Raw genomic sequence first — 115343 nt, 5'->3', positions numbered from 1 at the left:
ACATGTTCTCTCAAATGGCAGCTATTACTCAAAATGCTACTACTGAATCACCTATTTCTCTCTTTCTTAAAGGGAATAATGTTGCTCAATCTTTTTCAAATTTATCAAAGCTTTTACCCAATCTTTCTGTTGATGAAAATAGTTCCATTAATAATTTAATAAATAAAATATTTAGTATTGAATGGCTGGGAGCTTCCCCTGCTGCGACCATCCCTGTCTTATACTTAATCAAAAATACGATTATGGAATACATGTATGATCAGCCACAAGCTGATATTAGAACCATAATCAATGATATAGAACAGACCCTCTCTTTGTCCTTTCAAAGACACCCAGCTAAAACACCTTTAATGAATGCCTTAAACTATATTATTCAGACAAAAGGCGTTCTGAATTTTATTGATACAACAACAATTCCTCACACATTTGACTTAGAAATCTTTCTTAATCAACTACCTCAATATCTTACTACCGCTACTGATGCTGCCCTAGGAACAGCTGATAATATTACCTCTACATTTGCAGATTGGAAAAAAGCTACTGGAGATGTTTTGCTAGCGACTTCTAAAAAAAATATTACTTCCTTAACAACTACCTCTACCTCTCTCGCCACTAAAGCTTCCAACCTAAATGATATAATTAATAGTATAGAAACAATATTTTTAAACAACTCTTCTATTGGAAATTCCTTTAATAGCATGATTCTCAATAATTATGTCCCAGCAGAAGCCGCTTTATTCCATCCTTTAACCCAATCATTAATTACAAATAATTTTGGCTCTAACTTCATCAATGGACTTCTTTCTAATATCTCTGGATTTGGTTCTTCTTCTGCTTATTATCAATTTCATTCAACCCTTATCCAAAGCTTAACCAGTAATGATTTTTCAGGATCTTCTAGCGAATCCTGTAACACCTTAACAACTGAAATCTCTCATGTGCACGCTAATCTTTTTCAAGTAAATCAAACACAAAAGTACCTCGAAAAACAAAAACTCGCTATTTCATCAAATTCTTTTCTAAGCAATACTGATAAAGCTACATTTTCAAGCCTTATCAACCTTCAGCAAAACCACTTAAGCGTTATACGCCAACAGTTATTAGATCTATCAAGTTTACTTATCTTGCTTAAACCTACCCCTATTGCATCATCTGATGGTTCTGTAAGTAATACCTTTACTGTAACAGGCCCCTCTAATTGGTCTAACTTATTAACTCAATTAGAAACACAAGTTATTAATGGTAATGCTTCTGTAACTATTTCTGGAGGCTTGGGAAGCTTTTCTACTGACGCGGTTAGCCAACAACAAACTTATTCTTCTCATCAACAAATACAGTTAGTAGCTCTTCAGAATAGAATGACTACAATGCAACAGCAATGGAGTATCGTCTCTTCATCCTTACAAACACTTGAGCAACTGTATGCAACCTTACTCATAGGCATTCTATAATTTAGATACTTTTTATCTTAATAAGCAGTTATTTATTATTTTTGATCATTCAGTATTAATGTAGAAATTACTGCTGATATATAACGAGTAAAAGCAGGTTGTATAAGAAATTGCTTTTCTTTGAATTCTGCTAAATGTTCTGTTGATTTTACAAAACTATCTCGTAATTGCTCTATAGTTGTTAAGACCTTGTGCTCTACTGATGGTGCAAAAGATAACTTCCCCTCTGCTGCTGTTTTATTAAGATTTTTTTGTAAATCATTAATAGAAGCTGATGGATTTCTCTGCAGATATGACTGAGTAATCTGTGAAGAAAGAATGAGCCCTGCTGCATCTCCTAGATTAACTATATTAAAGATACCTTCAATAGGAGCCTGATTTTCTCTTAACCTTGGTTGACTGTCTTCAAAAGCTCGTTTTTGTAAATTATTTGTGCCTCTTGATTCTTGAACTTTGCTTATAGATGATAAGCCTGCTGATTGCTTTTCATCAATAGCTCTGACTGATACGCTGCTTTTAGTCAGAAAAGTCTTTAAGTTATTTATAGGCTGTTCTAGTAATTCCTGCACAGCTTCTATAACAACACTTTGCTCTAATGGAGAAAGAATTGGTAACTGCTGACTAATAGTGAGCACTCCTAGTCCAAGATTATGTAATTCTTTTTCAGATAATGATATGCCTTTTTCAATTTTTTTAGATGCTTGTATTAATGGTTTTAATAATGTGTTGGTGACTTCGGCTTCTTTATTTTCTTTTACTATTATACTAGCCTCTGAAGAGGTAATCTCTTCTTTATTAGAATCTTCTTGAGAAAACTTCATTTTTTTTGAAGTATCTTTTGATTTAATCGTATTATCAGAAAAACCAGATAGATCATTTTCTATCTTCTCTTTAAGCATAAAATTTACAGGTAATAATCTGTTATCTTCATCTTTTCTTTTAATGATATCTTTCTTAGACGATAATAAATATGGATTATGTAAAATCGTTTCTTCTGCATTCGTTATAACAGCAGAAGTTTCTGGATGTAAAATAGGGTTATTCTCTCTAAGCTGAGCTAGCATACGTCGCGTACTCTTTATCAATGAACGAGTATCTTGAACATTAGACAATCCTATAGCTTTATAAAATCCTTGTACTTGTCCAGCAATTTGACGCTGGATAACCGCATTACTTTGGCCTCCTGAAGCTGTTCCTACAATAGTAAAATCTAATACCTGTCCTTCTAAAGCTAACAATATTGAAATTTTAGAATTAACGACTTGAACCGCTTGCACAATCAATGGTTGCGCTATGGCTGACATAATATCCTGTAAAGTTTTCTGTACTGTTTGAATATAGACAATAGCAGTCATAATCTCTTTTAATTGTAAACTTTTCTCTACAGCGTTACAAATAGCTGTGACTTTTCCTGATAAAGCTAATGCATTCTTAACTAATACTTCCAAACGAAGTGCTTGACTTTCTGCTAGATGTGCCTGCCGAACAGCCTCTACATCGTTAGGCTGATTTCCTCCTGCCATTGCTGCTGCTTGAGCTGCTGCTGCTGCTGCAACTATGGCCTGAATATATCCTTGAAAATCTTCTAAAGTAGATGCTGTTTCAGCGTTTGCTAAGGCTTCTTGTGCAATTTGGTTTTGATCTATAGCAGTATATCCACCTGATGCAGAAGACAATCCTATATACGAAGTATTTAAAGTCTGATCTACAGTAGGAAGTGAGATTTGTTGTAGTAAATCAACAACTTCATTAAGAGCACCTGTCTGCTGTTCTAAGTTACTTGCTTCTATAACGTTTTCAGATAAGAGACTTTCTATATTAATAATATTATTAATATTATTAATAATCGATGTTTTAGAAAGCTTTTGTAATTCAGACATAAATTCGACCTTATAAAAAATAAGTTTTCTTTATATCTATACTAAACAACTATTTTTTAAATAAGAATTAAATAAGAAAGGCATCCAACTATAGATATAGCTGAATGCCTTTTACTATTAATCTTTTAGTTCCAAAAGAACTTTGAAAGACTAATTAAAATGATGATGCTAGAAGCATTTGTACTCTTGAGAAAGTAAACGTTTGTCCAAGACCTTCATTTAAAGGTGTTGAATACTGATAAACACCTCTTAAAGCAAGAGTTTTACTGATAGCGCAACCAAGATTTAGACTAATCCCTTTATAGTTTGTTGCACCATTAGCAAGAGCTGGCTCATAACCTTGGGCAATTGCATTAGCAAAAAAGAATCTTTGCGCATTACCATGACCAATTCCAGAAACATCACTTTCAGGGATAGCCAAAGCACCCACTCTTTCATATTGAAGAGCTAAACTAAGATCTCCAGCTTTTTGCAATTTACCAAGACTTCCACTAATATAAAAACCTGTATTCAGTTTTTTATTCAATGTTGTCGCAGTTGCTTTTGCAGCAGGGTTAACTAATCCACCAACAACAATTCCATAAGGAATTTGATATTTTGAAATAGTATTTTCATAACCACCAATTATTTGAGATACTTGATAGTTATATTTAACAGTCACATTACTAGCATTTCTGGTTGTAAAAGTCTTCCAATCAATAAAGCTATACTTTGCTTTAAACCCTTTGACTCCACCAATACCAGCTTCAACAACCCAACCATACTGACTTTCTTGAGAATTGATAACAAATGGACCACCATGAATCATCATATAACCTGGTGTAGAAGCAGGCATAGCTCTTTGATACGCTACTCGCAATCCATCAAAATAACCATCAAATTGAACACCTGATTCAAAAACAGAGCCCAAAGATACTCGTCCTACTTCAAAATAAGCTTTTTCTTTTATTTCTGCTTTTTCAAATAAAGCATATCCAACAACTGCTTTATCTAACATACTTGTACGAGAATCTGTTCCAGCTACTGCTGCCCAACGAGTTCTTGTAGAAACCCAAGTTCTATCTAATTCATAATTGATATTGCAATTGAACTCTGTTCCAAAGCGATACATATCAAATGATGTATTAGTTGGAGGAGTTACAGAATTAGTTACAATTTTTTCATTAGAACCAATCCATCTTGTACGAACATCTCCTGAGATGGAGAAAACCCCAGTTTTTTTATTAGAAAAAGCAAAACCATTTGATCGTAAACAATCTGTCCATCTTTTTACATTTTCGGGAGTAGCATTACATTGCTTTTTATCAGAAGCAACTTCTTCTTTTTTTATAATGCTTTGATCAAGAACAATATCATTCTCTTGAGCAGAACAAGATATGTCTGTGAATAAACAACCAATGGCAAACGCACTAATTAATAACTTCTTCATTAAAGGCCTCTCTGAAATACAGGAAATAGGATTCTACTTATTGTCATTGTTTTTTGTAAAAGTTTTATCACTAATAGATAATTTTTTTTTATTTTACACGATGTTTTAGCCATTTCGCCCTGTAATCCTGCGCAACATACCTCTTGCAGCTGGTATACGACATAGCATAGTAACACCAATGAATATACTTATGATGGAAGCGCCTTTTAAACAAAAGAGGATTATTCGTTGTAAAAATGATGCATTAGCAGGAATACATGTATAACCCACACCTAACCTCATTAATAATAAGAGAATTATCGCTGTAATTATTCCTGTGCCTATAATGGAAATCAACGCCTTATAAATTTTAAAAGTAATAGCTACTTTTTTCCAAAACTTCATTAAATAAATCATTAAAAACACAAATTGTACAATAGCAGAAAAAGAGGTTGCCCAAGCAATACTGGAAATACCTTTTTTAAAAACTAAAATGAATACAGCATTGAATAAAATATTGATGCCTATTGATAACAGCGCAGCTATAGCTGGTATTTGATATTGCTTTTTAGCATAAAAAGGAATTACTGCTATAACATTCCAACTTCCAAACAAGATGCAAGGAATAAATCCTGTCAAAATATGATTTATTTGCAAGACAGCATCTTGCCTAAAACGTCCATGTCGGAACATTAAGTCTAAGCCTTCATACCCAATAAACAGAACTCCTAAACCTGCAAGACACATTAAAAGACCTATTTGCTCCAAAGCATTTTTTAAAAAAATTGCACCTTGAGAAAAATTATCGTCTTGAATCGCCCTTGAAAGTGGTGGTAATAATGCTGCAAAAAAACCCATACCTATTAAAGCAAAAGGTATTTGTTGTATGCGCACAGCATACCACAAATATAATGGTCCTGTGGGATCTACAAATTGAGCCCATAGCATATCTGCTGCTGCATTAACTTGAGTAGCAGCAAGTCCAATCACCCCTAAAGCTACTGGTCTTAAAAATTTTATCACTGGCTCAGTGTTTTTTTTAGAAATTTTAATATCATGAAATTTCATTAAAAACTTTTTCGTTTCTGGCACAGTGATCAACCATTGAAATAAAAAGCCCACTCCTAATCCAATAGATAAAATTAATGAAAATATTTCTGATGATAAAATCTGACAAGTAAAGATAATAAAAATCCAAATAATATTAACTATTGTTGGAGCCACTGCTGGCTTAAAAAATCCTTGTTGGCAATTTAATAACGCGCTATTCAAAGAAAAAAGCATAAGAAATAATAATGAAGGTATTAATATAGCTATCAATAATTCACAATGAGAAGGCCATACTTGTTTAATTCCTGCTATAAAAAATATTAGTATCTCTATTACTAAAATTCCTACTCCCACAATCAAAAGCATTTTTTTCTTTATATTTTTAAAGAAAATTACTGCTTGTTTTTCATCTTTTTTACGCAATTCTTCAAAATGAGGAATAAAAGCCATATTTAAAAAAGTTTCTCCTACAAATTTTCTAGCAATAAACGCTAAGCGGTAAGCAACCCAAAAAGTACCTATAACAGGATCTGCTCCCCAGATAGCCGCCATTGCTATCTCTCTAAACATCCCACTGATTTTACTAATAAAGGTGCCATAAAAAAATCGTGTAATGGAGGAAAAAATACTTTTTTCTGAATCTTTTAGTTTCATGAATCTGTTTTTCTATTATTATTATTTTTTTCCTGGAGATACTCTTATGCTTAATGACAACTCTCAAGAATTACTAATTGGCGCACATACCTCTACAGCTGGCGGATTAGTCAATGCTTTATGGGAAGGCGCTTGCATAGGAGCAACTACTGTACAGATTTTTACTTCAAACCAACGTCGCTGGCAACGTAAACTTTTATCACCTGAAATGATGGCAGATTTTAAAGCAGTCTTACAAGAGACAGGATTGCGAGATATTATGAGTCATGCTAGCTACTTAATTAACATGGCTTCTCCTAATGAAGAAACTACCATAAAAAGCCGCCAAGCTTTTTATGAAGAAGTCATTGCATCTCGTGATTTAGGTCTTAAGTATGTAAATTTTCATCCTGGAGCAGCATTAAATGATTCACGTGAAGCTGGTCTAAAACGTATTATTCAAGGAATTTTATTAACTGCCCCTTTATTAGAAAATGCTGATTGTTATCTTCTTTTAGAAACTACAGCTGGACAAGGCTCTTTGCTAGGAAAAACATTTGAAGAATTAGCTGTTATTTTAGAAGGAACAAAAAATTATTTACCAATGGGTGTATGTATAGATACCTGCCACATCTTTGCAGCAGGATACGATATCCGCACAAAAGAAGGATGGGACCAAGTTTTGCAAGATTTTGATCGAATTATTGGTTTAAAATATTTGAAAGCATTTCATCTCAATGATTCTATATATGATATAGGTAGTGCTAAAGACCGGCACGCAGCTCTTGGTAATGGGAAAATTGGATGGAATTGTTTTCGCTTCTTAATGACAGATCCTAGAACAGAATCAATACCAAAATATTTAGAAACTCCTGATGGATGCCCATTATGGCAAAAAGAAATTGCGTTACTCCGTGGAATGCATGCTAAAAAAAAGAAGCTCTTATAGAGAAACGCAATTAATAACTAACTTTGGTGAGCTAGAAATTCACAAACAATAGATAAATTGATTGGTATAGGTAACTGGCCTTCTATTTGTTCCCACTGAGGAATAGAGAGTAAAACACCTGTTAAAGCTGCTTTATCAAATTCCATATAAGAAGGTAGATCACCTGTTTTATTATCAATAGCTTCTTGTACTGCTTTCATTTTTCTGGATTTTTCTCTTACAGAAATTGACATTCCTGGTTTTACAGAAAATGACCGTCTATCAACTTTTTTACCATTAACAGTAATATGTCCATGAGCAACTAGTTGTTGAGCTGCAAAAATAGTTCTTGCCAACCCTAAACGATACACAACATTATCTAACCGGCATTCTAGTCTCTCAATAAACATTTGAGTAGTGTTGCCCTGTTTGCTAGAAGCTTCTTTAAATGCCCGTGTTACTTGCTTTTCCATAAGCATTCCATAACAAGCTTTCAATTTTTGTTTTTCTTCTAGCTGAAATCCATAATCAGACTTTTTCCTTCTCTGAACACCATGCTGTCCAGGAGGATTCGGTTTTTTAAGAAGCGGATTTCTACTACGCCCGAAAATATTGGCTCCAAAACGACGAGCGACATGATTTTTCGGCCCCAGGTATCTAGCCATATCTACAGCCTTTCCTTAAGAAGTGATATTAAAATACAGACAAAAAAGCGGATTTGAGCATGAGCGCTCTTCCTTCATCTGTGAGGGGAAATTCTATCTAGCCTGTTAATTTTCTACAATGGAATTATTTGTCCTCTTATGATAAACTTCCTATATGGAAAATCAAAAAATTTATTACACGTTAGCTTTTTATAGATTTGTAAAAATTAATGACCCTGTATCCATGGTTATTGCTCACAAGAAATTTTTTACAAGTAAAGATATTACTTGTCGTATTTACATATCTGAAGAAGGCATTAATGGCCAAATGAGTGGCGAATCTACTGCTCTGGAGGCTTATAAAAATTGGATGCAAACCTTTGCTTGTTTTAAAGATCTGTGCTTTAAAGCACAGAAAACATCAGGCAATGTTTTCCCGCGCATTTCTGTAAAATATAGAAAACAATTAGTTGCTTTAGACGAAACTGTCCCTATAGAAAAAACTGGGACTTATGTTTCTCCCTCAGAATGGAAACATCGCCTTCAAGAAGGAAAATCTCTTGTTATAGATGTTCGCAATAGTTATGAATCAAAAATTGGTCATTTTGAAAATGCCCTTCTTCCTGATTTAGAAAATTTCCGAGAATTTCCTTTATTTGCCAAAAAACTTTTAGAAAAAATTGATCCCAAGACCCCTATACTTATGTACTGTACTGGTGGCATTCGTTGTGAACTTTATTCTGCTCTTTTAAGAAGAGAAGGATTCTCTGATGTAGGACAATTAGATGGTGGCGTTATTGGCTATGCTTTAGAAGAAGGCTCTGCCTTATGGAAAGGAAAATTATTTGTATTTGATGATCGTATTTCAATTCCTTTAGATGAAAAAGTTTCCTCCCCTATTTCTTCCTGTTCATTCTGCGATACACCTTCTGATGTTTATTTCAATTGTTGTAACTCTGAATGTAACAAACTTTTTTTATCCTGTTCTGAATGCATTCAGACAAAAGAGGGCTCTTGTTCTGTGGCCTGTGCTGCTCACCCAGAGAAAAGAGCTTTTACCTCAGAAGGAAATAAACCATTTCGTCGTAAACATCTTCTTAATCAATAAAGTGTTAAAAAATTTGTTTCTTAAACTTCCTCTAGAGCAGGAAGATCTAAGAAAGGACCCATATCCACCATACCTAAGCTTTGCCCTAGCGAGGTACTTAGATTTGTTTCATTAATTACAAGCAAAGAATTTTGATCTACTCCTCCTGCAGGAGGCCTATCTCTACGAAAAAATGGTATACCTACTTGTTGCATAAGATCTTCCATAGACCTCCTTACCCACCATTGTCTTTTTCTATGAGATTGTTTACACACTGCACTTACAACTAATAAACCTGCATGAGCAAAGTACAATACTGAAGATGCTACAACCATTGGATCTAACACACTACATACTTGATTATATGGGCCTTCTATACCTGGATAACATGTTGGAAGCAATAAATGACTTGCAAGACTAGATCCACTAGCCCCTAATAATATTATATCTGCTCCTGTAACTAATGCAGCAACCTCTTCAACTTGTTGTATTTTCCTACATCTTTTTATCACTTTAACTAAGGTCCACACACATACTACTCCACTATACATGCACACAAAACCAGACAGCGGCAAACAATAATCTGTTTCTCCTCCTCCCTGATCTTTCCAAAAAGCTGTCTCCCCAGGAACAATTAACATCGATGACTCATCATGAGCATTCATTCCATCTGCTACATTTCCTGTAACCATAGAAGCTAATGTAGTAAGAAGAGTACTTGTAGTATTTCCTTCTATTAAATCTGTTCTATTCCCTGTAACCATAGAAGCTAATGTAGTAAGAAGAGTACTTGTAGTATTTCCTTCTATTAAATCTGTTGTATTCCCTGTAACCATAGAAGCTAATGTAGTAAGAAGAGTACTTGTAGTATTTCCTTCTGTTAGATCTGTTGTATTCCCTGTAACCACAGAAGCTAATGTAGCAAAAGAAGTACTATTTTCCATAAAATCTGTGGCATTACCTATTGCTCTACTTACAAAAGGAAACGTCAAACTTGTAGATACTGGCGTAAGAAGATCACTTGCTACTGGATGCTCTGTAAAACAACCCATCTTTTCTAAACTAAGCCCTAATACTCCTATCCCTACTGACATAATCAATTGAGAGATCCGAGTAGCTGTAGTTAATTTTTTTTTTATATTGGCGCAAGCTTCTGCTGGACTTTCTGGAAATCTAATACCTAGATGCCTTAAATAATGTCCATTAATATACATTATCATAAAATTTATTAATTTACGGTTAAAAATATAATTAGCTTTGTAATTATTTTTTTCACTAAAAGGTAAATAACCTTCTATTTAATATCTATAATATTTTCAATCATTTTCTTTTAAAGGAACTAATTTTTCTAAATTAAATCTTAATCGCTATATTATATTCATGAATTATGAATAAAAGATGTGTATATTTTATTTTTTAATAAAAAACAAAAAAACGATAAAACTATAGATTTTATCGTTTTACAAACTGGAATATCTGGATAATTAAAGCTTGGTGAACATCTAGAAAATAATGTATCTTAGGGACGCTTCAAGGACTATAAGTTCTCAATGTCTACTTGTCCCATATTTTAGCACTATCACCAAAAGAATCTTTTTATGTAATTATAGCCTAAACAGCGTCTTCACATACATCTGATGGAAAAGGGATTTCATCCAAAAAAACACCTTTGTCTTCTTCGCTTTCTGGTGTAGTTGTTTCTATACGTCTATCAGAACATATAGCACTTAAAACTAATACACCTGCATGAGTAAAATACAGAATTGAAGATACTAAAACCATTGGAGCTAGTCTTCCACATACTTGAGGATTAGGTGTTCCTGGATAACATGCTGGAAGTAGCACATTACCTATAACACCAAATCCACTAGCTCCCATCCATAGGATATCTTCTGCCACAGGTAATGGGTCAGATTGTCTACCATTTCTTCCTCCTCGACATCTCTTTACCATGTCAACAACTGCCCACACAAATATCACTCCCCCCATCATAACTGCTATTCCTGACATTGGTAAGCAATAATCTTTTTTCTGCGAGAGTGGTGCTGTATGAGGCTGTAAGACTCCATTTACTGCAGCAGTAATTAATGCCATTGTACTACTAGAATTCTCATTTATTTGATTCCCTGTAATCATTGAGATCATTGTAGACAAAAGAGGGCTAGTAGCGCTAGCCTCTGTTGCATTTGTTTCATTCCCATTAATCATTGAGAGTACTGTAGACAAAAGAGAACTAGTAGTACTAGCTCCTGTTGTGTGTGTTTCTGTTATTGTTGTTAGAGAAGTTACTGTGCTTAATACTGTATCTGTAGTAGTGCCTTCTGTAACATCTAAATTAGGAATAGTTAAAGTTGTAGTAACTGTTGAAGATGGGGTTCGTGATTGATGTTCTGTAAAACAATCCATCTTTTCTAAAACCATTCCTAATATACCCATTCCACTAGACATAACTGCTTGAGACAAACGATTAAGCTTGATAAGATTCCATTTTACATTCTCATAAGCTTCTAGCGGGGTTTCAGGACATCTAACTCCTAAATGAACTAGTACATTTTGATTAACAGTATTTATCATAAAATTTATAAAGTAGGGTTAAAATGACACTATTTATCAGGCAGAAGCAACTCCTGTAGCTACCACCTTTCTAAGGGATTATATCTAAATGAATTAAAGTATCTTATTATGTTTTTAAATTCAAATCATTTTTAATATAACACCTGCCTGTTATCATTTTCTAGAAAACATTGCCTGCAATAACTCTACAGCTATGAAACCTCTATCTAAAACAGGTATTTCAACTAAACACATACCATCTGTTTCCTCTTTACTAACCTTGTTACTTAAAACCAAAAAATCTCTATTTTAGCACTATCACCAAAAGACTTTTTGTATGTAATTCTATCCTAAACACTTTATACAACTCCCTCATTACTAGTAATTTGAGATAAGCAAATATCTTCTTCTAATCCTTCTCGTTCAAGTATTGTCACAGATCTATCAGCACATACGGCACTTAAAACTAATACACCTGCATGAGTAAGATACAAAATTGCAGATAGACCAAGCATTGAAGATAAGTCTGTAAATCCTTGAGAACTATCTGAACATGGATAACACATTGCACTTAATGAATCACCTACAAAACCCAATCCACTAGCTCCCAACAATAAGATATCTCCTACCGTAACTAATTGGGCAGTCTGTCCACCTTCTCCTGATCCTTGACATCTTCTCACAATTTTAACAGCTGTCCACACAAATAACGCTAATGATAACATGGCTGCTATCGCTGCCATTGGGTCGCAATAATATGGTTTTAAACCGCTGTCGTTTTTACCAGCCTGTAATAACCCATTTTCGCGAGGACTAATTAATGAAATTGTATTATTCATTTCATTCCCTGTAATCATGGAGAGCACTGTAGACAAAAGAGGACTAGTCATACTAGTACCTGTTGTATTTGTTTCATTTCCCATAATCATTGACAGCACTGTAGACAAAGAGGGACTAGTAGCACTAGTGCCTGTTGTGTAGCTTTCTGCGCTTGTTGTTAGAGAAGTTATTGTGCTTAATACTATATCAGCAGTAGCGTCTTCTGTACTATTTAAATTAGGAATAGTTAAAGATGGTGTTAATGCAGAATTTTCTATACAACTATCCATCTTTTCTATAATAAATTCTAGCATACCCATTCCACCAGATATACCTACTTGAAATATACGATTAAGCGTGGATAGCTTCCATTTTACATTTTCATAAGCTTCTCTAGGCGTTTCAGGAAATCTAACTCCTACACACCCTAGCACATTATTATTTATACAATTTATCATAAAATTCACACGCTATGGTTAAAATGAACCTAATTTATGAGATATCTGCAGCTCTCAAGGAATTAAAGTATCTTGTTTTTTTTTAATAAAAATCATTTTTAATATGACGTATGCCTGTTCTCATTAACTCTCCAAATATAGAACCCTTATCTAAAACAGGTATTCCAAATAAACACATGGCATCCATTTCTTCTTGACTAGCCTTGTTACTTATAACAAAGACATATCTATTTAAGCACTATCACCAAAAGGCTTTTTGTATGTAATTCTATCCTAAACACTTTCAGAAACTGCCTCATCACCAGGAATTTCAGATAAGCAAATATCTCCTTCTTCTAGCACTGCTGGTTCAATTATTTTTACAGATCTATCAGCACATAAAGCACTTAAAACTAATACACCTGCATGAGTAAAATACAGAATTGAAGACACCAAAACCATTGGAACTAATGCTGTACATACTTGCAAATTTGGTGTTCCTAAAGATGGATAACACGCTGGCCATAATACATCCTCTGAAAAACCAAGCCCACTAGCTCCCAACAATAGGATATCTCCAATAACAACTAATTGAGCAAAGCGTCCACCCTCTCCTGATCCTCGACATCTTCTAACCATTTTAACCAATGTCCAAACAAATAATACTCCTTCTAAAAGGCCTTTTATCGCTATCATTGGTAAGCAATAAATTGGTAAACAATGATCTATTCCTGAAAAACATTCTTTCGCCTGAGACGTAGAATTAATTAATGAGATTGTATCATTAAAAACCCCATTTGTTGCATTTACTGTAATAATTGAGAGCATTTTAGACAAATCCAAAATAGTAGTACTAGCACCTGTTGTGTATGTTACTGTGCTTGTTAGCAGAGAACTTGTTGTTCTCAATACTAGATCGTTCTTAATGCCTTCTGTGCTATCTTTAATGGGAATAATTAAAGTTGTTGATACTGCTGAAGATGATGTTAATGGTTGATGTTCAGCAAAACAACCCCTATTTTCTAAAAAAAGTCCCAACAAACCCATGCTACTAGATATAGCCACTTGAGACACACGATTAAGCATAGATAACTTCCATTTTACATTAGCATAAGCCTCTGTAGTCGTTGCAGGGAATCTAACCCCTAAACGACCTAGAAAAACAGTATTGAGAAGATTTATCATAAAATTCATGCACTATGGTTAAAATGAATCTATTTATTAGCTAGCTGCAACTCATGCATCTACCACACCACCAAAGGATTACATCTAAAGGAATTAAAGCATATTATTTTTTTAATAAAAATCATCTTCTAATATAATGCATGCGCCAAACAGAAATGCCTATTATCATTTTCTAAATAACCTTACTTTCAGCATCCCTACAGCCATTATAGCTTCTTTAACTAAAACATTCTAATTCAACCAAACACGTATCATCCAACCCCCTCCTTAATGGCTTTTTAACTTATCATAAAGATAAAGCCTATTGTAGACACTATTCAAGCGCTACAAGTTCTAAAAATCTGGTTGTCCTATAATTTATCAATCTTTTTATGTAATTGTACTCTAAACATCTTCTTCTCTATGCAAATCAGCAACTTGATACAAGAACCCTTCTTGCTCTTCTGTTGTATTTTTTTGTATAGATCTATTATTACACACAGCACTTAGAACTAGTACACCTGCATGAGTAAAATACAGAATTGAAGATACCAAAACCATGGAAGATAATTCTTCACATACTGGAATATTATCTATTTCTGGCCCTGGAATACACGCTAGACGCAATGCATTACCTACAAAACTAATACCACTAGCTCCCAACAATAAAATATCGCTTGCTACAACTAATCTTGGAGCGCATCTACCTTCTCCTGATCCTCGACATCTTCTCACAATTTTAACAACTTTCCACACAAATAATACTACCCCTATCATAGCTGATAGCGCTGACATTGGCTCGCAATAATCTGGTTCTGGAAAGCCATTGCTTGGATAAATCGCGGATAATCTTTGTGCTATAGAACTATTCGATGAGAGTGTACCATTAGAAGTCTCAGCTATTTCATTCCCTGTCATCATTGAAAGCGCTGTAGAAAAAAGAGGCCTAGTAGTATTAGTGCCTGTTGTATGCTCCTCAGCACTTGTTATTAGAGAAGTTATTGTGCTTAATACTATATCTACACTAATACCTTCTGTAGCAGGAATCGTTAAAGTTGTGGCTACTGTTGAAGATGGTATTAATTCAGGATGCTTTGTAAAACAATCCATCTTCTCTAAAACAAGTCCTAATATACCCATTCCAATTGACACGCCCACTTGAAGGATACGATCAATCCTGCAAAGCTTCCATTTCACATTCTCATAAGCTTCTAGCGGAGTTTCAGGAAATCTAACTCCTAAAGGATACAGCACTTTTTCATTAAAAATATTTATCATAAAATTCACACGCTCTAGTTAAAATGAACCTATTTATTAGATAGCTGCAATTCCTGCATCTACCACACCCCAAAAGAATTACACCTAAAATAATTAAAGTATCTTTTTTTAATAAAAATCATCTTTAATACGATGCATGCACTAAACACACGTGCCTTTTATCGCCTTCTAAAGAATCTTCTTTCAATAACTCTAAATCATGTTTGGGCCCATTATTTAATAAAGATCTTTCCAATAAACTGATCGCCTCCATCTCTTCTTTATCAACCTCTTGCTCAAAATCTTTCGAAACTAATTTCTTTTTAGCTTTGGCACAAACTATACTCACAATTAATAAACCTGAATTTATAAAATAAAACAAAAAAGATGCTTTTTCTATATAAAATATGCCCTTACACATATCTGGATAAGGCTTTGTAGAAAGCGAGCATTGATACATCAAGACATTAGCTGGCACACTTAAAATACTTGCTGTTACTACTAATCCCGTCGAAACTGCATTTAAAAGTAATTGTGGAGAACTTTTTCTTAGCTGATTTAATCTTATTAGTAATTGCATCACCATCACCACAGCATATGTACTAGAAAACATTATCATTGATGGTGCCCACGCTGCACAAGGATGTTTTGCTGCCGACAAAACTTGAGCAATTGTAGTCAAATCTTCTTCTTTTCTAGCGGCAGTCATTGTAAGCATCGAGGATGTTGTTTTACTTGTAACTAATGAAGCCACTGTACTCCATAAAACATCTTCAGAACCTTTTTTCACAGCAACAAGCAAAGTTTTATTTAATGCTAAAAAAGGCTCTGTATTTGTAAATGGTTCTGCATAACATCCTCTTTGATATAAAACAAAGCCCATAATGCCTATACCTAAAGATACACTTGCATTAACAATCTCTATTAGCTTTCTTATATTTCTACGCATATTGCGACAAGCTTCTTGCGGAGTTTCAGCAAATCGAAAACCTAAACAATTCAGACAATGAACATTAACTAAATTTATCATAAAATCAGCACACTTTTTGTGTAAAAATATTTGCCTTCACTATAAATTGCATCATTATAAATACATACATCTTTTTAAGAGTTTATCTTGCTCTGAGATCACTAAAAAGTGTTCTCCAATCCTTTTTATTTAGCATCAAGTATCTGCTAATGATGAATCTGGTCTAATTCTTTGATGTGAATCATCTCACACTATACTAACAGCTATAATCCTGCATGATAAAATAAAGGGCTGAAGATAAATAAACTTGGAGCTCTAGTCTATCATTCACTACTTTACAAGCCATCCTGGAACATAAAGGAACTAAAATACCTTTAACTGTATCCAAGTAAATATTTTGAATGAGAAAAATTACCTAAAGACTACTCCTCAGAAAAAAAATTAAAATCTGAATTATGAAAACTTCTTCCTAGATAACCTTCATCACTTCCTCTTAAATCATTTTTACAAGAATTACCACTTTGTGGTGCATGCACTAAACACATCCTGTTTGCTTCAAAAAGGCTAATCCTATCTTCACTCAGACTATTTTCTTGAAAAGAATCTACTTCTGATGCTCCTTTCTGAGTAATAATCATGCTTTCAGCATCACCAACATCATCTAATGACTCAATTGATCTAGATGTTTTGTCAAGATCTAAACAGAGTGTACTTAAAAATAGCATGCCTGCATGAGTAATGTAAAGAAAGCTTGACCAACAAGATAGTGCCCCCAATCTATCACATACCATTAGCGAAGATATCTTACTATCAGTATAACATGTTGGAATTAATGAACTGCTCACAAAACCTAGCGCACTAGCCGTTACTAATACCAAATTTGCAGAAGAAATAAGAGCAGCGGTAGCACCACTTTTTCTCCTATGCACTTTACATATTTGTACTATTTTAAATAATGCTAACATACATACTACTCCATTGCACATAGACATTATTATCCCCCAAGATCTACAAAAATCTTCAGATCCTGGCGTTATTAAAGGCCCCCAGAACATTACTGCAAAGTTATTCTTACCCTCTTGAAGCAAAGAATGTGTATTAGTTAGAATATTAGACTCTGTTACATTATTTATAACTAGAGAAGCCTCTGTAATTGCTGATATATCTAATCCAGGAATCAAAATGGTCGTAGATATTAAGAAAGAGGATAATTCGCCTTTCAAATGCTCTTTAAAACAACCTCTTTGATTTATTACTATTCCTATTAAAGCTAACCCTATAGATGCGATTGCTTTTGGAATATGAGAACAGACATAAAGATTGTGACATATATTATGACAGGCCTTCCTTGGAGTTTCAGGAAATCTAAGACCAATATGACGTAGCCCATATGCATTAATTAAATTTATCATAAAATTAGTAAACTACAGGTAAAGTGAAGTTACTTATTAACTGTAATCAATAGGATTTTATGACCACACATGCTTACTAGTAAAATAATCAAGATAGCCTAGTCTTTTCAGGTAAATTTTTTCCATTTTTTGTTTAAAAAAATTATTATCTATTTACTCTTTCATAAGAACAGGCTCTTTTTCTAAATTTAAGGCCTCTTGAGGTAAGATAGACATAAATGAAGCCTCAGAAGCTGAACCCATAGACTGTATCAGTGAAACATTATCCCTAAAAATAACCCTGTGCGCCACAGTTCTTTCTTTTTTTGAAGATAAAGTACATACTCCCACAAAGACTGATACACCTGCATAAGTAAAGTAAAGAAGTGAAGATAGCTCTTCCATTACAGGTAAACAATCATACATTTTATTGGGCAAAAGATTTCTCATATTATAAGAACATTCGCTAAGGATAGTATTAGTTAAAACACTCAGAGAACTAGCGCTCAATGCGATTCCATCAAGCATAATATTTCTTAATAACGCATTGCATGTTTGTTTTTGTTTTCTTAATTGTCTTATTATCTTAACAAGTTCATACGTACCTATGAGCCCACTACATATAGCCAATATTAAAGACCAAGACAGGCACATCTTTTTTGGATAATCATTATTTCCTCTTGTCTCCAATAGTCTATCGTCTACCAGCTCATTCACAACAAAAATTGAAAGACCCTTTGAAGATCGATCCATATTCAAATAAGGGTCTACATAACAACCATTATGACGTAGTGTAGAGCCAAGTAAACCTAACCCTGTAGAAGTAACTATTTTAGTAATTTTGATACAATGCATTAAATTTCTGCATACATTCTGACAAGCTTCTCTTGGCGTTTCAGGGAATCTAAGACCAACTACATTGAAAATTCTTGTATTAATACTATTCATAAAATTAGCAAATTTCTAATAAAGTAAAACTATTTATATAAAGACATTTCAATGTTTTCAAGAAATTATTTTTACATAAGATAATATTTTAATAGCTAATTTTTAGTAAGCATCATCCTTTTATTATTTTTTTTTAAATTACAATATTTTTATCTAACAAAAATGTATAATAAATCATCTTTAATATTAATTAGTTATTAATTTATGAATCCTATTGCCCAGCTTCTATCTTTTACAAGAAATAGAAGAGCTCCACGGAGCCTTCAACAAGCTTGCACAAATTTACAAAATAATGCTGCTGTTGTTCTTCAAGCCACAGCTACTGCTGCCATGGCTGTTATTGGCATAGTCGTTGGCACACAAATGCAGGAATATTCTACGCCTTGCCTGCCCAGTAGTTCTTCCCCTACACCTTCTCCTACAAGAATTTTACCTGCAGTTTATCAAAGCCTGTCTAAAAGCGTAAGTGCTGCAAGCGTAGTATTACTTGTTATTAGTTTAGGCAATACTTTAAAATTATGCTCCTCGCAATTGCCTGGAACACCCTCTAGAAAGAAAAAAATTAAAAAGTGCTTAGAAATACTTAGTGTCGTTTTTCAAGTCTCTGGAGCAACTACAGCTATAACCAGTACTGCTCTGGGGTGTTCTTGCTTTGATGGAAACCCCTCTCCTAATTATTATTTGGCTGGTCCATTCTCTATCACAGGTGGAGTTTTACATAGCCTTCAAGCTTTAACATTATTAGCTAGCTCTCTATTGGAAGAAGAAGAATCTTCTCCTTTGGATATCCCTTTAGATCCTGTAAAAACAAGTCCTATTAAACCAAAAAAATTAGTCATTATATCTTATGAAACTGTGGTATAATCTTAATTAACCTATCCTGTCTGAAGTAATCTTAATACACATATTTCTATCCTTCATTAGCATACCCTATAGACCTTCAACTCGTGGATATCAATGAACATTATTTTTAACAATTACTGCTCAAACAGCCGCTACTCTTATTGCAGCGCTCAGTAATATGCTTAGAATGCTTTGTTTGTCAGGCCCTGTCTCTCCTGAACTTTGTACAAGAGCTGCTTATTTTTTAGGGATCTCTGGGAGCAAAAAATGTGTTACAGCGATCATCCTTCTTTCTAGTTTTACACCTAATTTATTACTTTTAATACCTTCATAGGGTAAGGCCTGCGCAAGCAATTCTTAGATAAGAGCTTACAGTATTTTTAAATTCTGAAGACGAAGAAACTGTAGTTTAATGATTATCTATTCAACTGATTTAGCATTTCTTTTGAATAGCAACATCCACCAGATACTTACAATAACAGAAACTATGGCCATTGCCCCAAAACCTGTTGTTGCTCCTAATTGACACACTTTCCCTGCGAGAAAAATAAATACAGCAGCACAAGCTACTCCAAAAAAATCAAAAAAGTTACAGGCAGCTATGTTTCTAGCACGACTATCTTCTGGGCTAACAGCTTGAACAAAGGTATGTAATGGTATGGTATACATTCCTGCGCACATTCCTAAAATAAATAATGCTATTACCATCCAAGAAAAAATATGCCCTACTAAACACAGTAAGAGAAATCCCCCCGCCATGCCTAATGACATATAAGGAAGCAGTTTAATTCTTACCTTTTTACCTGACAAACGTCCTACTAACCAAGAACCTAAACCTAAACTAATAGCTGGGATTAAAAATAGATAACCTGCATAAACTTCTGGCCAACCAAATTGCTCTGAAACAAAAGGCAGTAAATTTAATTGTGTATATGTGACAACAAAGAAAAAGAAAGCACCTCCACACAAACATGGCACTAAAAAAGGTGTCTTACAAGCAATTTTTACTGATAAAAAAACCTCTTTAAAACAAAAAAACGACAATGCTCTCTTAGTGTTTCTTACATTACTAGGAGCAATTACAAAAGAAAGAATACCAGCTACTATAGCTATACCTAAACAAACAATACCTGAAACAACAAAAATGCCATTTCCTACTTGAGTCAAATATGATGCTAAAAATACGCCTAAAATACTTCCTATGTAAGTAGTCATTAACATAATGCCATTACAATAGGAAAGCTGTTCTTTAGAACAAATCTCTGGTAAAATTCCAAATTTAGCAGGAGAAAATATTGCACTAAGGCAAGCCACCAAAAATAAAACTATATAGCCCACACTCACTGATTGGTAGGTAAAAGCCCATAACCCTAATGCCATGACCACTACTTCAATAGACTTGGTCCAATAAATGATCGTTGTTTTTTTACAACGATCACCTAGTGTGCCAGCTAAATCAGCAAATAAAATGAATGGCACAACAAAAAGCAATCCTGTCAAAGTAAGCACTACATGACTTTTTTCTGGGCTTATGCTCAATAAAAAAAATACTAATAATGTTTTATACAAATTATCACTTAGGCAAGTAAGGAAATGAACAATGAATAATGCTCTAAATGAACGTTTATCAGAAAAAAAAGACATGTCAACTATTAAACACCCTAGAGTGTTTTTTAGCAATCGCCTTGAAACTTTATTTCAGCATTTAGTAACCCATTTATTTGCTATAGATTCATCTCCATTTACAGAAAGAATTATCATTGTCCCTAATAAAGAAATCAGTAAATGGTTAAAAAAAACTATAGCAGCTCATAATTCTTTAGGAATTTTAATGGGATGTAATATTTCTTTTTTAGGAGGTGTAATTAATCATTTGCTTCAAAAATTTTGTAGTAAGAATACATTGCCCTCTTCTTTTTCTCATGCTGATCTTGTTCATCTTATTTACAATTCTTTAGAACAATCTTCGATTCAACATTCTTCTCTTGGCCTACTTCCTGATCAAGAAATTCCTTACTCTTTAATAAAACACTTAGCTTTACTTTTTAAAAAATATGACTTATATGGAACAGAAGAATTTACTGAATTTTTTAATAATCTGAATCATTGGCAAAATGAGCTCTTTCAACTTCCTAAACAATGTTTTCCTTGTTTATCTCAAACTTTAGAAGAGTTATTAAAATCCATACCTTCTTCCAATAATCTTCAAATTTTTCTTTTTGGGTTTTCTTATCTTCCTTGTAAATATTTTAATTTTTTTGAAAAACTATCTACTAAAGCTTCCTTATTTTTTTATCAATTATCTCCTTGCAGGCAATTTTGGACAGATCAAACAACAGACAAAGCTGTCAATTTTTTAATAAAAAAATGGAAAATGCTTAATTATTCAACAAAATCACAAGAAGCGTGGCTTGACTTAACTCAAGACCATCATCATCCTTTTTTAGCAAATATGGGGTCTGTTGTAAAAAAAATGACCCTAATGATTGAAAATACTTCTTTTCTTTCAATAGAAGATTATCATGAATTTTCTTCTTCATCCCATCTTAAACAAATACAGAATGATTTGTTAGATTTAGAAATTTCATCCAATATACAAGAAGATGATAGCCTACAATTACACGTATCTGAAACTCCTTTAAGAGAAATAGAAATTTTATTTAACCATATTGGCTCTTTGTTTAAACAAGGCGCTCGTCCATCTGAAATCGTTGTAATTACTGAAAAAATCAATATCTATGCTCCTTTAATAAAAGCTGTCTTTGATATTCTTCCAATACGTATTAGTGGCCTTAAAGATCCTTTTCAAAACAATTTTTTACGAATTTTACATAAGATACATCTTTTAGAAAATCGAGCTTGGGATTATTTTTCACTTCATTCTCTTCTTTTTGACTCAGCTTTTTCTGAAAAAGCTGAGTGGAATGATTCGCATAAAAGACTGATTTCTTATTGGCTAGATATGTTTCCTTCTTCTTGGGGATTTAACCATGAACATCGCCAACAAGCATTTCATACATTAAATCTTGATTTAAACAATGCCTCTACTGCTACTTGGGAAGATCTTTTTGAAGAAATTTTTTCTAAATTCCCTTTGATTTCTCCTTTTAGTATTTCTACTGATCCTGAAGCTATTAGCTTACTGGGCAATTGGGTTGACACCCTTTCTCACTTATATAAATTTTTGGAACCATTAAGAAACAAAAGACGTGAAACACTTACTTTTTGGAGAAAATTTCTTTTAGATTTAGGTGAAAATTTCTTTTCTATTCCAACTCAAGATTTAGAAGCCTTAAAATTTTTTGCTATTAAAGAAAATAATAGCCTGTACTCTTTTAATTTTATCTTTGATTTACTACAAGATCTTGTCATTCAAGGAAGCTCTACTGTTAATATCAATAATGAAAATGCTATTACTTTTGGGACACTTCAAGATTTACATGGTGTTCCTTATAAACATGTTTGTTTAATAGGATTTGATGGAAAACTTGCTCAAGTAAAAGATGACTCCCTAACAGATTTTTTAAAAGAATTTTTTGGAAAAGATCCAGCTCCCACTCAATTTGAGCTAGCTTGTCAAATGTTTTTAGATGCTATTTTATCAGCTCGGGAAACCTTATTTATTAGCTATGTCTCCTCTAATGAGGATGCTTATGAATCTACTGATCATCGGCTTTTAGAATTAAAGAATTTTGCTTCTTTAAAAAAGATCGTCCTGCACCCTTTAAAAGGGTATTCTTCACTATATTTTACTCAATCAAATTTTCATCAATCTTTTATTCCTCATCATTTTAGAATGGCTCAAGGAGCTGTGCAAAAAAAAACACCTTTAGTAGATTTTTTTTCAGAAAATGCTGCCTTTCAAAACATTTCTCCTCAACAATTTCTTCCAAAAAAAAGCCTTTGTATTCATGTTAGAGAACTACAATCCCTTCTTCTTTCTCCCTTAAATCATTTCTTTCACCATAGTTGGGGATCACGCTCTCAATTAAAAAAGTTACAATTTCACCCTAGATTTGATCTTACTGAAGAAGAAGTTGCTGCTTTTGCTGTTAAACAGGCCGGCCAAAATATAGAAGCTGCATCTATTTTACCCACTTCGTTATCCTTTGCTTCTCCTCTTTTTAAAAATAAAGCTTCAAGCTCCATTCTCTCGTTATTAAATACTTTAAATGATCATACAAATCATGCTTCTCGTTATAATGTTCTTCTTTCTGAACATCACTCAACAACCCCAGAATTCATCCAAGAAAAAAATGAACGTATTTTAAAAATACGTCCCCCTGAAATTTATTTAAGCAATGGAAGTTGTATTAAAATTTTAGGAAAAATTGGACCTTTTATTAATAATATTCGTGTAATTCCTTCTGATAAACAATCTCTTTCATTGCTAAAATTTTGGCCTGAAATTCTTATCTTAGAACTCCTGAATGGTTCTTCTCTTATGGAAGATCCTTTTTCTTGCTTACTTGTTCCTAGTTATCTCTCTTTGTCTTTAGAACATCCTTATTCTGCAATGACTCTAGTGCAAGATTTACTTGAGTATTACTTTATTGCTGCTTCAATACCATCTCCTTTATTGTTTAGATGGTTATCAGAAATTTTAAAAAAAAATGAGGCCTCTCTTGACTCTCTTATTCATAGTACAGTAAATCGACTATCTCCTGATCAGGCTCTTTTTTGGTTTCTTAAATTCCGTAAACTTCCTTTAGCTAAAGATATTATTCAATTTTGGGAACCCATTGCTTCATCTTTTCTTTCTCCTTTATTTACTAAAAATTATGCAGCCTTAACTACTGAAAATACCTTTATAAAAAAACCTCATCCTATTCATAGCAGGAAATAATATGACTACTGAATTCAATGCTCTGACTACGCCCATAGCTTTGACCGGCAAATATTTCTTAGAAGCTTCTGCTGGTACTGGTAAGACATTCGCTATTGAACAACTCTTAATTCGTCTTCTTTGTGATCCATCAGAACCAAAAATTCAATCAATCTTAATTGTCACATTCACCAAAGCAGCTACTGCTGAATTAAAAAGACGAATAAAAAAATCTCTTCTAGAAATCATTAACCAGCTGTCAACAAATACACCCACTAATATAGAAAAAAAATTTCCTTACTTAAGTACACACTTAACTCAAACCGAAGATGTAAAACGGATTTACAGACAATTAAACAGTGCGCTTTTAGATTTTGATGCTGCACAAATATTTACAATCCATGGATTTTGCTCAGAAATGCTTCTTCTGCATCCTGAGCTAACAGGATTTTTTTCTTCTTTAAGAAAAAAACCTAATACTGTTGCTGAGACAATTCTCTTACACATTCGAAATTATTTTATTCAAAATCATTTCTTAAAAATACTCACTCTTCAAAGCATTCAAAAATTAGCTAAAAATTTTCCAAAAGACCTGCACGTTAACTTATTAGAGCACTTGCTAAGCAAAAGTTCTATATCAGACAATTCCAAATTTATTGATCCAGACTTAATAACAGCTATGAATGCTATTCTTAAAGGCATTAAAAAAAATTTAGGAATTACAGATACAAAAGAACTTTTTGAAGATTTAGCTCTTCAAGCCTCTTGTTTTAAAGGTTTAGCAGACCGTCAACATAATTTATATCCTGCAACTATCACCTCTCTGCAAACATTTGCTCAAGGCTTGATTCAGAATGACTCTTCACTATTAATAGATTCTATTCTTATCAAAATGATCATTGCTAACCGAAAAAAATCTTTTGATAAAATTTCTCCTTCTTTTGTCTTTCCTAGTCTTTTAGCAGATTGTGAGCAATCAGGACTTTTTGATCTTTTAAAACAATACTCAGATAAAAATCGTATCTTACATATTTTAGGAGAAGATCTCCGAGACTACATTCGATCTCATAATCCTCCAGGAGAAATTTCTTTTCCTGATGACTTGCTTTTATTGTTTCAACAAAATCTTAAAAATTCTGTGTTTTTACACACCATTCAAAACAAATATAGCGCTGTTTTTATTGATGAATTTCAAGATACAGATCAGGTTCAATGGGATATTTTTTCTACTCTTTTCTTAGATAAAGATTATAAAGGAGCATTTTTTCTTGTTGGAGATCCCAAACAATCCATCTATCGCTTCCGAAATGCTGATATCTATGTATATCAAAAAGCTAAAAAATGTTTTCCCTCTCAAGATGTCTATTCTCTCCAAGTTAACTTCCGCTCTGATCCACGATTACTTTCAGGATTAAATATCCTCTTTAGCAAAAATAAATGTTTTTTTAACCTACCTAAAACTGGCGAACACTTCATTTATAATCCTTTAAAAAGTGGTCTTCCTACTCCTAAAAATGGCCATGATGCAGAGAAAAAAAATATTCATTTTTTCTTTCATCATGATCAACAAGAAATGTTTAAATTTATTGAGCAAGAAATTCTAGAATTAAACACCCTTTTCCACATTCCACTGCAAGAATGTGCCATTTTAGTAAAAGATCGCTACCAAGCAGCTCAATTCGCAGAATTCACTTCTTTGCCACTCAATATTAAAACACCTCGATCTTTAGTTAAATCAGCAGCTTTTTCCTTACTAAAAGATCTTCTTTTTTCCTTACGCACACCTTTTAATCATAGTGCTTGTTTAAAAATTTTACTTAGCCCGTTGTTTGCTTGTACTTTTCAAGACGTACTTTTAAATCGCATAGAACTTTCTCAACTTTTTTTATCTTACTCTAAAATTTTTCAACAAAAAGGGCTCCTTTGTCTGTTTCAACATATACTATTAAGAAATGGAAACAATCTTATATCTATTCCAGAAGGCAATTTATTATATGCAGATATGGAACAAATTATTGAAATCTTAGAAGATCTTTCTAATAACCCTAATGAATACGCCCTATTACTAGAGCGTATGGAACTTGGTGGCATAAGTGAAGAAACCTTTCGTGCTAGATCATCTCAAGAAAAAGATGCTGTTACAGTCATCACAGTGCATTCTGCAAAGGGATTAGAATATAGTGCTGTTTTCCCCATTGGATTAGTTCCTCAAAAAACCACTTCTATGGACCAAGAAGAAATTATAGCAGAAAAATTAAGACAAACCTATGTAGCACTTACTCGCGCAAAAGATCGTTTATACCTTCCAGTTCCGACAGATTACTCTGCATATCCAGAATCTCCCATAACTTTGTTATTAAATAAGATATTAGAAGGATCTTCCATAGAAGATTTCTTAAAAGAACATCCCCATGTTTTTTCTTATTCAAAAACATCACCCTGTAGCTTTAAGAAAAGAGACTTCATCGATTTACAAAATCTAGAACTTTTACCTTTGGAATCTTTTCCTAATTTTTCAGATACTTTTTCTAAAACATCATCATTTTCTTCACTATATCGCCATGAAGACCCCCTTAATTCTATTACTTCTGCAAATCTAATAACTCCTCAAAATTTTCCAATGGGACCAGAAATTGGACTTATTATTCATAGTATATTTGAAAAAATGAATTTTAGAGCAATAGTTGAAGCAGGTTCTCCACATATGCTAGAGCCTTTAATTAAGCCCTTCTTAAACCATACCTCTCTTGAAGGATGGTCTTTGCAAATTGCTGAAATGTTATTAAAAGTCTTTTTTACTCCTTTAAAAGGAAGCGCTGACTCATTTTTCCTTGCGGATATCAACCCTTCATATATTTTTAGAGAATGTGAGTTTCTTTTTGAAGAGTCTGAGTCTACAGGATTTTTTAAAGGATTTATTGACCTATTTTTTCAACACAATGGTCTATTTTATATTGTTGACTGGAAAACAAATTTTATAGGTCCTTCTTACTCTGATTACTCCCAACATCAATTGAAGCAGGTAACAGAACGTTATCATTATGATAAGCAAGCTGGCCTATACAAAATTGCTTCCTTAAAATACCTCAGTCTTTTTGATGCTGCTGATAAATGGGGAGGGAGCTTTTATCTATTTGTTCGTGGCTGTGATCCTGAAGGAAATGGCGTTATATTTTTTCCTTAGTAATTTGCATAAAAAAGATCTTTTTATAATTCTATAATTGGTCAATCTATAATAACTCAAGGAACTATATGTCCCCCCGTGTTGTCTTTGGGCTTTTATGTTTACTATTAGGATCTGCTTGCGTTACCTTCATACCTTGTCCTCCTACAGTAAAAATAAAAGTAGCAAACAGTAAAATAATTGCCTTCTTAAAAAGATTGAAATAATTTTTTTTCTTTTTTGAAAGATAAATCCTGTTATCTGATTTTAAAAAACTTTAGGTAAGATAACCTAGCTCTTACAATTAGATTGCACAAAAGTTGATCCTATTATGTATAAAAAATTTCTTTTGCTTGTTGCTATACTGTTTTTCATTAGTTTTATATTTTTTACTACTGGTGATCGATCAAAATGGTTACAGCCTAAGATTAATCCTGTTAAACATTCTGTAATGTCTTTTGATTTTAAAGATAATGCTCTGACATATGCAAAAGCCTTACCTCGTTACTCTCATTTTCCTCTTTTAACCCCTTCCTATGAAACATCTTTAGAGATTTCTTCTTTACAAGCTTCTGAAAACATTTTTAATAATATTTGCGCTCCTTTGAATCAAAAACATTTATTGATAGCTCTTTATGATATTGGCATGGCTGACTCTTTCTTCATTTTATCTCCCTTTAACGTCCCTCCTCTTTCTCCAGGAAGGGCTATAAAAATTTATGGCTTCAAAAGATTATTTAATTGCCAAAATTCTTTTTTCTATTACTCATCTCATCAACCTGATAGCAGCAATGTTGGAATATTAAATATCTGTCCTGCGCAAAAAGATGATTTTTTAACTGCTGTTGTTTATAAAGTTAATCAAGAAGATTTTCTGCATTTACGTCAGGCTTACCCAGGCTATAATTTAGTTCCAGTGGTTGCTCAAGAATATAATCAACCTACTCATCCATTTTTTATATGCTATACCTGGGAAGCAGATCCCTTATATATTAATGACTCTATTCTTCCTTCCCGTCATGCATATTCTCTTATATGGCAACTATTAGACTCTCCTGAGTATATAAAAAAATATGGGCTGCCTTTTTCTAAAGATTATTTAAATACTACCTTCCTTGCTGATGGTCACTCCGTTATGGAAATTCATGAAGAATACAAATAAAAAATGGCCTGTTTTATTTTTTTGACAAAAAATTTTCAAAAAAATTTATGCATAATCTTAGGTATACAAAGGATTTGACCATATAAAAGTTGTTATAGAAAATATTAAAAACTTATCTGTCTTTTATAAAAATATAGAAAAACCTATCCCTTCTATTGACACTTATCATAGAATTGAATTGAATAGCCGCCTTGGCTAAAGCCACTTTTTTTTGAATTAAAATCATACTGTTGATGAAAAAGTCTTTAATTGTTGTTGAATCTCCGACTAAAATCAAAACTCTTAAAAAATTTTTAAAAGATTCTTTTGTCTTTTCTGCTTCCCTTGGCCACATCAAAGACCTTCCTACTAAAGGATTTGGGATTGATGTTGAAAATAACTTTGAACCTCAATATGAAATATTAGCAGATAAGAAAGAGATTATTGCCAATATTAAAAAAATGGCAAAAGATTGTGATATCGTTTATCTCTCTCCTGACCCTGACCGAGAAGGTGAAGCTATTGCATGGCACATCGCATCCTTGCTTCCACCTGAAACTATCATTAAAAGAGTTTCTTTCAATGCCATTACAAAAAATGCTGTTCTGCATTCTCTAGATAATCCGCGTGAAATTGACATGGATCTTGTTGATGCTCAACAAGCTCGTCGATTACTTGATAGAATTGTTGGATATAAGATTTCTCCACTCTTAATCAAAAAACTTCAACAACGTTCTGGTGTCTCAGCAGGACGAGTACAATCTGCTGCTTTAAAATTAGTAGTTACAAGAGAAAATGAAATAGACCTTTTTGTTTCTACTGAATATTGGACTATTCGTGCTCAATTAAAAGACATGAAAGATCCTATGCTTTTTTCTGCCTCTCTTTATTCAAGACATGGATTAAGATGGGAAAAAGAGCCCTCTGAAGGAAAAAACACCTTTACTATTGGAAATGAAGAGCTTGCAAATACAATTGTTAATGAACTTAAAAAAGCAGCTTTTCATGTAGAAAAAACTGAACGTAAAGAAAAAAGACGTTACCCTTCACCTCCTTTTATTACATCTACTTTACAGCAAGAAGCAAGTCGTCATTTTAGGTTTTCTTCTTCCCGAACCATGAGTATTGCTCAAGCTTTGTATGAAGGAGTAGAACTTCCTCAAGAAGGTTCTACTGGTCTTATTACTTATATGAGAACAGACTCTGTTCGCTCTGATCCTGAAGCAATTATAGAAGCACGCAATTATATTAAAAAAACATTTGGCACCACAAATCTCCCTGATAAAGCTTTAGTTTATACATCAAAAAAAACTGCTCAAGATGCGCATGAAGCTATTCGCCCTGCAGATGTTAATCTAACGCCTGATAATTTAGCGCCATTTCTTACTAAGGAGCAGCATTCTTTATATCAACTTATCTGGAAACGTTTTGTTTCTTCTCAAATGGTTCCTGCTATTTATGATACATTAATAGTAACTATTGGTACTGATTGTGATATTCTCTTACGCTCTTCTGGTAGTGTTTTAAAAAAAGAAGGCTTTCTCTCTTTATACAAAGAAAAAATTGATGATGAATCTGAAGAAGAAACTATTTTACTCCCTCCTCTTCAAGAAGGTTTTCCATTAATTAATAATACTATAACTAGTGACCAAAGTTTTACCAAACCTCCTCCTAGATTTACTGAAGCCTCCCTCATTAAAGAATTAGAAAAATCTGGCATAGGCCGTCCATCGACATATGCAACTATCATGAATAAGATTCAGAGACGAGAATATACTGTAAAAGAAAATCAACGCCTTAAACCTACTGATTTAGGAAAAGTGATTACACAGTTCCTAGATACCAATTTTCCTGACATCATGAATATTGGTTTTACAGCAGAAATGGAGGATCTTCTTGAATTAATAGCCATTGGAAAAAAAGACTGGAAAGATCTAATTAAAGATTTTTGGCATCGTTTTATTCCTATTGTAGAAACAGCAGAAAAAGAAGCTTTGATTCCAAAAATTGATACTGACTTACCCTGTGATAAATGTAAAAAAGGTTTCTTACAAAAAATCTGGTCTCGTTCACATTATTTTTATGGATGCTCTTGTTATCCTGAGTGTGACTTTAAAATTTCTGATAAAGAACTTTCATTTAATAAAGAAGATTACTCTGAAGAGACCAATTGGGAGCAGCAATGCCCTAACTGCAATAAAGAAATGAAAGTTAAACATGGTCCTTATGGAGCCTTTTTTGGTTGCTCTGGATATCCTGAATGTAAAGGCATTATAAATCTCTTAAAAAAAGGTGAACAAGCTAAAGAAACTATTGCTATGATTCCATGTATGGCCATTGGCTGTGAAGGGCAGATCATTCAAAGAATGTCCCGCTATGGAAAAACCTTTTTTGCCTGTTCAGATTTCCCACGCTGTGATGTTATTGGTAATCAAATAGACACCATTTCAGAAAAATATGCCAACCATCCTAAAACTCCTTATGAGAAAAAAGGACGTTTTGCAAAGAAAACACCTGTAAAAACCCGCGCTTCAAAAACTAAAACTGTAAAAGAAAAAGTTTCTAAAAATAAACCAGTAAAAGAGAAGAAAAAAAGAGCTCCTTCATTGAGTAATTTGTTGACTCCTTCTAAAACTCTTTCTTCGATTATAGGAGCAGAGCCTGTGACTCGAGGAACTGCTGTTAAGAAAATTTGGTCTTATATTAAAAGTCAAAACCTTCAAGATCCTTCTAATAAACGACAAATTTTACCTAATAAGGATCTTCAAATTTTGTCTGGTTCGTCTGCGCCTATTAACATGTTTGCTATTCCAAAATTACTTAGTGAACACTTAGAAAAGCCTACGCTAAGTTAACCTTCCACTGCATCTAATAATTCAAAGATACCTTCAGAAGATTTAAATGTAGCTAAAGTCCTTCGCAACTGGGAACATCCAGCTACTCCCTGTAAATAATGACCACAAAGTTTTTTAGCTTCTATAAGAGTTCTTTCTTCACTATTGTAAAACGATTTTACAATAGTTAAATGTTCAAAAAATAGCTTTTTAGATTCTTCAAAAGAAATGGGAACTCTTTCTTCTCCATATTTTAAGAAATGAGCAATATGATCAGACTTCCATGGTGCTCCCATAGACCCTCTACCAATTGCTACACCATCACACCCAGTATTAGCCATTAAAGCTGCTGCTGATGGGCCATCTAGAACATCTCCATTGCCAAAAATAGGAATGTTTTTCGATGCATCTTTACACTGTTTGATAAAGTCATGATTAGCAGGTCCTTTAAATCCTTGTGAACGAGTTCTACCATGAATACAAATAGCAACTGCACCTGCATCTTCAATATGAGCTGTTATTAATGGAATATTAATAGTTTCCTGATCCCAGCCTGCTCTAATTTTTACAGTCACTGGCAAAGATGTACTGGTTACCATTTTTTCAACAATTGCGCCTAATAAAGCAGGATTTTTTAAAAGGCCAGATCCACTACCATCTTTAACTATCCTGTCTGTTGGACATCCACAATTTAAATCTATAAGATCAAACCCATGATCCTCTATAATTTGGACTCCATCAACAATATTAGCTAAACTACCTGTGCAAATTTGTGCTCCTATTGGCCTCATCTCTTCTGAATAAGCCAGCACTTGTTTTGACGAAGGTGTATATCTTATTAATGATTCTATCTTTAACATTTCACAAAACATTAACCCAGGAGAAAACTGTGACGCCATTTGACGAAAAGGATAATCTGTGTAACTAACTAATGGAGCATATGTTACAGGAGAACGTAACATTAATGGCCCAACTTTCAATGCAAAACTTTTCATTTAACTGAAGAAAATACGAAATAAAATTAATTTTAGCGAAATAAAGCTATGATCATCCATTCAGCTAATCGCAAACAAATAAATGCTGGAATAAGACTAAAATCTAAAGGTCCCAAAGGAGGCACAATTCGACGAAAAACTTGCAAATAAGGTTCTGTACACTTGCCTACATACTGCATAATAGGATGATGATGTAATCTAAAAAAGCCACCTATAACCCAGACAACAAGTAGAAAATGGTACAAAGTAAAAAAAACTTTAAAAAAATAAGCTAACATTATTCATTCTGGAGTTACAATAATTTTTCTTGAAAAAACGCATGAGCTAAACTATAAGCTCTTGTATCCATAATAGCAGTTTTTCTATACATGTTAACACGCTTTTTTCTTTCTTACGCAGGAATAACCTTCGACCCTGAAACTGGAACAAAAATAGCGCTTTTACATAAAACTTGTAAAGGATGGGTTTTAGAATCTCTCTTAGCATCTGAAACTCAACAAAATCTTTCTAGGTATATTCCTTCATCTGCTATCCGTATTGCTTCTTTGTCTCCTGAAAAAATTTGTATTAGATTTTCTGAAACAGATGTAAAAAAAAATAAACATATTCAAGCAAGTTTTAGCCTGCGTGCTGATTCTTTACTTCCTTTTCCAAAAGAAGAAGCTATTTCTCAATTAATTATCTCTCCTTCATTTGAAGGAAAAAAAACTGTAACTAGCTTTGTAACAAGAAAAAATTTTTCTCATAAATTGATTAATGAACTGGCTCGTCAAAATTTATTTCCTGACAGAATATCAGGTAAACAAGTCGATTATTTGAATCTCATTAACTATATTTCTCACCCAATCAAGGAACCTTATATAGTTCTTTTTGCTGATCAAAAAAACATTACTTGCATGTTCTTTTCTCATAATATTCTAAAAGCGACGCGCAATTTTCTTTTTGATTCAAAAGCATCCTCTAAAATAAAAATGTTTTTAGAAAGTGTTGCCACTTTAAGTCCTTCTGCTTATATAGAAAATATCCTTAGCGTTGGGCTATCTAATGAAGAAATATTGTCTTTTAAAAATTTATTGAAAATTTCTGTGACTTCTTTGATTTTTAAAGGATTACCCCCTATTTCATCAAAACAATGGAAAGAATTTGGTCCTGCCATTGCAGCTGCCTTAGCAGGCGCTAACTCCAAATTTAATTTAATAGATTTTTCTACTAATAAAACTGCTCATCCAAAATTTAAAGCCAGAATCAAGCAAATTCTTTTTCCTACTTTAGGATTAGCCGCTTGTTTATCGTTGCTATCAATAGGAGCTTATAAATTATCTATTTTACCTTTACAAAGAGAAGCTCGTCGAACATTTTCTTCTTTATGCAATTTATGTGATCAACCTAATTTTCCTATGCCATCTTCACAAAAAAGCTTAAAATCTGGCAGTACTATGTTAATCAAATCTTTACATTTTACCCCGCCCAACTTTCCTTTAATTCCTATTATGGCCTCTCCTGCTAATGTTTTAAAATTTGTTTCTGAAAAATTAGATCTTCATGAAAATAAAGAAGGCCCTAGCCTTTCTTCCTTTTCTTATAAAATGGATTCATACCCTTCAAAAAATTATCCCTTAAAAAAATATTCAGTAAAAATATCTATTGAAGGTTTCTGTCCAGACCACTTGTTAATGAACCGCTTAAAACTAGCCCTAACCAGCAACAGCTCGATTGCTAATTTAGAACAACCTATTACATGGAAAACTGATAAAGGATTTTTCTATGCTGATTTTTATTTGAAAGATGGTACTCCTTATTAATCATGAATAATCGATCTCTAAACAACTGCATTATCATATTTTTAGTGGCTATTGTGACTGCTCCTCATTTATTTTTGTGGGTCTATGCTCAGCATCAAAGAAAAAATTGGAAAGAAACCATTCGTGTTCTAGAAGTAGCAAAAACTGCAGCATCAAATCATCGGCATTATCTTCTTCTGAGCAATAAGAAAAATCAAGAATCAGCACAACATCTCATTGTTGAAAAAATCCTTAATGGAATGCCTTTATTAACTTCTTCTTCTATGCAAGACCTAGAAAAAAATAGATTGCCTCCTTTACTTAACTTACATCTATCTAATTCTATGAATGATCCAGAAAAATTATTTATAACTCAAAAAAATACCCTGATTGATATTCACGATTTGCATACTATTTTAAAAATTATAGAAAAAGGATATTTGGCATCTCCTAATTTTTTTACCACTAATTTTAGTGTACAAAGACAATCTACATTCTCTAAAGATGCTATTTTTGACTTACAGTTTTCCTTACTTAAACGAGCTCCTTGATTTATGAAATGTATTTTAAATAATCGTTGTTTTTTCTACTTTTTAACTATTCAGTGTTTCCTTGGATCTTCGTTTAAAGTCGCAGAAGCAGCCCCTTATCATCAAAGACGCTCTTGCCCCTCTTCTTATACAAGACGCCGAGCTAAAAAAGAACGTATTCCTATAAGTATCAATATTATTGATCGTAATGGCCTTTCTGAAACTATTACAGCTAAAGATCGCCTTCGCTCTTTTGGTAAAATAGACTTTTTAAGCCCTCAATCTTACCAAAAAGTTATGCGCACGTTTAGAACAAAAAGTGGGATCACTCTTGGGCTTATCACAACCTATCATCCTAATGGTCAATTAAAACAATATCTAGAAACTCGGAACACAAGTGCCTATGGATCATATAAAGAATGGTTTTCTGATGGAAATAAAAAACTTGAAACCTATGTAACAGGTGGAATCCCAGACATAAGTCCATCAGCAGAACGCTCTTGGCTATTTGATGGAATTAGCTATGCTTGGAATGAATCTGGTACAAAAATCGCTGAGATTCATTACACAAAAGGAAGTCTTGAAGGTCTTTCCTATCACTATCATGCTAATAGTCAAGTATGGAAAATCTGTCCTTTTAAAAAGGGACAACTCCATGGCATATTTGCAATTTATAAAAATACAGGTGAACTGCTTCAAAGCATTCCTTTTTATGAAGGCAAACGACATGGAGTATCTCAAAGATTTTGGTCCAAAGAACAAAAAGCATCTGAAGAAATTTTTGATCAAGACCTTCTTATAACTGGTGATTATTTCAATCCTCATGGTCTTTCCCTTTCCAGTATTCGTAAAGGTAATGGTGTTAAAGCTATCTTTAGTCATTCAAGCCTTTATCAGACCCAAGAACATAAACAAGGTAAACCTGATGGACTAGTAACGATTTTTGATCCTTTATGTAAACATATTAGTCAAACATACCATATACATAATCAATTAAAAGATGGCCCTGAACTCTTTTTTTACCCTGAATCTTCTAACGTAAAGTTAAAGCTCCATTGGGTTGCTGGATTATTAAATGGCTCTGCTACCTCTTACTATCCTGATGGTAAAATCAAAAGTGAAAAAGAATTTCAAGAAAACAAAAAACAAGGAATTCTTAGTTGCTATTATCCAAATGGTGATCTGATGCTTATTGAAGAATACTCTAAAGATCTTCTAGTTAAAGGCGAATATTTTAGCCTTGGGGATATTAACCCTTCATCAAAAGTGACTAATGGACTAGGTACTGCCTCTATATTTAATGAAGAAGGAAAACTTATTCTCTCTATTTTTTATCAAGATGGACTTCCTGAAGTTGATTAATATTAATTACTTATAAAAATAAATTATCAAATAAACAATAACTTTATATTTATTTTTTTTCTTATTTTAAGAAAAAGTGTTACTGCTCATAATCAGTTTTGTTTTGTTATTAGAAGAAAATTCTTAAATTTATGATTATAATTACTTCAGAAGGAGAATAACATGTCCTCACCGGATCGTAAAAAAGCTTTAGACGCTGCTGTTGCATATATTGAAAAACAATTTGGAGCTGGCTCCATAATGACATTAGGAAAGCATTCAGCCTCTCATGAAATTTCTGTTATTAAAACTGGCACTCTTGCGTTAGATTTAGCATTAGGCATTGGTGGTGTTCCCCGTGGACGAGTCATTGAAATTTTTGGTCCAGAATCATCAGGAAAAACAACATTAGCTACTCATATTGTAGCTAATGCTCAAAAGAATGGCGGTCTTGCTGCTTATATTGACGCAGAACATGCATTAGACCCCTCTTATGCAGCTTTAATTGGTGTCAATGTTGATGAATTGATGATCTCTCAACCAGATAGTGGAGAAGAAGCTTTAAGCATTGCTGAACTTTTAGCTCGCTCTGGTGCTATTGATGTGGTTGTTATTGATTCTGTAGCTGCTTTAGTTCCAAAAAATGAACTTGAAGGAGAGATTGGTGATCATCATATTGGGCTTCAAGCTCGCCTGATGTCACAAGCATTACGTAAATTAACAGCAACTCTTGCCCGTAGCAATACATGTGCTATTTTTATTAACCAAATTCGAGAAAAAATTGGAGTTAGTTTTGGTAACCCAGAAACAACTACTGGTGGTCGTGCTTTAAAATTTTATTCTTCCATTCGTTTAGATATTCGTAGAATTGGTGGTATTAAAGGTAGTGATGGAATTGACATTGGAAATCGAGTCAAAATCAAAGTAGCTAAAAATAAACTTGCTCCTCCATTCCGCATCGCTGAGTGTGATATTTTATTTAATGAAGGTATTTCTTCTGCTGGATCTCTACTTGACCTTGCTGTTGAAAAAGGACTCATTGAAAAAAAGGGCTCTTGGTTTAGTTATAATGGCCAAAAGCTTGGGCAAGGACGCGAAGCTGTTCGCGAAGAACTAAAAAAGAATAAGAAATTTTTTGCAGAAATTGAAAAACGTCTTTTAACTGAATCATTTCCTTCAGGAATTGTTCCACCTGCAGTAGCAAAAACCACTCCAGCAGAATCTGACAAAGAACTTGCTCTTGTTAATTAAATCTGCTCAGTAACATAATCCATTAATTGAAAGAACTCATTATTATTAATATTGAGTTCTTTCAACATTCTTTTAAAATTTTCAGCTTCTTTATACACTTGATCTTTAGCACTGTTAAGACCAAAAGTTTGCGCAAAATTAAAATTTTCTTTTTTTACATTTAGAGCATCTGAAGAAATATCTAAAATATCATCAACTATTTGAAAAACTTTACCAAAATGAGTAGAAGCTTCTTTTAGTAAAGGTAAAAACTCTATATCACCACCACCAAATAACCACCCTAAAACAAAAGTCATTTCAAAAAGCGCTCCTGTTTTTCTCTTTATGACAGTATCACAGAAGTCTTGATGAGAATTTTTTGAAAAAATATCATCAAATTGACCTCCAGCAAGTCCAAATGCACCTGTATTATATGCTACATTTTCTACTGAAAGAAAATATGCTTGAGTAGTTTTTTCAGAAGGAATAAGAGCATGAAGGATTTGAGCATTTACACGTAAATTATCATAAGCAGCAGCAATTAATGCGTATGTAACAAGAAGAGCAGTTCCTTCATTAAATGCTTTATGTAAAGATGGTTTGTTTCTTCTTCTATCATCATTATCCATACACGGTAAATCATCAGCTATTAATGTTGCTGTATGTACCCATTCAACAGCCACCGCCACATGTTCTATGGGATGTATATTTTTTAATGCCTTCGTCATCATATGAATAATTAAAGGCCTAATTCTTTTACCTCCTGAATTTAGGGCATATTCTATAGCTGGTCGTAAGCCTATTCCTGGGGCACCAAAAGTCGCTAACGATTTATCAATATTTTTATTAATGAGAGATATATAGTTTTTAAAAACAATTTTTGTGGCTTTCTTCATAATTTTACTGATATTTTATTTTTTAATAAGATCTACAGCCTTATGGAGTAGAGCCTGGATTGAATCCAGATATTACTTGGCCTGGATACACTATAGTTTTCCGTAAAAGGAAGGTACCAGGGTTTGTTACAACATTACAACCAAGAAATGATCCATCTCCAATTATAGCTCCAAGTTTCTTTAAACCAGTTTTTACAGATAATCCCTTTACCTTGACTTTGATATTGGATTGATCTATTCGAATATTTGCACATTTAACCCCTGCGCCTAAATTTACATCATTTCCAATAATAGAGTTTCCAAGATAAGCAAAATGAGCCGCTTTAGACCTATTCATAAAAATAGTTTTTTTTATTTCTGTCCCATGTCCAATTACACAATGATCCCCAATGACAACAGAGCCCCTTATATAAGCGCCATGACGAATAATCGATTCTTTACCTATAATACAAGGGCCCTTAATATATGCTCCTGGCTCTATGATTGTTCCAGGGCCTATTTCTATTTGAGACTCGTTTTCCAAAAAAGCATGTCTATGAATATGCCCTTGGATACCGCAGTATTGATAGGTATCAAAAAATTGAGGTAAAAAAGTCAATAATTCCCAACAAAGATACGATTGATTCATGAGATTTTTTAAAATAAAATCATCAAAATCGAAAAAAAGAGACGGCGCTAATATCATTGTTCCATAGTAAATGATAAAAGATTAAAGATGCTTTATATAAAATCTTCTTCTTCTTTAAACCGGTAACCAATCCCCCGAATAGTTTCAATCCATATAGATCCTGATCCTAATTTTTTTCTTAAAGAAGCTATGTGTACATCTACGTTTCTTTCCAAGATAAAGCCATCATCATTTTGAACTTCTTCTAGTAACTGGGCTCGGGTTAAGACATGGCCCCTTTCTAATAAAAATCGCTTTAGCATATGAAATTCTGACAAAGTTAAGAAAATCACTGATTCTCTTTTTTTTAAAACAAACCTTTCTATATCTAAAACAAAATCTCCAAATAAAAGCGTTTTATCTGTATTTTGGTTTTCTTTATTTCTTCTGAAAACAGCTTTAATTCGATAAAACAACACTCTTGGATGAAAAGGCTTAACAATATAATCCTCAGCTCCTAATTCAAGGCCTAAAATAATATCTACTGCTTCTGTTCTTGCTGAGATCATAATGATAGGTATATGTTTTAGATCTTTCGAATGCTTTATTTTTTTACATAGATCTAGTCCATTTTGCCCTGGCAGCATGATATCAAGTAAAACAAGATCTGGTTTTTCTTTTGCGATAGCTCTAAAACCTGATATCCCATCTTTTTCTGCACGAATCCGATAGCCAAAAGATTCGGCATGTATCTTGATTAATGCTGCTGTATCTTCCTCATCTTCTATTAATAAAATATTCTTATTTAAATTCATAAGAGATCTCTTTATCTATAAAACTTCTTGGCCCAATAATTATAATAATTAATATAAGGCAATACTTTTAGCAATAACTTAACCTTTCTTTTTTTACCATCTTTCAAGGCAATAAACCACTAAGAATAAAATTCAATTTACTGAAAGCTCATCTAAAACGTATAGTTTTTATTTTTAATTGAACGTAAAATGGTTAAAAGACAAATGGTAAACAAAACAATTTGTTTTTCTATAATCAAAAAAATTGTCTTAACCACCTTATTTTTAAGTTGGATAACAGCTTGCTTTGTCTGTGGTCTCTTATCTATCCAGAGATACAATCAATACTCTTTTCAGCGACCAAAAAAAATCATACTAAGTGCTTTAAAACTATTTTCTGATGGGTACATTGATGCTGCTGAAAAAAAAATTTCAACCCTATCCTTGTTTAACCCTTCTTTTAAAAGTTTTTTTAATGGGTATTCTGCTCTTTTAGAGAAAAATTTTTCTAATGCAAAAATTCATTTTGATAATGTTATAGAAACCTTTATATCATCAAAATATTCCCCTCAAATGGGACTAGACATTGTATTTTCTGATGCAATATGTGGTCGTTTATTGATTGCTTTTTTTGAAAAAGATCATGATATCGCCCATTATTTACATAAAATTATTAAAAACTATGAAATAACCATTGAACAAAAGGATTTTTTTTGTAATTTGCATAATTATATGGCTATTATGGAAGGAAAAAACACTGCTCTTAAAGAGCCTTGCTTTCATTTATTACCAGATAAAAATTGGTCTACATTTACAATTAAATCTCTTCTTCCAGAACCTTTTATTATCTTAATAAAAATTCAACAACTCTTAAGAGAAAACCATATTCAAGAAGCTTTAAAATTATCTACTCTTCATAAAGAAATTTTATCCTTAACACCTAATTTTCAAAATACTCATCACTTAATCGAAGGCATCCTTTACCTAAAAAAAGCTAAAAATGCTTCCCCTGAAGATAAATTTGATTATTATTTTAAAGCTCTTTCTATTTTAAAAAAAATCACCTGTTTTAATTTTAGCTTACCTTATATTTCTAAAGAGAACGCTATTGATGAAATTTCTTTGTTAATCGAAGATATTTTAAACACAGTCCCCTCTTTAACAATCGATTTTTTAAAAATTATTAAAGACTGGAATGAAGAAGAAGCAATTTGTAAAATTGCATATAATCTGGTCCATCATATCCACTCATCTTGTTCTGAAAATTTATTTAAAATCCATTCTCTTTTAAAAAATTCTGATGAAAAAGCACTGTATTTAAGAGCTCTTTTTTCTAAAATTTATCTAGAAAAAGCTACTCATGATATTAAAAACCATCAAATTATGCAGGCATCTTTTTTCATCCAAAGCGCTATAGATTTACAAGAAAAAAGCCTTATTAGAAATGCTATTAAAATTCATGCAGATGCTTTCTCAATTCTTGTAAGAAGTGATTCTTCTCAATTATCTCAAGTATCTGCTTATCTTTCTTTATGGGATTATGTTGAAGATAACCATGAAGAAAAAGCAAAAATACAAAAATATATTTTCAATGAAATGAAACATGCTCTTAAATCCAATGATTGGCTAAAAGCGATTGCTTTAGGAGATTTATCTTTGAACTTCTGTAAACATAACGAATTTATAAATCATGATTTTACAATTTTTTTCCAAAAAATTTTCAATGAAGCTTGTAGTAATAATTTTATAGATGAAATTCTTCATATTCATGAAGTGGCCAAAAATTTTGATGTAAATCTTGTTTTACAATTTTCTCCAGCTGAAATTTCTAACCTTTGGGCAGATGCACAATTTTTATATAATAAACGCTCATATGATAAAGTAGAGCAATACTGTAAATGGGTTCAAAAAATTGATCCTAACTTTCAAGATTCTTATAACTTATCAGCTTTAGCAGCTATAAATAAAAAACCATTTTTTGAAGAAGATAATGAAGAACCTCCTCTATATACAAACTTCAATGAGTATGCTGTAATAGCATTGTGCTCTTACAAGCCTAGTTCTTTTATACAATAATTCTATTTGTATAAAAGAATAATCAAACACTGTACTTTACAAAGAGATTTATAGAATCTTTAATTAAAACCATTCTTTTTTTGTATGTTTTTACCTAATTATTTTCCTGATTCATTAGCTAAAAATCCTTTTTTATACCCTTTGGTAGAAAAAGGATTACTAATTCATGCTGATTTATTTTTTGCTCATTATATCTCTACTAAAGAAGATCTTTCCTTTGAAGCTATCCTATTTTTAGCTTTTTTTTCAGCAATGACTCGAGATGGTCATCTGTATGTTTCTATTATAAATAATACTCTTCTTCCTTCTACAGGTAATCTAGATGACGATGGAGTGATTATTCAGGGCTCTATAGATTTACCCCCATCAATAAAAGAAAAATTTTTTACTTTAAAAAATAACTGTTTCTATTTTTACGATCATGCACAAGCAGAAAAAAATCTTTTATTTCACCTTGATCGTCTTGAAAAATCATGCCCTTTACCTTTAGTTCATGATTTTAATCAACCACATTATGGCCTTACATTAGAACAATCTACAGCCCTTAATCAAGCCTTAGCATCTTCTTTTTCTCTTATTTGTGGAGGCCCTGGAACAGGAAAAACATTCACAGCAACTGTATTTTTAAGACAATTTATTAAAATGTTTCCTGATGCAAAAATTACAGTAACAGCCCTAACAGGAAAAGCTACTGCAAATTTAAAAAAATCTGTTGAACATGAAAATATAACAGGAAAAACTCTTCATTCTCTTTTACAAGAAACCAAAGATATACAAGGTTTTGGTGTTCGGGATGATGATTTAATTATTGTTGACGAAAGCTCCATGATTGACTTAATCATGATGTCAGCTCTTTTTTCTTTAGTAAAAAAACAATGCCGCATTGTTCTTTTAGGAGATCCTAATCAACTCCCTCCCATAGGAATTGGAAATCCTTTTGAAGAAATGATCTCATTATTTCCTAATAAAACAATCATGCTCACCAAGACACTTCGCACAGATATTTTATTCATTAAAGAAATTTCAGCAGATATTCTAGCTGGCAAAACTCCCCCCTATAATCTCTTAAAAAGTTTTAATGAAACCGTTGATGAGATAACAAATAAATTTTTAAATATAAGCCTTGAATCATTTCCATCTTCTTTTTGCGTACTTACTCCTTTAAAAAGAGGTTTATGGGGATCTGAAAGTCTTAATAAAGCTATTCATTCTCGCTTATATGAAAAAACAGCTTCTTCTCATAAAAAACACCCTATTATGGTCACTGAAAACAGACCTGAAATAAATGTTTTTAATGGGGATTGTGGAGTTTTAGATATTGATAAAAAAATGATGATTTTTGAAGGAAATAAAATGATATCTTCAGATCTTATATCATCTTTTTCTTACAATTATGTGACTTCCATTCATAAAAGCCAAGGAAGTGAATATGAAAATGTACTTATATTACTTCCTAATGGCTGCGAACGATTTGAAAAAAAACTACTATATACAGCAGTTACAAGAGCTAAAAAACATGTTGAAATTCATGCTGTAGCAGGATTACCCGAAGCTATTATCAAAGGTTTTTGATTATGCATATGCATTTCTAGGTTCACTACTGCTTAATAATTGAATACAGTTAAAATCATAAAGAATTGAATTAACAAGATTAAGAAAAGCAGAAAATAGACAAAATACCGCTCCTATAAGAGCTGTCAATGGAGATATACCAACAATAGTTCCATATTCAAAAGGCAGGCTTATAATATTAAATATACAGCATAATACAGACATTATCCACATCTTAACTGCAAATCGTTTTTCAGATACATTTTGTTCTTTTAATGATGCACCAAGATTTACAGCACTATCCACAAGGCCTAAAGAACAACATATAACACTACATCCAAAAGCAACACCTCTACCTCCAAGAGCATTAGCATGGTGCCCAAGGTTGCCAACCCCCATAGCATCAAACCACTTAATCGTAGAAGCTGTTTTTCCCACTATTTGAGAAATATCACTAACTATAGATAAAGGTTTTCTTATCTTTTTCTGTTCATCTTCAGTTTTTACAAAACGACCATTGTCATCTATCTCAAAAAACAGACTTCCAGTTAAAAAATTATGCCATAAACATACTGCTTTTCCCATAGATGAAAAATTTTCAACAGCACCAAAAGTACAAGCTATACCACCTGCCTTGGAAGCAGCAGCAGAATTACCTTTAAAAAAAGAAACTGAAGCACTTAATCCTGCTATATTAGCTCCAACACGAGCAAGACCATCAACATTATCAAAATGATTCATTAACTTATTAAGTTGTAAACCACTATATGATGAATATGCACTGAATCCTTTTGCAAATCTTGATAAAGCTAAAAACGCCACAAGTACCCTCTTTCCCTATATTTTTAAAAAGTTATGATTTTTTTTTGTCAAGAAGAAACAACGCAGCTTTTTTCTTTACGAGAGTATACTTGAGCTTTGACTCGAGCAGCTTTATTTCTAGTAAAGACGCCTCTTTTGACACCTTTGTCCATAAGACTATATACGCTTCTTAAGGCAGATTCCAAATTATCTTGGTGACCTAGCTTTAAATTATCTTCAAAAATACGCATTGCTGTTCGAGTTTTTGACTTGAACGCTTTATTAACAGCTTGTTTTTTTTCAGCTACAATGATGCGTTTTTCCGCAGAAGATCTTTTCTCTTTCTTCTTAACAACAGGTTTTTTTTTCATAAAAATAACTTCTGAAATAATATTTAGCCTCTCTACTGTAAGGCTTTTTACTCATAAAGTCAAATAAAATAGCTTTAGAAAAAGAGTAAATCTTCTTTCTCTCAAAAGAAAAAAACTCTTTAATGGAAAAAAAAGCCTTCCTTATTTTTTTGTTAAATTTCAAAAGTTATTCATAGGAAAACAAAAATGTTCACTTTGTATAAAAAAACTTTTTTAAAGATTGTTTCTACGCCAAAAAGTTTTTTTTCTTTGGTTTTCTTATTAATCAGCATTCCTTTATTAGCCTTATATCTTTCCTTTTTATCTACAAATTTTGTAGCTGTTTGCTATTTATTATCTTCTTTTATTCTTTGTTTTTTGATCTTTTTAAGAGAGTCTAGCGTTAAAACAATATGTAAAAAACTCCAAGAAGAAGAAAAACGCAGATCAAATCCTATGTCTATGGAGCAACAAAAAGAAGAAGCCCTCCAAAGATCCTTAGAAGAAAACACCCTTCTACAAAATCATATTAATAATTTAAGCAAGCACTATTCAGATCAAATCAATCCCATTCAAAAATCTCTGATAAAAACAAAAGAATCTAATCATTTTTTGAGCTTAGAGCTTTATAAAAAATCTGAAGAAAATCAAGAACTCCACCTTCATTTGGATAGTATTATAAAAGCAAAAGATCTTGCAGAAGAAAATTTTCAACAATCAGTAAAAATTTTTGAAGAAGAAACGCGACACAAAGAATTATTAGTAAATGAATACCGAAAAACAACCTATGAACAAAGAAGTCTTTTAGAAAAAAAACAAGCGTACATAACAAAATTAGAAAGTAAAATTCGAGATTTAATGTACGAAATACGCAGCTTGCTGCAATTAGAAGAAATGGATAAAGACAATTTTTTAGCACCAACAAGCTCTAAAGAAGAAATATTAGATTACTATATTCCCTCCGAACGAGGTGATATGTCTTCTTTTTTTTCTGAAAAATTAGACTCTTTCATTAGTAAAGCAGAAGGTTTTACTGGAGAAAACTATCTTTCTTCAGAAGGAAAAATTCCTCGTTTTTTAGATATACCTCTTAATAATCGTTCTATAGAATGCAGACAATTATTTGATATTTTAAAAGATGATAATACTGGAATTATTTTTATTTACTCTAAAGAAGAAAGAAAGATGTTGTTCGTTAATAATCTTTTCAAAACAATATTAGGGTGGCCTTTAGAAAAATTTCTGAAAGAGTATCCTCATATTATGCAAAATGGTTACAAGAATTTGATCTCTGCATTAGATTCTGATAAAACTGACAGAAATCCTTACCAAGGAGAAATAATGATAAAAGATCGACAGGGACAAACATCCAATTTTCATTATTTTTTGAAAAGTATTCTTCAAGGACCATTAAACCATCATTCAGTTGGTATCCTTTATCCTTACAAAAAAAAAACCTGACTTTGCTATGATGAGACAGTATCAAGACCTTTTATGCAATAAAAATGCTTTTGATTTCACTATTTTGTCGATTGAAAAAAATTAAAACTGCTTAATATCCCTATATCTAAAATATGCAGAGATTAATTTTTATAGAAAAACCTATAAAAACCAAGAACTCGGAAAACAAAAAGCGGCTCATGAAAACAGAAAATGCCTCCCCAGAAATTACAGATGAAGAATTTCAAAAAAAAATGGAAGAGCTGGTATCTCTTTCCCGAGAACAAGGCTACATAACTTATGAAGAAATTAATGATATTCTTCCAATGAGTTTTGATTCCCCTGAACAAATTGATCAAGTTCTTATATTTCTTACTGGTATGGACATCCAAGTACTTAACCAAGCTGAAGTAGAAAGACAAAAAGAAAGAAAAAAAGAAGCTAAAGAACTTGAAGGGCTTTCAAAAAGAACAGAAGGATCTCCTGATGATCCTGTTCGCATGTACCTTAAAGAAATGGGCTCTGTTCCTTTACTTACTCGAGAAGAAGAAGTTGAAATTTCTAAAAGAATTGAAAAATCTCAAATTCAAATAGAAAAAATTATTTTACGTTTTAGATATTCGACCAAAGAAGTTATATCCATCGCTAACTATCTCATTCAAGGAAAAGAACGCTTCGATAAAATCATTTCTGAAAAAGAAGTTGAAGATAAAAATTTATTTTTAAAGCTTCTTCCAAAACTTATTAACCTTTTAAAAGAAGAAGACCTATCGTTAGAAAACATCTTAAAACAACTCCGTCTGCCAAATCTTCAAAAACAAGAAATTCAAGAATTTAATGATGAATTAGAGAAGTGTCGTGTCCGCACCCAAGCTTACCTTCGTTGCTTCCACTGTCGGCATAATATAACTGAAGATTTTGGAGAAGTCGTCTTTAATGCTTATGAAACATTCCTTTCACTTGAAAAAGAAATTAATGATCTAAAAATTCGAGCTGAAAGAAATAAATTCGCAGCAGCAAAATTAGCAGCTACAAAAAGAAAGCTTCTAAAAAGAGAAATTTCTGGTGGAAGAAGTCTTGAAGAGTTCAAAAAAGATGTTAGGATGCTCCAAAGATGGATGGATAAAAGCCAAGAAGCTAAGCGAGAAATGGTTGAATCCAACCTACGCTTAGTCATTTCAATTGCAAAAAAATATACAAACAGGGGCCTCTCTTTCCTAGACTTAATCCAAGAAGGCAACATGGGCCTTATGAAGGCTGTAGAGAAATTTGAATATCGCCGGGGGTATAAATTCTCAACTTATGCTACTTGGTGGATTAGACAGGCTGTAACACGTGCTATTGCAGATCAAGCTCGGACCATCCGTATTCCAGTACACATGATTGAAACAATCAACAAAGTTCTACGTGGTGCAAAAAAATTAATGATGGAAACAGGAAGAGAACCTTCTCCAGAAGAACTTGCCACAGAACTTGGCATTACTCCTGATCGGGTTAGAGAAATTTATAAAATAGCGCAGCACCCCATCTCTCTACAAGCAGAAGTTGGTGATGGTGGAGAAAGCTCTTTTGGAGATTTCTTAGAAGATACCGCTGTAGAATCTCCTGCAGAAGCCACTGGCTATTCCATGCTAAAAGACAAGATGAAGGAAGTTTTAAAAACATTAACAGAACGAGAACGTTTTGTTTTGATTCATCGCTTTGGCCTTCTTGATGGGAAACCTAAAACTTTAGAAGAAGTTGGTTCTGCTTTTAATGTTACAAGAGAACGTATTAGACAAATTGAAGCTAAAGCTTTAAGGAAAATGCGACATCCTATTAGATCCAAACAATTAAGAGCATTTTTAGATCTGTTAGAAGAAGAAGAAAAAGGGAAAAACGGAGAAAAAATAAGTTCTTAGAAAAGATATAATGAAAAAGAAATCTGGGTGAGAGGATTTGAACCTCCGCCCCCTTGCACCCCATGCAAGTACGCTACCAGTCTGCGCTACACCCAGAAATTATATACTAGATACTAGTAAGTCCCTCAAAATGGAATTCACATTTTTTAAATTCATCTAATCCAATTTGAGCACAAGATTCAATAATTTTTTCTAAAGAATCTTCAGAAGAAAGATCCGCTGCATCTATATCCACAACAATAGAAGCTGTAAAAGAAGCTCCACCTCTTACTCCCTTCACCTTAAAATTGGCAAAAATACCATTCTTTTTTCTGGTAATATTTTTGAAGCGAACAAGATTATTTTCTATTAAATCTTTCATGATTATCTCGTAATTAATGATAATCAAGAAAAGATATCAGCATAAAAACTATCTTTGCAAGCAGATAGTTTTTATCTGGTTAAAATCTAAACAAGACCTTTTTCTTCTTTTCTTTTCTCAGCTTTTAATCGACCCAAAGAAATTTCTTTATAATCAACAAACTTAAAGAAATATTCTACAAGAGGACAAAAATCGATAATTTTTTTAACCATGCTTTGAGCTATTTTTCTATAATTTTCATGCCCTTGTTCCTGTGAACGTAATTCACATAACCATTGTAGGGCCCTTAGGTTAGCTTTAACAAACCATCTAATGTTAAAGGCCATGGGAACAACATATTGAGCTTCTTCTGGAAAATCTTGAGAAATAAGATTATAAGTCTCTCGTGCTTGATCCATTGCTGCCCTGTAGGGTTTTTCTAAAGCTGTGTCTAATAATTCTTCTGGAAAGAAATAACCTAAATTAGTTGTAAGCAACTGTCTTTCTTGAGTAACCATTCTATGTCGATGCAAATCTCTAAAAGTTCCAAAATCAACAACGATTTCAAAAGCAAATTCACTACATTCTAAAGCTCTAGGAGACTTATGACGACGATTTTCCCTCATAGATGAAGCTGATTCAAGTATTCGTATCAATTCTTCTGATGGAAGACTTCTGCAATGATCTATAAGGTCTTTCCATGAATGATCTGTGAAGGGAAACAGTAAGGTGGCCGCCATTTTATAAATAGCTGTTGTATCTGCATAAAGCAGAGAAACCCCCACTTCTTTTTGAGAGTAAGAAATATTTTGCTCTTTAGCCATTTGCTTCAATTGATCTTGCAAAGACAAGTGAAAGGAAGACATCTGATGCTGGTGTCTATGATGTAGTTCTGCTCTAGAAACAAACGATGGTATTACTTTCATTAATTCGTCTAAAAGACCCCTTCCAAGATCTTTGGCTTCTGAAAGATCATTTACCTGTAATCGATGAACTAAACTTTGCCAAAATCGTCCATTTCCAAAAATACCAACATTGGTAAAAGTAGAAGCAGGTAATAACCCTCTTAAACAATCAAGCACCTTAGCTCTTAACGCAGCTGTATATGCTGCTTTTGACTCTTTGCCTTTGTGTGGAAATACTTCTGCCATCATTTCTGTTAGCGTTGGTATCATACTAGAGTATGTATCAAAAAGCATATCACAGGTGTCTATGTACAAACTTTTATATGAAGATGTAAGTAAAATGGGCTCTCTATAGTACTGGTAAAAGCCGTTAACTTTTTGATCAAAATAAATATATCTAGTGGATTTTTCAAGAGGGGAACCACCTATGCGAGGATCTTCTAAAATTTTTGCAGCTAACATTGACACTTTCTCTAAAGCAACATGAGCGCCCCCTAATTCACCAATAGAATCATCGCCATAACTATCTAAAATACGGTCATAAAATTGTTTTGCTTTCTTAACCGCTAATTCTTGTTCTTGAGCTTCTTCTGCTCCACCCATTTTGTTTATAAAAGAGGTTTCTTCTCCATTAATAAATTCTTTTAATAACAGTGACCGTACACCTAAAGTAGAACGAGAATATCTTGAAAAAAGGGCTCCTTTAACTACCTCTGGAAGATTTCTTAAAGCAAAAATATTGCTTTCTGTATTCGTTACAAATGCTCTAAGTTGAGCTTTTTCTTCGTTTGAAAAATCTTCTGAATCAGCCACCAAACAAGCCCCTTTTATCATTCCCAAGAATATAAAGCAGCCTGCCACAAGATAAAAAGAACAATCAAGCAAAATCTATGCGTGAGTTTTGTTTATAACCTGTTTGTTTTGTGTTAAAACCTGATCATAACCTTTTTCTTTTTGTTGTTTTTGTTTATAACTCACGAGTTATGATTTTTTACTGACAAGTTATGAACGGGTTGTTTTTCGAGGTTTTTTTGGTTAGTTATGAACACTTCCACAATATAAGAAGAAGAAGAGAATTTTACATTTAATAAATAAGATATTATCTTCTGGTATTCTGGAAATCGTAGATAACTTTTTTTTGTGATGAATGAAATACCTATAAGACCTAGAAGAAATCGAAAAAATCAAGCCATTAGATTTTTAGTGAAAGAGTTTTTTCTTTCTCCTCAAGACTTAATTTATCCAATATTTATTCAAGAGAACTCTGCAAAAGAAAAAATTACATCAAAAATACCAAATTTGTTTCTTTTTAATGCAGAAAATGTTTTGAAAGAAATTGAGCGAATAATAGAGTTAGGAATAGGAAGTATTTTATTGTTTCCTTGTGTAGACCCTTATTTAAAAGATCCGTATGGTTCTTTTTCTTTTAATCCCAATAATATATTACTAAAAACAATACAGATCATAAAAAAAGAGTATCCAAAAATTTGTGTAATTACAGATTTATCTTTAACTGCTTATACTTCTCATGGCCATGATGGTCTATGTGATGAGTATGGAAATGTTTTGAATGATGATTCTGTTAGAATTTTGGGTCAGTTAGCAGTTCTTCATGCTGAAAGTGGTGTTGATATGGTATTTTCAAGTGGTATGATGGATGGAAAAGTTCGTTACATAAGAAAATCTTTAGATCAGCATGGGTTCTTTAATGTTTCCATCATGTCCAGCGCTATAGAGTATGCATCTTGTTTTTATAGTCCTTTTAGAGAAATTTTAGGTTCTAAAATTACTTTTGGAAATAAAAAAAACTATCAAATGGATCCTGCAAATAGGAAAGAAGCGCTTAGAGAAGTGAATTTAGATGAAGAAGAGGGTGCTGATATTCTTGTGGTGAAACCAGGGCTCCCTTGTTTGGATATTATAAGCAGTATAAGAAACAAAACCAACTTACCCTTAGCTCTTTTTCAAGTTAGTGGAGAATACATAATGATTATGAATGGGGTCAATGAAGGCTGGTTAAGTCAAGAAGCTTTTGTTGAAACAGCTATTTGTATGAAACGAGCAGGAGCAGACATGATAATTTCATTTGCTGCACCATTAATTGCTCAACAATTAATAGAAACAAGAAAATAATTAAAGTTTATTATAGAGAAATCCATTTTTTTTTCTTGTTTATTTGTTGACTACCATCATCAACTAAATCAAATTTTTCCAAAATTTCTTTTTTGGGTAGATTTTTTTCAATATTATTTAAGAGTGTTTCTGTTTCTTTTTTATATTTATTACAAGCTTCTTTAACGTTTGTTAAAGCTTCCCATTGTTCTTTTGAAAAATTATCAGGATTTGTTGTATATCTTTCAATTTCTTCTGGTGACATACCAGTTTTTTTTAAGATATCATTACTTTGTTTCTGCAAAATATTTATTTTTTCTTGAGTTTTTTCAATAATTGCAGCGTAATCTAATCCAAAATCTGTTGATTCAGGATCTTTTTCTAGAGCATCTCCAACATCTATGTTGTAGAGAGATAAGATGTGTTTAAGAGCAGAAATAATTTCTTTTTGGTTTTTATCACTCATAAAACAACACAAACATAAAAATAGTTATAATTTTATTTTAACACAGATAAACCTTTAAAAAGAACAAGAAATAACAAGCTTTTTTATAACAAAATTCATTTAATTGATGTATAAAGAGATGGTTTTTTTTAAGAAAAAACAGACTTTTTTTGTCTATTTTTTTGATGTTTAAAACGTAATATTGCTCTTTTTCAATATTCATTGTATATTTTCTGAAAAACTTTGGTATTTATTATGGATTATCTGGAGAAATTTCAGTTGTTGCTAGAAGACGAGCAATTAACGCAATTTTTCAAGTTATGGGAAGAGTATTGTTTGATTGAAGAGGTTGATGGAAAAGAATTAATAACTCTTCTTGAATCCATAAAAAAATCCTCTTTAGCTTCTTTTTTTGGAAATGTTGCTGAAACGGTTCTTTTACTGTGGGAAAGAATGCAGGATGGTCCTCACAAAGAACGTGTTCTAGCGTTATTAATGGACTTACAGAATACAAACACTCCTATTTTAGGAAAGGTGGCTTGTCAGTTTTTAGAGAAAAAATATTCCAAAGATGAATTTTTTAGTGAAGGTATGCGGATAGTAGGTCTTCGAGCTCTTCATTCTTTTCAAGGATCAGTAGCTAATTATCAATTACTTACTCATATGAAAAAAGGGGCGTTTGTCTTCCATACAGGAGGATGGGGTGTTGGAGAGGTGATGGAAATATCATTTATTCAAGAGCGCGTGATTATTGAATTTGAGGGTTTTTGTTCATTAAAAGATTTATCTTTTGAAATAGCATTCAAAAGTTTAAGACCTATACCATTAGATCATTTTTTAGCTAGAAGGTTTGGAGATCCAGACACGTTAGAGCTTTTTGGAAAAGAAAAACCAATAGAATTAGTAAAACTCCTTTTAAGGGATTTAGGCCCGAAAACAGCTCAAGAGATTAAAGATGAGTTGGTTGAATTGGTTATACCTGATGATGAGTGGAATAAGTGGTGGCAGGCTGCTCGTTCGAAGATCAAAAAAGACACTAAAATTATTTCTCCTAAAACAGCTAGAAACCCTTTTTATCTCACTGAAGAAGAAATATCACATGGACATAAGCTTAAACAGTCTTTGGCTGTTTGTCGGGAATCAAAAAAGAAATTGTTGTTAATTTATAATTTTCTTAGAGATTTTCCTTTGGAACTAAAAGAAAAAGATATCAAGGACTTTGTAAAAGAAGAATTAGTTAATTTTGTTAAAACATACACAGGAAAATCTGTTGAAGATTCAGCAATTGCTTTAGAAAGTTTAATTTTTTTACAGGATTTGTTTGGAGAAGAATTTGCAGGCCAAGCAGATGCTTTAATTGTGTCTATTCCAGATATTGATAACATTATCAACGCTATGGATATTATGACATTGAAAAAAAATGTTTTGGTAACAATTCAGAAAAAACGAGATGATTGGAGGGAAATTTTCCAACGATTATTTTTTACCATTTCTTTTCCTTCAACTCGAGACTTCATCTTTAAAGAACTCTCTGCGGATAAAGAAGCCTTTCCTGTTTTAGAGAAGCGTTTATATGAGCTTTTAGAAAGACCGACGCTTTATCCTGATGCCTTTATTTGGTTTTTACAAAAATGGGAAAATAAGGAAGATAATATCATTCCTCATACAGAAGATTTAAAAAGAACCTTCTTAGAATCTGTTTTAATTCTTCTTCATTTTTTAGGATCTTCTCCAAATTATAAAGAATTAGGTAAAAAGCTTTATCAATTTTTAGTTGGTCAAAGATACCTTAATTTAAGAAAACTTATAGAAGGAGCTTCTTTAGAGTTTTTGAAAGAATTTCTCTTGTTAGCTAGTAAGTGCCCTCAGTTTTCAAAAGAAGATTTACGCATTTTGCGTAATTTGGCGGAGGTTGTAGATCCTCTTTTGAAAAGTAAGGAAGAACCTAAAGAAGTAGAGGTTATTTGGACTACTCAAGAAAGTTTCTTAAAAATGCGAGATAAGCTTCAACATATAGGAGAAACAGAAGTAGTTGAGAATGCTAAAGAAATTGAAGCTGCAAGGGCTTTAGGGGACTTAAGAGAAAATTCTGAATATAAGTTTGCTTTAGAGAAAAGAGCTCGATTACAGGGTGAGTTAAAGGTTTTATCTGATCAGATAGGAAAATCTCGGATCCTTACAGAAAATGATATTTGTTTAGATGAAGTTGGGGTAGGTTGTGTTGTTGAGATGAGGGGAGAAGAGGGCAAAGCTTTGATTTATACTATTTTGGGGGTATGGGATGCAGACGCAGATAAAGGAATACTCTCAATACAATCTCAGGTAGCACAAAATTTACTCAAGAAGAAAAAAGGAGATATCGTCTCCATACAAGGAAAAGAATTTGTTATTAAAGAAATAACAAGTTGTTTAGTGAAATAAACCTCACATATTAGACATGAATAAGACTTGGTAGGCCAGATCCAACACTACTGATAATATTAGCGGCCCCAGCCCCATTTCCAGAAGCTCCAGCTATAATGCTTCCTATTAAGCCCATAACTGTGATGCTTACAGCTACAAGGCTGGCTAATTTTTGTTTTTGGCTTAAATTTTCACAAAAATTTTTAATACAACTTGTACATGATGAAGAGTTTTTTTGTTGAGCATTAGTGTTTGAAGAAGTATGACTATGGGTTTCAATAGAAGTATCATCAGATTTTGATTTTGGCTGATTTTTTATAGGTTTAACTTTTTTCTTTTTTTTAGAAACATGAGATTTAGAGCTTTTACTAGTATTAGATGATGAGAAACTGCTATGAGCAGTTTGGTTTACTTTTTTAGCTTTTTTTTTATGGTTTTTTTCAGAGTTACTACTACTATCATCACTACTCCAATCACTAGAAGAACTAGAGTATAAAGAAGAAGAGGGTGATATGCTTAAAACTGTTATTTTAACACCAGTCTCAAAAGAGCTACTTGTTCTTATGCTGCTCAAATTATGATGGCCATGGTATTGTTTTAATTCAGCTAATGATATTACTCTTCCACTGTTATCGCCATAAGAAGAAATAGCCATTTAGAAGCCTTTTGGAAAGAAATTAAAACGTTAAAGATTAATCATCTTAAGGATTTTCTTTTTTTCTACTTTAAAAAAATTGTTTTTATTTTTAATAAAAAAACCTAAAATATATAGGCAAAAGAAGATAAGAAGAGAGAATTTTTAAAAAATTAATCCATGATAATAATTAACTTCTTTGAAAAATAAGATAGGTTAAAAAACCCTCGCTATAAAAAAAATGTTTTTAGTAAAAGAAAGCTCTACAATGGCTGCTGGCTTACAAAAAAAACAATATCAATAAAACAAGACGAGTTTGTTTATAAAATTGCTCTAAGTGCTGTTCTAGTGGTTTTAAAGATGTTTTCTTGATAGAGATAACTAATCATTTTGAAAAAATCTAAAAATATTAGGGGTGTCATTTTTATCAAAAGCACAAGGCGGTATGATAAAAACTTGTGATAGCTGGTTAAAGTTAGGTATTTCAGAAATAGCTTCTAAATCATAGTTACAAGAGCCTGCTTTTGGAGGGATAATTTTTGTAATTTTTCCAACACTTAGGCCAGGGGGAAAGATGCCATCAGTTCCTGTTGTAATTAACATATCTAATGGTTGAATGGATGGAAGAAACTTTTCATCAATGAGTAAAGGGCCTTTTTCTAATGAAGAAGAAAAACAAAAAGCATTTCCTTTTAAAACGGTGGAACCTCGTTTTTTTATAGGATTTCCTGCTCCTGAAATAGTTCCCTGAAGAGTTATATTTAAAGTTTTTATTTCTCCTTGTAGTTCATTTTTTAATTTTGCTAAATATTCTATTAAATTTAATGAATGGTGTAGATCTTCTCTTTTATCAATGTTTGTTTTTAAATAAATTAAAATGCTTTCTATGTGTTTAATTGTTTCAAAGTTTTTTGATATCCCGCTATCTACTTTTACTGCTGGGTGAATATCTGCATCTGTTACAAAACGTACTCTAGACTGTCTTTCTCCAACAAAATCAATAAGACCAACAAGAATATTACCTATAACAACAGGGCTGTTTTTTTCTATGACGCAGTACCCTGTTTTTGCATTTGTTTGTTTACCTACATTTATCCAACAAGAACTACCCCAGCCAGCAGGATCTCGGTAAATGATTTGAGCTGGTAAAGTGATAAGTGGAATAAGGAGAGAATTTTTAATTTGTTCTTTAAAACTTGTTTTTAATGAAATTTCATTCACCCATATAAGAGAATCATAAATCTGATCAATAATATTATGTAATCGTTTTACTTCAAGGGTGAGCAGGTATTTTTCTGTTTTTTCTTTTTCTATAGATTGATCAAGTGGTTTTTTTGATGGGTGAAAGAAAAATAAACTAAAAAGAACAGCTCTTTGAGCTTTTTTACTAAAAGCTAAAGGAATAGTTAAGGGTATTGTTATTAAGATAAAGCAAAAAATATATTGAAAAAGTTTGCTTGTTGAAGGGGTGTTTTTTTTTCGATAAGACGTCATTAAAAGATCCTTACAATAAAACCTTCATTAAAAACAAGGTCGAGAAGTCGTTGTTAAATTCCTTGAAGATGATTATTTTTTCTAGATAGTTTTTCATACAAACTAATAGTAAAAATATAGAGGCCTTTAAGTGAAAGGATAGCAGAAAAAGATATATTCAAGAGGAAAGATTCCTTGACCAATAAAACTGCTTAGGTGTTAAAGAGAAAAAGCATCTAGATTGCTACAAAAAAACCTTCATGTTAAGATTTCTTCTGATCTGATTTTGGGGTGTTAGCTCATCTGGTAGAGCGCAACGATGGCATTGTTGAGGTGAACGGTTCGATCCCGTTACACTCCATATTTAAAAGGCGGAAGCTATGAATCACGCCAATTTCTTTTCTTTTTCTGATCAAGGTCCTTTAGAGCAAGACGCTATTCAAGATTTAAAAAAACTTAATAGAGAGGGTCTTTTTCCTGGACCACAAGAACCAAATTTTCGTTTTATAGAAAGGGTTCTTCAAGCAAATGACCAAAATTATAAGATACCTCAATGTTTAAAAGAGATTTTTGATGTAGAGCCTTTTTGGGTTTCTTGTTGTTTTTCCAATGAAGGATTAGGAGCGTGGGAAGGTGCTTGTACTTGGACTGGAGAAAGAGTTTTAGTACAAATGCGTAAAAAATTTGAAAAAAAAAGCAAAATTTATTGGATTTACAAAAAAGAAGAGCTTTTAGCTCATGAATTAGTCCATGCTGTTAGAGCTACTTTTAAAGAAGAAATCTTTGAAGAAATGCTGGCATATCAGACATCAAAGTCTGCTTTTAGGCGCTTACTAGGACCATTATTCCGATCTTCTAAAGAAGCAGATTTTTTTATATTTATGACAGTTATAAGTGCTGGAACTGTTATTTTTTCTCCATTTTTAGGGATGTTGTGTGCCTGTAGTTTTTTAGGATTTTTTATAGGCCGCTTAACTTTAGCTAGAAGTTATTTTTTTAGAGCGTCTAATAGAATACGAGGTATGATTGGCTTAAATCCTTTATGGATTATGATTCGATTAAGTGATGCAGAAATCAAAATGTTTGCTAATCAGGCAGAGTCGGTGTTATGGAGATATATTAATAAGAAATGTAAAACAGATTTACGTTGGAGAATGTTAAAGCAGAGTTATTTTTAGAAAACAAATGGCTCCCTAAGTTTTTTGTTTTGGATTCCTAAAGAATGTCTATATTTAGTGACAGTTCTTCTAGCGCAATTAATGCCTTTTTTTAAAAGTAAGTTTTGAATTTCTAGGTCAGTTAAAGGGTGATCTTCTTTAGCTATGAGAGATTGAATTGTATCTTTTACTTTAGATAACGATATATCAGAACCATCGTCCTTATGTTTACGAGAGAAAAAAATTTTTAATGGAACAATTCCGTGAGAACAAAGAAGGTATTTATCAGAAATTGCCCTAAAAATAGTAGAGTGATGTAGTTCAAGTTCTTCAGCAATTAACTTTATTTCACCTGGTAAAGGAGAGGCCATTGTTTCAAAAAAATCTAATTGGTTTTTAATAAGAAATTTTCCAATACGCAGAAGAGTATGTTCTCTCGAGGCTAAGTTTTTCATTAGTTTGGCAGCGGAATTTATTTTTTCTTTGATATATTTTTTTGTTTCATCGGGAGTATTTGGATCTTTAAAAAGGTGAGTATAATAACTATTTGTTTTTAAAATGGGCAGGCGACGGCGGTTAATATCAACAGTCCAGCTGTTATTTTTTTTTAAAATACTTAAGTCAGGAGTGATATTGTTAGAGGAATAAACATGGCTATGGAAGCCATTGCTAGGCCGAGGGCAAAGTTTTAGAATTTCATCGTTTACAATTTTTTTAATCTCTTCTACAGATAATTTCATTTTTTTTGCTAATGATTCTGGCTTTCCTCCAATGAATAGAGAGAAGTGTTCCCGAAGAATTGTAAAAGCATTCTTTGATAAATTTTTATTTTGAATTAATAAGTTTTCTTGAAGGCTTGATGAAGCTATTCCAATAGGATCAAAGGTTTTAACTATTTTCCAAATATCATTTACATGTTCTATGGTTGTTTCTGCTAAAATAGCAATTTCTTCAGAAGAAGTTCTTAATAGACCATCTGAATCAAGACTTCCTATAATTGTTTCTGAAACAAGGAGGTCTTTTTGGGATGAAAAAGCTTGATATGACTGTTTTAAAAGATAAGAAATTAAAGTTTCTGGTGAAGCAATGGCATCAAATATATCAGAAGATTTTTCTGAAGAAAGGGCAGCTCCATAGCTTTTGTTAAAAGATTCCTTTACTTCTATAAAATCATCATCTTCACAATATAGGTCCGGTTCTAAAATTGGATTTGTTTCTAATTCTTTTTGGATAATTGCTTCTAATTGATTAATAGGGGTTTCTAGTAAAAGAAGGCCTTGCAAGATATGAGGACAAACACTCTGTTTAAGTGATAACTCATTGCGACAGAGTGTTTGTCCTAAAATCTTCATAATACAGTTTTCAAATATTCATTTGGAATTTCTTGTAAAAATCGGCTTGGTTTCATGATCCGCAGAGAACCCCATAAAAAGCGTGAACGAGCTGCTGTTAAATAGAGTAAATCTTTGGCTCTAGTAATACCTACATAACACAGACGTCTCTCTTCTTCAATGCCTTCATAGCTTCCTTTTGAGTTGGCGTGCGGAAAAAGGTTTTCTTCAAGTCCAACAATGAAAGCTACAGAAAATTCTAGGCCTTTTCCATTATGAATAGTCATTAATTTTAACCTTTGATCAGCGTTAAGTGTGTCTTCCCTAGAACTTTTTAATGCAAGATCTTCTAGAAAATTTGCAAGTGTTCCTTCAGAATTTTGTTGGCCCCATTCGTAAGTTTTTGATACTAATTCATCTAGGTTGCTTTTCCTGTCTTCATAAGATGTTGGATCCTCTTTAAGAAGATCCAAATAACCACTTCTACGTATGATGGAAAGAGTTACTTCATGTAATGGTTCTGTAAGTAGGTCTTTTTTCAAAGAAAATAAAAATGTAACAAATTCAGAAAGGCCAGCTCTTTGTTTTTTATTTAAAGAAATAGGAGGGTTTTCATCAATGAGTAGTTGGTGGCAAGATTCTAAAAGGGATAAATCAGATGAAAGCAGATAGCTTTTTAAAGCTTCCATGCTTGTGGGGCCAAAGCCTCGTTTAGGAAGACCCAAAGCTCTTTCAAAAGCAATAAAATCTCTATCAGAGCAAAGAACTCGAAGAAAGGATAAAAGGTCTTTAATTTCTTTTCTTTGATAAAAAGAAAGGCCCCCAATGATTTCATAAGGAATTTTTTTTCTTAAAAAAACATCTTCAAATGCACGGGATTGAAAATTGGTCCTATAAAATATGCAAATTTCATTAACTGGAGTGGAAGTAGTTCGTAGTAAGCGTTCTACTTCTCGAGCAACAAATTCAGCTTCGTCTTTTTCTGTTTTTGCTAGAAAGAAGTGAATTTTTTCACCAGCTTCTCTAGAACTCCATAAACTTTTTTTATATCTAGAAGCATTGTTACAAATAAGAACGTTTGCTGCATTTAGGATATTACTTTGACTACGGTAATTTTGTTCTAAACGAATAATACGAGCCCCAGGATAGTCACGCTCAAAGTTTAAAATATTTTGAATGTTAGCACCACGCCACGAGTAAATAGATTGATCAGGATCTCCTACAGCAAAAAGATTTCGATGTTTTCTTACAATTGATTCAGCCATTAAGTATTGGGCGTGATTAGTATCTTGGTATTCATCAATAAGTAAGGCTTTCCAGTTTTCTTGATAATGTTCTAACGCTTCAGGAAAAAGTTTAAATAAACGCACAGAAAGGAATAAAAGATCATCAAAATCAACAGCGTTCATTTGTTTTAAAGTTTCTTGGTAAGATTTATAAACATCTTTAATCCCATCTACTTTTAAAATCATTGCGTCTGTTAAGTCTTCTGGTAAGCGAATTTCTCCTTTAGCAGAAGAAATAGCGTATTGAAAAGTTTCAGCAGGTGTTGTTTTAATGTTTAATGTTTGTAAACAATTTTTTAATATTTTTTGAGAATCATTTTGATCATATATAGAAAAATCTGAGTTATAACCAAGTAAATGAATAAATTGTCTTAAGATTCGCACTCCAAGGCTGTGAAAAGTTCCAATAATTGGCTTAGTTCCAGGAAACAGCTCTTTAGTCATAGATAAAACCCGCTCTTCAATTTCTCTAGCAGCTTTATTAGTGAAAGTTACAGCAACAATTTCAGATGGGTGAATACCTTTTTCAATAAGTTTTAAAATACGGCAGGTTACAACTCGGGTTTTTCCTGATCCAGCACCTGCTAATATGAGTAAAGGATGTAAGGGAGCGTGTACAGCTTCTTCTTGAATAGGGTTTAATTCAGCATAAGCATGGGAATACATAAGATGGATCCAGTTAGAGATTAAGTAAAATCATTGTAAGAGCTTGTTCTGTTTTCACCAATCAAGTACTTTAGTTTTCTTTCACAATTTTTTTCTGCTAAAATTATACACATGAAAACAATACCAGCATTGCATCCATCATGGGGACACCTATTAGAAGATGAATGGAAAAAACCATATATGGAAGCTCTAAGAAATTTTATTCAAGAGGAAAGAGAAGGTAGTGTACCTATATATCCTCGAAGTGATCAAGTTTTTACAGCTTTTAAGTGGACTCCTTTTGATAAAGTTAAAGTAGTGATTGTGGGGCAAGATCCTTATCATGGTCCAGATCAGGCTCATGGTTTAAGCTTTAGCGTTCCAGAAGGATGTCCAACCCCTCCATCATTAAAAAATGTATTTAAAGAACTAGAGTCAGATCTTGGCATTAAAAATAGTTTTAAGAATGGCTGCTTGCGATCTTGGTCTGGACAGGGTGTATTTCTATTAAATACAGTACTAACTGTAAAACAATTTCAACCACGTGCTCATTATGGAAAGGGGTGGGAAATTTTTACAGATAAAGTGATTCAGTTGTTATGTGAAAGAGAAGAGCCTGTAATTTTTGTTTTATGGGGGCGTGCTGCTTATGAAAAATGTAAGTATATTGATACTCCTGAGTACTCTCGACATACAGTTTTAACTACCTCTCATCCATCACCATTATCTGCATATCAAGGATTTTTTGGATGTTGTCACTTTTCAAAAATTAATAATATCCTTAAAAAGCAGAATAAGGTCCCTATTAATTGGAAAATTCCATGAAAAAATTAAAAGAAGATGAAAATTTTTCATCTTGTTTTTACTCCAAAACTCATGTCAGTATAGAAACTAACGATGAGCCTGATAAGCAACAAATTTCAGAAAAAGCAGCCATGCTTTATGAAATAGAATCACAGATGGCAGCTATGCAAGAAACTGTAACGTTAGCTTGTAGCATTGGAAATTTATTAAAAAACACTATAAAGGCAGAGACAGACTAACGATTAAGTTAGAAACCTTTGCTTTTAATTAATGATTCTAATTTAGCATTAAGCTGCTTTAGGGCTTTCGCTCTATGAGAGATTCTATTTTTGATTTCTTCATTAAGTTCACCAAAAGTCATATTATAATCATACTTAAGGAAAAGAGGATCATAACCAAATCCAGAGCATCCTTTTTCTCTATCAATAATTTCGCCTTCGCAAGAGCCATAAACAGAGCTATAAAGCTTTCCTTCAGGAGAGACTAGAACAATGCAGCATTCAAAGTAGGCAGCGCGCTCTACAGAAGAAACTAAATAAGCCATTTCTTCTAATAATTTTTTTCTATTCTCTTTATCCGTAGCAGTAGGGCTAGCAAATCGAGCAGAATGAACGCCAGGTTTGCCATTTAAAGCTGGAATAACGAGAGCTGTGTCATCAGCTAATGCCCATTTTCCAGTTGCTAAAGCAGCTGCTTGGCCTTTGATTAATGCGTTTTCTTCAATGGTGGCACCTGTTTCTTCAGGACTTTTATAATGAGGAATATCCAAAATAGAGAAAACATCTAATTGAGGAAAAGTCTTTAATAAACTTTTAAATTCTCGTATTTTGTATCCATTACCACTAGCAATAACAATATCCATAAAATGACTAAAGTGCTCCTATAAGGTTTACAAAAGGGTAATGCATGCAGTACAAAAAATCACATAGAAAAAAAAATTAACAAAGGAGAAAAATTCTAATGTTTAACAAAAAATTTAAGCATCTGTTTTTTTTATTAATGATTCTTCTTTTCCCTTTTACTCTTTTTGGGACTGTTATTCCAGGAGTAGATTGTTTTTTTGAAAAAGATTTTTATAAAGAGTTGTTAAATGGTAAAAAAATAGGCTTAATTTCTCATTACGCAGCAAAAGATTTATCAGGGACGACATCAATAGAACGTTTTTGTCATAAAGATAATTTATGGGAAGTTGTTGTCATAGGTGCCTTAGAAAGTGGTTTATCAGGAAATATTCATACAGGAAATGAAGAGCCGATAGAAAAAAATTTGTTCAATGGTGTTTCTGTTACTAATTTGATTAATTCGAAAGGCATTTTAAGTAAAGAGTTTCATGAAAAAATTGAAGCTATTGTTTGTGATGTTCAAGATATAGGATCTCGTTCTTATACTTTTTTAGCTTATGTCTTAAAAAATATGGAATTAGCTGCACAATTAAATATCCCATTTATTATTTGTGATCGACCCAATCCTATGGGTGGAGTGGTGGTAGATGGACCAGGTGTTTCTGATAAATGGCGTTCTTCTTGTGGATATATCAACATTCCATATTGCCATGGAATGACTTTGGGAGAATTAGCTACTTTATTTAAAGGTGAATATTGCAAAAAATCTCAATTAACAGTTGTTCCTATGCGGGGATGGAAAAGGAATATGTTATTTAAGGATACGGGATTATTATGGTCGCCTACAACTCCTCAAATGCCAGAGTGGGATACTGCTTTTGGTTACGCAACTACAGGTATCATTGGCCACTTATCTCTTTGTAGTATAGGGATTGGATATACAGTGCCTTTTAAAGTTATAGGCGCCCCATGGATGCATGCTCAAACACTAGCTGATGAGTTGAATAAACAAGCACTTCCTGGTGTTTTCTTTTCCTGTTTTTTTTATACCCCATTTTTCGGAAAATATTGTAACGAAAATTGCGAAGGTGTATTCATTCATATAACAAATTCACAAGTTTTTTTACCTGTAGAAACACAGTATACTATTATTGGGGTGATAAAAAACCTTTATCCTGACTCTTTTGATGAAGCTTTAAATGCTTTGTTAAAGAATAAAGTAAAATTAGAAGTTTTTAATCAGTTAAATGGTAGTGAAACAGTTATTCAGATCTTAAAACAGCAGCCATTTGTTATTTGGCCATTAAAAACCTTTTGCAAAGAAGAGAGAGAAAAATTTAAAATTCTTCGATCTCTTTATCTCAACCCTTTATATCAAGAATACTAATAAAAATTAGCTTGTAATAATTTTAATGTACTCTTGACAGCAATATAGATCATTATTAGTATCGAATTTTATTTAAAAAATAAAATAAGTTGTAAAAAACATTAATAAACTATAGGTATATGTATAAAAAAAGAAAATCTTTTATTACAACAAGAATAAAGGACTATATCTATCTTTCTTATGTAATAGATGGCTGGTTATTTTTGTGAAAGATGAAGATTTTTATTAAACATGTATGAAGATAAAGGAGAACATTCTATGACAAAATTATTCCGCTTTGGGTCAGAGGCGTTGATCTCTTTAAAAAGTGGTATTGATAAATTGGCCAAAGCTGTTGCTTCTACTCTTGGTCCATCTGGCCGTAATGTAATTATGAAAAATCGAGATACTTTTGGGGGACCATATTCAACAAAAGATGGTGTGACTGTAGCGAAAGATATCTGTCTTCCTGATCCATTTGAAAATATAGGTGCTTCTTTAGTGAAAGAAGTAGCTCTTAAAACTGTAGAAGTAGCAGGTGATGGCACAACTACAGCAATTGTATTGGCACAAGCAATGTTTTCAGAAGCAGTTAAAGCTATAGTTTCAGGTATGAATCCCGTTGGGATAAAAAAAGGAATACAAAAGGCAATAGCTATTGTAGAAGGATATTTAGAGGCGATGACTTTAAAATCTTTGACTGATGAACATATTTTACAGATAGCAACAGTAGCAACAAATAATGATGTAATGATGGGTAGAGTTGTTCTAGAGGCCATGAAACAGGTTGGAGAAAAAGGTCGTTTTTGCGTAAGGCGATCAAATAATCAAGATACCTGGTTAGATATTATGGATGGTTTATTTTTTGAATCAGTATTTGTTTCTGCTTATTTTATTAATGATAAGGATCATATGTATGTGGAAATGGATAATCCTTATGTGCTTTTATGTAATGATCATTTAACAGATGCGGCAGATCTTTCGATTTTTTTAAGCAAGGTGCAAGAAGCTGGAATGTTGCCTTTGATAATTCTATGCAATACTATTGAAGGGGAAGCGTTATCTTTGGTTGTTGTTAATGCAACGAAAGGAAAGCTTCCGATAGCTGCTGTTCAAGTTGCTCCAGTTGCAGATACTTATCTTTCTGTAATGGAAGATATGGCCGCTTTTACTAATGCTACTATTATTGATTCTACAATGGGTATGTCTCTAGATATGGCTGGGGTGGAAGTATTGGGTCGGGCTGGACGTATTCGTATAAGTAAAGATATAGGGGAAATTATAGATGGGCACATAGATCCAGATAGAGTACGGGAAAGAGTATCTTATTTAGAAAAAGTGCTTCACAATTTTGAAGGTAATGAAAGAGACCATGATGCTTTTAAACATCGATTAGCCTCTTTTTCAGGTGGGTGTGCTTTTATTTATGTTGGTGCATCTACAGAAATGTTAGCGCAGGAAAAAATGGCTCGGATGGAAGATGCTGCTCAGGCTGTAAAATGTGCTGTGAAAGAAGGACTTTTACCTGGTGGAGGAACTGCTTTGGCAAAAATTTCATATATTTTAGGCCAAAGAACTAAAGAAGTAGATGAAGAAGAGCGTTTAGGTGTAGATATTGTTAGAAAAGCTCTGGTAGCTCCCTTAAAAAAAATTGCAGAAAATTGCGGTAGAGATGGAACTGTTATTGTTCAAGATATCAGTAATGATCCACGTCCTTATTATGGATATAATGGATTAACAGATTCTTATGAAAATTTAGTTGATAGTGGGATTGTAGATTCTTTAATGGGAGTAAGAACATCTTTAAAGAAAGCTGCTTCAGTAGTGTCTATTTTAATTACTGGAGACGTTCTTATTGTAGAAAAGCCTGAATCAGTGAAAAAAGCTGCAGATAAAACACCTTTTACTAGTTTAGGTAGTTTGAATAGTTCTTATCCAGAAGGAGAAGGGCCTTTAGAAATGCCGCCAGGTCTAGGACATGAGTGGAAAGATTAATTTTTACAAACAAAGTTTTAATTATAAAATTCAGAGGTTGTCCTCTGTAGAAAAGCTATTTTAAATTATATCCTCTTGTTTAGAGGATAAAGCCTTGATCGATACTCTCTAGCTGACTTATAATATCGATTCTTCAAAATGTGAAGAATTCTTTAGAGCACCGGTAGCTCAGCTGGATAGAGTACCTGGCTACGAACCAGGCGGTCGGAGGTTCGAATCCTCTCCGGTGTGTTCAAATAACAGTGTAAACAGGAGTTTTTATGGGCGTATTAGTTGGTAAAAAAGCACCAGATTTTTCAGTAAAGGCTATTGTTGATGGTCAAGAAAAAGATGTATCGTTGTCCTCTTTTTTAGGGCAATATGTTTACTTATTTTTTTATCCTCTTGATTTTACTTTTGTCTGTCCAACAGAATTACATGCTTTCCAAGAAAAAATGTCAGAGTTTCAACAACGTAATACAGTTGTTTTAGGCTGTTCCATTGATAGTTGGTTTTCACATGCGGCTTGGTTAAAAACACCAAAGACACAAGGTGGAATTGAAGGAGTTACATATCCTTTACTTTCAGATATCAATAAACATTTAGCTCGTGCATATGATGTATTGAAAGAAGATATGGGTGTAGCTTACAGAGGATCTTTCCTTATTGATAAAGAAGGTATTGTTCGGCATCAGGTAGTCAATGATTTACATTTAGGTCGGTCTGTTGAGGAGGCTCTTCGTATGGTAGATGCTTTAATTTTCTTTGAAAAAAATGGTGAAGTCTGCCCAGCTAACTGGAAAAAAGGTGCAGAAGGCATGAGGGCAACTTCTGAAGGATTACAAGATTACTTTAAAAAAGATTAATTTTTTATCCTGAAATAAAGTCATAGAGGTCTCTTTCATTAAACATCAAACAACTTTTATATTTGTTACAGATGTGGCGAGAGGCTTCTAAGATAGACTTATCCCCAGTGCCAGGCAAGCTAAGCGCATAAACATTTTTTAATATTTTTTCATTTTCTAAGAAATGTAAACAACGAAAATATTGTTCTACACTAAATCCTTCATTTTTTACTCTAAAATAGACCACATCGTAATCATATAAAAGACTTTTAATAGCTAGATCAATTCCTTTGCTATCAGGAGGGGATTCTCCTAGGTATTTGGATAAATCCCAAAGAGAGTGGCAAAGGTATGCTGTTTCAAACAAACCTTTTTCAGATTCACCAAAAATTATTATTTTTGCATTCATTATAAAAATGATATTAAATATTTATTTAGATAATACAAAATTATTAGTTTTATTAATTGTATAAATATTTATTCTTGTAATGCACTTGATTTCAGGTGTATAAATTAAAAAAAAAACTTTTTTATAAAGTTTTTATAAAGATTTAAGAAATTTTTAAAATTTGACCAGGAAATATTTTATCTGAAGATAATTTATTAAGAAATTTTATTTCTGAAGTAGAAGTTTTTTTGGCGATAGCTATTGAGCTAAGGGTATCGCCAGGTTTTACTGTGTAAGTATTATCGGTAGATGCAGACGAAGCAGCTCCAAGGTGATGTAAAATAGTTTCTAAAGAGTGCTTAAGGTAAGCAACATCTTGATGTAATTGTTTCTCTAATAAAGCTAATTTTGCTCCCTGAGACAAGATAAGAGTGTTTAATTGAGAAGTGTGTTCTTTAATGCGAGAAAACTCTTTTTCATAATCAAACAGTTTAAAAGAATCATGAGAGTTTTCTTTTTCATACTTTTTTAGCTTATCGTGAAAATAATCTTGAGCATTTTCTAAATCTTTTAATCGATCATAAAGAAGAGAAAAATCAGTTTCATGATGATTAACTTGATTGCTTAGCCCTTTAACTTCTAGTCGCAGGGACATAATATCATCGTAAGACAAGGCTTCGCTTTTACTAGGAATGAATATGCTTAATCCTATAAACAGGGATAATAACCATCGTTGCATATAATTATCGATTATAAATTTTAAATTCAGATCGTCGATTTTTCCCCCAAGCATCTTCAGAATGTCCTTGTACAAGGGGTTTTTCTTTTCCGTAGGATACAGTGAATAATCGATCAGGATTAACACCTTGTTGTACTAAAAAGTTTTTTACACTATTAGCTCTTTTTGATCCCAGGGATAAATTATAAGCGTTTGTTCCACGGGCATCAGTATGTCCTTCAATAAATAATTTAATATGAGGGTTTTTATGCAACATCCGAGCTATTTCTTTTAAATTTTGTAAATCTTCAGCTTTTGTAATAGTGTATACATTTGTAGGAAAATGAACCTTTTTCAGGATAGAGCCAATTTTTCCTGTAGGTGTAGCAAAGGTTTGAGGATCCATTTCTTCTTCTTCTCTTAGAAGACTCGATGAGATATGACCTGAAGTAGAGGTTAGTACTAATGGTTCTCCAGCATCTTCTTTTAGTGCTACAAATCCGCCATAACGAGAACGTTTTTTTAATGCTTTTCTTGATGGCTTGTCTGCATTTCCTAAGAGGCAAGAAAACCCTTTTCCAACATAATGACCACAAGTTTTAGTATCTTGCCAAAGTTGCTTATTGGAGCGTTGACAAGAAGTAAAAAAAAGGCTCAGACAGAGTAGGCATATAATTTTTAATATTTTCATGATGTTATCTCTCCAAATGCTTCATTATAGGATGGGTTCCCATGAGGGAAAAAGTTTTTCTCCAGGGCCATGAGTAATTTTAACAAGATTTTCATTGATAAGACCAGTTATATATAAATTACTGCAACCATTTTGATTCATGCTAAAGACTAGATGGGCATTATCAGGTGCCCAAGAAGGGTTTTCTTTATCTCCTGGACTATGAGTAAGTTCTTTTTCTTTACCTGTTTTCACATCATATATCCAAATTTGCCGAACTCCTTTAGATAATGAAGAGTAAGCGATTTTAGAGCCATCAGGTGACCATGTAGGTGCAGTATTTTCTCTATTTTTTTTAGATATTAGCTGAGGAATAGTTCCAGGCAATGGATTGCATTCTACTATGTAAATACGAGGTGTTCCATCACGATTAGAGACAAAGGCTATTTTGTTGCCTGTAGGGTCAAAGGTTGGAGAACCTTGGGTGCCATTTTTAGAAGTTAATAGTTGTCTTGGAGGACCAATAGGACCTTCTTTTGTGGAAAAATCTTGTAAAAATAGATCTGGGTTTCCATTTACATCAGAAATGAAAGCAATTTTGTTACATTGCTGAGAGACAGTAGGCATAAGTTGATTACCTCTTAAACAGATTAATTTTTGAGATCTTTCATCATTAATATTTTTTAAAAATATTTTAGCTGTGCCAGTTTGATATGACACATATAAAAAATAAGAAGATCGAGAGCCTGTTTCAGAAGGAACAAAAGAGGGGCAGATGTTCATCACCTGTTGAGATGATACTATAGAAGGTTCAGCGCCATCTGAGTCTATCAGACGGATATCTCCAAGAGGACTTAATCCAGGAGTGGGTTTTTTGGGGAAAAAAGAATAAATGATCCGAGAAGAGGCTATTCCAGGAGTGTGACAAATATGCTGAACTATATCATCAGCAATAAGATGAATCGTCCGACGATCAAAGTATGTAAATTGTGTAGAAAGAACAATTTTTTCTTTATTAGGGTTTGTAGATTTATTATTGATAATAGTAATAGTTACTTTATTTTCTTCAATATTTGCAGAAAGTATTAATGCATTTTTTTGTACAGCAGTATTATTTTTAGCATCTGTTTTATGAATGGTAAAATGTTCTGATAAACGAAGATCTTCTGCTAAAATTTTTTCAAAAAATGCTTTTTTTACTTTGCAAAAGGATTCAACATTACCCATTACAAAAGGAATTTTATAATGGGTTGCAACAGGCACATGTATTGTTAACTCTTGTTCGAAGCCAAAAACATGTGGAGCAAATAAGATAAATAAAATAAGCCAAAAATGAAACATAACGTTCAAAGAGATAACAAAAAGATCAGGATATGGCAATCAGATTTTCACTAATAAGACGAATTTTTACTTTTATAGGTTGAAGATTTTTTGAGAGGCTTGGACTTATTGGAAATGATAATAGGGGCAGTTGAGTTTTTAAGTATTTTTCGTTTTCAGGGCTCTCAGAAAGGTCAAAAGCAATGTTAAGTAACTGGCCTTGTGGAGAAATAATCAATGATAGGATTGTATCACCTAAATCAGGGAGGGTAAGATGGTTTTTGAGTGTCATTATTAGTTCTTCTGCATAGTTATTTTCTAAGCGTGTTTCATTGATAGATTTATTTAAAGAAGGTTGGCTAGAATCTATAAAAGAGGGAACAGGGGGATTTTGTTTATGAAGAAAATTTGTTTCCATTCCTTTTATTTGCTTTAAAGATTGTTGAGTTAGTTCTAAAAGCTTTTTTTTATTAATTGTTGATGTAGAGGGTTTTGGAGTGGCTGCCAAAGTGGGTTTTGAAGATGTTTTTGTGTTATTTATGGAAGATGGTACTTTTTGAGTGGATGAAGGAGAGATGGTTTTTTTATTATTAGTTATTTTGTTTATGGGTTGTTGAATTGGGTTTACAGAGGGCGTAGTTTCTAAAAAAGTCGTCTTAGATTGGATAGGAGTAATAAAAGGAGAAGAGCGTTTTAAAGAAGGCTCTTTAATAGTGATAACTTTTAAAGATTTAATCATTTTTGATTTTTTACATGGAGAAGGGATAACAATTATGATACCTCCAAGAATATGTAAGACTACAATAAGAGCAAATTTTTTACGCATTTATTCGTCTGCTTTTAAAATCACCGTAAGTTCTTTAAAACCTGCTTTTTCTAAAGATGTTTTAAGTGTTTGATGGATGCCAAAAGAAGAGTGTTGATCTTGGAATAATATAGGGTTAAGGTAAGGTGCTTGTTGATAAATTTTTGATAAAATATCTGTGAGTTCTTCTTTTCTTACATGCTTTGGACCAATCATAATCGAGTCATTTTCGTGAATATAGAGATTCAGGTTAGTAGTTGTTTGTTCCATCCCAACAGAGTTTGGAATACCACCATTAGCTAAAGATACAGTTTCTGAATTGTTAAAAGGTGCAAGAATCATCCATGCAATCAACACAACAAATACAGTATCTAATAATGGAGTTAGGTTCATGGAAGGTTCTTCAGCTGATGCATGAAGATAAGATGAATTAAAACGATATTTCATATGCTACCGATCATGTTTGCCATACTGTATTTCTAATGTATTTAAGAGAAGCATTCCAAAATGCTCTAAATCAATCATGATTGCAAGTGCTTGGTCTTTGATTATATTATGACCAATAAGAGCTGGTACAGCTACGATTAATCCTAATACTGTTGTTCCTAGTGCAGTTGCAAGACCATCAACTACTGAAGAGCTATTTCCTGTAATACGGAATGCATCAAAAGCCATTAAAATCCCCCATACAGTTCCAAGTAGTCCTAAGAAAGGAGCTAAAGAAACAGTGGTAGAGAGAAAAACTAAGTGGGTATCAAGAAATCGTTTGCTGGAAGGGAGTTTACTAATGATAATTGTTTCTAATGATTCTATGTCATGAGGGTATAAAATCATTACATCTTCATTTTTATCTGAATTGAAAGAAGAATTTTTTCTATTTTTATTGAAATGCTCTAAAGAGGAGGATTTTACAGCTTTAAAAAGAGTTGTAAAAGGATAAGGAGTAGAAGAGCGAAGCTCAAAAGAAAAAGGTGAAAGCTTATTTTTTTTTAATAGTTCTTTTAAATGCAAACCATCCTTTAGGACAGAAGAAAATAATACTTTTTTATGCCATAAAACTGTCCATACAGCCACAGAAAGAAAAATAAGAGATAAAAAGATCCCTTTTCCAAAGATATCACTTTGTTTATAAGCATGAAACAAAGGATTGGATAAAAGAAACAACATATAAACGCTTTAATTATCCAAATAATAAAAAGAAATGCATTCATCAACATAACAATTTTTTCAAATAAGCTCTACTCCTTTCTTTACTGTAAAAATAGAGATCTTACATGATGTAGAGAATGAAAGAGAGAGGGCAGAAAGATCAAATTACATTATATTATTTTATTGCTAGTGATGAGTTTTAACATCTGCCAAAGTCAGGTAAATGCTCAAGATCAAGAAAGGTGTTCAGTTACTTTAATTGCAGAAGAAGAGCATGTTAGGCCTGGTAAATCTACATGGGTAGGCTTATTGTGTAAGATGCCTGAAGGAATGCATACTTATTGGAAAAATCCAGGTGAAGTAGGATTTCCATTACAGGTAAAATGGAATTTGCCTAGAGGATCTGTTGTGGAAGAAGAGGTGTGGCCAGCACCTACCATTTTTCATCAATCAGAGAATATATCATTTGGTTTTGAAGAAAAATTACTGGTGCTTTTTCGTATATTCATCCCTAAAAATTTAAAAAAACAAGACATATGTTCTATACAAGCGAATGTAACATGGCTTGCTTGTAATGATGAGTGTGTTCCTTTAGAAGAGTTTGCAGGGTTACAATTACCCATCTTTTTTGATCAGCCACATTTAGATGAAAAATGGTCAAATTTATTTCATGAGACTAGAGAGCAAGCACCCAGAATTCTTTCTAAAGAACAAGGTGAGCTATTGATTGTTCAAGATCTTGAAGGTTGGTCTTTACGTTTTGTATCCACCAGAGAAAGATCAGATATAAAACAGATAGCATTTATTCCTGATGATGCCGGCCAAATTGGTTATTCATTTCAAGATATGGAGGTGAATAAAAAACAAGAATTTGAACTTCCATTAATATTAAGTAAGGGTTTGAGTAAAAGGTCTTTAAGGGATTTAAGGGGAATTTTTCTGATTTATGATCAAAAAGCAAATATTGCTGAATCATTTTTAATAGATGGAACAAGATTATCATTTTTGGAAAATATAGATGCTGATGGTCATGACAAAGGGAGTCAAAGTTTATTATGGTTAATAGCAGGGGCTTTTTTAGGTGGATTGATATTGAATGTTATGCCCTGTGTTTTACCTCTTATTGGATTAAAGGTTTATTCACTTATAAAATCTTCTAATTCAGATAGAAAAACTATTTTTAAGAAAGGCGTTTGGTTTTCTATTGGTGTTATAGGATCATTTTGGATTTTAGTTCTAGTTGGTTTTTGTTTAAAAATTTTTGGTCATAATGTTGGTTGGGGGTTTCAATTACAAGAACCAGGATTTGTAGCCTTGTTAGTTGTAGTGCTATTTTTATTTGCTCTAAATTGTTTTGGAGTATTTGAATCAGGAAATTTTTTAGTTACAAAATTTGGTAATAGTGCTGGTGTTACAAAAGAAGATGATAGCATTGTTATGGGATCTTTATCAAAAGGAGTATTAGCTACGCTTTTAACAACACCTTGTACAGGGCCTTTTTTAGGGTCAGTTCTTGGTTTTACATTAACCTTATCCTTAATGAAGCAATTATTAATCTTTTCAGTGATGGGGTTTGGCATGGCTTTTCCTTATCTTCTTTTTTCTAGTTTTCCTAAAATTTTGATTTTTCTTCCTAAAAATGGCAACTGGATGCATGTCTTTAAAGAGATAACGGGTTTTATGTTGTTAGGCACTGTTGTGTGGTTAATAGGGATATTTCAAATGGAAACTGGAGCTCAAGGAGTCCATTTATTGTTGATATCTTTGTTAATAACTGGATTTGCAGGGTGGTTATTTGGAAAATGGGGCACCCCATTAGTCAAAAAGCTAACAAGACGCATTATCTTTATTATTGTTTGTTGCATTATGATTTTTGCTGGTTATTTAGGGATACAAGCTGCCAAAGTACGGGATGATGGTCAGATTATTCAAACAGATATAGGTGATTCGAGTTGGGAATCTTTTTCTTTGGATAGAATTCATCAATTAGATGTTGAAGGACGTCCTCTTTTTATTCAATTTACTGCTAAATGGTGTGTTTCATGTCAGTTCAATAAGAAAGTTTTATATGCTCAAGAAACAACTGATTTGTTTAAAAAAGCAGGTATTGTGACAATGGTGGCTGATTGGACTAAAAAAAGCGCAGATATTTCTAAAGAATTAAGTAAAGTAGGTAGGGTAGGAGTGCCAACTTATGTATTATATTATGGAGATTCAAGTAATAGAAAAATAAAGATTCTCCCGCAAAGACTTTCTGCAGTTATTTTAAAAAAAGAAATTTCTAATATTAATGAATAAGGGCTAACAATGATAGTAGATGCGCATGCACATTTGACTGATCTTGTGTTTGAAACAGATATTATACCTGTTTTAGAACGAGCTAGCGTAGCTGGTGTGGAGATCATTATCAATGTAGCTACAAATAAAAAAGAAGTAGAAGATTCTAAAAAATTAGCTAAGGCTGCTGATATTCAGATACCGCTTGTAGCAGGCCCTATTCCACAAAATGTCTTAGATTATAGCAGAGAAGAGTTAGATTATTTTGAGCTGTTAGCTAAGGAAAAGAAGATAGTAGGAGTAGGAGAAATTGGGTTAGATTATCGCCCAGAAATGTTGGAAAGTATTAAAGAATTACAAAAAGATTTATGTGGACAGTTTCTTGAAATAGCAGCTCTTAATGCACTACCAGTAGTTATTCATTGTAGAGATGCGTTTGCAGACTTTTTTTCTTTATTAGAGCGCCATTATCTAGATGATAAAGGAAATACGTTGCCTGGAATGCTTCATTGTTTCACAGGTTCTTATGCAGAAGGCATGGCCTTAGTGGAAAGAGGATGGTATCTTTCTTTTAGTGGTATTTTAACTTTTAAAAACAGAACTGAAGAACTCAAACAACTCGTTAAAGATATGCCTTTGAATCAATTATTGGTTGAAACAGATGCTCCTTATCTAGCACCGACGCTTTTTAGGCATAAACGAAATGAATCAGCTTTTATTACACATATTATTGATAAAATGGCAGAGGTAAGAGGAGTATCAGTAGAGGAAATAGCAGCTGCAACAAGTCAAAATGCTCAAAAGCTTTTTAACTTGTTTTAATTAGTATTCTTCATCAGGTGAAGGTTCTATTTCTATTGGAGGAAAAAATATTTTCCATACACTGCCATGCAATAATTTAGATGAGCCATTAGGATGATAAAAAGGTTTTCCAGTAGTTCCACTAGGATCGAAAGACCATAAGTCAATCAATGCTGTGGAAGGGTTTACTGTAAATCCAAGCCATTGATTAGTTCTTGAAAGAGATCCAATTAAAATAGGATCAGGATATTTTAATCCCAATTTCTTCATTGCTGTGGCGATATCTTTATGAAAATCATCTGAAGTAAAAGCTTTTTTGTAAGAAAGTATTGCTAATCCTTTGCAAATATTATGTAGTTCAGATGCAGATAAGAACTCTATATTTTCTAAAGAAGGTTCTAGTTCTTGAGAAAACAATTCATACGCAATAGAAGTAATTCCCATATAGTCAAAAATATTACGTATATTTATAGGAAGCGTTTTTTTTTCAGAAAGAGGGATTAATGAAAAAATGGCCCCGTGTAAATCATTCTTAAATTTTAAACATATATCTTTTGGTAAGGATGGGTTAAATGCTTCTAAAACATAAGAAGTGAAATTGGGTATACTAATGGGTGATTCTGCAAAAGTTTTTTGAATCAAAGAAGAAAGAGGGGGCATTAATGGGATCAAAGACCTACATTTTTGCCATAAAGCACAGGCTTCTTTTGAATTTAAAAGATAATTTTGTAGAAAAGAATATTGAGGTTGTGCCCAAAAATCTTTTACCCAAGAGGGAGTATAATAAGGTGTATCCCATGCGTTCTTCAAAGAACTTTCTCCTGGTAATGCAAGAAAAGAAAAAAAAGGAGAGGATGCAATAATGGCAGTTTCTTTTTGATAAGAGGCTTTTTTAAGAAAATTTCCAGGACAATCTTTTATGTTATCAATAAAGAATACTAATAGTTCTTCATATGTTTCTGGACGTTTAGAGATATGAATTTTTTGTTTTGGTAGTAAATTATAACTTTCTAAAAGATAGTGCATAGCAGTAGTACTTTCATATTTCCAGGGAGTAATGGGGAGAAAATCTTGATTTTCTACAATATTCATAGGTACTGAGACATTATAATATGTAGATAAACGGGTGACAGCTGCTTCTAAAAAACCTGCTTTTAATACATTTTGAGAGATACTAGATACAGCAGAAGACAAATATCTTTCAATATCTTGAGCAAATTCTTGTTGTTTAAGATCATGTTCTGTGATGTTCAAAAATGTACTAATGGCATGAGTGAATTCTTGAAGTGAATTTAAAGGTGTCCATAAATCACTATTTTCTCTTCCATGGGTATAAAAAAGCATGAAAACAGCGTCTTCATCAGCAAAATTATCATCCATAATTTTTATATTATTGCTAGCGTAGAAGCTTTGAAAATAGTGAGGTAAATTTTCTGAATAAAAGCGCAGTATATGCTCAGGAAGAAGAGAGACAAGTTCTGCTATGCGTCGGGCTTCACTCCATTCATAGACAGCACGATCGTATTCAGCTTTCCTTAAGCGGTATTCAGCAAATATATGCTGTTGCTTATTAGGAGGTAAATAAAGGGCAGAGGATTGCATTTGTGCTACTGCAGCTTTAATATGTTCAGCGCGTATTTCACACTCTTCCATTTCTTTCTTTAGTATAGCTACAGTATCTGTTACATAAAGAGAAAGAGTTTCAGTAAATGAAAAAGGCTCTGGGGTAGAAAGTATTCCTAAGCTAATATTTAGGTGGTTAGCTCGTTGTGCTTCATCTTGGGTAGGGAAGGAAGCGAGTGTAAATTCCCACGCATCTAAAAGAGAATTATTTGTTTCGTTAAGGAAGGCTTCGATAGCCAGCGCGTAAGCAACATCTTTATGAAATGTTGAATTTATGGAAGCATTTGTATAGGAAAAACTTTGATCTTTAGAAGTTTTTTTAGATTGAAAATCTCCAAATTCTTTGATGAGTTCTTCAAAAATATGACTAGCTGTCCACTCGCCTGATGTAGATGGTAATTTACCTTGTTGGATAAGATTAGCAAGTAATTTTTTAATTTGTTCTGTTTGTTCTGAAGGAGTCATTTTTATTGAAATAATACCTACTGCTAATGCTCCAGCTATGATTCCAGGACAGTAGGATAAAATTTTTTCAGCAGGTAGAGAAGTAGAAATTTTGATAGGGGAAAAAAGATTTTTTTTATTGATCAGGGTATTAATCGGTGCTGTAATATTTTTTCCTTTGAAACTTCTAATCAAAGCTCCTTCTTGTGTTAAAGAAAGCATATCTTCTAAGAACAGTTTAGGAAAATTAGTTTGAATTAGAAGTCGAAAAGCGGTGGCATAGGATGAGCTAGATAGGTCAGAAAAACTTAATAACGCTGACAAAACTGCCTGACGGACATGATGGATTTGCAGGCTTTCATTATTATGTAAGTGAAGCGTTTTTCTTATAATATCACAGAGGTTTTTTTTACGTGGCAGGACTAAACGTTGGAGTAAGTTTGATAATGAAGGATCTTGATCTAATTTTTTTAATGTTAAAAAAAGATGTTGTTGCATTTTTGCGTCATGACAGTCTAAAGGCCCTGAAAAAAATGGAGTTTTATCTATTTGTTTTATCCATCGTTGTAACAAGGAATGATTAAGTAAAATTTCATGCGTAGTTAATTTTTTAGAAATAACAAGTACAAGGTGGTGAAAACGATTTAGACAGTAGTTTTGTAAGGGAGCGAGTTTTAAAATATCATACAGCTCAAAATCTTCAGCAAAAAGAAAAGCATCTTCATATTCTTGAGAAGATGAGACAGTATGTCTAAAAGCAAAATCCAGAAAATTTTTAGTCATAGCTGAGGTGTAATAAAAATAATACCTAAAGGAGTTTTCAATCGATTATTAGCTAATGCTTGTAATTCTTTTTCCATCATATCAAGTGCTTTTATTGGATGTTTGTCTAAATAAGAAATGGTCTTTTCAGATAAAAAAAGCAAAGGATTCTTCTGTAAATAGGTGATACCAGAAATGATAATCAGGTAATCTCCTTTTGAAAAAGTTGTGATTTTATAAGTTTGGGAGGATTCAGAAGAAATTACTAAAGCTTTTTGCTGAGGTTTTTTAATAAAAATAAAAAAATTAGGGGGAGTCGTGATGGAAAAACTTTTTTCTTTTTTATCATAAATGCCAATCAAAAGAGGGAGAGGAATAGTAGATAATCTAGGATCATTGTGGATAACAGTGTTTATATTATCCTGCAGTTTTTCGACAGGCTGATCTAAAGATGCACAGCTTAAAAATATATTACGGAAAGAAATAGCATAAAGACATGAAGCTAAATCTTTATCTTGACAGAGACCAATGCCTACTATGGAATGATCTATAGAAGTATGAGAAGATATAAATAAGCCAATAGGTTTATCTGAGCCATTATGTAGTATATTTAAACAAGAATCTTCAGAAGATAAGAGAAGTTTTTTTCGCAAAGGGCTGATGAGGTCCCATTCTTTTTGTAGAGATGCTCTTTTGATATGTTCTGCTTCAGCCTCTTTTATGGTTTTTAATAAAAGCATCAGACTGTGGTTAAATGCATTCCCCAGTAAATTTAGTTCATAACCTAATTTGTGAGGTTGACAGTGAGCTTTTATATCGCCTTTTTTTAAACGAGTCATTTGATCATGGATATTTTTTAAGGATTTTGAAAGAAATAAACACAAAATAATCATGAAAAAACTACCTATGATTAATATCACAGCATAGATGCTTAATGATGTATAGCATGATAAAATAGATCTTTTTAAGACTGCTTTTCTTTCTACAAAGGTTAAGACGCGAGGGGTATTAACATTGGTGGGAGGCGATAAAAAAGCATAACAATGTTTTCCTATTAATGAAAAAGAATAAAAGCCTTGTTTATGTGGATATGGGAAAAGATATATTTGTTTATTGAGTGCTATCGAGGGGGTAGTTTTTAAAGAATAAGGAATAAGAGGAATAAGGATAGTAGTCTTTTTTTCAGAATAGAGAATTTCTCCTTCAGAATTTAAAAAAATAGGCCCTTGAATAGAAGGTAAAACATTTGATGCTAGTGAATTATCATTATTAAAAAGTAATGTGGGAAGATGACTTACAGCAAGAAGTACAGCTGTTTTACATGTTTCTTGATTATATGTAATTGGTTGAGCTAGTAATATGTAGCTTTCTTCTTCAACGTTTTGTGATTTAAATGTATAGATAGAAGGTTCAGATGCTAAAAAGATTTCTTGGAAGGATAAAAAATTATTTTCTTGGACTATAGAAGACAGTTTGTCATCGATGGCTTGAGAAGAAAAAGAGACCCCAGTGTTATCTATAAGGATTAGGTGGGTATTGATTTGAGCTGCAATATTTTTTAATAAATCATTGTAATGGTTTGGATTTAAGATCAGCTTTTCTTCTAATTGAGAAAGTATTTTGGCTGTAATTTTTAGCTGATTTTTTTTGATCAAGAGTGTTTCTTGAATATCAGCATGAGCAGCGTTGCCATGATCTTGAAGTTGAGATAAAAAAAGCGCTTTTGTTTGAAAAAATGATAAAGATAATAAAATGATGCTGTAGATAATCACGGGGATGGGGACAATGACCCCAAACATGAATAGCATTCTTTTTCCTATAGAAGATCTATTCATTAGCAAGCACCTTAAGTATTATGATAGTAATATCATCATATTGAAAGCTATTATTAACAAAGAGCTGAATAGTTTTTAAAAGTTTATTAAGAGCTTCTTGAGGATTTTTTTTAGTAAAAGTTTTTAATACTTGTTCTAATCGATTTTTACCAAATAATTCTTTTTGATGATTTTGAGCATCAGGGACTCCATCAGAATAGATAAGTAAGAGATCATCTTTTTCTAATGTAATAGAAAAAGTTGCTAATGGACGCGTTTCTTCTACAAAACCAACAGCCATTCCTGGGTGCGTTAAAGATATAATAGTGCCATTGTTTTTCAAAATATATGGTGGGTTATGTCCACATGAATAGTATTCTAAGGTTTTTGTTTTATGATTATAGCGTCCAATAAATGCTGTGATGAACATGCAAGATTTGCCAGATTCTTTAAGAAATAGGTTGCTGGCAATTTTTACAGCAACAGATAAATTGGAATGGTTTTTTAACTGTATTTTAAGGATGTTTTTAAAGATTAAAGAATAAAAGCAAGCTTGGACCCCTTTGCCAGAGGCATCTGCTACAATAAAAAAAGATAAATCTAGATCGTTTTCTTTAAAAGAAAATACATCATAAAAATCTCCTCCAACTATAATAGCTGGAAGATAAGAGCAGGCTAATTTTAAAAATGGGTAATGTGGTAATTGTATTGGTAAAAGAGCTTGCTGCGCTTTTTCACCAAGCTCTAATTCTTTAAGAAGAAGTTTTTTTTGAGTATTTTCTTTTTTCTTAAGTTGTTGTTGGCTTAGGAAAGTTTCTTTCATTTGATTAAAAGTTTCACCAAGTTCATTAATTTCAAAAGCCCAAGGATCTTTTTTATAAAAGCTATGGGTGTCGCCTTGGCTTAAACATATCATGGCATAGACCAAGTTATTTACAGGCCTATACATTCTTTTAACAAGGTATAAAATCAGTAAGATAATTCCTACAAGGAGTAATAAATAAATAATATAACCAGTAATAATATCTTTTATTGATTGAGAAATAAAATTTTTTTCGCAAATGACAGCTAATGTGATTTCAGGAGTTGAAAATTTTTTAAGAACTCCGAGATAAGAATATTTATTTATTAAAAAGCTGTTTAAAGACACTGAATCTTTATAGGGATGATAAAGGGTAGGATTAATTTTATTTGAATAAGGAATAGGGATAGAAGAAAAAAGGATAGAGCCATCTTTGTTCATTAAGATTGTTTCACTAGGAAATTCATCTCTATCAGAAGACAAAAAGCTTTCAATGATTTTATCAGCTTTTTTCTTTATGATAAGACTAAATTTTAATGAAGTATCTTCTTTACAAGGCAGCAAAAGCTCATAATTCATACACAAAGTGTTATCTATACATTCTAAATAGCTAATATCAGAAGAGCTGTTTTTTAATAGATGTGGATGACCTAAATTTTCTGAAGATGTTGAAGCGATGATAGTGCCATTAAGAGGATCATCAGAAGATGTAAATGCAATAGAAACCACGAGAGAAGAGGGATTAAAAAATACTTTTAATTTTTCGGAAAGAAGAGTGTTTATGTTCTTGGAGTAATCTTCTTTATCTATAAAATGTTGCAGCAGCATTTTTAATAATTGCTGATCTTCAGAGCAAAATTCTTGAAGGAGATTTTTTTTAAAAAGAAGAGCTTCAGATAGACGATATTCAGTTTCTTTTATTACTTTTTGATATTGATTTTTTTTAATTAAAAAAAGATCAAAGCAAAAAGGGACAGTTAAAGTAATTGTTCCCAATAACCATAACCGAAACCCTATGGTATGTATAAAAGAAATCATTTTTTTATAATAAAAAAAATATGATTAATTGAGAGGAAAATCAGCTTTTTTAAAAAAAATACTCGAAAGTAACAAGTTATCAAAGAATTTAAGAGAAATAGAAAAAATATAATTATTTCATCTTTGATATAAAGAAAAAAAGACTCATAATTATTTTGTTATTCTTAATAGAAGGGATTATTTTTGTTTTTTAATTTAGGCTATACAAGTGCTTTCTGAAAAATATTATGTTGGACGCGTTGTTTTAATTACAGCATCAGGAATTGTAGTGCAGCATGAAGCTGATAGATACACTTGTTCAGTCCGAGGTGTGCTGAAGCGATTTAAAAAAAAAGATAGTGATCGAGTTGTTGTAGGCGATCAAGTATTTTTTGATATCATTATTCCGCAGAAAGAAGGCGTTATTCTTAAAGTTGGTCCAAGAGCTTCTCTTTTATTTAGAGAAGGACCATATAAAAAAAAAGATTTATTAGCAGCTAATATTGATAGGGTGCTTATTACACATGGGTGGAGAGAGCCAGGCTGGCAGCCAAAGTTAGCAGATCGTTACATTGTCATGGCTATTAAAGCTGATATTACACCTATTTTAGTGATCAATAAAGCTGATTTAATGAATGAAGATGAGCGTGCTGAAATGCAACGATATTCTCAAATTTATGAATCCATAGGTGTTAAAGTAATTATTTTAAGTTTGTTGAATGGAGAGGGCATGGATCAATTAAAAGAGGTCATGTCTACGGGAGTATCTCTTTTTTCTGGTAAATCAGGAACAGGTAAAACTAGCCTTACTAATTTTTTAACTGGCTCTGCGTTTGCAACTACAGAAGTTAATATCAAAACAAAAAAAGGGGCCCATACTACAACTGAAACTCGATTGTTAACATTAATATGTGGTGGTTTTTGCATAGATACTCCTGGCATTCGTTCGTTTGGATTAGCTGAAGTTAAATCAGAAGAATTAAAAGATTTATTTATAGATATGGTTAATTTATCAGAAAATTGTCGGTTTTCAGGATGTGCACATCTTGCTGAACCTAATTGTGCTGTTAAAGAAGGCCTTAAGAATGGTCAAATGTCTCAAGAACGATGGGATTCATACAAGACTCTTTTTGCTGAATTAAAAGAAAAAGAGAAAGAAGAAGCGGAGAGAAGAAATCGTAAACATTGTTTTACTCGTTAAGTTCTTTTTTTTGCTAAAGACAGGCAAGTTTTAATATCAATTATTCAAGAATAAGATAAGTAGTTTTAGTGATAGGTTTATTTTTACCAGAATCTAATGATTCTGGAGAAATATTTTGGCAAAAATTAGCAGCTAGTTCTATAGGTTTTAGGGGCTGTTCTGGATCTATAAGAATAACATGCTTAATAGGGCTTTCTGATGATAAATTAGAGATAGTATTGAGGAATAGATTGTAGCAAGCAGATGACCAACCACATTCTACAAGACGTTTGTCAGTAATAAATGCATTTCTATTTATAAGAGGCATTTGTACATGAGAAAAATTATTTTCTTCAATTTTTTGAAAAGTTAGAAAGAATCTTTCTTTAATCAGAGGAAGATATTCTTTTGCTGATAAACCTTCAAAAGGGCCTGAAAAATTTAAAGAAACAGAATCATCTATGAGGGGTTCATAAGATAGTCTAAAAGGCAATCCAGGAGTACTTCTATCGCTAAGAATTTCATGAATAAAGCCTTTAGTAAAGGTGCTATTGGGATAAACATTATCTATGAAAGATGTATCTAAGGGTTTTTTTAGATGTGAAATTTGGGCTAAAGTTAACCAGATTCCATTTTTAAGGTTACAAAGAGTAATAAAATAATCTCCTTGTTCCTGTATCCCCCAATCATTATAAAAAGTTGTTTGTAATTGCGCTAGATACTGATCTGCAAAAACCCGATATCTTGGATTTATCATAGGATTAGTTAATTTAATGCTTTCAGGGTCAAAAGGGGCGCTTGTTGATATATTGTCAGTATGTGCTGCTATAGGTATAGATGATTTATTTTGATCAATAGGTAAATGCTCTTCTAAATGTTGTCTTAAACAAGGCTCTATGACAGAAGTTTGTTTTTTATAATCCTGAAGATATGAAATTATTAAAGAGGCCATTAAACAGCCTATTAAGGCTATTCCAGGAGTAGTTATAGCCCATGATCCTAGTATTAAACCAGATGTAACAAGGGCGATAGCAGTTAAGCCAGATAAAATAATACCTATAATTTGTAAAGTAATCTTACAATTAGGGTATTTATGTTTAAAAAAAAGCTTTTTTAAAGTGCGATGGGGGATTTGATTTGAAGATGATGTTATTGAAGAAGACATAGTTTATTTAAGAATAAGATAAGTAGTTTTAGTGATTGATTTATTTTTATTAGAATTAATTTTATAACAAAAATTAGCAGCTAAATCTATTACCTTAAGTGGTTGATGAGGATCTACAAGGATAACATGTTTTACAGAGCTTTCAGCAGATAAACTGGCAATAGTATCTAAAAAAGAATTATAACATGAAGATAACCACTCAGAATGTAAGTTATCATTATAACAGATGAAGCAATTTCTATTTATGAAAGGCATTTGTACATGAGAAAAATTATTTTCTTCAATTTTTAAAAAAGTAAGAAAAAATCGTTCTTTTACCATTAATAAATATTCCTCCCTGTTTAAAATTGGAGAGGGGGTAAAAGGGCTTGGTTTATCTGGCTGGGGTTCAGAAGCAAGTCTAAAAGGGGATTTAGGAAGAGGCTTCCATCTATTAATAAGATGTAGAAATCCTTCTTCAAAGGTGCTATTTGGCTTAACATTATCTACAGATGAAGTATCGAAAGGAGTATCTAGATGTGTAATAGGAGCCAAAGTTAGACGAATTCTATTTTTAAGGTTGCGGATAGTGAGAAAAGTATTCTCTAGAAGTTCCATTCCCCACTCGTCTCTTAATTTAGTTTGTAGTTGTGCCATCTCAGGATTTGCAAAAACTCGGTAATCTATATCTATGTGAGGGGAAGATAATTCGAGATGAGTAGGACTAGGCAAAGGATCTAAAGTTGTTATTTCAGTATGATGAGTTTCTGTAGAGCTAGAATTTGCGCTAGTGGGAAGCAATGATTTTTTAGAAAATATCATTTCAAAAGCGTTGGAAGAAGTTGTTAATGGGGGAGGTACTTTTTTGTGATTATGAAAATGAGAAACTATTAATAGAGTCATTAAACAGATAATTAAAGCGATTCCAGGTGCAGTAATTGCCCATGATCCCATTATTAATCCAGCTGTGGTACAAGAAATAGCGGTTAAGCCAGATAAAATAATACCTATAATTTGTAAAGTAATTTTACAATGAGGGTGCTTAGGATTCAAGAAAGTAGTTTTTGCAGCGTGGTGAGCTAATTGGATTAAAGAGGGTATAATAGAAAAAGCCATAACATGTTTTAATTATTAATTTTATTTTAATTGTAACAAAAAAAGTAAATACAAAGATTAATATTTTTATATTTTAATTATTGATAAAAAAAATTATTCATAGCTATCTCAATATCTTAACCCCCCCCCCCCCAGCTTTCTTTATAAAAACAAGCTGGTTGGAGGGATTGATCAGTTTGCACATTCACCTTTCTTAAATCAAATATGAAGGGAGATTCAGGCTCTTATTTTTTTTGTTGGTTTCGAAAAAGTTTTAGGTCCAGTCTTTTATGAGGTAGGAGGCGTAGGTTTTGGGCGAACAGGAGGCTTATTACCTATAGAATATGTTGCGGCTGAACGTTCCTTAGCGGTTTTTAAAGCAGCATTTAGGAAAGATGGAGTAGATTGAAGGCCTTTTTTAGGTAATGGAGGTGGTGTTCTTAAAGGTTTAGTAGTAGGCGTAGGTGTTTGAGCTTCTTTTAAAGATGCATATATAGTACTGGAGGGATTAAAGGTAGGAGATGGGGCGCTTCTTTTAGGATTAGGAGTAATTTTTACGTCTGCATATATAACCTCGTCTTTTACAGAAACAGAAGGTTTTGGGGCAACAGGAGGCTTATTGCTTTTAAGAGATGTTGTTGGAGAAGCAGGTGGTGTAGATTTTGGTGATTTATTAACTTTTGCATAGATAGGTGATGAGCTAAGAGGAGGCGGAGGTGTTTGAGCAGGTCTTTGTAAGCTGCTACTTACAGCACCAGAAGATTTTTGGGCAACAGGAGGCTTATTGCTTTTAAGAGATGTTTTTGGAGAAGCAGATGGTGTAGATTTTGGTGATTTATTAACTTTTGCATAGATAGGTGATGAGCTAGGAGGAGGCGGAGGTGCTTGAGAAGGTCTTTGTAAGCTGCTACTTACAGCACCAGAAGATTTTTGGGCAACAGAAGGCTTATTGCTTTTAAGAGATGTTGTTGGAGAAGCAGGTGGAGGTGTTTGAGCTTCTTTTAAAGACGCATATATGGTACTGGAAGGATTAAAGGTAGGAGATGGGGTGCTTCTTTTAGGATTAGGAGTAATTTTTACATCTGCATATATAACCTCGTCTTTTACAGAAACAGAAGGTTTTGGGGCAACAGGAGGCTTATTGCTTTTAAGAGATGTTTTTGGAGAAGCAGATGGAGGTGTTTGAGCTTCTTTTAAAGATGCATATATAACCTCGTCTTTTATAGAAACAGAAGGTTTTGGGGCAACAGGAGGCTTATTGCTTTTAAGAGATGTTGTTGGAGAAGCAGGTGGTGTAGATTTTGGTAATTTATTAACTTTTGCATAGATAGGTGATGAGCTAGGAGGAGGCGGAGGTGCTTGAGCAGGTCTTTGTAAGCTGTTACTTTTAGTAGATGTCTTTGGAGATGTTTGTGGATTATTAATTTTTGCATAGAGGTCTGGTTTAGGGGAAGATGCAGGAGAAGATGTGGGTGTTGTGTTTGAAGAATTATTTTTAAATAAGGAAAAGGAATGTTTAGAAGTACTTTCTTTTATTTCTTGAAATTTATTTTGTATCGATTCTTTTAATGCAGCTCTAGATTCAGAGGTTCTTAAATGTTTAACAGCGGCCATTACTACTGGTATAAGAATCACTACAGCTCCTGCTCCCATAAGCACAGGAGTGCTCAGAGCAATGCCTGCGCCAAGTAAAGCAAGGCCAGCTACAACAGTGCATACAACTCCTGTAATAACAGCAGCTCGTTGTAACTTAGCTCCATGAGTGCTAACAAGTGATGCAAGAGAGCTCTGGGAAACAAAGTTGGAAAATCTAGATCCAATTCCACTAATAGACATAATATATTTTTTATTTAATTTTTTATTAATTTAATTTTATATTGTAATAATTTTTTATTAAAACAAATATAAAAAATAAAAAGAGTTAGTTTTTAGTTATAGCACATTTAACCCTTTAAGAATAATGATTTTAAATCCCTTGTAAAGGATAATTAATAATTATATAGAGCTGATTAAAAGAAATAGATGTTTAGAATGTTAATAATAAAAAATTAGCTTATGTGAAGGCAGTTGTTTTCATGTTAACTAGGTGTTAAGCTATAATTTTATTCTTTTTCTTAAGAAGAAGTTAATTGACAGCAGTACTTGGAAGCAAATTGAGCCCAGAAAGGCAGATTAATATCTACTAATGTAATATTGTGGACCATGCTATCTTCTGGGAGCTCGCGGATAACTTCTAAAAGCATTAAGAAAGAACCTTGAACCCAAAATTCATTTGCTCTAGGTGTTGTTAAAGGGTTAGGGGCAAAGATACCTCCTGATAGTAAGGGAAGTTGAACATGAGAACAACCTAAGGAAGCTGCTTTTGTAAGAGCATTTTTGTATGCTTGCTTAAGAATTTGGAGTTCATCAGATAGATTTTCAACTGAGGTATTGCGTACATTAGGACCAAGGGCTTGTATTAAAGCACGAGGGGAGGGTGCTTCAGCAGGAACTGAACTTGAAGATTCCCATAATCCACCAACAGCATCACCTGGTGATAGAGATAAAGCACCTTCTCTTGCATTATTCCAACATGCTGCTGAAGTAGCTAGTGATAAAGCTCCATTAGTGCCAGCACCACCTTGAGACATAGAGTTATTAGCAGCATTGACTATGGCTAAAGGGGCTCCTTCATAAAATGGCTTAGCAATATCTTGTTTAGCCATGGTGAACTTAACGCCATTTCCAGCATGAATGAGAGTCACTGAGTTGTTTGAAAATGTTTCTGTATAATATTCCTGTAATAAAAATTCCCTATTATTTTTAAAGGTAAGGAAAGAAGAATTTGAAATGTTTGGAGGGGTTTCAGTGGGCCTTTTAAACTTTAAGGTAGAAGGGTTAAAAAGAGTTCTTTGAAGCGCTGGAGGGGGTATTAAGTTGGCAGGAGAATGTGAGTCAAATGGATTAAGTTCTTTAGGTAATGGCGATAGTGGCTGCGTTTGTAAGGGACGAGCTTTTTTATTTTGTATGCATTTTATCCCTACCATAATCGTTGCTATAAGAGCGCATATTACAGTGGGGATAATTAAAAACATGGAGGCAGTAACAGCAGCAGCGGTTAAACAACCAAGAGTTCCAATAACGCTTATGGCTAAGCATATATTTGATGCATGTTTACCTAGAATAGGAGGCCATGTTGTCGAAGGTGTCGTTTCATTAATAAAAACTGAATTTTTATTAAAAGGATTTGTGAACATAATGATTTTTAATTAAAAATATATACTTGAATGTATTTTAGTATAATTAGGTTTAAATTTACAAATTATTATCTAATGTATCTTGGTTAGGGATGATTAAAGGGGAATATTCTTTGCAAAATGTATTCCATTGGGACATATGTGTGTCTGTAAAAGTGACATGAGAAATTATACTGTCATGAGAGAATTCTTCAATAAGTTCTAAAATCATTAATAAAGAACCATTTCTATAATCATCTGGGGATAATTGTGTAGAAGGATCAAAGATAAGAGTAGAAAGTAAAGGGACTTGGATGTGAGAACAGTTAAGAGAGGCAGCTTTTTGAAAAGCAGCATGATATGCTGCTTTAGTAGTTTGCATTTGAGCAGGTAATTTATTAGAAGGTGTATTGGTAGGGCTAGAGCCAATGACATGTATAAGAGCATAAGGTACAGGTCCATCAGATGGAAATGACTCAGAAGATTCCCATAATCCACCAACAGCTTCTCCTATTTTTAGAAAACATTTACCTTCTTTAGAGGCTTCCCAGCATTTATTAGAAGTAGCTTTAGCAAGAATGTTATTTGTATTATTTCCTTCTTTACTTAAGGTCTCATTAGCAGAGTTAACAATAGCTGTAAAAATTGTATTACTAACAAAAGGAATAGCAATATTCTGATTAGTAAGAGTTAATCTGACTCCATTTATTTTGTGAATTAAGGTTACGGAGTTATTAGAATATTCTTCTAGGCAATATTCATAGATGAATTGGTTCCAGAGGGCTTCAGTAGTAGGAGAAGTGTTGTTATTAGCTTGAGGCAACGAATTTGAAAGTTGTTTGTAATTGATAGATAATGGGTTAAAAGGTTTTCTGCGAAGGGTATTGTTGGTATGGAAATTAATATCTGAAGAAGTAAAGGAAAAAGAACTTTCATGGCTATGGATGCTGCTAGTCGAAGATAAACCAGGGGATGTAAGAGTAACTATATTTGATGAGGGCAAGGGCAGAGGGTCATCAAAAGGATGATTGCTATCCATTGTATTTAAACTGGCCATAGAAATAGGTTTTTTTAAAAAGGTATCAGGAGAGATTCTGGGACGGGAGATCGATTGTTGATTTTTTTGTTTAATTGATAAACATTTTATACCTATTGCTATTCCGCTAATAAGTACAGTTACTCCAGTTACAATAGCTAAAGGCATAGATGCTGTAACAGCAGCTGCAATCAAGCAGCTGCTTGAGGTTATTATACTGAGAACTAAGCAAATGTTTAAGATGAGATTAGTGGATAAAAATGTTTTTTGAAAAAGTTGGCTCTCTTGAAAAGAGGATAGATTTTTTTTAAAAATACTTGTTGGCATAAGGTTATTTTTTTTAATAATATTTAAAATGAAAATAGTGGTGTTTGTAGGGATATTGTTTCATGTACATTATCTTCGAGAACATGTGCTATTGATCTGCAGTAATTATTAGCTATGGTTGCTAAAGAAAAAATTTCACTTTCATCTACTAGAACAACATGCTGAAGAAGATTTTCTTGGGAAGAAGGAAGTATATCAATAGCTTCAAGAAGCATTCTGTAAGATCCATAGAGCCATTCACTTTTCTCTTGATCAGAATCAAAATGAAGATCTCCTCGCAGGAGAGGAAGCTGAATATGTGAGCAATTAAATTTTTGAGCTTCTTGTAAAATATTTAAAAATATTTTTTTTAGACTTTTAAGTTCTTCGGTTATATTGACTTTTTTATTCTCTGCAGAAGGGGCTGTTGCTTGTATAAGAGCATATGGGACAGGTGTTCCTTTGGAAGTAGGTCCCAGAGGCGCCCATAACCCACTTGTTACTTCATTTCTTGTTAATTTGGATTTATTGTCCATAGATTGGCGCCAACACTCAGAAGTGACAAGAGAAGAAAGAGGAGTAAGGGAGCTTTTTGTATTAGAGGTTATAGAATTATTAAAGGCATGAACCATGGCTATTTTAGCATTTTTGATATTATCAATAGAAAATGTTTTAAAAACAAAGGAAGGATTATGTTTTGCCAGGGTTAAATGCACCCCATTATATAAATTTAGCAGGGTAAAAGATTGAGAACTTTTCTCATACGTTCCCCAAGAATGAAATAATAATTGTTGAAGAGCGCTTAGGTTTTTTTGAGAAGTAGAAAATATTAATTTATATGGTAAGTCATTGACAATTTGTAATGAATGTTCTTTAAAAAAAGAGGAAACATCCTGATCTTTTCTTTTTAAATACGAAGATTTAGGAAGAGAAAGACTTGAGCTAGATCTTGATGATGTGCAAGACGGTTGAGGGCTGATCAGTTTTGATCTAGATTGTTTAGAGTGAATAAATTTAGGAAAAGAGGTTTTTGATTTTTTACAAACAACATACTGTTTTGTAATTAAAACAATTTTTAACAAAAGAGCTATGACTATTCCAGGACTAGCAAGGGATATAGATCCTAATACAGCTCCTGCTATGATGAAAGATAGGGCAGCTATTCCTAATAAAACGATACTTAGATAAAAGGCAATGCTAGGTAAATGAGCAGGTTTTTCTGGATGTAAAAGAGTGTTTTTAGCTTTGTATAAAAGTGAAGGGAGATAAGAAGACATTTAAATAAAAAGTGTTTGTAAAATTTATTATTATTTTAAATAATATAAGGAAATATGTAAATGAAATTAAATTCATTGATAAATGATTAAATTAATGAGTTTTTTTGTTAACAGGTTGTTTTTTGAAGAATCCGCAGAGCAGGATTTGTTATAGTGGGTTTTTGAACATATTCGAGTAAAACGACATATTGCATGCAATTCCATAAAAGAAGTTCTTAGCTAGTTTCTTCTAGATTTAATCCCTCTTTCCCTTTTTTAGATTCATGTCATTAAAGGTCTGGAATGACGTTACTTAAAGCATTATTAACTCCAAGACTACTAGTTTTTTTTTATATTGATTTGAGGAGTTAACAATTACAGAGGTGAAAGATATACCCATGAGGAAAGGGAGAATGGTGTTGTAGTGGGCGATGGTCTAATGGATTTGGTTGCTTGGACAAAATTAGAGATACAGAACAATGTCAAAATCCAAGTATCAGCCATGAACTTAGAGTCTCTCTTATAAAGAGAGTAAAAACAGTAGCTATAGTTGTTATCAAAATGCCAATAATTGATGCTATTTGTTTTCTTTATATGATTTTTAGTAGAACATTTTGGATATCTATAGAAGTCTCTAATTATTTGATTGTTATACACAATTTTTTAACAATAATAAGAAATGTTACTATAAAAATGTAGTTAAAGAAATTTATAATTCGCCAATTTTAATAAGAAAATCAATAATAATTTGATTAAGTAAAGGTTTTTTATTTTGATTAATAAGAGTTATGTTGTTAATTAAATGATGTTTTGGTAGCTGATTAATAGCTTTACAAAGTTGAATATAGCATCCAAGTTCCCATGTAAACTTATCTTGTGGAGAAGATAAACTTCCAATTAATGGCAGTTGTATAGATGTGCATCCCATTAAACTAGCTTGAAAAAAGGCCTGAGTATATGCCTTAAAGACTATATTTAACTGAGAGTTGATTATAGATATGTCATTAGTATTTTCTTGTAGATTAGGTCCAAGTATTTGAATTAGTGTGTGGGGCATGATAAATCCTGTTGGAAGAGGTGATTTAGCTCGCCATGGAGTGCTGATAGCATCTCCAGGAAGAAAAAGATGATGGTTTTTTATAGAAGCTGTCCAACATTCGTTATTCACAGTATCTTGAATTGCTTCATGTGTATTTATAAATATTTTCTTTTGATGGGTGGGTCGTAATTTTAATATTTCATAAGGGTTCTTGTTTGCTTCTGTTAAAAGAGGTGATATGGGTGTTTTTTTTAAAAGAGAAATATCTAGTTCGTTAAAGATTGCTATGCGAGGGTTGTCTTGGGCGATGTTAAAGGGAATGGCAATGTTTACATGTTTAACTAATGTAAGAGATATTTGATTGTAATTATTTTTTATGGTTAAAGCTTCATTTTCATCAGATAATATGGACGATGGAGAGACATGTAAGGACTCAAAGGACCATTTCTTTTTATAAAACCATTGTTGAATTGTTTTAGTGTATTGTTGAAAAGAAAATGGAATAGCGGTGTTTTGAATTTTTATACTTTGAGTAATTATAGGTTGTGGAAGACTAAAGATTAGGGGTGGCGAGGATACTTTGTTTAATTTTTGTATGCGTAATAGTAGATATACAGTAGCCATGCAGCAGGTAATTAGTAATAAGATGGCTCCTGGAATAACAGTAGGCCATGATAATAAAGAAAGACCAACAGTAAAAAAAGCTAGAGCCATTATGAGATTAACAACAGCAATTATAATTAATTTTTTTGAAAGCATGTAATTAATACAATTTTTAAGTTTATTGCTTCCTGGTAATAGATTGTTTTTTGATGGTAAATTGAAATGGATAGAATTCATATTGTATAGCTCTTAATTGATGAAATATAAATAAGCAAAAAAAGAATAACATCATGCTTTTTGAGCCAAAGTTTTTAATAAATAAAATGATGAAGTAAGAGTGATCTAATATTTATTTGAAGAAGGGCTGTTTAGAATCGAGGTAATCTTTAATTCATCAAAGTATACAAGATGGCATCCTAAGAGTGTTAAGAAAGTAGAAAATATAAAAAATCCAGAAATGGATTCGCCAAGGAAGAGTTTTCCGAAAAAGGCAGAAAATAAAGGCATTCCTAGTCCACAAAAAGAAAGAAATGTTGATGAGAAACGTTTTAATAACCATCCAAAAAGATTATGGCAAATAAGATTAGATATAAGAATTGCTAAAGCTGTAATTTTAATAAAAGCCCATGAATTCATGCATGGAGTAGGGGACCATGTTTCTACACATAAAGAATGACTCAAAGCTAAAAAGCCAGCAAATATCATACAAAAGGCATTCATATCTTGAGAAGTAAGATTGTGTTTTAGGCTTGTTTTTCTCATTAATGTCCATCCATAATTAGCTACAATTACGCCAATTAAAAGAATTAATTCACTAAGACCTAAGTATTGAAGTCCTGATGAAGAAAAAATATCTTTTAGTAGTAAAGGAAGGTAGCCAGCTAGTCCAATGCCAATCCCCAGTAATCTTTTAGAGGTAATTTTTTCTTTAAGTTGAATGTAGGAAGCTACAGCAGCAATAAATGGAGATAAGCTATAGATAAAGCAAGCGCGTCCAGCAGAAAGATGTTTTAAAGAATAAATTTCACAAACATTAGTTAGGTAAAAGCCTGATAGTGTTAAAAGAATTAAAGCAGGAAGGGCTTCTCTAGAAATAAGCATAAAATGTCCTGTCTTCCAGCGTCTAAAAATGGCTAAAATAAGACCAGCTGCAAATAACCGAGTGCCAGTAGCATATAAAGGGGCTGCTACTGATAGAGTAATTTTTCCTATGGTAAAAGAAGAAGACCAAAGAAAAAAATTGGCAAATACAAGAAACAAGTACATAAAAATAGGCAGAAAATGGATTAGTTTAAGGAAAAATTAAGTAATTAATTAAAGTATATTATCTTTTTTATGCTTTTTTTTCAATTCATATTTATATATAAAGAGTAGGAAATTTTTATTTTTATAATAACATCATAAGAGGGATAGAAACAAATGATTACCATCATTTATCAAGACAAAGAATTATGTTTTGAAGAATCTGTTAAAGGTATTGATGTGGCGATGAAGTTAGGATTAACAGCGTCAGATCAAGGACTAGTCATTATAGTTAATGATAAGATCCAAGATTTATCTATTACATTAAACGATGGTGATTATGTAACGTTTCCAAATTTTGAAGACAAGAAAGGTAAAGAAGTTTTTTGGCATACATCAGCGCATGTTATGGCGCAAGCAGTACTTCATTTATGGCCAGATGCGCAGCCAACCATAGGCCCAGTGATTGAAGGGGGGTTTTATTATGATTTTGCTAATTTAAAATTGTCTGAAGATGATTTTCCGCGGATAGAAGCAGAAGTAAAAAAAATAGTTGATGAGGGGTATAAGTTAGAACGTGTAGTCTTTAAAGATAAGGCAGAAGCTTTAAAAACTTTTAAAGATAATCCTTATAAAAAAGAAATAATAGAAGCTTTTCCTGAAGAAGGTGAAATCACAGGTTATAGGCAGGGACATTTTTTTGATCTTTGTCGAGGTCCTCATTTACCTACAGTTGCTAAGATTAAAGCTTTTAAATTGATGAAAACATCAGCAGCCTATTGGAGAGGGGATCCAAAAAAGGCGTCATTAACACGTTTGTATGGAGTTTCTTTTCCTGCTTCACGTAAGTTAAAAGAGTATTTAGAAGTACTAGAAGAGGCGCGGAAGAGAGATCATAGAGTTCTTGGTGCTGCCTTAGACTTATTTTCATTTAAAGAAGAAGCGCCAGGAATGCCTTTTCTTCATCCTAAGGGAATGAGGATATGGAATCGTTTATTAGATTATTGGCGTTCTTTGCATGATGCAGCGGGATATACTGAAATTAAGACTCCTCAAATTTTAAAAAGACATTTATGGGAACAGTCTGGGCATTGGCAAAATTATAAGCAAAATATGTACACCTTAGAGATTGAAAACGAGGAGTATGCTATTAAGCCTATGAATTGTCCTGGGTGTATGTTGTTTTATCAAACACATTCTCATAGTTATCGAGAATTTCCTTTAAAAATTTCTGAAATTGGGCATGTGCATAGGCAGGAAGCTTCAGGAGCTTTATCAGGTCTTATGCGGGTGCGTAGTTTTCACCAAGATGATGCGCATTTATTTGTTTTACCTGATCAAATAGAAGAAGAAATGATTTCTGTTTTAAGGTTGGTAGAAGATATTTATGGTGTGCTTGGGTTGGAATATCATTTTGAGCTTTCAACAAAGCCAGATAAGGATACTGTTGGTGATGATGCCCTTTGGGAAGAGGCAACAGCAGCATTAAAATCTGCATTAGAAAAACATGGTACCCCATTTAATATTAGCCCTGGTGAAGGAGCGTTTTATGGTCCAAAGATTGATATACATGTGAAGGATGCTATTGGCCGAGTATGGCAATGTGGTACTGTGCAATTAGATATGTGTTTACCTGATCTATTCCATTTAGAGTATACTAATTCTGATGGACAGAAAAAAGTGCCAGTGATGATTCATAGAGCGCTTTTAGGATCTTTAGAGCGTTTTCTTGGGATTATAACCGAGCATTTTTATGGTAAATTTCCTTTATGGATTAGTCCTGAACAGATACGGTTAATATCAGTTGCGGACAGGCATCAAGAGTATCTTCAAAAAGCTGAAGAATTGCTAAAAAATGAAGGATTCTTAGTGACATCAGATTTTAGTAATGAATCAGTTAATAAAAAGATTCGTAATGCACAATTAACAAAAGTTAATTATATGTTAGTGGCTGGAGACAAAGAAATAGACTCATCTACTTTCTCTGTTAGAACTAGAAACAACCATGTGCTAGGAGGAAAGACCCTTATGGAATTTATAGAGATTCTCAATCAAGAAAGGAGTTCTTTTTCACAAATATCATTGTTTGAAAAAGAATCTGGTGATAATGAAAATCATAGCAGTTAGTAGTTTTAAAGGTGGCACGGCAAAGACTTCAACAGCTCTTCATTTAGGTGCAGCATTAGCTCGTTATCATGGAGCAAGAGTTTTGTTGATAGATTTTGATGCCCAAGCAAATCTTACCGCAGGGTTAGGTTTTAACCCTGATGAATATGATAGCTTGGCATCTGTTTTACAAGGTGAAAAAAGTATTCATGAAGTTATTCAAAATGTGGAAGAAGCTGGTATAGATTTAGTTCCAGCAGATACATGGCTTGAAAGAATAGAAGTATCAGGAGCGTTAGCAGGTGATAGATACTCACATGAAAAATTAAAAAACATTTTAAGATCGCTTGACTATGACTATATTATTATTGATACACCACCTTCATTATGTTGGTTAACAGAATCTGCATTAATTGCAGCTAATTATGCTTTAATTTGTGCTACTCCAGAATTTTATAGTATAAAAGGATTAGAACGCTTAGCTGTATTTATAGATAGTATTGCAGCCAGGCATCCATTGAAGGTTTTAGGTGTGGCTTTATCATTCTGGAATCAACGAGGCAAGAATAACTCAGCTTTTGCAGAAATTATTAAACAAACATTTCCAGGAAAATTATTTAATACTCGAATTCGTAGAGATGCTAGCGTGACAGAGTCAGCAATTTATGGAAAGCCTGTGTTTGCTATTGCTCCTAGCAGTCGAGCAGCTGAAGATTATGAAACTTTGACTGAAGAGTTACTGACACATTTGTAAAACGGATTGACATATGAAAAAATTGTTCCCTGGTATTTTAGAACGGCGGTTTCAGAAAAATAATGCTAAAATGAAGGCATTAGCAGAACAAACAGCTCAAGGCACAGTGGGTTCTTTTGCAGGTATGTTTCAAGTAAAGGAACTAACTGCAGAAGAAAAGAATGTATTGATTGAGTTATTGCGTCAGTATGGGGAAATGGATCCAGATGAAGTAGATATAGGAATACTATCTAGACTGACAGCAGAAGTACGTATGATTCACCATCAATCTATTATTCTTCATGGGGAGCGGATTCAAAAAGCTAGAGATCTTTTGAAAAAATATAAAGAAGGGGCTTTTTCATCATGGTTAATGATGGCGTATGGTAATCGACAAACACCTTATAATTTCTTACTTTATTATGAGTTTTACACTATTTTGCCATTGGCCTTGAGGGATATAGCAGAAAAAATGCCAAGGCAAGCAATGTATGCTTTAGCTGCTAGAAAGGGTGATCCAGAAGAAAAAATGGCATTGCTTCGAAATTATAGTGGAGAAAAAAAACAAGTTATTTTGGCTTCGATACGGGCTTTATTTCCTTTAGCTGATCAAGATCGTCGACAACATCGCCCATCAGCTCAAATAATGAAGGGATTAAAACAGATTTTAGAAATGATGAATGTATCAGATTTTTCTTTGAATTCTTCAGAAGCATTAGATATGATTCAAGTCCTAGAAGAAATGAAAGAACGAATAGAACCATTACTTGTAAAGGCAATGCGTTCATAAAGAATATATTTTTTATTATGTAAAGGAAAGTACAGATGGAGACAACAACTAAAGGGCCTTTGGTGATCGAAGAAAATGCATTAATGCTAATCGAAGGGAATTTAAAAAGGATTTTCTCCATGAAGGTGGGGCACACAACTTTTAGAGAAATTCAAAATGTGATTGTTGGTTGTGCAAATAATAATCAAGAAATGGTGGGTTTGCTTTTTGAATTATTATTAAATGGCCAAATACCTGAAAATGCTAATAATCAAATACAAGCTCTTATGCGTTCATTAGTGATGCAATTTATGGTTCCAGTACGTCTTGCTAAAGAGGTAGTAGAACGTGGTGAATTCATTAATTTCATTACATCAGATATGGTGACCCATCAAGATCGATGTGCATTCTTAAATAGGATGACCCGTTTAGATGGAAGTGAATTTTTGTTAATGACAGATGTTCGGGATACACTTCATTTAATACGACATTTTGTTTCTCGGCTGATAGAAATTCGTCAAAGTAATGTGGGAGAAGAATCAGTTAAAGCAAATCAAGAAGGGCTTGATGTGATTAAGGAATTGATCAAGCAACTATAATCAGGGGATTTTATGCAAAGAAAGCGTGTAATGACGGGGGATCGACCAACAGGCAAGTTACACTTAGGTCATTGGTCTGGATCTATAAAAAACAGGCTTTCTTTACAAGATTCGACAGATTTATTTTTGCTTATCGCTGATTTACATACCCTCACTACTAATGTAGGGAAAGAATCTATTCAGCAAATGAAAAGATTTACTCAAGAAGTAGTTATAGACTGGTTATCTTGTGGTATTGAACCAGAAAAAGTGACCATTTATCAACAATCTGCACTTCCTCAAATTTATGAGCTCAATTTATTATTGGGGATGTTAATGCCTTTAAATAGGTTATCAGCCTTACCTAGCCTAAAAGAAATGGCTCGAAATGCTCAACTAGATGAAGCAGGTATTTCTTTTGGATTAATGGGATATCCAGTTTTACAAAGTGCAGATATCCTTTTGACACAAGCTCAATTAGTACCAGTTGGAAAGGATAATGAAGCTCATATAGAACTAACTCGTGACATTGCTCGTCGTTTCAATGGACTTTATGGTAAAATCTTCGTACTGCCTGACTGTTTATTAAGTGAAACAGCATCATTAGTTGGTACTAATGGAAAGGGTAAAATGAGTAAGTCAGCTGATAATGCGATTTTTTTATCTGATAATACTCAAATTGTAAATAAAAAAATTCGTAAAATGTACACAGATCCAAACCGTGTTCATGCGACTACTCCAGGTCAGGTAGAAAATAATCCAGTATTTATTTTTCATGATGAATTTAATCCTAATCAGGAAGAGATTTTAGAAATGAAAGAACGATATCAGTTAGGAACTATTACTGATGTAGAAGTGAAGCAACGTTTAGCTATTGCTATTAATAATTTTTTAGATCCTATAAGAGAAAAAAGAAAAATTTTTGAAAATGATCCTAAATATATTAATGACATTATTATGACAGGATCTATGAAAATGAGAACAATAGCAGAGCATACGATGGAAAAGGTTAGAGATGCAATGGGATTGAGTAATCAAGGAGCTCATCATTTAAAAATTCTACATTATGAAATTTGATCTTGTTTCTGATTTTACTCTTTGTGGAGATCAGCCAAAGGCAGTAGATGCTTTAGTTAAAAATATTAAGCAAGGATCTAAAGCACAGGTTCTTTTAGGTGTAACAGGTTCAGGAAAGACTTTTTCTATAGCTAATGTTATTAAAAGAGTAAATAGACCAGCTTTAATTTTAGCCCATAATAAAACTCTTGCAGGACAGTTATTCCAAGATTTTAAGCGATTTTTTCCAAATAATGCTGTTGAGTATTTTGTTTCATATTATGATTACTATCAGCCTGAAGCGTATATAGCTCGTAGTGATACATATATAGAGAAAAGCATGTTGATTAATAAAGAGATCGACAAAATGCGGCTTTCAGCTACACGTTCTCTTATTGAAAGAAGGGATGTTATTATAGTTGCCTCAGTATCTTGTATTTATGGACTAGGTAGTCCAGAGTATTATGCTGCTATGGTTCTTGTTTTACAGATAACTTCTCGTAAGCATCGTCGTGAAGAAATTCTTATTCATCTATTACATATGCAATATACCCGATGTGATGGAGATTTTATTTCAGGAACTTTTCGGGTGCAAGGTAACACGTTAGAAATCTTTCCTTCTTATGAAGATACTATTTGTGTTTGTATAGAATTTGGTGAGGAAGATTCTATAGAAGCGCTTTACTTGGTAGATTCTTTAACAGGTAAAAGACAAGAACGTATTAATGAGATCAATATTTACCCAGGATCTCATCATGTTACTCCTCCAGAAGTGCGTCTAAAGGCTATTGATAGTATTCGTCAAGAGTTAAAAGAAAGAATGGCTTTTTATGAAAGTGTTGGAGATTTCGTTGCTAGAGAAAGATTATTTCAACGAACCACTTATGATGTAGAAATGATTAAGGAAGTGGGTTTTTGTAAAGGTATTGAAAATTATTCAAGACATTTTTCTCAAGCACCTCCAGGTGCTCCACCATCATGTTTATTAAATTATTTTCCTGATGATTATTTATTGATTATTGATGAATCACATCAAACATTACCTCAGATGAAGGCGATGTATAATGGGGATAGAGCTCGGAAACAAACATTAGTGGATTTTGGTTTTCGTTTACCATCTGCTTTTGATAATAGACCTTTAAAATTTGAAGAAGCTTTTAAATTTTTTCATCAAACAATATATGTTTCTGCTACTCCTGCTCCATGGGAAGAGGAGCAAGCAGGAGGCAAGATAGTAGAGCAGTTAATGCGTCCAACAGGAATTCCTGATCCTGAAATTGAAACTAGACCTTCTACAGGTCAGATTGATGATTTAATAGAAGAGATTAGGAAGCATACAAGAGAAAGAAATAGCAGAGTTTTGGTTACTGTTTTAACTAAAAAATTAGCAGAAGAAGTTACTCTTTATCTATCGAATATAGGTGTAAAAACCTGTTATATTCATTCAGATGTGGATACCATTGAGAGAATGAATATACTTAAGGATCTTCGTATAGGTGTTTATGATGTATTAGTTGGTATTAATTTACTAAGAGAAGGGATAGATCTACCAGAGGTAACTTTAGTTGCTATTTTAGATGGAGATAAAGAAGGCTTTCTACGTAGTACAACAGCTCTAATACAAACAGCTGGAAGAGCAGCTCGTAATTCTGAAGGTAAAGTAATTGTTTATGCTGATAAAATGACCCGTTCTTTAGAAGCTGCAATTTCAGAAACTTCTCGCCGCAGAGGATTACAGCATACATATAATCAATTACATGGGATTACCCCAAAGACAGTAATTAAAGCATTAGCAGAAGGATTATATGCAGAAAAGAAAGAACCAACAGCTAGTCCAGAGCAAGAAACGATTGCAGATATTGTACTATTACCAGAACTAGAGTTCTTCAAAAGAAAAAAAAGGTACGAGCGTCTTATGAAAAAAGCTGTTAAAGAATATGATTTTGATGAAGCTGCGCGTTATCGAGATCTTATATTTCGTTATCGTGATGCAGAATTACAAAGAAGTTCATAATATCTGAGGAGAAAAGATGTTAAAAACAATAATTACTGAGGTAAAAGCACTTGAGGTGTTAGATTCTCGCGGATATCCAACGATATGTGTTACAGTTCAGACAGATAATGGCTCTCAGGGGACTGCTTTTGTTCCTTCAGGAGCTTCTACTGGCGATAATGAAGCGCTAGAATTACGGGATTGGGATACAGTCCGCTATGAAGGCCGAGGTGTGCAAAAGGCTGTTGGTAATGTTGAAAAAGTCTTAGCAGCAGCTATTATTGGTCAAAATGCCTATGACCAAATGCATATAGATCAGTTGCTTATAGAAGCAGATGGGACAGAAGAAAAAAAATTTTTAGGAGCAAATGCTTTATTAGGTATTTCATTAGCAACAGCACGTGCAGCTGCTCAATCTGCAAAAATGCCTTTATATAGATATTTAGGTGGTACATATGCTTTGACATTGCCCTGTCCTATGATGAATTTAATTAATGGGGGCATGCATGCAGATAGTGGGTTAGAATTTCAAGAATTTATGATTAGACCATGTGGAGCACCTACTTTTGCTGAAGCTTTACGCTGGGGATCTGAAGTATTTCATGCATTAAAAGGTATTCTAAAGTCAAAAAATATGGTGACTTCTGTTGGAGATGAAGGTGGTTTTGCTCCACGGCTTGCAAGCAATGAAGAAGCATTCATGCTTCTTTGCGATGCTATTGAAAAAGCAGGATATAAACCAGGGAAAGATATTTCTTTAGCTATTGATTGTGCCGCTTCTGTGTTTTATGATCCATCAACACAAAAATATGGTGGAGATAGAAGTTCTGATGATCAAATAAGTATTCTTAGAAATCTATATAAACAATTCCCCATAGATTCTATAGAAGATGGGTTATCAGAACATGATCATATGGGATGGAAGGTCTTTACCAAAGTATCTGGCAAGGATATCCAAATTGTGGGCGATGATCTTTTTGTAACTAATCCAAAAATTTTAGCAGATGGTATTCAAAATGAACAAGCAAATGCCATCTTGATAAAGGTAAATCAAATTGGAACATTAACAGAAACTGTTGAATGTATAAATGTTGCTCGGGCAGGTGGTTATGCCTGTGTTTTTTCTCATCGTTCAGGGGAAACAGAAGATACAACAATTGCGGATCTAGCGGTAGCCTTTGGATCTGGGCAAATTAAGACTGGTTCTTTGAGCCGTTCAGATCGTATATCAAAATATAATCGATTATTAATGATCGAGAAAGAATTAGGTAAGCATGCTGTATATCATGATTCTAATCGTTATAGGAAAGTAGTAGCTTAGGAAGGGAGTATCTTCATTTACTAACCCTATTTTTATAGCTTATCATGTTAAGGGTGCGTTTGAGTAGGTTGGAAAAGAAAGCTTGAAGACTGTACCATTAGATGATGAGCTTTCCAATGAAATAACGCTATTTAGCGTATGCATAATACGTTGTACTATAAATAATCCCATACCTTGATCTGCTGCTGATCTTGAAGAAGAGATCCCTTTTATAAATATAAGATTGGGGTCTTCAAGATATATTCCAGGGCCATTGTCTGCGCAGAGCACAGATATCTGATTAACATCATAATTAAAAGAAATAGTAATGATTTTGCGATAATCAGAAGAAGAGTGTTTGATGCTATTATGAAATAAATTTATAAATACCTGAAGAAACAAGTCAGGGTGACCTAAACATTCAAAAGAATCTTCTGTAGCATAGTGAAATAGAAAATCTATATCTAAAAAAGTATTTTTTATTAAAGCAGAAGCTTCATGAACAATGTCTTTTAAAGAACACTGTTCTAGAAAAGGATCTTCTTGGGGAAGAAGGAATAGACGACAGGAATTAATGGTTTGTTGAACTCGGAATACTTGTTGAGAAATCATCTCAGCAGAGTAAAGGTTATAGGCACCATTTTTGTTGTTTGGAGAATTTAATAAGGCAGATGTATTCAATAATATAGTTAGGCTATTAGCTATTTCATGGGATATCACAGAAAATACATCTTCAGGAAGGCATGCTGAATTATCAAGCTTTGTTGATGAATAAGAAAGTTTCTTAAGAGCTATTTTTGTTTGATTTTTGTATTGATTGAAAATTTTTTTTGTTGTTTTCCATAAATAACAAAATGGATAGGTGGCTGTTTTCACAAAAAGAAATCCAAAATCTTTTTTTTAAAGAATTTCTTTTTTGTATCATATGATTATAGGGTTGGTCATGCTTTTTTTATGATAAAATTGGCATGGAGGAAGGTAAGGGTCTATTGGTTAAATTTTTGTGCCCTGCATCTGTAATCAGAATCATATCTTCTAATCGGATACCATATTGGTTTGCAATGTAAATACCAGGCTCTATAGTAATTATCATGCCAGGAAAAAGAGTTCTATGAGCATCAGAAGAAGAAGCGTTAATAATAGGGCTTTCATGAATTTCTAATCCAACTCCATGCCCAAGTCCATGGATGAATTGATCCCCAAAGCCTGCATTTTTAATATGATCTCTAGCTATATGATCAAGGTCAGCAATGGTAGTTCCTGGTGTACAAATAGATAAAGCTTTTTGCATGGCTTCAAGAACAATAGTATAGGTAGAGTTCACTTCAGGAGAACAATAGTTCCATGAAAACATTCTTGTCATATCTGAATGATAAGAGCCAATGACAGCTCCAAAATCTAATAAAATAGTATCTCCTGCTTGAAGAGATCGAAGAGAGGGAGAGGAATGAGGGAATGCGCTATTTTCTCCAAAGGCAGCTATAATTGGAAATGCAAGAGCATCAGACCCTTTATCAAAGAGAAAAGATGCTAATTTATTAGCGACTTCTTTTTCAGTAATACCTGTTTTTAGGACTGAATGAATGATGTAATCTAAGCCTTCTGAAGCTAAAGTTGCTGCTTTTTGAGCGAAATGGATCTCTTGTGCTGTTTTGATTTCTCTTATTTTTTTTAATGGATTATTTAATGGTTTAAAAGAAGCTGCTCCATCTAATAAAGAGATTTTTTTGTAAGAAGCATGATCAATGTCAAAGCCTATAGTAGTAAAATGCTCTTTGATAAAAGAAGAGAGTGTCTTATCAGATAAGGAAACAATAGAAATAGAGGGTTCAGAACAGCTTTTTTTAGCTAACTCATAGTCCATTTTAGAAACAAATAGAATAGAGTGTTCTGCAGAGAGTAATAAAGAAGCTCCACCTGTATGAACGCCTGTGAAATAAATGATATCAGATTCATGATCAATAAGTAGCGCGTCTATAGAAAATTCTAAAAGTATAGAACGAGCTTGTTCTAGAGGATGTTTCATTTTAACCATGATTTTTGAAGCATATCTTCAGTTATTAATTTACATATCGGTATGCCAATATGATTTCTAGCAGGCATATTTTCTTCTAAAAGAAAAAGGAAGATCGCTCGATCGCTAGCAGCGAAAGAAGAGCGATGTTTATATTTTTTTTGAGCAAATAAGAATAGAACATTATCAGTAGCTATAGCTTCATCGTTATCTCCTAAAGTTTCTAAGATTTTTAAAATTAATGAAGTTACTTCTTGAGGATCAAAAAATACTGGTAAACTTTCTATAACAGCAGATCGTCCTCCAAATGAACGGATGTCAAATCCACAGCGATGTAAGAAAGCAGTATTATTAGAAAGGATTAGCATTTGTTTATCAGATAATTCTAATCGAATAGGGAGAAGAAGTTGTTGAACAGGAATGGTAATAGAGCTTTCTTTCACAGATTTATGAATTAAATAATGGCTAGCTGCATCGTGATCAATAAAGTAAAAAGCATCATTTTTTTGTACAAGCATGAATTGTCCAATTTTTCCTACAAGATGAATGTTTTCTAAAAACATGGAAGAACATCGTGATGTGGGTTTTTCTAAAGAAATTGGATTTTTGGTAGGGGTATCATCTGAAAATGCTGCATTAGTTGATGTAAAATCTGTAGCATGGGAATGGTTAATGGAGGGCTTCCAGGAAATAACGTCATTTCCAGAAGAAGAAATTTCAGAAATTATGCCTTTTTCAAGAGTTGAAGACTGCATTTTTTCTGAAAAAGGCATAATGTAGCTCATTGCGTCAAGATTAAAGGGGTCTGAAGGGTCAGAATTAGATGAAAAAGCATTTGGTTGTTGAAGAGCTTGAATAATGGCTTTTGAAATGAAAGGAAGAATAAACTCTTCTTTTCTTAGTCGGACTTCTTTTTTTTGTGGATGTACATTTACATCAATCCAGTCAGCAGGAAGTGTTAGATGAAGAACGAAGGAAGGATAACGATTATCAGGCAGTAAATGTCCATAAGCATGTTTAATTTTAATGGCTAATAAAGGAGAGACAATAGCTCTACCATTAATAAAAAGGCGTTGGTCAGAACGGGTTGATTTATGATGCAAGGGGCTACCTAAAAATCCAAGTAACGTTATATGAGAATTTTGGCATTCTATTTTTATAGCATTTTTTAAAAAATCATTTCCCATAACAAGATTTAATCGAGATACAAGATCTCCTTTTTCTACAGAAATTTCTATTCGATTATCATCTTTCCATGAAAATGAAACATCTGGTGCTGCTAGAATTAGATTTTCTACAGTTTTTCGAATAGCTAATTTGTTACTTAAGGCGCTCTTTTGAAAAGCCTTTCGAGCAGGGACATTAAAAAAAAGAGAGCGAATTTCAACAGTAGTACCTTTGGTTCGCGCTTTATGTTCTGGCGAATGAACAGTACCTCCATCTATTTCAATCATAGCGCCATCATTATTTGCTGTGGCTGAATAAATACGCATTTTTGAAACTGAAGCAATAGAAGGAAGAGCTTCTCCACGGAAGCCTAATGTATTTAATTGTGAAAGGTCATTAAATGCCCGGACTTTAGATGTGGCATGTCTTAAGATGCAAAGAGGAAGGTCTTTAATATCCATGCCATGTCCATTATCCCGAATGGAAAGAGACGCTAGGCCAGCACCACATGTTTCAATTTCAATATCATTTGCAGAAGCATCTAGGGAATTTTCAACCAATTCTTTAATCACTGAGGCAGGGTTTTCAACTACTTCACCAGCAGCGATTTGATTAATAGTTATTTGATCAAGAACTTGAATATTACTCATAGAAGGTAAATCTTAGAAAAAAGATATATTAAAGTCTAGGAGGCTTATTCTTTTAATTTACTTAAGAAAAACAAAGATAAAAAAATCTTCTTCATAGTTTTATTTGATGGAAGGATCAATAAAAAAACAGAACAAATAAACTCGTTTATTAATTATTAATTTGACTACGATGCTATGTTAATTATAAAATTTATTTATAAATTAATATCTTTGATTAAAAGAGGATCATATGCCTTTTCAACCCACAAGTCAGCCAAGTAATTCTAAAAAAAACACGAGGGTACAGCAAGCAACATCCTCTTCACAAAAATCTTCTAAGCAAAATAAAAGTAAGCTAGATGAAATTGCTGCTTTTCATAAATCAAAAGAAGAAAGAGCAGCAGAGTCTGGTACATTTACGCAGGCAGAAGCAAAACAAGCTCTTACAAATGTTTTAATACGATTGAAGAGAGGGGAAAATCTTCAAAATATTTTAGGACTTTCTAATGATCTTATAGAACAGATTTATGCATTAGCTTATGGATTTTATATCCAAGGAAAGTACCAAGAAGCTTTAAGTCTTTTTCAGACATTAGTTTCGGCAAAGCCAGCAAGCTATAAATTTAATTTAGGTCTTGGATCTTGTTACCTCCAGTTAGGACACTATGAGCAAGCAGCCTTTTCTTTTTTCCTAGCATTTAGTGAGCAAACAGATAACCCAATCCCAGCGTATTATATCGCTGATAGTTTCTTCCGAGGAGATTTTATAGAAGAGGCTAAGGAGTTTATAGATATCACTATTAATTTATGTGGAAAAAAACCTAGTTATAGCTCAATAAAAGAGCAAACCCTTTTCATGAAAAATGCCATCAATAGCACAGATGGTAAGAAGAAAACACCATCCAAGAAAGCAGCTAAACAAACAGAAAAAGTAGTAGCCCCAGAAGCTAATGTAAAAAAAACAGAAGGCACTACTAAGAAGAAAAAAATCATACGATAGATAAATATTTAAGAAAGGAAGGAAAAGTTTTTTATGGGTATGTCAGCTGGAGGGGTTCCTGGATCTAATGGGCCAACAATTCAAAATCAGGTTTATTCATCTACACCAGTTGTTAATCCAAAAGATCGGGTAGGGGCTGAAAATAAACAAGTAACAGCTGCAGCAGGCCAAGGAGATATAGGCACTGGGACTAATCAATTTGATTATGCTCAAGGTGTTAATCCACAAATGGGAGTACCGCAAGCAAATGTATCCCATGTTGCAGGATCTGACCTTGCTAACAAGAGCTATGCTTCATCATTAACAAATCTTCAAGCGGCACAAACAGTTGGAGCCTTTCAGATTAATGATCAGGGAGGCTTTAATCAGCAATTTTCTGATGAAGATTTGGAAGAAGAGGATATTTCAAAAGATGAAAAGGCTAATCAAACTCAAGGGAGTAATAAATCAGCATCGCAGTTAAGAGCTGCTGGTCAAGCTGGTCCAGTGCAAGATATTGACAGTATTACTGGAGCAAAAACTAATACAAAGGGATTAACCCAAGCTCAGATACAAGAGATTATCTATGCTTCTATCAAAGGTACAATTCCTAAATCTAATCTAGCAGGTATAGTAGCATTACCATTGCCAAAAAGATTACCTTCTACCGAGATGCAAGAAATAGCAGCAGCTTTTAGTGCAGCATTGTCTAATTTAAATGATCAAGTTACATCTGCGTTAGAGTCCTATTCAGGCGTTCAAGAAATGCAAGATGCATCGAGTCGAAATTCATTAGTGTCATCTAAAGAACTTAGTCGAGTGCGACAAGACCATATAAAAAAACAGGCTGAAATAGATAAAGGATCAGAAGCACACGGAGGATTATCAACAGCTTCTGCAATTGCAATAGGTATAGGGGTTGCTTTAGCTGTTGTTACTTTAATCATAGCGCTTGTTTCATGTGGTATAGGAGCTGCTGTGATGGCTCCTGTGGATGCAGCAATTATGGCAGGGGAAGCAACAGCAGCAGGTGCTACAGCAGCAGCTGAGGGCGCTGTTGTAGGAGTAGCAGAAGGAGTAGCTGTAGGAGTAGCAGAAGGTGTCGCGCTTGGTGTGGTAGAAGGAGTAGCAGAAGGAGTAGCTCTTGCAGCAGTAGAAGGAGCCACAGTAGCAGTAACAGAGGGTGTTGCTTCAGCAGTAGCTTCTACTCTTGCTCAGACTATTCTTAGAGTTATCACTCAGATGGCTACAAGTGCTAAAGATTTTGCTCAACAAGTTATAAGTGCTGTAATGAGATCTGTAAAGGATCGAATACAACCACTTTTAGATAAAATTACACAAGTTAGGGATAAGGTTTCAGGATTCCAAAGAGCAGGCGAAGAGGTCATTAGAGACAAAAGTCCAGCTTTTGGCAAAATTATGGACATAGCTTCTAATAATACCTTAAATACGAGTGTAGCAGTTGTTTTAGCTTTACCACAGTTAGCTATGGGTATTAAAGATTTAGAGTTGTCAGCTTTAAAGAAAGAATTAGCTGGATTACAAAAACAATTAGGAAATATTAGCGCTCAAGCAAGTGAAAATGAAGCTTTTGCCGCTTTTTGGTCTCAAGCTACTGCTGTAGCAAGCAAGCAAATATCTTCAACACAAACATTAGAAACGAGTTTAGGTAAAACATATGGCAATTTAACGAAAGCATTGCAAAGTATTGCAGCTGGTATGGCTTCGCCTGTTTAAAAATAATAGAAAAGGAATAATTTATTTATGAGTTCAAGTATAGATCCATCATCAAGTGGTAGTCAAAGTAGTAATCAATTTGCTTGGCAAAATCTTCTTTCCACAGTTAAAAAAAATGTCTTACAGACAAATGCTCCAATAGATCCCGCATCAGCAAATGCTAAAGCTCCTACCTCAAGTGGTCCAGATGCTGCAATGATGGATGGAGGGAAGCTACCAGATGGTTTTATTCAACCAAAAGGAACAAGTACTACTGGTCCTGTTAAAGAAACAGTCTTTGTAGATTCTTTTGGTAGACCTAAAGCTCTTCCAAATGGTCCTACCATGGAAATGAGCGTCTTAATGCAAGATAAGATAGAAAAAGCATCTCAGATTCAAACAAAAGATGTTAAAGAAATTACAAACCTACAATTTATTGATCCAGATACAACAGTTGGATCAACAGCTTTTCTGCCACCTCCTAAAGCAACAGTACAAGGTGAGATGATAAAAAAAGATATGGGCTTTTTAGCTTTATTAGGATTGGTATTAACTTTATTAGCAAAAGCAAATTCTGGCTCTTTTTCAGAGCAATTTAAAGCACAAAATTCAGATATACAAGCTCAATTAGCGCTAGCTCCTCAAATAGGCGATGCTATTAGAGCCCAAGCGGCAGCACAATCTGATGCTACATTATTACAAGCTCAGCAGCAATTGGTATCAGGAGTTATGAATATATGTGCTTTTGCAGCCGCAGGAGCAATGGGGATGGTAGGTGTTATTACAGAAAGTAGTGCTAAATTGGGATCTGCCATTTTTACAAAAGAAACTGCTGCTGCATCTGCTGCTGGAGTAGGTGCTGGTAAGGGCGTTGTAGGAGAAGGAGGAAAGATCATGGATGATGTTGCTGGCGCAACAGGAGGAGCAGGAGGAGCTACAGCAGCTTCAAAAGCCACACAGGCACAATTAGCAAAAGAAGCAGTGTTAAAAAGAGCTTCGATGCAAGAAGCTTCTGCTATGAAGGCATCGAAGGCTTCTGAAACAGCAGAAAGTAATGTAGCAGAGACAGTTGCTAATGCAACAACTAAAAGTAAAGCTAGTAAGGGATCCGCGGCTCAACAAGCACAAGCAAATTCAAAAATGACTGCGCAAAAAAAAGCAGAGCAACAAGTGGATGTTGTTAAAAATCAATCTAGTCAAAAGGCTGAAAGTATTGATGAGGCTCTTAATAACCCACAATGGAAGGAGAAAATGTCCCGAGGTTTTAGTGCTATAAAGAGTTCTGCTGGAAAAGGTGTAGAGAAAATGGGAATATTTCTAGATAATGCTTCTAAAGTAGCTATGTTGTCTAACTTACTTGTGCAAGGTGTTGATGGTATAGCAGGTTCAATATACCAAACACAGATTGCAGCAGCACAAGTAAGAGAAGGGGAGGCTCAAGCGACATCTACCACATTACAACAAATAAGTGGTGTATATGGACAATTAGCAGGTCAAGCTCAGTCACTAGGAGAGCAAAGTATGCAAAATATGAACCAAGCATTACAGTTGTTGCAAAATGCTGCCGATAGTTCTACATCAACAACTGCTGCTATCTTCCATTAAAATAAGGTATCACTAGAAGTACAAATTTTATCTCTTACAATTAGCAGCTTTGAAAGACTCAAAAAAAATCATTCATAAGCAGTTATAGGAGTTTCTTAGAGATAAGAAGAGCGTGCTTCTATGAATCAAGATAGCGTATTGTCTTTAAAGGCTATTCTTTTTAAGATTTGGTTTGCATGATCAAATTGAAAATCATATGAAAATCTAATTAATTTTAAAATTAATTAGATTTAATTTTATATTATTCTGTTATAAATTGATTTTTATAATTTTTTGTTATAATTTCCTATTAATATAGTAATGGATTTATATTTCTGAGCAGGAGCTGGCCAGTTTTATTATATGCATCGTTTTTTCTTGTTACGATTTTTTGCATGGGGCTCTGCCTGTATCTTTTATTTTTGGGCGATATTAGTAGCATTATGTGGTAATTTTACAGCTTCTGTAGCGCAAAAATTACCGCCAGCTTTATTAAATATTTTTCAGAAGGAAGGACCTACTTTTTCGATTTTAGAAAATCTTTTTAACCCCTTTGAACCTTCTTTAGAAAGGGTTAAAGAAGATATACAAAGAGACTTGGTTTTTTGTGGAATAAATGAAAGACCAGACTCAGATAAACAAAGTATTTATTTTCAATTGCAAGGGACCTCTAAGAAGGAAGAGTTTCGAGTAGGACAAGAGCTAAAGCTTTATTATGCGAAAAAAGATGGAGAAGGAACTCTTTTTTATGATTTTATAAAGAATTCTGAAAGTAAGATTACAATTAGATTAGAGCATCTTAAAGAAAATGAGGCCCTATTTTCTTTAATGAAAGTCTCTTCACAGGAAGTAAAAAAAGAATTTAGTGTTCCAATTCTAGAAAAAGGGATAACTACCTTTGATTTTATGATCAATGGACAAAAAGTTGATAATACACTCTTTCTAAAGCAGAAGGCTCGATGGGTAGGAAAAGATCTCATATTGCTTCACTATGGTGGAGATCACTTTTCTTCTTACAAAGATAAAGAACGGATTGATTTTGAAGAAAATGGCCAGCTTTATACTTGTTTTGTCAAAGCTGGAGATTATTTAATCCGAAGAGCAAATCAATGGATGTTAGCTCCAAAAGTAATAGAAACAGAGAATCAACCTATTTTATTTATACGCAGCGTTACTGAAAGTATCATGATTTGTGAATTATGGGATACAGAGGGTCTTACTAAAGTAGTCTATTCTTTAATACAGTTTAAAGATCCTTCTAAAGAGCTTTTAGATTTTGGAAAAGAAGTGCATTTTGTAGGAATGCAGTCATTAGATCGCCCTATTATAGAATTCTCTAATGGTAAGCGTATTATTTTAGATCCTTCAGATTGGTTATTAAAAGAATCTGGACAGTGGAAAAAAATCTCTACCCTAGAAGATTTAGATGCTTATGTGGAAAGACGTTCTATAGGACCATTATTTGTTTTTGAAAAAATTATTAAAGAAAATAAATGCCTAACAATAAAAGGATCTTTATTCAATAGCTTAAGAAGTAAATCAGAGCCTATATTATTAAAAATAAAAAAAACAGGAGAAGGTACACAGCTTTCTTCAGCTGGATCCATGCTACTTAAGCAAGAGAAAGAGAGACAAAAATCATGAATACAAGACTATCCATAAGCTCACTTTTTTATTGTATGTTATTTATAGCTGGAGTGTTTTTCTTTGGCACAGCCCAAGCTTTAACCATTCAAGAAAAAAAAGAACAATTTTTACTTAATAATGCTTTGCATGAAGAAGGTAATCTCGCTCAAAAATTTAATAAAGCTATGCTGGAAAGTAGAAAACACTTAGAGGCATTATATGAGGAAGGAGGGCGATTATTAGCAGAGGGTAAAGAAGATTTAGCATTTTCTCAATTAGCTGAGAAAATTATTGTAGTAAAAGATGAACTATCACGTCTCCGAGATGATTGGAAAAAAGTTATAACTTTTCAAGGAGAGGGACTAGAGGCAGATGCTTTGTGGCATAGCCCGGAAATCACTGTTTCTCAGCTAATAATGGAATATGGAAAAAGAGATAAAATTTATCTTATTCCTGATGACGTTGGCAAAATTAAGTTATCGTTATTATCAGAATTTCCAGTGCCATGTGAAGCATGGTCAGAGTGTCTTTCTTTAGTTTTAAATGTGTTTGGTATAGGAGCAAAGGAATTAAATCCTTTTGTTTCTGAGATATATTTTATGACAGGAAAAAATTCTGGCATAAATGTTATGTGCAATTCGCGCGAAGCTTTATCTATTGTCCCGCCACATTCACGCGCTTGCTTTGTTTTGTCTGGATTAGAAACAGATCTTTCTTTGAATGTGCGTATTTTAAGAAAATTTGCTAGAGCTACTTCTGTAGATATTGAACATATTGCAGGGAAAGTATTTATTTGTGGTCCTGTTCATGAAATTCTTGAATTATTAAAATTTTATGATTTTGCTTCTGCTAATGGACGTTTAAAGCAAGATTTTCGATTAATTAATCTATGTAAAACAGATGTACATGAAATAAAAGCGGTTTTACAAGCAACTTTTAAGCAACAGTTTACAGAGTTTGCACAAGAAAGTGGAGCAGATGAAAAGTTAATAGTCCTTTCTTTAGATAAGCAAGGTAATGTTTTGTTTTTGAGTGGCCCACAAGAATATGTTGATAAGGCAGCTAAACTTATTAAAAGTATTGAAGAGGGAATGAATAGCCCAACTGAAAAAACAATTTTTTGGTACAAAGTTAAACACTCAGATCCAGAAGAGTTGGCTACATTATTGAGTAAGGTACATTCATTATGGAATCATGAAGAGACAAAGATGACTGAAAAGCCTACTTATGTTTCTCGTCCAACTATTCAACTTCGTGGCGTAGATGAAAACATTAAAAATATTAAACATGATAAATCATCCTTTTCTTCTGAAGGATTTTCTGTAAATCCAGGTGGAGAAGGTGCTAATAGTCATTCTAATAATACGTTAGTGAATTTTAAAACAAGTGCTTCAGATTTTGTTGTAGATACAAAAACAGGAACGCTTGTCATGGTCACAGAAAAAGATAAAGTTTCTCAAATACGATCATTGCTGAAAAAGTTAGATATTCCTAAGCGAATGATTAATATTGAGGTCTTACTATTTGAAAGAAAAGTATCGTCCAGTAGGCATAGTGGGATGAATTTATTACGTTTGGGAGATGCATTTGCAAAAGGTGTTTCTAATTCAGGTGCCCAACTTAATGGAAAAACAGGAATTTTAGATTTTGTATTTTCTAAAGCAGCAGATCAAAAAATGCCTGCTTATGATCTTGCATATCAGTTTTTAATGTCCCAGGAAGATATTCAAATCAATGCAAGTCCTTCTATTATGACATTGAATCGCACTCCGGCAACGATTGCTATCGTAGAAGAAATTTCAATAGCTATTGCAGACATTTCAGGGTCAGAAAAAGATTCTGATCATGTTACACAGTTTAAGAGAGCTCAATATGGAATTACTATTCGTATACTTCCTACTATCAATAGTGGTGAAAAAGAAAGTGATGGAGATAGGGAATATGTCTTATTAGATACAGATATTACATTTGATACTACTCAAGGTGTTATTACTGATCGTCCTGATGTAACCCGGAGACACATTACTAATCAGGTACGCATTGCTAATGGAGAAACAGTAATTTTAGGTGGATTACGCCGTAAAAGTAATGGATCTAGTAAAAATGGGATTCCTTTTTTAGGTGATATTCCAGGATTGGGTAAATTATTTGGAATGAGTGGTTCTGATATGTCTAGTACTGAGATGTTCGTGTTTATTACCCCTAAGATTATTCCTGATGCGGCTACTGTAGAGTATGAAGAAAAAATGGAACGCTATGAGTTAAGACATGGTGATGGTGAAGAGTTAGCACAAGCATTAGTATCTGCTAAAGAAAGATATCAACAGCTGTTACATGAAAAATTTATACAGGCAGAAGCAGATAAACTTTTGTTGAAAACGAATGCAAGGACTAATAATGAGTATGATGGACAGTCCTAAAAAATATGAAAATAATCCAATATATGACTCAAAAACAGGACTTTTGTTAATACAAGTCATAGATGATAGTAAAGTTCCACATGGGTTATTACAAAAAATTCCATATTCTTTTTTAGATCATCACAAGATAATTCCTATTATAGAAATGCAGGATAAAATCTTGGTTGCTGTTTCAGAGGCATTGAATAATAGTCCTATAGATGAGCTTAGCTTATTATTGGATAAGCCTATTGAAATGGTCTTAGTTCCTGAAGAAGAAATTGTTCGGGTGCTTAGAAGTAGTTATGCTGGAAAAGAAGGAGCAGCATCTGATTTTTTAGCGCATCTTTCAGAAGGGGAAGAAAATAAATATGATAAATCTCGAGAAGCAATAGAAGATTCTGAAGATTTATTAGGAGGGGGTGATGAAGCGCCTATTATTCGTTTATTAAATCTGATTTTAAAAGAAGCTATCAAAGAAAGAGCGTCAGATATTCATTTTGAGCCATTTGAGAATGATTTAAAGATTCGCTATCGAATAGATGGAGTATTGCAAGGAAGACATTCTCCTCCCAAAGCCTATCGCAATGCATTAATCACACGAATTAAAGTGATGGCATCTATGGATATAGCGGAACATCGATTGCCCCAAGATGGAAGGATCAAATTAAAAATAGGTGGCCGTACTGTTGATTTAAGAGTGAGTTCTGTTCCTATCATGAATGGAGAGCGCATTGTCTTGCGTATTTTAGATAGAGAAAATGTGGTTCCTGGGATAGATCAATTAGGCATGCCAACAGCTATTTTTGAAGATTTTCGTAAACTTATTACATCTCCTGAAGGAATCATTTTAGTCACAGGACCAACAGGAAGTGGGAAAACTACCACTCTTTATGGTGCAATTTCAGATTTGTATAAAGAAACTACAAATATCATGACAATAGAAGATCCAGTAGAGTATAAATTCCAAGGAATTTCTCAAATTACTGTGCATTCAAAGATAGGAATGACCTTTTCTAAAGGCTTACGACATATTCTTAGACAAGATCCAGATGTCATTATGATTGGGGAGATTCGAGATTCAGAAACAGCTGATATTGCTATTAGAGCTTCGCTTACTGGGCATTTAGTATTAAGTACTCTACACACTAATGATGCGCTTTCGGCATTACCTCGGTTAGCAGATATGGGAATAGAGCCTTATTTGCTTTCTTCAACTGTTATAGGTGTTGTTGCTCAACGTTTGGTGAGGAAGATCTGTCCTCAATGTAAAGAGTCTTATACTCCTTCTGATGCAGAAAAAATCTTTTTAATTAAACATCATGTAGATCCAGAAGGTAAAATGTTATTTCGGGGAAAAGGTTGTTCAGAGTGCTTTGGTTCAGGATATAAATATAGACAAGGGATTTATGAATTACTCGTCATTGATACAGAATTAAGATCTATGATGGCAACAGATCGAACCGCCTTAAGGGTCCGAGAGTTAGCTAAAAAGAAAAGTTTTAAACCGCTTATGTTTCATGGAATGGAGTTGATTATGAAAGGAATCACAACAACTGATGAGATTTTAAGAGTTACCCGTAGCTATGATGATTAAATAAATATTATGCCATTTTTTGAATATACATATTTAGATCCTAATCAAAAAAAACAAAAAGGACTAACAGAAGCTGATTCTCTAGCAAGAGCTCAGGAAGAACTTTTGCA

At 33.1% G+C, this 115343-nt stretch carries 90 protein-coding genes and 3 tRNA genes (2 of these 93 only partly in view); 43 read left to right on the top strand and 50 right to left on the bottom strand.

Going from position 1 to position 115343, the window contains the following annotated elements:
• Positions 1-1451, top strand: the 3' portion of a protein-coding gene (locus tag CLAVI_RS01450) for a CT620/CT621 family type III secretion system effector (protein WP_194843804.1). 655 nt of this gene lie to the left of the window's left edge; 1451 of the gene's 2106 nt are visible here — the last part of the coding sequence; the start codon falls outside the window, past its left edge; its stop codon occupies positions 1449-1451.
• A 35-nt stretch (positions 1452-1486) separates the two neighbouring features.
• On the opposite strand, the gene CLAVI_RS01445 is transcribed toward CLAVI_RS01450, so the two are convergent.
• The 3 genes from CLAVI_RS01445 to CLAVI_RS01435 all read right to left on the bottom strand — a co-directional run bounded on the left by CLAVI_RS01445 (position 1487) and on the right by CLAVI_RS01435 (position 6443).
• Positions 1487-3331, bottom strand: coding sequence for a hypothetical protein (locus tag CLAVI_RS01445; RefSeq protein WP_194843803.1), 1845 nt, complete (start codon positions 3329-3331; stop codon positions 1487-1489).
• Positions 3332-3485: 154 nt separating this feature from the next.
• Positions 3486-4760 (bottom strand): hypothetical protein, encoded by a 1275-nt coding sequence (locus CLAVI_RS01440; RefSeq protein WP_194843802.1) that lies wholly within the window; start codon positions 4758-4760, stop codon positions 3486-3488.
• A 105-nt stretch (positions 4761-4865) separates the two neighbouring features.
• A complete protein-coding gene (locus CLAVI_RS01435; protein ID WP_194843801.1) occupies positions 4866-6443 on the bottom strand; it encodes a lipid II flippase MurJ in 1578 nt (525 codons plus the stop codon).
• Between the two features lie 46 nt (positions 6444-6489).
• Here CLAVI_RS01435 and CLAVI_RS01430 point away from each other — a divergent pair, with 46 nt between their 5' ends.
• Complete coding sequence (locus CLAVI_RS01430) at positions 6490-7371, top strand: deoxyribonuclease IV (RefSeq protein WP_194843935.1); 882 nt, start codon at positions 6490-6492, stop codon at positions 7369-7371.
• Positions 7372-7388: 17 nt separating this feature from the next.
• On the opposite strand, the gene rpsD is transcribed toward CLAVI_RS01430, so the two are convergent.
• On the bottom strand, positions 7389-8015 hold the full coding sequence (gene rpsD, locus CLAVI_RS01425; protein ID WP_194843800.1) for a 30S ribosomal protein S4: 627 nt from the start codon (positions 8013-8015) through the stop codon (positions 7389-7391).
• A 154-nt stretch (positions 8016-8169) separates the two neighbouring features.
• On the opposite strand from rpsD, the gene trhO reads away from it, so the two are divergent.
• Positions 8170-9102 (top strand): oxygen-dependent tRNA uridine(34) hydroxylase TrhO, encoded by a 933-nt coding sequence (trhO, locus tag CLAVI_RS01420; RefSeq protein WP_194843799.1) that lies wholly within the window; start codon positions 8170-8172, stop codon positions 9100-9102.
• A 20-nt stretch (positions 9103-9122) separates the two neighbouring features.
• Here the strand turns inward: trhO and CLAVI_RS01415 are convergent, their stop codons facing one another.
• The 8 genes from CLAVI_RS01415 to CLAVI_RS01380 form a co-directional block, all read right to left on the bottom strand.
• Positions 9123-10301, bottom strand: coding sequence for a hypothetical protein (locus CLAVI_RS01415; protein WP_194843798.1), 1179 nt, complete (start codon positions 10299-10301; stop codon positions 9123-9125).
• 391 nt (positions 10302-10692) lie between these two features.
• Positions 10693-11655: a hypothetical protein gene (locus CLAVI_RS01410; protein WP_194843797.1), complete on the bottom strand. Its 963-nt coding sequence runs from the start codon at positions 11653-11655 to the stop codon at positions 10693-10695.
• A 338-nt stretch (positions 11656-11993) separates the two neighbouring features.
• Positions 11994-12911 (bottom strand): hypothetical protein, encoded by a 918-nt coding sequence (locus CLAVI_RS01405; RefSeq protein ID WP_194843796.1) that lies wholly within the window; start codon positions 12909-12911, stop codon positions 11994-11996.
• Positions 12912-13184: 273 nt separating this feature from the next.
• On the bottom strand, positions 13185-14075 hold the full coding sequence (locus tag CLAVI_RS01400; protein WP_194843795.1) for a hypothetical protein: 891 nt from the start codon (positions 14073-14075) through the stop codon (positions 13185-13187).
• A 384-nt stretch (positions 14076-14459) separates the two neighbouring features.
• Positions 14460-15332 (bottom strand): hypothetical protein, encoded by an 873-nt coding sequence (locus CLAVI_RS01395; protein WP_194843794.1) that lies wholly within the window; start codon positions 15330-15332, stop codon positions 14460-14462.
• 124 nt (positions 15333-15456) lie between these two features.
• Positions 15457-16341, bottom strand: coding sequence for a hypothetical protein (locus CLAVI_RS01390; RefSeq protein WP_194843793.1), 885 nt, complete (start codon positions 16339-16341; stop codon positions 15457-15459).
• A gap of 362 nt (positions 16342-16703) precedes the next feature.
• Positions 16704-17693 (bottom strand): hypothetical protein, encoded by a 990-nt coding sequence (locus tag CLAVI_RS01385; protein WP_194843792.1) that lies wholly within the window; start codon positions 17691-17693, stop codon positions 16704-16706.
• Between the two features lie 153 nt (positions 17694-17846).
• Positions 17847-18620: a hypothetical protein gene (locus CLAVI_RS01380; protein ID WP_194843791.1), complete on the bottom strand. Its 774-nt coding sequence runs from the start codon at positions 18618-18620 to the stop codon at positions 17847-17849.
• A gap of 204 nt (positions 18621-18824) precedes the next feature.
• Between CLAVI_RS01380 and CLAVI_RS01375 the strand changes: the two genes are divergently transcribed.
• Positions 18825-19484: a hypothetical protein gene (locus CLAVI_RS01375; RefSeq protein WP_194843790.1), complete on the top strand. Its 660-nt coding sequence runs from the start codon at positions 18825-18827 to the stop codon at positions 19482-19484.
• Between the two features lie 399 nt (positions 19485-19883).
• Here CLAVI_RS01375 and CLAVI_RS01370 read toward each other — a convergent pair whose 3' ends face one another.
• Positions 19884-21107: an MFS transporter gene (locus CLAVI_RS01370; protein WP_194843789.1), complete on the bottom strand. Its 1224-nt coding sequence runs from the start codon at positions 21105-21107 to the stop codon at positions 19884-19886.
• Between CLAVI_RS01370 and CLAVI_RS01365 the strand changes: the two genes are divergently transcribed.
• The 4 genes from CLAVI_RS01365 to topA all read left to right on the top strand — a co-directional run bounded on the left by CLAVI_RS01365 (position 21064) and on the right by topA (position 31447).
• A complete protein-coding gene (locus tag CLAVI_RS01365) occupies positions 21064-24309 on the top strand; it encodes an exodeoxyribonuclease V subunit gamma (RefSeq protein WP_194843788.1) in 3246 nt (1081 codons plus the stop codon). The two genes, CLAVI_RS01370 and CLAVI_RS01365, sit on opposite strands and share 44 nt — an antisense overlap.
• Before the next feature lies 1 nt (position 24310).
• Entirely contained in the window at positions 24311-27472 is a 3162-nt protein-coding gene (locus CLAVI_RS01360) for a UvrD-helicase domain-containing protein (protein ID WP_194843787.1), read from the top strand.
• Positions 27473-27782: 310 nt separating this feature from the next.
• Entirely contained in the window at positions 27783-28613 is an 831-nt protein-coding gene (locus CLAVI_RS01355) for a hypothetical protein (RefSeq protein ID WP_194843786.1), read from the top strand.
• Positions 28614-28846: 233 nt separating this feature from the next.
• On the top strand, positions 28847-31447 hold the full coding sequence (gene topA / locus CLAVI_RS01350; protein WP_194843785.1) for a type I DNA topoisomerase: 2601 nt from the start codon (positions 28847-28849) through the stop codon (positions 31445-31447).
• Here the strand turns inward: topA and dusB are convergent.
• Both dusB and CLAVI_RS01340 read right to left on the bottom strand, forming a co-directional pair.
• Entirely contained in the window at positions 31444-32421 is a 978-nt protein-coding gene (gene dusB, locus CLAVI_RS01345; protein ID WP_194843784.1) for a tRNA dihydrouridine synthase DusB, read from the bottom strand. The two genes, topA and dusB, sit on opposite strands and share 4 nt — an antisense overlap.
• A 32-nt stretch (positions 32422-32453) precedes the next feature.
• Entirely contained in the window at positions 32454-32699 is a 246-nt protein-coding gene (locus tag CLAVI_RS01340; protein ID WP_194843783.1) for a YggT family protein, read from the bottom strand.
• Between the two features lie 90 nt (positions 32700-32789).
• Here CLAVI_RS01340 and CLAVI_RS01335 point away from each other — a divergent pair, with 90 nt between their 5' ends.
• From CLAVI_RS01335 to recA, 4 genes are all read left to right on the top strand, one after another.
• Positions 32790-34223 carry a hypothetical protein gene (locus CLAVI_RS01335; protein ID WP_194843782.1) on the top strand — a complete coding sequence of 478 codons (1434 nt, stop codon included), beginning with the start codon at positions 32790-32792 and terminating at the stop codon, positions 34221-34223.
• A gap of 2 nt (positions 34224-34225) precedes the next feature.
• Entirely contained in the window at positions 34226-34753 is a 528-nt protein-coding gene (locus CLAVI_RS01330) for a hypothetical protein (protein ID WP_194843781.1), read from the top strand.
• Between the two features lie 3 nt (positions 34754-34756).
• Positions 34757-36094, top strand: coding sequence for a toxin-antitoxin system YwqK family antitoxin (locus CLAVI_RS01325; protein ID WP_194843780.1), 1338 nt, complete (start codon positions 34757-34759; stop codon positions 36092-36094).
• Between the two features lie 162 nt (positions 36095-36256).
• Positions 36257-37324: a recombinase RecA gene (gene recA, locus CLAVI_RS01320; protein ID WP_194843779.1), complete on the top strand. Its 1068-nt coding sequence runs from the start codon at positions 36257-36259 to the stop codon at positions 37322-37324.
• Here the strand turns inward: recA and CLAVI_RS01315 are convergent.
• From CLAVI_RS01315 to CLAVI_RS01305, 3 genes are read right to left on the bottom strand one after another with little or no spacing between them, the layout of a single operon-like run.
• Positions 37321-38199, bottom strand: coding sequence for a polyprenyl synthetase family protein (locus CLAVI_RS01315; protein WP_194843778.1), 879 nt, complete (start codon positions 38197-38199; stop codon positions 37321-37323). The two genes, recA and CLAVI_RS01315, sit on opposite strands and share 4 nt — an antisense overlap.
• A 40-nt stretch (positions 38200-38239) precedes the next feature.
• Positions 38240-38884, bottom strand: coding sequence for an LbetaH domain-containing protein (locus tag CLAVI_RS01310; protein ID WP_194843777.1), 645 nt, complete (start codon positions 38882-38884; stop codon positions 38240-38242).
• A 35-nt stretch (positions 38885-38919) separates the two neighbouring features.
• The gene (locus CLAVI_RS01305) at positions 38920-39621 is read right to left on the bottom strand and encodes a response regulator transcription factor (protein WP_194843776.1); all 702 of its coding nucleotides are present in this window, start codon (positions 39619-39621) and stop codon (positions 38920-38922) included.
• Positions 39622-39825: 204 nt separating this feature from the next.
• Between CLAVI_RS01305 and CLAVI_RS01300 the strand changes: the two genes are divergently transcribed.
• Both CLAVI_RS01300 and CLAVI_RS01295 read left to right on the top strand, forming a co-directional pair.
• Positions 39826-41676 (top strand): DUF1347 family protein, encoded by a 1851-nt coding sequence (locus CLAVI_RS01300; protein WP_194843775.1) that lies wholly within the window; start codon positions 39826-39828, stop codon positions 41674-41676.
• An 84-nt stretch (positions 41677-41760) separates the two neighbouring features.
• Positions 41761-43248, top strand: coding sequence for an ATP-dependent DNA helicase (locus tag CLAVI_RS01295; protein ID WP_194843774.1), 1488 nt, complete (start codon positions 41761-41763; stop codon positions 43246-43248).
• Here the strand turns inward: CLAVI_RS01295 and CLAVI_RS01290 are convergent, their stop codons facing one another.
• Positions 43249-44049, bottom strand: a complete 801-nt coding sequence (locus tag CLAVI_RS01290) for a hypothetical protein (protein ID WP_194843773.1) — start codon at positions 44047-44049, stop codon at positions 43249-43251.
• A 47-nt stretch (positions 44050-44096) separates the two neighbouring features.
• A complete protein-coding gene (rpsT, locus tag CLAVI_RS01285; RefSeq protein ID WP_194843772.1) occupies positions 44097-44399 on the bottom strand; it encodes a 30S ribosomal protein S20 in 303 nt (100 codons plus the stop codon).
• A 186-nt stretch (positions 44400-44585) separates the two neighbouring features.
• Here rpsT and CLAVI_RS01280 point away from each other — a divergent pair, with 186 nt between their 5' ends.
• Complete coding sequence (locus CLAVI_RS01280) at positions 44586-45839, top strand: hypothetical protein (RefSeq protein WP_194843771.1); 1254 nt, start codon at positions 44586-44588, stop codon at positions 45837-45839.
• Positions 45840-46018: 179 nt separating this feature from the next.
• Positions 46019-47719, top strand: a complete 1701-nt coding sequence (locus CLAVI_RS01275; protein ID WP_194843770.1) for an RNA polymerase sigma factor — start codon at positions 46019-46021, stop codon at positions 47717-47719.
• 22 nt (positions 47720-47741) lie between these two features.
• Here CLAVI_RS01275 and CLAVI_RS01270 read toward each other — a convergent pair.
• The 3 genes from CLAVI_RS01270 to CLAVI_RS01260 all read right to left on the bottom strand — a co-directional run bounded on the left by CLAVI_RS01270 (position 47742) and on the right by CLAVI_RS01260 (position 49780).
• A tRNA-Pro gene (locus CLAVI_RS01270) sits at positions 47742-47815 on the bottom strand.
• Between the two features lie 10 nt (positions 47816-47825).
• Entirely contained in the window at positions 47826-48080 is a 255-nt protein-coding gene (locus CLAVI_RS01265) for a hypothetical protein (protein ID WP_194843769.1), read from the bottom strand.
• An 86-nt stretch (positions 48081-48166) separates the two neighbouring features.
• Positions 48167-49780, bottom strand: coding sequence for an FAD-dependent thymidylate synthase (locus CLAVI_RS01260; RefSeq protein WP_194843768.1), 1614 nt, complete (start codon positions 49778-49780; stop codon positions 48167-48169).
• Positions 49781-50107: 327 nt separating this feature from the next.
• Between CLAVI_RS01260 and hemB the strand changes: the two genes are divergently transcribed.
• Positions 50108-51097: a porphobilinogen synthase gene (gene hemB, locus CLAVI_RS01255; protein WP_194843767.1), complete on the top strand. Its 990-nt coding sequence runs from the start codon at positions 50108-50110 to the stop codon at positions 51095-51097.
• Positions 51098-51107: 10 nt separating this feature from the next.
• On the opposite strand, the gene CLAVI_RS01250 is transcribed toward hemB, so the two are convergent.
• Positions 51108-51542: a hypothetical protein gene (locus CLAVI_RS01250; protein WP_194843766.1), complete on the bottom strand. Its 435-nt coding sequence runs from the start codon at positions 51540-51542 to the stop codon at positions 51108-51110.
• Between the two features lie 234 nt (positions 51543-51776).
• Between CLAVI_RS01250 and CLAVI_RS01245 the strand changes: the two genes are divergently transcribed.
• Positions 51777-53942, top strand: coding sequence for a GreA/GreB family elongation factor (locus CLAVI_RS01245; RefSeq protein ID WP_194843765.1), 2166 nt, complete (start codon positions 51777-51779; stop codon positions 53940-53942).
• A 10-nt stretch (positions 53943-53952) separates the two neighbouring features.
• Here CLAVI_RS01245 and CLAVI_RS01240 read toward each other — a convergent pair whose 3' ends face one another.
• Both CLAVI_RS01240 and CLAVI_RS01235 read right to left on the bottom strand, forming a co-directional pair.
• Entirely contained in the window at positions 53953-54579 is a 627-nt protein-coding gene (locus tag CLAVI_RS01240) for a hypothetical protein (protein WP_194843764.1), read from the bottom strand.
• A gap of 360 nt (positions 54580-54939) precedes the next feature.
• Positions 54940-56052 carry a rod shape-determining protein MreC gene (locus CLAVI_RS01235; RefSeq protein ID WP_194843763.1) on the bottom strand — a complete coding sequence of 371 codons (1113 nt, stop codon included), beginning with the start codon at positions 56050-56052 and terminating at the stop codon, positions 54940-54942.
• A 267-nt stretch (positions 56053-56319) separates the two neighbouring features.
• Between CLAVI_RS01235 and CLAVI_RS01230 the strand changes: the two genes are divergently transcribed.
• Positions 56320-56392, top strand: a tRNA-Ala gene (locus CLAVI_RS01230).
• Between the two features lie 19 nt (positions 56393-56411).
• The gene (locus tag CLAVI_RS01225; RefSeq protein ID WP_194843762.1) at positions 56412-57209 is read left to right on the top strand and encodes a hypothetical protein; all 798 of its coding nucleotides are present in this window, start codon (positions 56412-56414) and stop codon (positions 57207-57209) included.
• Here CLAVI_RS01225 and rpoN read toward each other — a convergent pair.
• Both rpoN and CLAVI_RS01215 read right to left on the bottom strand, forming a co-directional pair.
• Entirely contained in the window at positions 57206-58540 is a 1335-nt protein-coding gene (gene rpoN / locus CLAVI_RS01220) for an RNA polymerase factor sigma-54 (RefSeq protein WP_194843761.1), read from the bottom strand. The genes CLAVI_RS01225 and rpoN overlap by 4 nt on opposite strands.
• Positions 58537-60471: an ATP-dependent helicase gene (locus CLAVI_RS01215; RefSeq protein WP_194843760.1), complete on the bottom strand. Its 1935-nt coding sequence runs from the start codon at positions 60469-60471 to the stop codon at positions 58537-58539. The genes rpoN and CLAVI_RS01215 overlap by 4 nt, the downstream gene beginning before the upstream one ends.
• Positions 60472-60582: 111 nt before the next feature.
• On the opposite strand from CLAVI_RS01215, the gene ung reads away from it, so the two are divergent.
• Both ung and CLAVI_RS01205 read left to right on the top strand, forming a co-directional pair.
• Positions 60583-61275 (top strand): uracil-DNA glycosylase, encoded by a 693-nt coding sequence (gene ung / locus CLAVI_RS01210; RefSeq protein ID WP_194843759.1) that lies wholly within the window; start codon positions 60583-60585, stop codon positions 61273-61275.
• The gene (locus CLAVI_RS01205) at positions 61272-61493 is read left to right on the top strand and encodes a hypothetical protein (RefSeq protein ID WP_194843758.1); all 222 of its coding nucleotides are present in this window, start codon (positions 61272-61274) and stop codon (positions 61491-61493) included. The genes ung and CLAVI_RS01205 overlap by 4 nt, the downstream gene beginning before the upstream one ends.
• Before the next feature lie 8 nt (positions 61494-61501).
• Here CLAVI_RS01205 and rdgB read toward each other — a convergent pair whose 3' ends face one another.
• Positions 61502-62116, bottom strand: coding sequence for an RdgB/HAM1 family non-canonical purine NTP pyrophosphatase (gene rdgB / locus CLAVI_RS01200; RefSeq protein WP_194843757.1), 615 nt, complete (start codon positions 62114-62116; stop codon positions 61502-61504).
• Between the two features lie 98 nt (positions 62117-62214).
• Here rdgB and CLAVI_RS01195 point away from each other — a divergent pair, with 98 nt between their 5' ends.
• The 4 genes from CLAVI_RS01195 to CLAVI_RS01180 all read left to right on the top strand — a co-directional run bounded on the left by CLAVI_RS01195 (position 62215) and on the right by CLAVI_RS01180 (position 66302).
• Positions 62215-63483, top strand: a complete 1269-nt coding sequence (locus CLAVI_RS01195) for an exo-beta-N-acetylmuramidase NamZ family protein (protein WP_194843756.1) — start codon at positions 62215-62217, stop codon at positions 63481-63483.
• Positions 63484-63741: 258 nt separating this feature from the next.
• Positions 63742-65457, top strand: a complete 1716-nt coding sequence (gene groEL, locus CLAVI_RS01190; RefSeq protein WP_194843755.1) for a chaperonin GroEL — start codon at positions 63742-63744, stop codon at positions 65455-65457.
• 157 nt (positions 65458-65614) lie between these two features.
• Positions 65615-65688, top strand: a tRNA-Arg gene (locus CLAVI_RS01185).
• Positions 65689-65717: 29 nt separating this feature from the next.
• Positions 65718-66302 carry a peroxiredoxin gene (locus CLAVI_RS01180; RefSeq protein ID WP_194843754.1) on the top strand — a complete coding sequence of 195 codons (585 nt, stop codon included), beginning with the start codon at positions 65718-65720 and terminating at the stop codon, positions 66300-66302.
• Positions 66303-66306: 4 nt separating this feature from the next.
• Here CLAVI_RS01180 and CLAVI_RS01175 read toward each other — a convergent pair whose 3' ends face one another.
• The 7 genes from CLAVI_RS01175 to CLAVI_RS01145 form a co-directional block, all read right to left on the bottom strand.
• Positions 66307-66690 (bottom strand): hypothetical protein, encoded by a 384-nt coding sequence (locus tag CLAVI_RS01175; protein ID WP_194843753.1) that lies wholly within the window; start codon positions 66688-66690, stop codon positions 66307-66309.
• Positions 66691-66832: 142 nt separating this feature from the next.
• The gene (locus CLAVI_RS01170) at positions 66833-67408 is read right to left on the bottom strand and encodes a LysM peptidoglycan-binding domain-containing protein (RefSeq protein ID WP_228547628.1); all 576 of its coding nucleotides are present in this window, start codon (positions 67406-67408) and stop codon (positions 66833-66835) included.
• 4 nt (positions 67409-67412) lie between these two features.
• Complete coding sequence (locus CLAVI_RS01165) at positions 67413-68078, bottom strand: OmpA family protein (protein WP_194843752.1); 666 nt, start codon at positions 68076-68078, stop codon at positions 67413-67415.
• Between the two features lie 24 nt (positions 68079-68102).
• Positions 68103-69398: a DPP IV N-terminal domain-containing protein gene (locus tag CLAVI_RS01160; protein ID WP_194843751.1), complete on the bottom strand. Its 1296-nt coding sequence runs from the start codon at positions 69396-69398 to the stop codon at positions 68103-68105.
• Positions 69399-69423: 25 nt separating this feature from the next.
• Positions 69424-70203, bottom strand: coding sequence for a hypothetical protein (locus CLAVI_RS01155; RefSeq protein WP_194843750.1), 780 nt, complete (start codon positions 70201-70203; stop codon positions 69424-69426).
• Complete coding sequence (locus tag CLAVI_RS01150; RefSeq protein ID WP_194843749.1) at positions 70204-70629, bottom strand: ExbD/TolR family protein; 426 nt, start codon at positions 70627-70629, stop codon at positions 70204-70206.
• 3 nt (positions 70630-70632) lie between these two features.
• Entirely contained in the window at positions 70633-71349 is a 717-nt protein-coding gene (locus tag CLAVI_RS01145; protein ID WP_194843748.1) for a MotA/TolQ/ExbB proton channel family protein, read from the bottom strand.
• 174 nt (positions 71350-71523) lie between these two features.
• On the opposite strand from CLAVI_RS01145, the gene CLAVI_RS01140 reads away from it, so the two are divergent.
• The gene (locus CLAVI_RS01140; RefSeq protein ID WP_194843747.1) at positions 71524-73629 is read left to right on the top strand and encodes a protein-disulfide reductase DsbD family protein; all 2106 of its coding nucleotides are present in this window, start codon (positions 71524-71526) and stop codon (positions 73627-73629) included.
• A 9-nt stretch (positions 73630-73638) separates the two neighbouring features.
• A complete protein-coding gene (locus tag CLAVI_RS01135) occupies positions 73639-74430 on the top strand; it encodes a TatD family hydrolase (protein WP_194843746.1) in 792 nt (263 codons plus the stop codon).
• On the opposite strand, the gene CLAVI_RS01130 is transcribed toward CLAVI_RS01135, so the two are convergent.
• The 3 genes from CLAVI_RS01130 to CLAVI_RS01120 are packed head-to-tail and all read right to left on the bottom strand — an operon-like array spanning position 74431 to position 80892.
• Positions 74431-77259, bottom strand: coding sequence for a hypothetical protein (locus tag CLAVI_RS01130; protein WP_194843745.1), 2829 nt, complete (start codon positions 77257-77259; stop codon positions 74431-74433).
• Positions 77256-79073: a hypothetical protein gene (locus CLAVI_RS01125; protein ID WP_194843744.1), complete on the bottom strand. Its 1818-nt coding sequence runs from the start codon at positions 79071-79073 to the stop codon at positions 77256-77258. The genes CLAVI_RS01130 and CLAVI_RS01125 overlap by 4 nt, the downstream gene beginning before the upstream one ends.
• Positions 79066-80892 (bottom strand): PP2C family protein-serine/threonine phosphatase, encoded by a 1827-nt coding sequence (locus CLAVI_RS01120; protein WP_194843743.1) that lies wholly within the window; start codon positions 80890-80892, stop codon positions 79066-79068. Before CLAVI_RS01120 ends, CLAVI_RS01125 begins: the two co-directional genes overlap by 8 nt.
• A gap of 208 nt (positions 80893-81100) precedes the next feature.
• Between CLAVI_RS01120 and rsgA the strand changes: the two genes are divergently transcribed.
• A complete protein-coding gene (gene rsgA, locus CLAVI_RS01115; RefSeq protein ID WP_194843742.1) occupies positions 81101-82072 on the top strand; it encodes a ribosome small subunit-dependent GTPase A in 972 nt (323 codons plus the stop codon).
• Between the two features lie 40 nt (positions 82073-82112).
• On the opposite strand, the gene CLAVI_RS01110 is transcribed toward rsgA, so the two are convergent.
• The 8 genes from CLAVI_RS01110 to CLAVI_RS01075 all read right to left on the bottom strand — a co-directional run bounded on the left by CLAVI_RS01110 (position 82113) and on the right by CLAVI_RS01075 (position 93011).
• Positions 82113-83216, bottom strand: coding sequence for a hypothetical protein (locus tag CLAVI_RS01110; RefSeq protein ID WP_194843741.1), 1104 nt, complete (start codon positions 83214-83216; stop codon positions 82113-82115).
• Between the two features lie 3 nt (positions 83217-83219).
• Positions 83220-84311 carry a hypothetical protein gene (locus CLAVI_RS01105; protein WP_194843740.1) on the bottom strand — a complete coding sequence of 364 codons (1092 nt, stop codon included), beginning with the start codon at positions 84309-84311 and terminating at the stop codon, positions 83220-83222.
• A gap of 267 nt (positions 84312-84578) precedes the next feature.
• Positions 84579-86126 (bottom strand): hypothetical protein, encoded by a 1548-nt coding sequence (locus tag CLAVI_RS01100; protein ID WP_194843739.1) that lies wholly within the window; start codon positions 86124-86126, stop codon positions 84579-84581.
• 278 nt (positions 86127-86404) lie between these two features.
• A complete protein-coding gene (locus CLAVI_RS01095) occupies positions 86405-87526 on the bottom strand; it encodes a macro domain-containing protein (protein ID WP_194843738.1) in 1122 nt (373 codons plus the stop codon).
• 58 nt (positions 87527-87584) lie between these two features.
• Complete coding sequence (locus CLAVI_RS01090; protein ID WP_194843737.1) at positions 87585-88868, bottom strand: macro domain-containing protein; 1284 nt, start codon at positions 88866-88868, stop codon at positions 87585-87587.
• Positions 88869-88891: 23 nt separating this feature from the next.
• Positions 88892-90124, bottom strand: a complete 1233-nt coding sequence (locus CLAVI_RS01085) for a hypothetical protein (protein ID WP_194843736.1) — start codon at positions 90122-90124, stop codon at positions 88892-88894.
• A 688-nt stretch (positions 90125-90812) separates the two neighbouring features.
• Positions 90813-91982 (bottom strand): macro domain-containing protein, encoded by a 1170-nt coding sequence (locus CLAVI_RS01080; protein WP_194843735.1) that lies wholly within the window; start codon positions 91980-91982, stop codon positions 90813-90815.
• Between the two features lie 105 nt (positions 91983-92087).
• Complete coding sequence (locus CLAVI_RS01075) at positions 92088-93011, bottom strand: DMT family transporter (RefSeq protein WP_194843734.1); 924 nt, start codon at positions 93009-93011, stop codon at positions 92088-92090.
• Between the two features lie 153 nt (positions 93012-93164).
• On the opposite strand from CLAVI_RS01075, the gene thrS reads away from it, so the two are divergent.
• Genes thrS through eno form a run of 7 tightly spaced genes read left to right on the top strand, consistent with a single transcriptional unit; the run spans position 93165 to position 101543 of the window.
• Positions 93165-95114, top strand: a complete 1950-nt coding sequence (thrS, locus tag CLAVI_RS01070) for a threonine--tRNA ligase (RefSeq protein WP_194843733.1) — start codon at positions 93165-93167, stop codon at positions 95112-95114.
• The gene (locus CLAVI_RS01065) at positions 95095-95847 is read left to right on the top strand and encodes a ParA family protein (protein ID WP_194843732.1); all 753 of its coding nucleotides are present in this window, start codon (positions 95095-95097) and stop codon (positions 95845-95847) included. The genes thrS and CLAVI_RS01065 overlap by 20 nt, the downstream gene beginning before the upstream one ends.
• A gap of 13 nt (positions 95848-95860) precedes the next feature.
• The gene (locus CLAVI_RS01060; RefSeq protein WP_194843731.1) at positions 95861-96616 is read left to right on the top strand and encodes a CT583 family protein; all 756 of its coding nucleotides are present in this window, start codon (positions 95861-95863) and stop codon (positions 96614-96616) included.
• Between the two features lie 35 nt (positions 96617-96651).
• The gene (locus CLAVI_RS01055; RefSeq protein WP_194843730.1) at positions 96652-97194 is read left to right on the top strand and encodes a CT584 family type III secretion system tip protein; all 543 of its coding nucleotides are present in this window, start codon (positions 96652-96654) and stop codon (positions 97192-97194) included.
• Positions 97195-97206: 12 nt separating this feature from the next.
• Positions 97207-98250, top strand: coding sequence for a tryptophan--tRNA ligase (gene trpS / locus CLAVI_RS01050; protein WP_194843729.1), 1044 nt, complete (start codon positions 97207-97209; stop codon positions 98248-98250).
• Positions 98240-100243 carry an excinuclease ABC subunit UvrB gene (gene uvrB, locus CLAVI_RS01045; RefSeq protein WP_194843728.1) on the top strand — a complete coding sequence of 668 codons (2004 nt, stop codon included), beginning with the start codon at positions 98240-98242 and terminating at the stop codon, positions 100241-100243. The genes trpS and uvrB overlap by 11 nt, the downstream gene beginning before the upstream one ends.
• Before the next feature lie 16 nt (positions 100244-100259).
• On the top strand, positions 100260-101543 hold the full coding sequence (eno, locus tag CLAVI_RS01040) for a phosphopyruvate hydratase (RefSeq protein WP_194843727.1): 1284 nt from the start codon (positions 100260-100262) through the stop codon (positions 101541-101543).
• A gap of 42 nt (positions 101544-101585) precedes the next feature.
• Here the strand turns inward: eno and CLAVI_RS01035 are convergent, their stop codons facing one another.
• From CLAVI_RS01035 to mutL, 3 genes are all read right to left on the bottom strand, one after another.
• On the bottom strand, positions 101586-102398 hold the full coding sequence (locus CLAVI_RS01035; RefSeq protein ID WP_194843726.1) for a sensor histidine kinase: 813 nt from the start codon (positions 102396-102398) through the stop codon (positions 101586-101588).
• A gap of 76 nt (positions 102399-102474) precedes the next feature.
• Entirely contained in the window at positions 102475-103548 is a 1074-nt protein-coding gene (locus CLAVI_RS01030; RefSeq protein ID WP_194843725.1) for a M24 family metallopeptidase, read from the bottom strand.
• Positions 103545-105353 (bottom strand): DNA mismatch repair endonuclease MutL, encoded by a 1809-nt coding sequence (gene mutL, locus CLAVI_RS01025; RefSeq protein WP_194843724.1) that lies wholly within the window; start codon positions 105351-105353, stop codon positions 103545-103547. Before mutL ends, CLAVI_RS01030 begins: the two co-directional genes overlap by 4 nt.
• A 229-nt stretch (positions 105354-105582) precedes the next feature.
• Here mutL and CLAVI_RS01020 point away from each other — a divergent pair, with 229 nt between their 5' ends.
• From CLAVI_RS01020 to CLAVI_RS00990, 7 genes are all read left to right on the top strand, one after another.
• The gene (locus tag CLAVI_RS01020; protein WP_194843723.1) at positions 105583-106332 is read left to right on the top strand and encodes a SycD/LcrH family type III secretion system chaperone; all 750 of its coding nucleotides are present in this window, start codon (positions 105583-105585) and stop codon (positions 106330-106332) included.
• A gap of 33 nt (positions 106333-106365) precedes the next feature.
• The gene (locus CLAVI_RS01015; protein WP_194843722.1) at positions 106366-108048 is read left to right on the top strand and encodes a hypothetical protein; all 1683 of its coding nucleotides are present in this window, start codon (positions 106366-106368) and stop codon (positions 108046-108048) included.
• Positions 108049-108075: 27 nt separating this feature from the next.
• A complete protein-coding gene (locus tag CLAVI_RS01010; protein ID WP_194843721.1) occupies positions 108076-109632 on the top strand; it encodes a hypothetical protein in 1557 nt (518 codons plus the stop codon).
• A gap of 342 nt (positions 109633-109974) precedes the next feature.
• Positions 109975-111255 carry a hypothetical protein gene (locus CLAVI_RS01005; protein ID WP_194843720.1) on the top strand — a complete coding sequence of 427 codons (1281 nt, stop codon included), beginning with the start codon at positions 109975-109977 and terminating at the stop codon, positions 111253-111255.
• The gene (locus CLAVI_RS01000; protein ID WP_194843719.1) at positions 111252-113657 is read left to right on the top strand and encodes a secretin GspD/PilQ domain-containing protein; all 2406 of its coding nucleotides are present in this window, start codon (positions 111252-111254) and stop codon (positions 113655-113657) included. The genes CLAVI_RS01005 and CLAVI_RS01000 overlap by 4 nt, the downstream gene beginning before the upstream one ends.
• The gene (gene gspE / locus CLAVI_RS00995; protein WP_228547627.1) at positions 113641-115233 is read left to right on the top strand and encodes a type II secretion system ATPase GspE; all 1593 of its coding nucleotides are present in this window, start codon (positions 113641-113643) and stop codon (positions 115231-115233) included. The genes CLAVI_RS01000 and gspE overlap by 17 nt, the downstream gene beginning before the upstream one ends.
• Before the next feature lie 9 nt (positions 115234-115242).
• On the top strand, positions 115243-115343 hold the beginning of the coding sequence (locus CLAVI_RS00990) for a type II secretion system F family protein (RefSeq protein WP_194843718.1). It continues 1096 nt past the right edge of the window; the window shows 101 of its 1197 coding nt (coding positions 1-101); its start codon is at positions 115243-115245; its stop codon lies beyond the right edge, outside the window.

The sequence above is a fragment of the Candidatus Clavichlamydia salmonicola genome, from assembly GCF_015356765.1.
GTDB classification, from domain to species: domain Bacteria; phylum Chlamydiota; class Chlamydiia; order Chlamydiales; family Chlamydiaceae; genus Clavichlamydia; species Clavichlamydia salmonicola.
Note: the sequence above shows the minus strand (reverse complement) of the source record. Positions and strands in the feature narration are given on the sequence as shown.

Excerpts from the sequence above, each read along its gene's own strand:
- CLAVI_RS01085 (WP_194843736.1), bottom strand. The coding sequence starts at position 90,124 with ATGTCTTCTTATCTCCCTTCACTTTTATACAAAGCTAAAAACACTCTT.
- CLAVI_RS01240 (WP_194843764.1), bottom strand. The coding sequence starts at position 54,579 with ATGGCTATTTCTTCTTATGGCGATAACAGTGGAAGAGTAATATCATTA.
- rpoN (WP_194843761.1), bottom strand. The coding sequence starts at position 58,540 with ATGAAGATTTTAGGACAAACACTCTGTCGCAATGAGTTATCACTTAAA.
- recA (WP_194843779.1), top strand. The coding sequence starts at position 36,257 with ATGTCCTCACCGGATCGTAAAAAAGCTTTAGACGCTGCTGTTGCATAT.
- CLAVI_RS01315 (WP_194843778.1), bottom strand. The coding sequence starts at position 38,199 with ATGAAGAAAGCCACAAAAATTGTTTTTAAAAACTATATATCTCTCATT.
- CLAVI_RS01155 (WP_194843750.1), bottom strand. The coding sequence starts at position 70,203 with ATGCGTAAAAAATTTGCTCTTATTGTAGTCTTACATATTCTTGGAGGT.
- trhO (WP_194843799.1), top strand. The coding sequence starts at position 8,170 with ATGGAAAATCAAAAAATTTATTACACGTTAGCTTTTTATAGATTTGTA.
- CLAVI_RS01030 (WP_194843725.1), bottom strand. The coding sequence starts at position 103,548 with ATGAAACATCCTCTAGAACAAGCTCGTTCTATACTTTTAGAATTTTCT.
- CLAVI_RS01125 (WP_194843744.1), bottom strand. The coding sequence starts at position 79,073 with ATGAATAGATCTTCTATAGGAAAAAGAATGCTATTCATGTTTGGGGTC.
- hemB (WP_194843767.1), top strand. The coding sequence starts at position 50,108 with ATGAATGAAATACCTATAAGACCTAGAAGAAATCGAAAAAATCAAGCC.
- CLAVI_RS01360 (WP_194843787.1), top strand. The coding sequence starts at position 24,311 with ATGACTACTGAATTCAATGCTCTGACTACGCCCATAGCTTTGACCGGC.
- CLAVI_RS01000 (WP_194843719.1), top strand. The coding sequence starts at position 111,252 with ATGAATACAAGACTATCCATAAGCTCACTTTTTTATTGTATGTTATTT.
- CLAVI_RS01020 (WP_194843723.1), top strand. The coding sequence starts at position 105,583 with ATGCCTTTTCAACCCACAAGTCAGCCAAGTAATTCTAAAAAAAACACG.
- CLAVI_RS01410 (WP_194843797.1), bottom strand. The coding sequence starts at position 11,655 with ATGATAAATACTGTTAATCAAAATGTACTAGTTCATTTAGGAGTTAGA.
- CLAVI_RS01325 (WP_194843780.1), top strand. The coding sequence starts at position 34,757 with ATGAAATGTATTTTAAATAATCGTTGTTTTTTCTACTTTTTAACTATT.
- CLAVI_RS01395 (WP_194843794.1), bottom strand. The coding sequence starts at position 15,332 with ATGATAAATATTTTTAATGAAAAAGTGCTGTATCCTTTAGGAGTTAGA.
- CLAVI_RS01400 (WP_194843795.1), bottom strand. The coding sequence starts at position 14,075 with ATGATAAATCTTCTCAATACTGTTTTTCTAGGTCGTTTAGGGGTTAGA.
- CLAVI_RS01340 (WP_194843783.1), bottom strand. The coding sequence starts at position 32,699 with ATGTTAGCTTATTTTTTTAAAGTTTTTTTTACTTTGTACCATTTTCTA.
- CLAVI_RS01265 (WP_194843769.1), bottom strand. The coding sequence starts at position 48,080 with ATGAAAGATTTAATAGAAAATAATCTTGTTCGCTTCAAAAATATTACC.
- CLAVI_RS01235 (WP_194843763.1), bottom strand. The coding sequence starts at position 56,052 with ATGACGTCTTATCGAAAAAAAAACACCCCTTCAACAAGCAAACTTTTT.
- CLAVI_RS01120 (WP_194843743.1), bottom strand. The coding sequence starts at position 80,892 with ATGATTTCTTTTATACATACCATAGGGTTTCGGTTATGGTTATTGGGA.
- CLAVI_RS01365 (WP_194843788.1), top strand. The coding sequence starts at position 21,064 with ATGAATAATGCTCTAAATGAACGTTTATCAGAAAAAAAAGACATGTCA.
- CLAVI_RS01005 (WP_194843720.1), top strand. The coding sequence starts at position 109,975 with ATGCATCGTTTTTTCTTGTTACGATTTTTTGCATGGGGCTCTGCCTGT.
- CLAVI_RS01130 (WP_194843745.1), bottom strand. The coding sequence starts at position 77,259 with ATGACTAAAAATTTTCTGGATTTTGCTTTTAGACATACTGTCTCATCT.
- CLAVI_RS01080 (WP_194843735.1), bottom strand. The coding sequence starts at position 91,982 with ATGAATTCTATCCATTTCAATTTACCATCAAAAAACAATCTATTACCA.
- uvrB (WP_194843728.1), top strand. The coding sequence starts at position 98,240 with ATGAAATTTGATCTTGTTTCTGATTTTACTCTTTGTGGAGATCAGCCA.
- CLAVI_RS01380 (WP_194843791.1), bottom strand. The coding sequence starts at position 18,620 with ATGAATAGTATTAATACAAGAATTTTCAATGTAGTTGGTCTTAGATTC.
- CLAVI_RS01300 (WP_194843775.1), top strand. The coding sequence starts at position 39,826 with ATGGTAAACAAAACAATTTGTTTTTCTATAATCAAAAAAATTGTCTTA.
- CLAVI_RS01245 (WP_194843765.1), top strand. The coding sequence starts at position 51,777 with ATGGATTATCTGGAGAAATTTCAGTTGTTGCTAGAAGACGAGCAATTA.
- CLAVI_RS01390 (WP_194843793.1), bottom strand. The coding sequence starts at position 16,341 with ATGATAAATTTAGTTAATGTTCATTGTCTGAATTGTTTAGGTTTTCGA.
- CLAVI_RS01375 (WP_194843790.1), top strand. The coding sequence starts at position 18,825 with ATGAATCCTATTGCCCAGCTTCTATCTTTTACAAGAAATAGAAGAGCT.
- groEL (WP_194843755.1), top strand. The coding sequence starts at position 63,742 with ATGACAAAATTATTCCGCTTTGGGTCAGAGGCGTTGATCTCTTTAAAA.
- mutL (WP_194843724.1), bottom strand. The coding sequence starts at position 105,353 with ATGAGTAATATTCAAGTTCTTGATCAAATAACTATTAATCAAATCGCT.
- CLAVI_RS01405 (WP_194843796.1), bottom strand. The coding sequence starts at position 12,911 with ATGATAAATTGTATAAATAATAATGTGCTAGGGTGTGTAGGAGTTAGA.
- rdgB (WP_194843757.1), bottom strand. The coding sequence starts at position 62,116 with ATGGATATTGTTATTGCTAGTGGTAATGGATACAAAATACGAGAATTT.
- CLAVI_RS01010 (WP_194843721.1), top strand. The coding sequence starts at position 108,076 with ATGAGTTCAAGTATAGATCCATCATCAAGTGGTAGTCAAAGTAGTAAT.
- trpS (WP_194843729.1), top strand. The coding sequence starts at position 97,207 with ATGCAAAGAAAGCGTGTAATGACGGGGGATCGACCAACAGGCAAGTTA.
- CLAVI_RS01335 (WP_194843782.1), top strand. The coding sequence starts at position 32,790 with ATGTTAACACGCTTTTTTCTTTCTTACGCAGGAATAACCTTCGACCCT.
- CLAVI_RS01145 (WP_194843748.1), bottom strand. The coding sequence starts at position 71,349 with ATGTTGTTTCTTTTATCCAATCCTTTGTTTCATGCTTATAAACAAAGT.
- dusB (WP_194843784.1), bottom strand. The coding sequence starts at position 32,421 with ATGAAAAGTTTTGCATTGAAAGTTGGGCCATTAATGTTACGTTCTCCT.
- CLAVI_RS01065 (WP_194843732.1), top strand. The coding sequence starts at position 95,095 with ATGAAAATCATAGCAGTTAGTAGTTTTAAAGGTGGCACGGCAAAGACT.
- CLAVI_RS01105 (WP_194843740.1), bottom strand. The coding sequence starts at position 84,311 with ATGGCTTTTTCTATTATACCCTCTTTAATCCAATTAGCTCACCACGCT.
- CLAVI_RS01415 (WP_194843798.1), bottom strand. The coding sequence starts at position 10,301 with ATGATAATGTATATTAATGGACATTATTTAAGGCATCTAGGTATTAGA.
- CLAVI_RS01165 (WP_194843752.1), bottom strand. The coding sequence starts at position 68,078 with ATGAAAATATTAAAAATTATATGCCTACTCTGTCTGAGCCTTTTTTTT.
- CLAVI_RS01180 (WP_194843754.1), top strand. The coding sequence starts at position 65,718 with ATGGGCGTATTAGTTGGTAAAAAAGCACCAGATTTTTCAGTAAAGGCT.
- eno (WP_194843727.1), top strand. The coding sequence starts at position 100,260 with ATGTTAAAAACAATAATTACTGAGGTAAAAGCACTTGAGGTGTTAGAT.
- ung (WP_194843759.1), top strand. The coding sequence starts at position 60,583 with ATGAAAACAATACCAGCATTGCATCCATCATGGGGACACCTATTAGAA.
- CLAVI_RS01175 (WP_194843753.1), bottom strand. The coding sequence starts at position 66,690 with ATGAATGCAAAAATAATAATTTTTGGTGAATCTGAAAAAGGTTTGTTT.
- CLAVI_RS01355 (WP_194843786.1), top strand. The coding sequence starts at position 27,783 with ATGTATAAAAAATTTCTTTTGCTTGTTGCTATACTGTTTTTCATTAGT.
- CLAVI_RS01225 (WP_194843762.1), top strand. The coding sequence starts at position 56,412 with ATGAATCACGCCAATTTCTTTTCTTTTTCTGATCAAGGTCCTTTAGAG.
- CLAVI_RS01135 (WP_194843746.1), top strand. The coding sequence starts at position 73,639 with ATGATAGTAGATGCGCATGCACATTTGACTGATCTTGTGTTTGAAACA.
- thrS (WP_194843733.1), top strand. The coding sequence starts at position 93,165 with ATGATTACCATCATTTATCAAGACAAAGAATTATGTTTTGAAGAATCT.
- CLAVI_RS01430 (WP_194843935.1), top strand. The coding sequence starts at position 6,490 with ATGCTTAATGACAACTCTCAAGAATTACTAATTGGCGCACATACCTCT.
- CLAVI_RS01140 (WP_194843747.1), top strand. The coding sequence starts at position 71,524 with ATGAGTTTTAACATCTGCCAAAGTCAGGTAAATGCTCAAGATCAAGAA.
- rpsD (WP_194843800.1), bottom strand. The coding sequence starts at position 8,015 with ATGGCTAGATACCTGGGGCCGAAAAATCATGTCGCTCGTCGTTTTGGA.
- gspE (WP_228547627.1), top strand. The coding sequence starts at position 113,641 with ATGATGGACAGTCCTAAAAAATATGAAAATAATCCAATATATGACTCA.
- CLAVI_RS01310 (WP_194843777.1), bottom strand. The coding sequence starts at position 38,884 with ATGATATTAGCGCCGTCTCTTTTTTTCGATTTTGATGATTTTATTTTA.
- CLAVI_RS01305 (WP_194843776.1), bottom strand. The coding sequence starts at position 39,621 with ATGAATTTAAATAAGAATATTTTATTAATAGAAGATGAGGAAGATACA.
- CLAVI_RS01170 (WP_228547628.1), bottom strand. The coding sequence starts at position 67,408 with ATGCAACGATGGTTATTATCCCTGTTTATAGGATTAAGCATATTCATT.
- CLAVI_RS01370 (WP_194843789.1), bottom strand. The coding sequence starts at position 21,107 with ATGTCTTTTTTTTCTGATAAACGTTCATTTAGAGCATTATTCATTGTT.
- CLAVI_RS01055 (WP_194843730.1), top strand. The coding sequence starts at position 96,652 with ATGGAGACAACAACTAAAGGGCCTTTGGTGATCGAAGAAAATGCATTA.
- CLAVI_RS01090 (WP_194843737.1), bottom strand. The coding sequence starts at position 88,868 with ATGCCAACAAGTATTTTTAAAAAAAATCTATCCTCTTTTCAAGAGAGC.
- CLAVI_RS01330 (WP_194843781.1), top strand. The coding sequence starts at position 34,226 with ATGAATAATCGATCTCTAAACAACTGCATTATCATATTTTTAGTGGCT.
- CLAVI_RS01295 (WP_194843774.1), top strand. The coding sequence starts at position 41,761 with ATGTTTTTACCTAATTATTTTCCTGATTCATTAGCTAAAAATCCTTTT.
- CLAVI_RS01110 (WP_194843741.1), bottom strand. The coding sequence starts at position 83,216 with ATGTCTTCTTCAATAACATCATCTTCAAATCAAATCCCCCATCGCACT.
- CLAVI_RS01060 (WP_194843731.1), top strand. The coding sequence starts at position 95,861 with ATGAAAAAATTGTTCCCTGGTATTTTAGAACGGCGGTTTCAGAAAAAT.
- CLAVI_RS01445 (WP_194843803.1), bottom strand. The coding sequence starts at position 3,331 with ATGTCTGAATTACAAAAGCTTTCTAAAACATCGATTATTAATAATATT.
- CLAVI_RS01100 (WP_194843739.1), bottom strand. The coding sequence starts at position 86,126 with ATGTCTATTAGTGGAATTGGATCTAGATTTTCCAACTTTGTTTCCCAG.
- CLAVI_RS01150 (WP_194843749.1), bottom strand. The coding sequence starts at position 70,629 with ATGAAATATCGTTTTAATTCATCTTATCTTCATGCATCAGCTGAAGAA.
- CLAVI_RS01385 (WP_194843792.1), bottom strand. The coding sequence starts at position 17,693 with ATGATAAATTTAATTAATGCATATGGGCTACGTCATATTGGTCTTAGA.
- CLAVI_RS01280 (WP_194843771.1), top strand. The coding sequence starts at position 44,586 with ATGTTCACTTTGTATAAAAAAACTTTTTTAAAGATTGTTTCTACGCCA.
- topA (WP_194843785.1), top strand. The coding sequence starts at position 28,847 with ATGAAAAAGTCTTTAATTGTTGTTGAATCTCCGACTAAAATCAAAACT.
- CLAVI_RS01075 (WP_194843734.1), bottom strand. The coding sequence starts at position 93,011 with ATGTACTTGTTTCTTGTATTTGCCAATTTTTTTCTTTGGTCTTCTTCT.
- CLAVI_RS01275 (WP_194843770.1), top strand. The coding sequence starts at position 46,019 with ATGAAAACAGAAAATGCCTCCCCAGAAATTACAGATGAAGAATTTCAA.
- CLAVI_RS01015 (WP_194843722.1), top strand. The coding sequence starts at position 106,366 with ATGGGTATGTCAGCTGGAGGGGTTCCTGGATCTAATGGGCCAACAATT.
- CLAVI_RS01435 (WP_194843801.1), bottom strand. The coding sequence starts at position 6,443 with ATGAAACTAAAAGATTCAGAAAAAAGTATTTTTTCCTCCATTACACGA.
- rpsT (WP_194843772.1), bottom strand. The coding sequence starts at position 44,399 with ATGAAAAAAAAACCTGTTGTTAAGAAGAAAGAGAAAAGATCTTCTGCG.
- CLAVI_RS01215 (WP_194843760.1), bottom strand. The coding sequence starts at position 60,471 with ATGTATTCCCATGCTTATGCTGAATTAAACCCTATTCAAGAAGAAGCT.
- CLAVI_RS01195 (WP_194843756.1), top strand. The coding sequence starts at position 62,215 with ATGTTTAACAAAAAATTTAAGCATCTGTTTTTTTTATTAATGATTCTT.
- CLAVI_RS01205 (WP_194843758.1), top strand. The coding sequence starts at position 61,272 with ATGAAAAAATTAAAAGAAGATGAAAATTTTTCATCTTGTTTTTACTCC.
- CLAVI_RS01095 (WP_194843738.1), bottom strand. The coding sequence starts at position 87,526 with ATGTTCACAAATCCTTTTAATAAAAATTCAGTTTTTATTAATGAAACG.
- CLAVI_RS01440 (WP_194843802.1), bottom strand. The coding sequence starts at position 4,760 with ATGAAGAAGTTATTAATTAGTGCGTTTGCCATTGGTTGTTTATTCACA.
- CLAVI_RS01250 (WP_194843766.1), bottom strand. The coding sequence starts at position 51,542 with ATGAGTGATAAAAACCAAAAAGAAATTATTTCTGCTCTTAAACACATC.
- CLAVI_RS01160 (WP_194843751.1), bottom strand. The coding sequence starts at position 69,398 with ATGTTTCATTTTTGGCTTATTTTATTTATCTTATTTGCTCCACATGTT.